This window comes from Streptomyces sp. H39-C1, assembly GCF_027158125.1.
GTDB classification, from domain to species: Bacteria; Actinomycetota; Actinomycetes; order Streptomycetales; family Streptomycetaceae; genus Actinacidiphila; species Actinacidiphila fildesensis.
Genome location: NZ_JAPVLS010000040.1, coordinates 1 through 84,200 on the forward strand (window position 1 = coordinate 1; position 84,200 = coordinate 84,200).

The 84,200-nt window shown below is 71.5% G+C and carries 76 protein-coding genes, 2 pseudogenes and 1 riboswitch; of the genes and pseudogenes, 46 read left to right on the plus strand and 32 right to left on the minus strand.

Annotated features, from left to right (window positions below; genetic code table 11):
- Both O3W51_RS25050 and O3W51_RS25055 read left to right on the plus strand, forming a co-directional pair.
- A pseudogene (locus O3W51_RS25050) lies at nucleotides 1-383 on the plus strand (M56 family metallopeptidase); the annotation flags it as partial.
- A 46-nt stretch (nucleotides 384-429) separates the two neighbouring features.
- Nucleotides 430-1,740, plus strand: coding sequence for a DUF2786 domain-containing protein (locus O3W51_RS25055; RefSeq protein WP_331284091.1), 1,311 nt, complete (start codon nucleotides 430-432; stop codon nucleotides 1,738-1,740).
- 40 nt (nucleotides 1,741-1,780) lie between these two features.
- Here O3W51_RS25055 and O3W51_RS25060 read toward each other — a convergent pair whose 3' ends face one another.
- Complete coding sequence (locus O3W51_RS25060) at nucleotides 1,781-3,496, minus strand: vWA domain-containing protein (RefSeq protein WP_269287389.1); 1,716 nt, start codon at nucleotides 3,494-3,496, stop codon at nucleotides 1,781-1,783.
- Nucleotides 3,497-3,736: 240 nt separating this feature from the next.
- Between O3W51_RS25060 and O3W51_RS25065 the strand changes: the two genes are divergently transcribed.
- The 3 genes from O3W51_RS25065 to O3W51_RS25075 are packed head-to-tail and all read left to right on the plus strand — an operon-like array spanning nucleotide 3,737 to nucleotide 6,738.
- Nucleotides 3,737-4,684 carry an alpha/beta fold hydrolase gene (locus tag O3W51_RS25065; protein ID WP_198358823.1) on the plus strand — a complete coding sequence of 316 codons (948 nt, stop codon included), beginning with the start codon at nucleotides 3,737-3,739 and terminating at the stop codon, nucleotides 4,682-4,684.
- The gene (locus O3W51_RS25070) at nucleotides 4,681-5,556 is read left to right on the plus strand and encodes a metal-dependent hydrolase (RefSeq protein WP_138355857.1); all 876 of its coding nucleotides are present in this window, start codon (nucleotides 4,681-4,683) and stop codon (nucleotides 5,554-5,556) included. The genes O3W51_RS25065 and O3W51_RS25070 overlap by 4 nt, the downstream gene beginning before the upstream one ends.
- Nucleotides 5,557-5,583: 27 nt before the next feature.
- Entirely contained in the window at nucleotides 5,584-6,738 is a 1,155-nt protein-coding gene (locus O3W51_RS25075) for a PDR/VanB family oxidoreductase (protein WP_198358825.1), read from the plus strand.
- On the opposite strand, the gene O3W51_RS25080 is transcribed toward O3W51_RS25075, so the two are convergent.
- The 3 genes from O3W51_RS25080 to O3W51_RS25090 form a co-directional block, all read right to left on the minus strand.
- Nucleotides 6,722-8,017: a sensor histidine kinase gene (locus O3W51_RS25080; RefSeq protein ID WP_138355917.1), complete on the minus strand. Its 1,296-nt coding sequence runs from the start codon at nucleotides 8,015-8,017 to the stop codon at nucleotides 6,722-6,724. The genes O3W51_RS25075 and O3W51_RS25080 overlap by 17 nt on opposite strands.
- 152 nt (nucleotides 8,018-8,169) lie before the next feature.
- Nucleotides 8,170-9,258, minus strand: coding sequence for an AI-2E family transporter (locus O3W51_RS25085; RefSeq protein WP_269287390.1), 1,089 nt, complete (start codon nucleotides 9,256-9,258; stop codon nucleotides 8,170-8,172).
- A 102-nt stretch (nucleotides 9,259-9,360) separates the two neighbouring features.
- Entirely contained in the window at nucleotides 9,361-10,437 is a 1,077-nt protein-coding gene (locus O3W51_RS25090; protein ID WP_164295748.1) for a PP2C family protein-serine/threonine phosphatase, read from the minus strand.
- A gap of 210 nt (nucleotides 10,438-10,647) precedes the next feature.
- Between O3W51_RS25090 and O3W51_RS25095 the strand changes: the two genes are divergently transcribed.
- A complete protein-coding gene (locus tag O3W51_RS25095; RefSeq protein WP_138355860.1) occupies nucleotides 10,648-10,863 on the plus strand; it encodes a dodecin in 216 nt (71 codons plus the stop codon).
- 266 nt (nucleotides 10,864-11,129) lie between these two features.
- Nucleotides 11,130-12,407, plus strand: coding sequence for a murein hydrolase activator EnvC family protein (locus O3W51_RS25100; protein WP_138355861.1), 1,278 nt, complete (start codon nucleotides 11,130-11,132; stop codon nucleotides 12,405-12,407).
- 94 nt (nucleotides 12,408-12,501) lie between these two features.
- Here O3W51_RS25100 and O3W51_RS25105 read toward each other — a convergent pair whose 3' ends face one another.
- The gene (locus tag O3W51_RS25105) at nucleotides 12,502-14,181 is read right to left on the minus strand and encodes a SpoIIE family protein phosphatase (RefSeq protein ID WP_244809234.1); all 1,680 of its coding nucleotides are present in this window, start codon (nucleotides 14,179-14,181) and stop codon (nucleotides 12,502-12,504) included.
- Nucleotides 14,182-14,419: 238 nt separating this feature from the next.
- On the opposite strand from O3W51_RS25105, the gene O3W51_RS25110 reads away from it, so the two are divergent.
- Nucleotides 14,420-14,902, plus strand: coding sequence for a DUF7144 family membrane protein (locus O3W51_RS25110; protein WP_443048333.1), 483 nt, complete (start codon nucleotides 14,420-14,422; stop codon nucleotides 14,900-14,902).
- The gene (mreB, locus tag O3W51_RS25115; RefSeq protein WP_138355863.1) at nucleotides 14,899-15,927 is read left to right on the plus strand and encodes a rod shape-determining protein MreB; all 1,029 of its coding nucleotides are present in this window, start codon (nucleotides 14,899-14,901) and stop codon (nucleotides 15,925-15,927) included. Before O3W51_RS25110 ends, mreB begins: the two co-directional genes overlap by 4 nt.
- Nucleotides 15,928-16,304: 377 nt before the next feature.
- On the opposite strand, the gene O3W51_RS25120 is transcribed toward mreB, so the two are convergent.
- The 4 genes from O3W51_RS25120 to O3W51_RS25135 form a co-directional block, all read right to left on the minus strand.
- Nucleotides 16,305-16,541 (minus strand): hypothetical protein, encoded by a 237-nt coding sequence (locus tag O3W51_RS25120; RefSeq protein ID WP_138355864.1) that lies wholly within the window; start codon nucleotides 16,539-16,541, stop codon nucleotides 16,305-16,307.
- 64 nt (nucleotides 16,542-16,605) lie between these two features.
- Complete coding sequence (locus tag O3W51_RS25125) at nucleotides 16,606-17,454, minus strand: helix-turn-helix domain-containing protein (protein WP_138355865.1); 849 nt, start codon at nucleotides 17,452-17,454, stop codon at nucleotides 16,606-16,608.
- Nucleotides 17,455-17,480: 26 nt separating this feature from the next.
- The gene (locus O3W51_RS25130) at nucleotides 17,481-17,996 is read right to left on the minus strand and encodes a DUF6879 family protein (protein ID WP_138355866.1); all 516 of its coding nucleotides are present in this window, start codon (nucleotides 17,994-17,996) and stop codon (nucleotides 17,481-17,483) included.
- Nucleotides 17,968-18,210 (minus strand): hypothetical protein, encoded by a 243-nt coding sequence (locus O3W51_RS25135; protein ID WP_138355867.1) that lies wholly within the window; start codon nucleotides 18,208-18,210, stop codon nucleotides 17,968-17,970. Before O3W51_RS25135 ends, O3W51_RS25130 begins: the two co-directional genes overlap by 29 nt.
- A gap of 188 nt (nucleotides 18,211-18,398) precedes the next feature.
- On the opposite strand from O3W51_RS25135, the gene O3W51_RS25140 reads away from it, so the two are divergent.
- Entirely contained in the window at nucleotides 18,399-18,665 is a 267-nt protein-coding gene (locus O3W51_RS25140) for a hypothetical protein (RefSeq protein WP_138355868.1), read from the plus strand.
- Between the two features lie 114 nt (nucleotides 18,666-18,779).
- On the opposite strand, the gene O3W51_RS25145 is transcribed toward O3W51_RS25140, so the two are convergent.
- Together O3W51_RS25145 and leuE are read right to left on the minus strand one after the other, a co-directional pair.
- Nucleotides 18,780-20,186: a glutamate decarboxylase gene (locus O3W51_RS25145; RefSeq protein ID WP_138355869.1), complete on the minus strand. Its 1,407-nt coding sequence runs from the start codon at nucleotides 20,184-20,186 to the stop codon at nucleotides 18,780-18,782.
- 145 nt (nucleotides 20,187-20,331) lie between these two features.
- Nucleotides 20,332-21,000 carry a leucine efflux protein LeuE gene (gene leuE / locus O3W51_RS25150; protein ID WP_138355870.1) on the minus strand — a complete coding sequence of 223 codons (669 nt, stop codon included), beginning with the start codon at nucleotides 20,998-21,000 and terminating at the stop codon, nucleotides 20,332-20,334.
- A gap of 99 nt (nucleotides 21,001-21,099) precedes the next feature.
- Here leuE and O3W51_RS25155 point away from each other — a divergent pair, with 99 nt between their 5' ends.
- Complete coding sequence (locus O3W51_RS25155; RefSeq protein WP_138355871.1) at nucleotides 21,100-21,858, plus strand: MerR family transcriptional regulator; 759 nt, start codon at nucleotides 21,100-21,102, stop codon at nucleotides 21,856-21,858.
- Between the two features lie 93 nt (nucleotides 21,859-21,951).
- Here O3W51_RS25155 and O3W51_RS25160 read toward each other — a convergent pair whose 3' ends face one another.
- Together O3W51_RS25160 and O3W51_RS25165 are read right to left on the minus strand one after the other, a co-directional pair.
- A complete protein-coding gene (locus tag O3W51_RS25160) occupies nucleotides 21,952-22,317 on the minus strand; it encodes a YbjQ family protein (RefSeq protein WP_138355872.1) in 366 nt (121 codons plus the stop codon).
- A 106-nt stretch (nucleotides 22,318-22,423) separates the two neighbouring features.
- A complete protein-coding gene (locus O3W51_RS25165) occupies nucleotides 22,424-23,782 on the minus strand; it encodes an ABC transporter ATP-binding protein (RefSeq protein WP_269287391.1) in 1,359 nt (452 codons plus the stop codon).
- A gap of 256 nt (nucleotides 23,783-24,038) precedes the next feature.
- On the opposite strand from O3W51_RS25165, the gene O3W51_RS25170 reads away from it, so the two are divergent.
- Both O3W51_RS25170 and O3W51_RS25175 read left to right on the plus strand, forming a co-directional pair.
- On the plus strand, nucleotides 24,039-24,743 hold the full coding sequence (locus O3W51_RS25170; RefSeq protein WP_138355874.1) for a DedA family protein: 705 nt from the start codon (nucleotides 24,039-24,041) through the stop codon (nucleotides 24,741-24,743).
- A gap of 98 nt (nucleotides 24,744-24,841) precedes the next feature.
- Complete coding sequence (locus O3W51_RS25175; RefSeq protein ID WP_138355875.1) at nucleotides 24,842-26,509, plus strand: threonine/serine ThrE exporter family protein; 1,668 nt, start codon at nucleotides 24,842-24,844, stop codon at nucleotides 26,507-26,509.
- Nucleotides 26,510-26,579: 70 nt separating this feature from the next.
- Here the strand turns inward: O3W51_RS25175 and O3W51_RS25180 are convergent, their stop codons facing one another.
- Nucleotides 26,580-27,083, minus strand: a complete 504-nt coding sequence (locus O3W51_RS25180) for an inorganic diphosphatase (protein ID WP_138355876.1) — start codon at nucleotides 27,081-27,083, stop codon at nucleotides 26,580-26,582.
- Nucleotides 27,084-27,170: 87 nt separating this feature from the next.
- Here O3W51_RS25180 and dacB point away from each other — a divergent pair, with 87 nt between their 5' ends.
- The 6 genes from dacB (at nucleotide 27,171) to folE (ending at nucleotide 34,624) form a co-directional block, all read left to right on the plus strand.
- Nucleotides 27,171-28,580, plus strand: coding sequence for a D-alanyl-D-alanine carboxypeptidase/D-alanyl-D-alanine endopeptidase (dacB, locus tag O3W51_RS25185; RefSeq protein WP_138355877.1), 1,410 nt, complete (start codon nucleotides 27,171-27,173; stop codon nucleotides 28,578-28,580).
- A 100-nt stretch (nucleotides 28,581-28,680) separates the two neighbouring features.
- A complete protein-coding gene (locus O3W51_RS25190; protein WP_138355878.1) occupies nucleotides 28,681-29,841 on the plus strand; it encodes a zinc-dependent metalloprotease in 1,161 nt (386 codons plus the stop codon).
- Nucleotides 29,842-29,985: 144 nt separating this feature from the next.
- Complete coding sequence (tilS, locus tag O3W51_RS25195; protein ID WP_138355879.1) at nucleotides 29,986-30,981, plus strand: tRNA lysidine(34) synthetase TilS; 996 nt, start codon at nucleotides 29,986-29,988, stop codon at nucleotides 30,979-30,981.
- Nucleotides 30,982-31,016: 35 nt separating this feature from the next.
- A complete protein-coding gene (hpt, locus tag O3W51_RS25200; protein ID WP_138355918.1) occupies nucleotides 31,017-31,556 on the plus strand; it encodes a hypoxanthine phosphoribosyltransferase in 540 nt (179 codons plus the stop codon).
- Nucleotides 31,557-31,795: 239 nt separating this feature from the next.
- Entirely contained in the window at nucleotides 31,796-33,871 is a 2,076-nt protein-coding gene (ftsH, locus tag O3W51_RS25205; protein WP_138355880.1) for an ATP-dependent zinc metalloprotease FtsH, read from the plus strand.
- Between the two features lie 147 nt (nucleotides 33,872-34,018).
- Nucleotides 34,019-34,624, plus strand: a complete 606-nt coding sequence (gene folE / locus O3W51_RS25210; RefSeq protein ID WP_138355881.1) for a GTP cyclohydrolase I FolE — start codon at nucleotides 34,019-34,021, stop codon at nucleotides 34,622-34,624.
- 93 nt (nucleotides 34,625-34,717) lie between these two features.
- On the opposite strand, the gene O3W51_RS25215 is transcribed toward folE, so the two are convergent.
- Complete coding sequence (locus O3W51_RS25215; RefSeq protein WP_138355882.1) at nucleotides 34,718-36,598, minus strand: phosphatidylglycerol lysyltransferase domain-containing protein; 1,881 nt, start codon at nucleotides 36,596-36,598, stop codon at nucleotides 34,718-34,720.
- Nucleotides 36,599-36,763: 165 nt separating this feature from the next.
- On the opposite strand from O3W51_RS25215, the gene O3W51_RS25220 reads away from it, so the two are divergent.
- From O3W51_RS25220 to O3W51_RS25255, 8 genes are all read left to right on the plus strand, one after another.
- Nucleotides 36,764-37,870 (plus strand): alpha/beta hydrolase, encoded by a 1,107-nt coding sequence (locus O3W51_RS25220; RefSeq protein ID WP_138355883.1) that lies wholly within the window; start codon nucleotides 36,764-36,766, stop codon nucleotides 37,868-37,870.
- A gap of 28 nt (nucleotides 37,871-37,898) precedes the next feature.
- Nucleotides 37,899-38,771 (plus strand): dihydropteroate synthase, encoded by an 873-nt coding sequence (folP, locus tag O3W51_RS25225; RefSeq protein ID WP_187144924.1) that lies wholly within the window; start codon nucleotides 37,899-37,901, stop codon nucleotides 38,769-38,771.
- Nucleotides 38,768-39,238: a nuclear transport factor 2 family protein gene (locus tag O3W51_RS25230; RefSeq protein WP_138355884.1), complete on the plus strand. Its 471-nt coding sequence runs from the start codon at nucleotides 38,768-38,770 to the stop codon at nucleotides 39,236-39,238. Before folP ends, O3W51_RS25230 begins: the two co-directional genes overlap by 4 nt.
- Before the next feature lie 281 nt (nucleotides 39,239-39,519).
- Complete coding sequence (gene folB, locus O3W51_RS25235) at nucleotides 39,520-39,879, plus strand: dihydroneopterin aldolase (protein WP_138355885.1); 360 nt, start codon at nucleotides 39,520-39,522, stop codon at nucleotides 39,877-39,879.
- Nucleotides 39,876-40,466, plus strand: coding sequence for a 2-amino-4-hydroxy-6-hydroxymethyldihydropteridine diphosphokinase (gene folK, locus O3W51_RS25240; protein WP_138355886.1), 591 nt, complete (start codon nucleotides 39,876-39,878; stop codon nucleotides 40,464-40,466). Before folB ends, folK begins: the two co-directional genes overlap by 4 nt.
- Before the next feature lie 115 nt (nucleotides 40,467-40,581).
- Nucleotides 40,582-41,061: a DUF3180 domain-containing protein gene (locus O3W51_RS25245; protein ID WP_138355920.1), complete on the plus strand. Its 480-nt coding sequence runs from the start codon at nucleotides 40,582-40,584 to the stop codon at nucleotides 41,059-41,061.
- A 306-nt stretch (nucleotides 41,062-41,367) separates the two neighbouring features.
- Nucleotides 41,368-41,904, plus strand: a complete 537-nt coding sequence (locus O3W51_RS25250; RefSeq protein ID WP_381585070.1) for a cysteine dioxygenase — start codon at nucleotides 41,368-41,370, stop codon at nucleotides 41,902-41,904.
- A complete protein-coding gene (locus O3W51_RS25255) occupies nucleotides 41,901-42,374 on the plus strand; it encodes a rhodanese-like domain-containing protein (RefSeq protein WP_138355887.1) in 474 nt (157 codons plus the stop codon). The genes O3W51_RS25250 and O3W51_RS25255 overlap by 4 nt, the downstream gene beginning before the upstream one ends.
- On the opposite strand, the gene O3W51_RS25260 is transcribed toward O3W51_RS25255, so the two are convergent.
- Nucleotides 42,343-43,503 (minus strand): betaine/proline/choline family ABC transporter ATP-binding protein, encoded by a 1,161-nt coding sequence (locus O3W51_RS25260; protein ID WP_269287393.1) that lies wholly within the window; start codon nucleotides 43,501-43,503, stop codon nucleotides 42,343-42,345. The genes O3W51_RS25255 and O3W51_RS25260 overlap by 32 nt on opposite strands.
- A 197-nt stretch (nucleotides 43,504-43,700) precedes the next feature.
- On the opposite strand from O3W51_RS25260, the gene O3W51_RS25265 reads away from it, so the two are divergent.
- From O3W51_RS25265 to O3W51_RS25280, 4 genes are all read left to right on the plus strand, one after another.
- The gene (locus O3W51_RS25265) at nucleotides 43,701-44,378 is read left to right on the plus strand and encodes an ABC transporter permease (protein ID WP_138355889.1); all 678 of its coding nucleotides are present in this window, start codon (nucleotides 43,701-43,703) and stop codon (nucleotides 44,376-44,378) included.
- A complete protein-coding gene (locus O3W51_RS25270; RefSeq protein WP_138355890.1) occupies nucleotides 44,378-45,100 on the plus strand; it encodes an ABC transporter permease in 723 nt (240 codons plus the stop codon). The genes O3W51_RS25265 and O3W51_RS25270 overlap by 1 nt, the downstream gene beginning before the upstream one ends.
- Before the next feature lie 61 nt (nucleotides 45,101-45,161).
- Nucleotides 45,162-46,106 carry an ABC transporter substrate-binding protein gene (locus O3W51_RS25275; RefSeq protein ID WP_138355922.1) on the plus strand — a complete coding sequence of 315 codons (945 nt, stop codon included), beginning with the start codon at nucleotides 45,162-45,164 and terminating at the stop codon, nucleotides 46,104-46,106.
- Between the two features lie 243 nt (nucleotides 46,107-46,349).
- Nucleotides 46,350-47,354 (plus strand): hypothetical protein, encoded by a 1,005-nt coding sequence (locus O3W51_RS25280; RefSeq protein WP_269287397.1) that lies wholly within the window; start codon nucleotides 46,350-46,352, stop codon nucleotides 47,352-47,354.
- Between the two features lie 42 nt (nucleotides 47,355-47,396).
- Here the strand turns inward: O3W51_RS25280 and O3W51_RS25285 are convergent, their stop codons facing one another.
- Nucleotides 47,397-48,548, minus strand: coding sequence for an NADH-quinone oxidoreductase subunit D (locus O3W51_RS25285; RefSeq protein WP_138355892.1), 1,152 nt, complete (start codon nucleotides 48,546-48,548; stop codon nucleotides 47,397-47,399).
- Between the two features lie 45 nt (nucleotides 48,549-48,593).
- The gene (locus O3W51_RS25290) at nucleotides 48,594-49,625 is read right to left on the minus strand and encodes an SAM-dependent methyltransferase (protein WP_331284092.1); all 1,032 of its coding nucleotides are present in this window, start codon (nucleotides 49,623-49,625) and stop codon (nucleotides 48,594-48,596) included.
- 240 nt (nucleotides 49,626-49,865) lie between these two features.
- Here O3W51_RS25290 and O3W51_RS25295 point away from each other — a divergent pair, with 240 nt between their 5' ends.
- Complete coding sequence (locus O3W51_RS25295) at nucleotides 49,866-50,816, plus strand: carbohydrate-binding protein (protein WP_138355894.1); 951 nt, start codon at nucleotides 49,866-49,868, stop codon at nucleotides 50,814-50,816.
- Here the strand turns inward: O3W51_RS25295 and O3W51_RS25300 are convergent.
- The 3 genes from O3W51_RS25300 to O3W51_RS25310 form a co-directional block, all read right to left on the minus strand.
- Nucleotides 50,806-51,738 carry a 1-phosphofructokinase family hexose kinase gene (locus tag O3W51_RS25300; protein WP_138355895.1) on the minus strand — a complete coding sequence of 311 codons (933 nt, stop codon included), beginning with the start codon at nucleotides 51,736-51,738 and terminating at the stop codon, nucleotides 50,806-50,808. The genes O3W51_RS25295 and O3W51_RS25300 overlap by 11 nt on opposite strands.
- A gap of 75 nt (nucleotides 51,739-51,813) precedes the next feature.
- Nucleotides 51,814-52,968: an N-acetylglucosamine-6-phosphate deacetylase gene (gene nagA / locus O3W51_RS25305; RefSeq protein ID WP_138355896.1), complete on the minus strand. Its 1,155-nt coding sequence runs from the start codon at nucleotides 52,966-52,968 to the stop codon at nucleotides 51,814-51,816.
- Nucleotides 52,968-53,900 carry an ROK family protein gene (locus tag O3W51_RS25310; RefSeq protein ID WP_138355897.1) on the minus strand — a complete coding sequence of 311 codons (933 nt, stop codon included), beginning with the start codon at nucleotides 53,898-53,900 and terminating at the stop codon, nucleotides 52,968-52,970. The genes nagA and O3W51_RS25310 overlap by 1 nt, the downstream gene beginning before the upstream one ends.
- Before the next feature lie 255 nt (nucleotides 53,901-54,155).
- Between O3W51_RS25310 and O3W51_RS25315 the strand changes: the two genes are divergently transcribed.
- The 4 genes from O3W51_RS25315 to O3W51_RS25330 all read left to right on the plus strand — a co-directional run bounded on the left by O3W51_RS25315 (nucleotide 54,156) and on the right by O3W51_RS25330 (nucleotide 59,767).
- Entirely contained in the window at nucleotides 54,156-55,436 is a 1,281-nt protein-coding gene (locus tag O3W51_RS25315; protein WP_138355898.1) for an extracellular solute-binding protein, read from the plus strand.
- 71 nt (nucleotides 55,437-55,507) lie between these two features.
- Nucleotides 55,508-55,747: a DUF3263 domain-containing protein gene (locus tag O3W51_RS25320; protein WP_244809228.1), complete on the plus strand. Its 240-nt coding sequence runs from the start codon at nucleotides 55,508-55,510 to the stop codon at nucleotides 55,745-55,747.
- Between the two features lie 108 nt (nucleotides 55,748-55,855).
- Nucleotides 55,856-56,707 carry a trehalose-phosphatase gene (gene otsB / locus O3W51_RS25325; RefSeq protein ID WP_138355899.1) on the plus strand — a complete coding sequence of 284 codons (852 nt, stop codon included), beginning with the start codon at nucleotides 55,856-55,858 and terminating at the stop codon, nucleotides 56,705-56,707.
- 216 nt (nucleotides 56,708-56,923) lie between these two features.
- Entirely contained in the window at nucleotides 56,924-59,767 is a 2,844-nt protein-coding gene (locus O3W51_RS25330) for a PKD domain-containing protein (protein WP_187144922.1), read from the plus strand.
- A gap of 86 nt (nucleotides 59,768-59,853) precedes the next feature.
- Here O3W51_RS25330 and O3W51_RS25335 read toward each other — a convergent pair whose 3' ends face one another.
- Entirely contained in the window at nucleotides 59,854-61,281 is a 1,428-nt protein-coding gene (locus O3W51_RS25335; protein WP_269287400.1) for an alpha,alpha-trehalose-phosphate synthase (UDP-forming), read from the minus strand.
- Nucleotides 61,282-61,504: 223 nt separating this feature from the next.
- Entirely contained in the window at nucleotides 61,505-62,485 is a 981-nt protein-coding gene (locus O3W51_RS25340) for a glucosyl-3-phosphoglycerate synthase (protein ID WP_269287401.1), read from the minus strand.
- 195 nt (nucleotides 62,486-62,680) lie between these two features.
- Nucleotides 62,681-62,822: riboswitch (SAM riboswitch) on the plus strand.
- A gap of 17 nt (nucleotides 62,823-62,839) precedes the next feature.
- Between O3W51_RS25340 and thrC the strand changes: the two genes are divergently transcribed.
- The 4 genes from thrC (at nucleotide 62,840) to groL (ending at nucleotide 67,012) form a co-directional block, all read left to right on the plus strand.
- A complete protein-coding gene (gene thrC / locus O3W51_RS25345; protein WP_232485322.1) occupies nucleotides 62,840-64,138 on the plus strand; it encodes a threonine synthase in 1,299 nt (432 codons plus the stop codon).
- Entirely contained in the window at nucleotides 64,135-64,410 is a 276-nt protein-coding gene (locus tag O3W51_RS25350; protein WP_138355904.1) for a ubiquitin-like small modifier protein 1, read from the plus strand. The genes thrC and O3W51_RS25350 overlap by 4 nt, the downstream gene beginning before the upstream one ends.
- Nucleotides 64,411-64,828: 418 nt before the next feature.
- Nucleotides 64,829-65,032 carry a cold-shock protein gene (locus O3W51_RS25355; RefSeq protein ID WP_009339379.1) on the plus strand — a complete coding sequence of 68 codons (204 nt, stop codon included), beginning with the start codon at nucleotides 64,829-64,831 and terminating at the stop codon, nucleotides 65,030-65,032.
- Between the two features lie 351 nt (nucleotides 65,033-65,383).
- Nucleotides 65,384-67,012, plus strand: a complete 1,629-nt coding sequence (groL, locus tag O3W51_RS25360; protein WP_138355905.1) for a chaperonin GroEL — start codon at nucleotides 65,384-65,386, stop codon at nucleotides 67,010-67,012.
- A gap of 147 nt (nucleotides 67,013-67,159) precedes the next feature.
- On the opposite strand, the gene murQ is transcribed toward groL, so the two are convergent.
- Both murQ and O3W51_RS25370 read right to left on the minus strand, forming a co-directional pair.
- On the minus strand, nucleotides 67,160-68,101 hold the full coding sequence (gene murQ, locus O3W51_RS25365) for an N-acetylmuramic acid 6-phosphate etherase (RefSeq protein ID WP_138355906.1): 942 nt from the start codon (nucleotides 68,099-68,101) through the stop codon (nucleotides 67,160-67,162).
- A gap of 127 nt (nucleotides 68,102-68,228) precedes the next feature.
- Nucleotides 68,229-69,125 carry a MurR/RpiR family transcriptional regulator gene (locus O3W51_RS25370; RefSeq protein ID WP_138355924.1) on the minus strand — a complete coding sequence of 299 codons (897 nt, stop codon included), beginning with the start codon at nucleotides 69,123-69,125 and terminating at the stop codon, nucleotides 68,229-68,231.
- 141 nt (nucleotides 69,126-69,266) lie between these two features.
- On the opposite strand from O3W51_RS25370, the gene O3W51_RS25375 reads away from it, so the two are divergent.
- Entirely contained in the window at nucleotides 69,267-69,611 is a 345-nt protein-coding gene (locus O3W51_RS25375) for a hypothetical protein (RefSeq protein WP_164295828.1), read from the plus strand.
- A gap of 67 nt (nucleotides 69,612-69,678) precedes the next feature.
- Nucleotides 69,679-69,969: a DUF4031 domain-containing protein gene (locus O3W51_RS25380; protein WP_138355908.1), complete on the plus strand. Its 291-nt coding sequence runs from the start codon at nucleotides 69,679-69,681 to the stop codon at nucleotides 69,967-69,969.
- Nucleotides 69,970-70,035: 66 nt separating this feature from the next.
- Here O3W51_RS25380 and O3W51_RS25385 read toward each other — a convergent pair whose 3' ends face one another.
- Complete coding sequence (locus O3W51_RS25385) at nucleotides 70,036-71,280, minus strand: Cmx/CmrA family chloramphenicol efflux MFS transporter (RefSeq protein WP_138355909.1); 1,245 nt, start codon at nucleotides 71,278-71,280, stop codon at nucleotides 70,036-70,038.
- A 107-nt stretch (nucleotides 71,281-71,387) separates the two neighbouring features.
- Nucleotides 71,388-72,122: an HD domain-containing protein gene (locus O3W51_RS25390; protein ID WP_138355910.1), complete on the minus strand. Its 735-nt coding sequence runs from the start codon at nucleotides 72,120-72,122 to the stop codon at nucleotides 71,388-71,390.
- Between the two features lie 60 nt (nucleotides 72,123-72,182).
- Here O3W51_RS25390 and O3W51_RS25395 point away from each other — a divergent pair, with 60 nt between their 5' ends.
- Complete coding sequence (locus O3W51_RS25395; protein WP_138355911.1) at nucleotides 72,183-72,899, plus strand: copper homeostasis protein CutC; 717 nt, start codon at nucleotides 72,183-72,185, stop codon at nucleotides 72,897-72,899.
- Between the two features lie 396 nt (nucleotides 72,900-73,295).
- On the opposite strand, the gene O3W51_RS25400 is transcribed toward O3W51_RS25395, so the two are convergent.
- The 3 genes from O3W51_RS25400 to O3W51_RS25410 all read right to left on the minus strand — a co-directional run bounded on the left by O3W51_RS25400 (nucleotide 73,296) and on the right by O3W51_RS25410 (nucleotide 78,143).
- On the minus strand, nucleotides 73,296-75,188 hold the full coding sequence (locus tag O3W51_RS25400; protein WP_164295833.1) for a sensor histidine kinase: 1,893 nt from the start codon (nucleotides 75,186-75,188) through the stop codon (nucleotides 73,296-73,298).
- Complete coding sequence (locus O3W51_RS25405) at nucleotides 75,178-75,885, minus strand: response regulator transcription factor (protein ID WP_138358902.1); 708 nt, start codon at nucleotides 75,883-75,885, stop codon at nucleotides 75,178-75,180. The genes O3W51_RS25400 and O3W51_RS25405 overlap by 11 nt, the downstream gene beginning before the upstream one ends.
- A gap of 116 nt (nucleotides 75,886-76,001) precedes the next feature.
- Nucleotides 76,002-78,143 (minus strand): HelD family protein, encoded by a 2,142-nt coding sequence (locus tag O3W51_RS25410; protein ID WP_269287402.1) that lies wholly within the window; start codon nucleotides 78,141-78,143, stop codon nucleotides 76,002-76,004.
- A gap of 287 nt (nucleotides 78,144-78,430) precedes the next feature.
- On the opposite strand from O3W51_RS25410, the gene O3W51_RS25415 reads away from it, so the two are divergent.
- Nucleotides 78,431-78,601 carry a hypothetical protein gene (locus O3W51_RS25415; RefSeq protein WP_187144921.1) on the plus strand — a complete coding sequence of 57 codons (171 nt, stop codon included), beginning with the start codon at nucleotides 78,431-78,433 and terminating at the stop codon, nucleotides 78,599-78,601.
- 49 nt (nucleotides 78,602-78,650) lie between these two features.
- Nucleotides 78,651-79,880 (plus strand): glycosyltransferase 87 family protein, encoded by a 1,230-nt coding sequence (locus O3W51_RS25420; protein WP_244809224.1) that lies wholly within the window; start codon nucleotides 78,651-78,653, stop codon nucleotides 79,878-79,880.
- A gap of 136 nt (nucleotides 79,881-80,016) precedes the next feature.
- Here O3W51_RS25420 and O3W51_RS25425 read toward each other — a convergent pair whose 3' ends face one another.
- Nucleotides 80,017-81,657, minus strand: coding sequence for a DNA repair helicase XPB (locus tag O3W51_RS25425; RefSeq protein WP_138358904.1), 1,641 nt, complete (start codon nucleotides 81,655-81,657; stop codon nucleotides 80,017-80,019).
- Nucleotides 81,658-81,788: 131 nt separating this feature from the next.
- Here O3W51_RS25425 and O3W51_RS25430 point away from each other — a divergent pair, with 131 nt between their 5' ends.
- Entirely contained in the window at nucleotides 81,789-82,535 is a 747-nt protein-coding gene (locus O3W51_RS25430; protein ID WP_187144920.1) for a VanZ family protein, read from the plus strand.
- 16 nt (nucleotides 82,536-82,551) lie between these two features.
- Here O3W51_RS25430 and O3W51_RS25435 read toward each other — a convergent pair.
- Nucleotides 82,552-84,053, minus strand: a pseudogene (locus O3W51_RS25435) (helicase-associated domain-containing protein); the annotation flags it as partial.
- Nucleotides 84,054-84,200 lie beyond the last annotated feature (147 nt).

Sequence of the window (84,200 nt, forward strand, 5' to 3'; positions counted from 1 at the left end):
CCGCGCTCGCCGCCTCCTGCCATCCGCTGCGGCGCGGGCTGCGGGCGCCGCTCTCGTACGCGCTGGAGCGCTGGGCCGACGAGTCCGCCGCGTCCGCCGTCGGCGACCGCCGGCTCGCGGCCCGCGCGGTCGGCCGCGCCGCCCTGGCGGCCCGCACGACCGGCTCGGCCCGCCCCAGCGCCGCGCTCGCCGCCACCACGGGCCCCGTCCCACGCCGCGTCGCGGCGCTCCTGCACGCCACACCGCCGGCCGGACTGCGGCAGGCCCGTGGCCGGCGCCTCGTGGCCGCCCTCCTCGCCGGCTGTCTCCTGGTGTCCGCGGCGGCGGCCGTCGAGGCCGCCACCGATCTCCACGAGAGCGTGGAGATCGCCCAGGGCGAGTAGCTCCCGGTTCTCCCGCTCCCGGCTCTCCCGCAGAATGGGAGACCGGGTGGGAGAGCTGAAGGGCGAGGCGGCGGACGTGGCGGACGTGGCGGAGAACGACGTGGCAGACGTGATCGAGCGGGCGTACCTCCGCGCGCTCAACGCGGCGGACGCCGACGCCGAGGACGCCGTCGACCTCAGCGCCTCGGCCCTGGCCGCTGCCGGCTCCGGTCCCGCCGCCTCGGGAGCCGCTTCCGCCGCGAACGACGCGCTGCTCGCGCTCACCGACCGGCTCGTACGGTCCTGCTGGACCCGCGGCTGGCAGCCCGCCGACGTGGTGCGTATCGCGCGCCGCAGGCTCACGGACGGGCACGCCCGCCTCGCCGCCGACCTGATCACCGCCGAGGCCCGCACGGCCCCCGCGGCGGCCGCGTCCAAGGACCCGCGCTGGGCCGCCCAGCTCGCCGAGCTGGCGGCGGCCGGCCCGTGGAACGGCGACGGCACGCTCCTCGCCGCCCACGGCCGCCGCGAACGGCTCGACGGCTTCTCCGCCGCCGTCTCCGTCATGGAACTGCTGCGGCTGCTCGGACGGCTGCCCCGCATCACGCCGGTGGCGGCGCCCACGGCGGCCTGCGCAGCCGCCCACCGCCACGCGGCCCCGCTGCTCGGCCGGATCCGCGCCCTGCTCGCCAAGGCCGAATCCACCGACTTCCCGGAGGAGGCCGAGGCCCTCAGCTCGAAGGCCCAGCAACTGATGGCCCGGCACAGCATCGACGAGGCCCTCATCGCCTCGGACGCGGGCGCGGGCGGCTCCGACGGTCCGGGAGCCTGCCGTATCGGCATCGACCAGCCCTACGAGGGCGCCAAGGCGCTGCTCCTCGACGCCGTGGCGGCGGCCAACCGCTGCCAGGCGGTGTGGGCGGGCGACGTCGGCTTCTCGACGGTCGTCGGTTTCGAGCCCGACCTGGAGGCCGTCGAGCTGCTCTACACCTCGCTGCTCGTCCAAGCGGACGCCGCCATGCTGCGCACCGCGAAGGGTGCGGGGAACGGCTCGGGGAACGGCTCGGGGAAGGGCCGCAACGGCAAGGCCCGGCACGGTGGTTCGCGCTCCAAGGACTTCCGGCAGTCCTTCCTCATCGCCTACGCCGGCCGTATCCGCGAACGCCTCGCCGACGCCACCGAGCAGGCCACCCACGCCCCCGACCTCCCGGCGGAACGCCTGCTGCCGGCTCTCGCCGCGCGGGATGTCGCGGTCCGCGACACCACCACCCGCATGTTCCCCACCACCACCTCGCACCGGCTCAAGGGCCGCGACCACGAAGGCTGGACGCACGGCACCGAGGCGGCCGACCGCGCCGTACTCGGCGGCCGCCAGTAGCGCTTTCCGAGCCCGTTCGGTCCGTCGGTCCGTCAGCCCGTCAGCCCGTCAGGTGCCGTGCCTGCGTCACCGCCTGGGAGAGGTCCCGGACGGCCGGGTCCTCGGTGCTGCTCGCCAGGGTGGTGGCGTGCTCGGCGAGGACCGGCAGCTCCGGGGCGCCGGGGAGGCGGTCGGCGTCGCCGCGGTTGCGCAGCCAGTCGGCGAAGTAGGCCGCCAGGGCGTCGACCTGCAGCCGCTTCGGGGCGGCGGTCCAGAGCGGGGACGTGAGCGCGGCGGCCTCGATCGTGCCGGACTGCTCGTGCGGAGCCCGGGTGGACGGGTCGAGCCACCGGACGGTGGCGGTGGCGACGTGGCCCGAGGCACCGGGCTTGAGGTGGACCGAGTACAGGGCCGTGACGGTGTGCCCGGGGCCGACCTCGCCGCCGTCCACCGCGTCGTTGCGGAAGTCCCCGTTGGCGACGGTCCGGTCGTCGAAGCCGATCAGCCGGTACTCGCTGACGGTCTGCGGGTCGAAGGCGACCTGCGCCTTGGCGTCGCGGGCCCTGAGGTCCACATTGGCGGGCAGTTGCTCGGTGAAGAGCCTGCGGGCCGCTTCGGGCTCCGAGACGTAACTCGTGTGCCCGTCGCCCTTGTCGGCGAGCTGTTCCATCAGCTTGTCGCCGTACTGGCTGCCCACGCCCACCCCGAACAGCGTGATGCCGTGGTCGTGCCGGGCCGTCCCGATCCGGTCGAGGATCGCGGCGGCGGTGGTGTCACCGGAGTTGGCGAGGCCGTCGGAGAGCAGCACGACGCGGTTGGTGACGCCGGGCCGTGCGGCCTTGACCGCCTCGTTGTAGCCCGCCTGCACGCCTGCGGCGAGGTTGGTCTCGTCGCGCGGCTCCAGGCCGTCGACGACCGAGTGGATCCGGCCGCGGCTCTCGACCCTGCCCAGCCGGGTCATCGGCAGTTCCACCCGCGCCTCGCCGCTGAAGGTGACGATGGCGAGGGAGTCCTCCGGGCGCAGCGAGTCGATGGAGCTGCCGAGCGCCTGCTTCACGAGGTCGAGCCTGCCGGGCTCGGCCATCGAGCCGGAGACGTCCACGACGAACGTCATGGCGGCGGGCGGCCGGCTCCCGCTCTGCGCGGAGCGGGTCGCCAGGCCGACGCGCAGCAGCGACCAACTGCCCTCGCTGTCGGTGCCCTTGACGTCGTTCGGGGTGTCGTTCTTGGTGTAGATGCCCTCGCCGTCCGTGCGGGCGCCGTCGGTGGTGACGGTGAATCCGTCGCCCTCGGGCTGCGGGTAGTCCTGCCGGAAGCTGTTGACGAACTCCTCCTGGCGCACGGTCTCGGGGGCCGGCAGCCGGCCGCCGGCCAGGGTGCGTCGGGCGTAGCCGTACGAGGCGGTGTCGACGTCCAGCGCGAAGGTGGACAGATAGCTGGGCACCGCCTGGCTGTGCTTCTGCGCTTCGCCGGAGCTGTCCTTGGCCGCTCCGCCCGGGGCCGCCGACGCGGCCGGTCCGCCGTTCAGGTTCGGCGGTGCGGGCGCCGGTCGTACGGGGGCTCGGTCGGCGCTGCCGTTCCGCGACGCGTCGGGGGTTCCGCTGCTGCACCCGGCGAGCAGCAGCCCGCCGGCGACCGCCGCCGCCACGGCGACCCGGCGCGCGTTCCCGGCCCGCTTCCCCGCCCGCTTGCCGTCCTGCGTTACGGAACGCGTCCCGTCCTGCGTTCCGGAGCGCGTCCCGTACCCCTTGCCGTACCGCTGCTCGTACCGCTTCATGCGATTCCCCCACGGACTCGTCGGCCTTTGCCCCTGTGACGAACGCCGGCCCGTGACGGAGGCATCGGAGGAATTGCGGAAGCGTCTCGATGGGGCAACGGCCGGTCGGTATGCCCCGGGTCGTCCGGGAGTGGGCCCGGTACTCCGCCCGCGGACCCCGTTTCCCGCCCGGCGGATCCGGCCGGACGAGTCTCCGCCCACTAGTAGACACGGCGTCAACAAGCTGCCATCGTGACCGCCATGTCGCAGCGATGGGTCACGGCCTCGGACGGCGTCCGGCTGGCCGTCTACGAACACGGCGAACCGGCCGCACCGACGGTCGTGTGCGTGCACGGCTTCCCCGACGACCACGGTGTCTGGGACGGCGTCGTGCGGCGCCTCGCGGACCGCTTCCACGTGGTGACGTACGACGTGCGCGGCTCCGGGGCCTCCGGCGTACCGCGCAGGAACCAGGACTACCGGCTCCCGCAGCTCGCCGCCGACCTCACCGCCGTCGCCGACGCCGTCAGCCCGGACGCGCCCGTGCACGTCCTGGCGCACGACTGGGGCTCCGTGCAGAGCTGGCACACGGTGACCGTGCCGGCGACCGCCCACCGCTTCGCGTCGCTGACCTCGATCTCCGGCCCGGACCTGGACCACACCGGCCGCTGGTTCCGGGCGCAGCTACGCCCGAGCCCGCGCAAGCTCTGGCACTTCACCCGGCAGTCGCTCGCCTCCGGCTACGTGGGCTTCTTCCATCTGCCCGGCATCGCGGAACTCGCCTGCCGCGCGGGACTCCTCGACGCGGTGACCAAGGCCGCGCAGCGGCTGGAGACGGGTGAGCCGCCGGCCGGCTACGGCCCGGGACTGGCCGCCCGCAACCGTGCGGGACTCAAGCTCTACCGGGCCAATGTGCTGCCCCGCACCCTCCGGCCCCGGACCCGCCACGCCGCGCTGCCCGCGCAGGTCCTCGCGCCCCGGCGGGACATGTTCGTGCTCGTGCCGTGGCAGACCGAGATCACCGACTGGGCGCCGGACACCGAGATCCACATCGTGGACGGCGGGCACTGGCTGCCCGCGTTCCGCCCCGATCTGGTCGCGGAGTTCACGGCACGGCTCATCGACCGGATCGACCGGACGCCGGGCGTGACGACGCCCGAGCGGACCGCCGCAAGGACGACCGCCGCACGGAAGGCAGGGCAGGAATGACCGCGACCGAACCGGACAACCTGGTTCTCACCCCCCGCGATGTCCAGTGGGACTGGACGGGCCTGCCGATGCACTACATCGACGGCGACCCGTTCACCACGCACTTCGCGAACGTGCTGAACATCCTGCTGCCCGAGGGCGAGGACTGGTTCATCACGGTCTTCCAGCAGGCCGTCCCGATGATCAAGGACGACCGGCTGCGCGAGGACGTCATCGGGTTCATCGGCCAGGAGGCGACGCACTCCGCCTCGCACCAGACCGTCCTCACGCACTTCAGGAAGGTCGGCTTCGACACCTCGCCCTACACCGACCAACTGCGCTGGTTCTTCAGCAAGATGCTCGGCGACCGGGAGCTGACCGGGAAGAAGGCGCAGGGCTGGATCATCGACCGGATCGCGATCATCGCGGCGATCGAGCACGTCACCGCGTACCTCGGTGACTGGATCCTCAACGCCGAAGCGATCGACCGCACCGACCACAACCCCGAGATCCTCGACCTGTACCGCTGGCACGGCGCGGAGGAGGTCGAACACCGCGCGGTCGCCTACGACCTGTTCACGCACCTCGACGGCCGCTACCGCAACCGCGTCCGCGCCCATGTCGTCGCCTTCCCCGTCCTCGTCTACTGGTGGGTCCGGGGCCTGCGCTACCTGATGGCCGCCGACCCCGAGCGCATCGCGGGCCGCGACAAGCCGCGCTTCCGCGACTGGTTCCGGGCCTCGCGCAAGGGCGTGCTGCCGAGCCCGAAGAGCCTGGTGCGGCTGTACTTCGGCTATCTGCGCCCCGGCTACCACCCCTCGCAGTACGGCTCGACGACCCAGGCCGTCGCCTACCTCGCCGCCTCGCCCGCCGCGCGCGCCGCCCACCGCTGACCTGTTCCACTCGTCGAAGGACCGAACGTGAGCACCGAGACAGAGACCGGGACAGAGACCAGGACCGGGTCACGGACCAGGACCGGAGCCGGGACCGGGGACGACCTGCGGACGCCGCCACCACGCAGCGCCACCGACCCGCGCCCGGACCCGATCCTCGCCCTGCTGGCGCGCGTCACACCCTTCCTGCTGTGGCAGAGCGCCCGCCGCAAGCGCCGCGAGCCACGCCCGGTCGACCGCTCGCTGCGGCTCGTCGTCACCGAGGTGCGGCAGGAGGCCGAGGACGTCGTCAGCCTGCGCTTCACAGCAGCTGACGGCAGCCCGCTGCCGGGCTGGCACCCGGGTTCGCATCTGGACCTCGACCTGCCGTCGGGGCGCCGCCGCCAGTACTCCCTCTGCGGCGACCCCGCCGACCGGACCACGTACCGGATCGCCGTACGGCGCCTCGCGCACGGCGACGGCGGCTCCCGCGAGATCCACGAGACGCTGACCCCCGGCACCGAACTGCGCGCCCACGGCCCGCGCAACGCCTTCGCCTACGCACCGGGCGGCGCCTGCCTGTTCATCGCGGGCGGCATCGGCATCACCCCGATCCTCCCCATGGTCCGCGCCGCCGCCGCGGCGGGCGCCGACTGGCGGCTCGTCTACACCGGCCGCAGCCGCGCGACCCTGCCGTTCCTCGACGAGATCGACGCCATCGGCGCGATGGCCGGTGCCTCCGGCCGGGTCACCGTCCGCACCGACGACACGGACGGCATCCCCACCCCCGAACAACTGCTGTCCGGAGCGGGCCGCGGCACCTCCGTCTACTTCTGCGGACCCCCGCCCCTCATCACCGCCGTGCGCGACGCGTTCCCCACGACCGGCGCCGGCGGCCTCCACTTCGAGCGCTTCGCGGCGGCCCCGGTCGTCGACGGCACCCCCTTCGAACTCCAACTCGGCCCCGACGGCCCGGTCCTCCCCGTCCCCGCCGACCGCTCCGCCCTCTCCGTCCTCGCCGAACAGCGCCCCGAAACCGGCTACTCCTGCCGCCAGGGCTTCTGCGGCACCTGCCGCCTCCCGGTCCTGGCGGGCGAAGTGGCCCACGCGGGCAGCCCGACGGCCCGCCGCACGGACACGAACATGCTGATCTGCGTCTCCAGGGCAGCGTCCGAGGGCGGCAGGATCACGCTCGACGTGTAGGCCTCGGTGCGGCCGGGGCCGGGATGCGGATGTGCAGCAAGGTGGGGCCGCCCGGTGGGCTGGTGACGTCGAGGGTGCCGGCCACGACGGAGACACGGTCGGCGAGGCCGGTGAGACCCGTGCCGCCCTGCTTCGCGGGGTCTGCCGGAGGCCCGGCCGGCCGGCCGGCGCCGCCGCGTCCGTTGTCGTGGATCCGTACGTCGAGGTGGGTGCCGTCGTGGCCGCCGGTCACGGTGGCGCGGGTGGCGCCGCTGTGTTTGGCGACGTTGGCCAGGGCCTCGCAGACCGCGAAGTAGGCGGCGGTCTCGACGGCGTCGGGCAGTCGGCCCGGGAGGTCGAAGGAGACGTCGACGGGCACCGGGGAGCGGTCCGCGGCGTCGGCGACGGCGTCGGGCAGGCCGCGGTCGGTGAGGATCTGCGGGTGGATGCCGTTGATGAGTTCGCGCAGTTCGGTGAGGACCTGGCCGGCTTCCCGGTGCGCGACCGCCAGTTGCCCGGCGAGCCGGCTGCCGGGCGGCGCGTCGAGACGGGCCAGGCCGAGCGTCATGGAGAGCGCCACGAGACGCTGCTGCGCACCGTCGTGCAGATCGCGTTCGATGCGGCGCCGTTCGGCCTCGAAGGCGTCGACGAGCCGGACCCGCGAGTCGGTGAGCTCGGTGATCCGCCGCTGTGAGCTGTCGTCGCCGGGCACCAGCAGGAAACGGGCGAGCTCGGCCCGTACCCCGGCGAACGCCGTCAGCGGATAGGAGAAGGCGACCAGCAGCACGGCCCCGAGGAGCGCGAGCGCCCAGGCGTTGCCGTACGAGTCGATGTGCAGCGTCTTGAGCACGTGCACCTCGCCCTCGGTGGCCAGTAGTGCGGGCGTGGCCATCAGCGCACCGGGAACGGCGAGGGCGAACCCGAGGACGAGCAGATCGCACCAGCACAGGACGAACGCGGTGAGCACCGTGTAGCCCAGCTCCCACCACGTGGCGCGCTCCCGGAACCGCAGCCGCGCCCAGGCCGTGAGGCCGGTGCGGTCCGGGGTCCGGTGCGGGCTGGGCGCGGGCCGGGGGTCGATCCAGCGCATCCTGCGGCGTTCCAGCGCACCGAACGGCAGGCCCGCCAGGGCGAGTGCGGCCAGCAGTGGCAGCCCGACGAGGACGAGCGCGAGCGATCCGCCGACGGCCGTGCCCAGGACCAGGACGGCACACGTGACGGCGCCCGCGAGTCCGCCGGTGAGGAGATACGCCGCGGACCGCCACGGCCGGCCGGACAGGACGAACGCGGGGTCGGCCATCGCCTGCCAGGCGCTCGGGAGCGGGCGCGGGCGCGGAAGTGGAGTTGCGTTCTGCGTGTTCAGGGGCTGCACCCGGCCACGGTAGGCGCCGGGGCGGGACGGGCGCGGTAGTGCCAGCCCTACTCCTGCCCTACTTCTGCTCTACTCCTGCTCTACTCCTCCGCGACCGCCGCCTCGGGAGGTCCCGGCGGCTCAGGTGGCTCCGCCCGCCGCTCGTCCCGCAGTTCGGACAGCACGCCGAAGGCGGCCGCCGCCACCGGTACGGCCATCAGGGTGCCGAGCAGTCCGCCCGCCGCCGCGCCCGCCGTGACGGCGAGCATCACGGCGGCCGGGTGCAGCCGGACCGTACGGCTCTGGACCACGGGTTGCAGCACCGCGCCCTCGATCGTCTGCACGGCGAGGATCACCCCGAGCGTCCACAGCGCGGTCCCCAGCCCCTGGTCGGCGAAAGCGACGAGCACCGCGACCGTTCCGGACAGGAAGGCACCCACGTAGGGCACGTACGCGCCGACGAAGACCAGCACGGCGAGCCCCGGAGCGCCGGGTACGCGCAGGGCGGCGAGCCCGATCAGGATGAACGCCGCATCGATCGCGGCGATGATCGTCGTACCCCGCATGTAGCCGGACATCGCGGCGAACGCGCGCCGCCCGACCCATAGCAGTCGTTCCGCCACAGGGCCCGGCAGCGCCGTGCGGACCGCGCCCGGCAACCGGTCGCCGTCACGCAGCAGGAAGAACAGCATCGCGAGCATCAGCACGAGCCCCATGAGGAGTTGCGCCGCCACACCCAGCCCGCTGACGAAGCCCTTGGCCACCGCACCGCCCAGCTGCGCGCCGAGGCTGTTGAGTCCCTGCGCGGCGCTGTTCATCGTGTCGCCGGCCGAGCCGAGATCGTCGGCGAGCTGCTGACCCGCCTCTTCGAGGGAGGCGGAGAGCTGGGCGGCGTTGGTCACCAGGGTGTGGACCATCACCCACCCGGCGAAGACGACGACCGCGATCAGGACCACACAGGTCAGCGCCGCCGCCGCGGCCCGGGGCAGCCCGCGCGCCACGAGCTGCCGGGCGAACGGCCCGAGCAGCGCGGCGCCCAGCAGCGCGAGGAGTACGGGGACGACGGCCGCGCGCAGTTCGACGCACACCCACAGCCCGAGCGCGACGACGGCGGCGCCCAGCAGGATCGCCGCGCACCACCGCGCCATGCGCAGGACCGGAGCCGGGAGCGCCTCGCGCTGGTCGTCCATACGGAGATCTTCACGCGATTCATCCGTACGTCGCATGTTGTGGCGCACCTGGCCCAACCGCGCCGACTCACCCCCCTGAGGACCGGCCCACCACCGGTCCGGTCAGTGGTAGCTGACGGCCAGTACGGCCATGTCGTCCGTACCGCGGCCGCCGGACCACTCCTCGACGTCGCACACCAGCGCGTCGATCACCTCCCGCGGACCTTGGAACGGCCCGCGGCCGGCCAGTCGTACGACGGGGTCGTAGAACACCCCGGCCTTGTCGCGGGCCTCCGTCACCCCGTCGGTGACCAGCAGCAGGGTGCCGCCGGGCGGCAGCGGGTGGGCGTCCGGCGCCGAGCGGGAGCCGTTGAGCCCGCCCATGCCGAGCGGCAGATCCGGCTCGGCGGCGTCCAGGGCCGACACCGTGCCGCCGACCAGCAGATACGGAGCGGGGTGGCCGCGGTTGAGCAGCCGAAGCGTGCGGCAGTCCGCGGAGAACTCGGCGAGCAGCGCCGTCGTGAAGCCCTCCGTCTGGTCCTCACCCGCCCGGCGGACCCCTTCGCGGATCAGCGAGTGCTCCAGCCGTTCCGCCAACTCCGGCAGGTCGGCCGCCCACTCGGCGGCCTCCCGGAAGGCGCCGAGCAGCACCGACACCGCCCCGACCGCGCCCAGCCCCTTGCCGCGCACATCGCCGATCAGCAGCCGGGTGCCGAACGGGGTGTCCTCGACGGCGTAGACATCGCCGCCGATCCGCGCCTCGCTCTGCGCGGCGCGGTAGCGGACCGCGATGTCCAGCGGGCCCATCCGCTCGGGCGGGGTGGGCAGGATGGCGCGCTGGGCGGCCTCCGCCACCGTCCGCACGGTGGCCAGGCTCCGGCCGTAGCGGTCGATCAGCCGGTTCACGCCGAGGCCGATGAGACCCGCGAGGAACACGTTGGCGATCTCGGCGGCGCCCAGGACGTGGCCGAAGGACCCGTGCCACACCGTCAGCCCGACCATCGCCCCGAGGGAGACGGCGGAGAGCAGCAGAGTGGAGCCGAACGAGAGCGTCGCCCCGGCCGCCACGCAGGCCACGGCGAGCAGCGGTCCGCCGTGGTAGTCGACGGGGGTGAGGAGGTCGAAGCAGACGCCGATCAGGACGACGGCCAGCGGGACGAAGCGGACGGGGACGGGCCAGCGGCCGGAAAGGCGGTCCACGCGCTTCCTCCGTCATCACTCACACGTCTTCGCTTGCACGCCGTCGCTCGCAGACCCTGGCTCCAGCGCATCCACCGGAACACGGTCGAGTACATGATCTTATGTCCGCTTTTGCGGGAATGCGGAGTGGCGGCCCTTCGGGCACCGTGGACGGAAGGACGGAACGTACACGCCGCCCCCCACCGCCCCTCACTACGCCGGGAGAACGCCATGACCGACCGTACGTACCGCGTGACCGAGATCGTGGGCACCTCGCACGAAGGCATCGACGCCGCGATCCGCAACGGGATCCACCGGGCGTCGCAGACGCTCCGCGCTCTCGACTGGTTCGAGATCACCCAGGTGCGCGGCCACATCGTGGACGGCGAGATCGAGCACTACCAGGTGGGGCTGAAGGTCGGATTCCGGCTGGAGGACTCCGAATAGCGCAAGCGGCGAGGAGACACCGAAGAGCGCCGGGCAGCAGGGAAGGGCGCGGGCGGGCGCGGGAGGACGACAGGGCCGTGACCGCCACCGGGAGACCGTCCCGGGATCCGGCGACGGCCACGGAGACAACAGTTTGTCTGCCTTGACCACGGAAAGTAACCATCCTCGGTGACGCGCCTTCGCGGTACCGGCCGAACGGCGGAGAGCGGACGGCCCGCGGCGTGTCCAGCGGGCGCGGGCGGCGGTCGTGGCGCGATGATCCTCCGATGCCAGGAACCGCGTCCGTCCGCGGGTCGGCCGTCAGGTCGCTCGCCGTCCTGCTCTGCGCCGGACTGCTGACGGCGCTGCCGGTCCTGCCGCTCCTGCCTGATCCCGCGCACGGTTCCCTCGGTGGGCGGCAGGCCCGCGCCGACGACCGGCTCGGGGACGTGTCCGCCGAGGTGGACACCATGTACCGGCAGGCCGCCGACGCCACCACCGCGTACGACAAGGCCCGGCGGGCCGCGGACAAGCAGCGGGCCACGGCCGTCCGGCTGCGGCGGTCGGTGACGCTCGGTCAGCGGAAGATGGACGGGCTGCACGAGAGCATCGGCCTGCTGGCCCGGCTGCAGTACCGCTCGGGAGGGCTGCCGGCCGTCGCCGCGCTGATGCTGTCCGATTCCCCCGAGGAGCTGCTCGACCGGATGGGGCGGCTCCGCAAGAGCGACGAGGCCGTGACGGCGCTGCTCAGCACCGTGGCGACGACGACCGCCCATCTGCGACGGGACAGGACCGCGGCCGACCGGGCGCTCGGGGAGCTGGACGAGCAGACCGCGCGCGAGGCCGGGCTCCAGAAGGAGATCACGGCCAAGCTGGCACGGGCCCGCGAACTGCTGCGGCGGCTGGAGGCCGCCAGATCCGCCCGGTTGGCCTCCCCGCAGGAGTGCGCGCACGCGATCCCCGAGGAGATGCCGTCGCCCGGCACCGCCATCCGGGTGCGCGCCCCCTGGATCGCGCCCGTCGACCACTACACCCTGTCCGCCGGCTTCGACGCGCCCGGCGACCACTGGGCGAACCGCCACACCGGCCAGGACTTCGCCGTGCCGGAGGGCACTCCGGTGCGCGCGGTGGGGGCCGGAACGGTCGTCCGGACGACGTGCGGCGACGGGTTCGGCAACCAGATCGTCCTGCGGCACGGCAACGGGTACTTCTCGCAGTACGCGCATCTGTCGCTGATGCAGGTCAAGGTCGGTGAGCGGGTGCTGACGGGCCGGCAGATCGCGCTGTCGGGCAGCACCGGCAACTCCACCGGTCCGCATCTGCACTTCGAGGTGCGGGTGACGCCCGAGCTGGGGTCAGGGGTGGATCCCGTGCCGTGGCTGCGCGAGCACGGCGTGCGCCTCCAGTCCGTGGCAGCCCCGTCCACGGCCCCCGCCGTCACCCAGCTACCCACGGCCCCGGCCATCACCCTCGCGCCGCCGGCCCCCGCCGTGACCAGCCCGTCAACGCCCCCGGTCGCCGCGGTCCCTCCGGTCTCCACAATCCCCACGACTCCAGCCCACTGAAGCGCACTGACGGGCGCGGCTACCGCAGCCACCGCCCCCGCCCACTGAAGCCGGCTGAAGCCCACTGACGGGCGCGGCTACCGCAGCCACCGCGCTACGACGTGACCACCCGGGCCACCAGCACCGCCACGTCGTCCTCCATGGCCCTGTCGACGAGCCGCTCCAGCACCTGGTCGAGGAGCTCTTCCAGGCTGCCCTCCGGGGTCAGCCGCAGTGCCGCGAGCCGGGCCAGGGAAACGTCGATGTCCTCGCCCCGGCGCTCGACGAGGCCGTCGGTGTAGAGCAGCAGGACCGAGCCGGGGCTGCAGCGGCCCCTGGCCAGCGTGTAGCCGCCGAACCCGGTGCCCAGCGGCGGGCCGGCGGGGACGCGGATCAGGTCGGCGCTGCCGTCCGGGCCGAGGACGGCGGGCGGCAGATGGCCGGCGCTGGAGTACCAGGTGAAGCCGCGCGGCGGATCCACCAGGACGAGCATGCAGGTGGCGGGGCGGCCCGACTCGGTCGAGGCGATGAGGGCGTCGAGCCGCTCCAGGATGCGGTTCGGGGGCTCGTCGTCGGCGGCGACGACCCGCAGCATCGCGCGGTAGTGGCTCATGTCGACGGCCGCCTCCACGCCGTGCCCCATGACGTCGCCCATCGCCAGCAGCGTTCTGCCGCCCGGCAGCTGGACCGCGTCGAACCAGTCGCCGCCGACCAGCGCGCTGCTGCCGGCCGGCAGATAGCGGGACGCCACCTCGAGGTTCGGGTGCGGGCTGCTGGGCTCCGCCAGCAGGGCGCTCTGCAGCCCGAGCGCGATGTCGTGCTCCCGGGTGAAGCGGCGCGCGTTGTCGAGGCTGATGGCCGCCCGGCGGGCCAGGTCCTGGGCGACGACGACGTCCTCGGCGGTGAAGCCCGGGGAGTCCCCGGCCCGCACCAGGGTCACGGTGCCGATCGGCTGGCCGCGCGCGGCGAGGGGGACGACGAGCGCGGAGTGGATGCCCGCCGCCCGGTACGCGGCGACGCGTTCGGTGTTGGGGGCCGCCCGGACGAGATCCTCGTCGGACAGCAGGTTCTGCATCAGCGGCTTGCCCGTCTCCAGGCAGCGCGGAATGGCGGAGCCGGCCTGGTAGTCCACGTACTCCCCCGGCACGCCGAACACCTGCACGCGCTCCCGCAGCCTCGGCACGGACGACAGCGCGGTCCTGCGCATCCGCAGCGACCCGGGCGCCGGGCGGCCGCTGCCTTCCCCCTGCGTGACCGGCAGCACCTCGACGGAGGCGACGTCGGCGAGCAGCGGCACCAGGAAGTCCGCGAGCTCCCCGCAGGTGGCGTCCATTTCGAGCGTCGTGCCGATGCGGGTGGCGGCGGCGTCCAGAAGGGTGAGCCGTTCGCGGGCCTGCTCCAGATCGCGCTGCTGCTGCCGCGAGGCGGTCACCTCCAGCACGATCCCGACGATGCCGATCACCACGCCCTCCGCCACCAGCCGGTGGTAGGCGCCGTGCCAGTACCGCCGCTCCAGCCCGGACGGTGCCTGGGTGTGCCCGCTGGACGTCACCTCGCGCGGCAGCCCGTCGGCGAGTACGGCGCGCAGCACGTCCTCGCGGCTGTCGATGCCGGGCAGGACCTCGGCGATGGTCCGGCCGAGGTGCGCCTCGGCGGGCACGCCGTTGATCCGGGCCAGCGCCGGGTTGACGTACACGTAGCGCATACCGGGGTCGAGGATGCCCACGCCGGCCGAGGTGCCCTCCAGGATTCCGCGCAGGATGACGTTCGAGTCCGCGTCGGCGTCAGGGTGCACGCGTCCGCCTCCCTCGCCGTCAGTCCGTCACCGCAGGCAGGACGGCCCAGCCACCATCCATCGTGGGCCGACGGGCCGGAATGCGCATCCGTTGGCGGCCCGGAGCGGGCCGCACCCCCCGGACGGCCCATCTCCGGTGGCGGGACCTTTCCGGGCAGCTGATCCTTTTGTCTTTAAGGCGGGAGTTTCATGATCAATGCTCCCGTCGCGCTCGTCGTCGCGATCTCGGGAGCCCGTTGTGAGCCAGGATTCACCCACCGCGTCCACACCGCCACCCACACCGCAGGGGGGTGCCTGGGGCGGCAGCCGCCCACCGGCCGACTCCTCCGCCAACGGGTTGGCCGCCGGGGGCACCGTCTTCGCCGGCATCATGCTGTTCGTCTCCGGTGTGCTGGCGATCCTCCAGGGCATCGTCGCCATCGCCAAGGACGACGTGTACCTCACCACCCCGGCCTACGCCTTCCGCTTCAGTCTGACGTCCTGGGGCTGGATCCACCTCATCATCGGCGTCATCGCGGTCGTCGTCGGCTACGGCGTGCTCACGGGCTCCGCGTGGGGGCGGGTCACCGGTATCGCCCTGGCCTCGCTGAGCATCTTCGCGAACTTCATGTTCCTGCCCTACCAGCCCGTCTGGGCGATCACGCTCATCGCGATCGACGTCTTCGTCATCTGGGCCCTCGCCAGCTACCGCCCCACCGACGACGCGGAGGCGCTGCTGTGAACCCGACCCTCGACCAACTCCGCCGCTGCTCGGTCGCCTTCGACATCGGGGCCGCCAGGACCCGCGTCTACCTGAGGAACACCGGTCTGGTCGTCGACGAACCCAGCGTGGTCGCCGTCGACATCAGGACCGGCGCGCTGATCGCGGTCGGCGCCCGCGCCGAGCAGATGGCCGGGCGCACCCCGGAGCACATCCGCGTCGTGCGGCCGGTGTCGAACGGCACCATCGTCGACATCGCCATGGCCCAGCGGATGCTGAAGCACCTCCTCGGCGACAAGCTGCGCAAGTCCTGGCGCCGCGCGCCGATGGTGCGCGCCGCCGTCTGCATGCCGAACGGCAGCGACCCGCTCGCGCAGCGCGCGGCGACCGAGACGCTCTTCGGGCTCGGCGCCCGCAGGGTCGAACTCGTCGACACGCTGATCTCCGCGGCGGTCGGCTGCGGGATGCCCGTCGAACACCCCGAGGCCACCATGATCGTGGTGTGCGGGGCCGGCACCACACAGATCGCGGTCCTGTCGCTCGGCTCGATCGTCGCGGCGGAGACCGTGCCGGTGGGCGGCGACGCCATCGACCACGCGGTCGTGCAGCACCTGCGCAGCCAGCACGAGCTGATGCTCCCGAGCCAGTCCGTGCGCCCGCTGCACCACGTGCTCGGCACCACCGGCCCGACCCTCGACAGCACCGAGGTCTACGGCCGCGACGTCGTCAGCGGCCTCGCCCGCACCGTCCTGGTCGAGACCGACGGCGTCCGGCACGCGATGCGCACCCCGCTCACCGCGGTCCTCGACGCCATCGGCACCGTCCTGCGCCGCTGCCCCCCCGACCTGGTCGCCGACCTCGCCGACCGCGGCATCATGCTCGCCGGCGGCAGCGCCCTGATGCCCGGCCTCGACGCCATGCTCCGCCACGCCACCGGCATCCCGGTCACCATCGCCGAACGCCCGGACGTCTGCGCGGTCCAGGGCCTCGGCGCCATGATCGAGGGCCGCGTCCGCCCGATGGCCCTGGCACCGCTGAGCGCGTGAGCGCGTAGTCGTTCGCGAGTGAGCGCCGGCCGGCTGCCTGCACCACGTCCGGGGTGGGCAGCCGGCCGACAGCCGCAGTCGGATCAGGGGACCGGAGTCTCAGCGTTCACGCGGAAGTGGAGCGGGATGCCGGCGCCCCATTTTCGGTCGCTCCCCCCACACTTGGTAGCAGCCCTGCAGATACGCGGTAGCGACCGCATCGGTCATGAACACCAGAACCCGGCACACGCCATCGGCGTCGGGCAGCGCGCAGACGTCGCGCATGACCCGGTCGGCGATCACGTATCGGTGGCGCGTGGCGGACCACATCGTGATGTAGCGATCCCTGGCCGGAGGCGGGGACAGTGCGCTAACGCCCGGCTGTGTGGCCCACATGGTCACCGGCCCCCGTTCCGCTCGGAGCCCGTCGACGTACGGTGTTCCTCCGTCGCCGTCACACGTCGCGTCTCATCATCGGTCGCCGGACGCAGACGGTTCGTGTTCACGGTTGCTTCGTAGTGCTCGAAGCGCACGCGCAGAAGTCCGCCGTCCAGATCTCTGACCACCACACCGGGTCCCAGATCCCCGGCCTCATCGGTCACGTACTCGCCCTCGCAGAAGTTCGCCGCTGCCATGGACACCACGCTAGGAACAGCGGCTCATCGCCCTCTACGTCCTTGCAGCGACTTGCATCTCAGTTCACTTGAGAGCGTCGATCGCCGCAGTGATGAGCGATCTTGCGGCAGCCCCATGCACAGCGATCGCAGCCAACTCGCTGAATCCGTCGACGTATTGGGAGACCTCTCCTGGCTCGGTGACGGTCACGGCGGCCGACAACAACTCGATGTGCACCCGCCGGTCGTCGAACACCGAGAACGTCTCCAGCGGCCAGATGTCACGCCTGGCCGTGAAGGGAATCACGCCCAGGGAGACAGCTGGCAGCGCCATCACCGCTATGAGATGACCGAGTTGACCTGCCATCACCTCCGGGTCGCCGACCCGATATCGCAGCACCGACTCTTCGACCAGAACGGCGAACCGGTGGTCGCCCTCTCGGATGACATGAGACCGTGCCATCCGCGCCGCTACGGCATCAGCCACGTCGTTCGGAGTCCCGCGAAACGCGACGATGGATGACAGCAGCGCGGTCGCGTACTCCGGAGTTTGGAACAATCCCGGCACGACGTTCGAACAGTAGACACGGAAATGCTGCGTTTCCTCGTACAGCGGGATGCTCGCCGCATGGGCCCGACTCAGTCCGGTACGTTGAACTCGCCGCCATTGCACGTACATCGAGTCGGCCGTACGATTCGCGGCAATAAGGTCGGCCGACTGATTTTCGGCGTCGCAGACCCGACACCAGGCACGAATGTCTGCATCCGATGGTGGCGTCCTGGAATTCTCAATCCGCGACGACTTCGACTCGCTCCAGCCGGCGCGTACTGCCAGTTCCCGCCCCGTGATTCCGGCATCCAGCCGGATCTCGCGCAGGCGGGCGGCGAGGGCTTCACGGGCGGCTCGGACACTGGAGGAGGGAGATGGTGACATGATCCGGTATCTGCCTGAAAATTTCTCTAGACGGCGAACTCTTCGTGCGGAACGGCCCGCTTCCAGATTTCCTCAAATGCGGATGCGTTCAGGCCCACCACGCTCACATCATCAACCAGCTCGTCTTCCACTACGGCACCATCGCCGGAGAAGTGATGAACTCGCAGGAGTTTCCCATCGAATGCCCAGAAATCGTTTCCTGGCAGAAGTAGATCCGTAGTCATCCGACGCGGAATCCAACGCACCTGTTCGCCTGCCGCAACGTTGGCAGTCGTTACGTAGTGCTCCCAGCGGATGTACTCGGAAACAGGTTCCGAAACGATCCGGGCCCGGCGGATCTCAACACCTCGCGCCACCGCATCGGAGATGGTCGCGTGGAAAGGCTGCCACCAGGATGCGCGATCCTCCCAGTTGGTCCGGTGCCCCGCCCGCCACGCCGCAAAGCGCTCATTGTCGCCGTAGGCGTCGCGCATCTCCAGATGAACGGCCGACCGCTCACAGGCGGCCAGCAGATCAGCGAAGGGCGGAACGTTCTGCGTCATCGCATGCCCTTCTCAGCAACGGCACCATGCGCGCCGGAATCCGAATCACCGCTTCGTAGTCGGGCAGCGAACCGGTCTCCTGGCACTTCGCCTCGGTCGCGTCGTCGGCCTTCCAGCCCTGCAGTACCAAGTCGCCCCCCTCCGCATCCACCCACACGGTGGGGCAGTGGTCGGTGTCGGTCTCAGGGTCCATGCCGATGAACTGAAGATCCATGTCGGACTCCCGCGCATGATGGGTTGCTTCAGGTTGCACCACCATCACCTCCAACGCTGACACTCGTCAAGGAAGCCTCGCTGCAACGCTCTTGGGACGGAGCAGCCACGCAGGAGTTCCTCGGACAGCCGATGCCGGAGCCACGGGATCCGCGTGGATAGCCGGGAGGGACTCCTATGCTCGCGGACATGAGCCAACCGAGGTCCATGCATGGATTCGTTGTCCCTGCCGAGCGCAGCGTTCACTGGGTGCTGAGCCTCGTGGATCCGCCCGTTGCCGGTGATCTCGTGACGGACTACGCGGGGACTGCACGTGACGCGCTCGACGAGGCGCTGGCGACGCACTTGGCGGGCGTCGAGGATGCCGAGGAGCGGAGGGAGCTCGTCGAACAGAGCGGACGCGCTGTCAGTGAGTGGCTGGCGCAGGCCTTCAGCACCGACAACCCGGCTTCCTAAGCCGAGTCCGGAATCACGGTAACGGTCCACTGAAGGTCCGCTGAACTCAGCGGGCGCGCCCCATCGCCGGGCAGGTTGAACCACAACCCGGCCGGCGAACGGCGCCCCCCGCCCTCAGTGGTGGAACGCCGTTGCCTCCGCTGCCGGGCGGTCCAGGGGGCCGTCCTGTTGGCGGAGTTCGGGGAGGAGGCGGGAGAGTTCCTCGACGAGGAGGTCGGCGAGGTCCTCGGAGAAGCCGTTGCGGCAGACCACGCGCAGGACGGCGAGGTCCTCGCGGTCCGCCGGGTAGGTGTAGGCGGGGACGAGCCAGCCACTTTCGCGGAGGCGGCGGGAGACGTCGAAGACGTCGTAGTTCTTGATCTCACCGGTGGTGGTGAAGGCGAAGACCGGCAGCTGGTCGCCCTTGGTGATCAGCTTGAAGTCGCCGAGCGCCTCGATGCGGGAGGCCAGGGACATCGCCACGTCGCGGCTGCTCTGCTGTACGGCGCGGTAGCCGTCGCGGCCCAGGCGCAGGAACGTGTAGTACTGCGCCACGACCTGCGCGCCCGGCCGGGAGAAGTTGAGGGCGAAGGTCGGCATGTCGCCGCCGAGGTAGTTGACGCGGAAGACCAGCTCTTCGGGGAGGGCGTCGTGGTCGCGCCAGAGCGCCCAGCCGACGCCGGGGTAGACCAGCCCGTACTTGTGGCCCGAGGTGTTGATCGAGGCGACGCGGGGGAGCCGGAAGTCCCAGATGAGGTCCTCGTCGAGGAAGGGGGCGACCATCGCGCCCGACGCGCCGTCCACGTGGACGGGTACGTCCAGGCCGGTACGTTCCTGGAGCGCGTCGAGGGCCGCGCAGATCTCCGCGACCGGTTCGTACGATCCGTCGAAGGTGGATCCGAGCACGGCGACTACGCCGATCGTGTTCTCGTCGCACAGCGCCACGGCCGACTCGGCGTCCAGGTGCAGCCGGTCGCCCTGGACGGGCACCAGGCGCGCCTCGACCTCCCAGAACGCGCAGAACTTCTCCCAGCACACCTGCACGTTGGCGCCCATGACGAGGTTTGGCCTGGCCGTCGCCGGATAGCGGTCCGCGTTGCGGTTCGCCCAGCGCCGCTTGAGGGCCATGCCGGCGAGCATGCACGCCTCGGAGGAGCCGGTCGTCGAGCAGCCGATGACCTGTTCAGGGTCCGGCGCGTTCCAGAGGTCGGCGAGCATCGCCACGCAGCGGCGCTCCAGCTCGGCGGTGCGCGGGTACTCGTCCTTGTCGATCATGTTCTTGTCGCGGCACTCGACCATCAGCACATCGGCCTGCGGCTCCATCCACGTGGTGACGAACGTCGCCAGGTTGAGCCGTGAGTTCCCGTCGAGCATCAACTCGTCATGGACCAGCTGGTACGCGGTGTGCGGCGACATCGGCCCGTCCGGCAGCCGGTGCTTGGGCGGCGCGGTGCGCATGCTGCCGACAGGGTCGGCGTCGCCGTAGAAGAACGGGTTGACCGCGAGCGGACGGGAGTCCCCGGCTCCCTTGTGCAGCGCCATCAGACGGTGGCCGGGCAGCGGACGACGGCGGCGTTCACGGGAGTGCTCATGATGGTGCCTCCTCAACGGGTTCCCATCGGGACGATACGGCGCCCGTGGCCGTCCCGCCCGTCAGGAAGAGGTCACCCACGCCCCTCCCGCGCGGTCAGACCGTGCCGGCCAGCGACAGCTTCGCCGCGAAGCCCAGGAAGAGTGCCCCCGCGCCCGCCGACAGCCCCGCCGTCAGCCGCCGGCGCCGCCGGAAGGCCGCCGCCAGGTAGGTGCCGCTGAAGATGAGCACCGTCAGATAGGTGAAGCTGAACAGCTGGGCCCAGGCGCCGAGCGCGAGGAACGACAGCGCCGGGTGCGCGTACCCCGGGTCGACGAACTGCACGAAGAACGCGACGAAGAACAGGATCGCCTTCGGGTTGAACAGACTGACCACCAGCGCCCGGCGGAACGGCCGCTCCGCCTTCTCCTGCTTCGCTGGCGCGCCGTCCCCGCCCGGGGCCGCAGCGCTCCGTTCGGTCCGCCCGCGCCACAGCGCCACGGCCCCGCGCAGCATGCCCGCCGCGAGCCAGGTCAGATAGCCCGCACCGGCGAACTTGACCACGGTGAACGCCAGCGGGCTGGCCTGCAGCAGCGACGCCACCCCGCCCGCCGACAGCGTCATCAGCACGGTGTCGCCGCACAGCACCCCGGCCGCCGCCCGGTAGCCGGTGCGCGGCCCGAGCCGGGCCGCCACCGACACCACGTACAGCGAGTTCGGCCCCGGCAGCAGGATGATCAGGGCCAGCCCCGCCAGGTACGTAGAAAGATCAGTTATCCCGAGCATGCGAACAAGTGTGCCACTTGCACCTCACGCGACGTGAGGCGTCACGGTGGACCCCGGAAGCGCGGCAGGGCAGCGGCAGAGGGAAGGAGCGGGGAAGCGATGGGCTACTCCGTGGGAGAGGTCGCGGGCTACGCCGGCATCACCGTGCGGACCCTGCACCACTACGACGAGATCGGGCTGCTCTCCCCGGGCGGCCGCAGCCACGCGGGCCACCGGCGGTACGACGACGCCGACCTCGACCGGCTGCAGCAGATTCTCTTCTACCGGGAGCTCGGCTTCCCCCTGGACGAGGTCGCCACCCTGCTGGACGACCCGGCCGCCGACCCCTCGGCGCACCTGCGCCGCCAGCACCGGCTGCTGACCGACCGGATCACCCGGCTCCGCGAGATGGCGGCCGCCGTGGAACGAGCCATGGAGGCGAAGAAGATGGGCATCAACCTCACACCCGAGGAGAAGTTCGAGGTCTTCGGGGACCACGACCCCGACCGGTACGCCGAGGAGGCCGAACGCCGCTGGGGCGGGACCGACGCGTACGCCGAGTCGCAGCGCCGGGCCGCCTCGTACACCAAGGAGGACTGGCTGCGGATCAGGAACGAGGCCGACGATCTCAACCGGCGGTTCGTCGCGCTGATGGACTCCGGCGCGGAGCCGGACTCCGTCCCGGCGATGGACCTCGCCGAGGAGCACCGCGAACAGATCCGGCGCTTCCACTACGACTGCAGCTACGAGATCCACGTCGGTCTCGCCGAGATGTACATCGCGGACCCGCGCTTCACCGCCACCTACGACGCCGTCCGCCCCGGCCTGGCCGGGTACCTCCGCGAGGCGATCCTGGCGAACGCCGTCCGCAACGTCTGACGGCAACGTCCGACGGCGTTCGGCCGTAGGAGCAGCGGCTGCACCCGCTGCCGTAAGCGCAGCGGCTACAGCCCGCTGCCGCAAGACCAGCGGCTACACCGGCACCAGCACCACCGCGGTGCCGTACGCGCACACCTCCGTGCCCACGTCGGCCGCCTCGGTCACGTCGAAGCGCATGGTGAGCACGGCGTTCGCCCCGCGGGCCTGGGCCTGCTCGACGAGCCGCTCCATCGCCTGGTTGCGGGTCTGCACCAGGGTCTTCGTCAGACCCTTCAGCTCGCCGCCGATCATCGACTTGAGCCCGGCGCCGATCTGGCTCCCGATGTGCCGGGAGCGCACGGTCAGCCCGAACACCTCGCCGATCACCTTCTCGACCCGGTAGCCGGGCGCTTCGTTCGTGGTCACCACCAGGACGTCGGAGTGCTCTGACTGGCCGCCGCCGAAATCATCGATACCCATGAGGGAACGGTCACCCCTGCGGGCGCCCGCCGCACCCCGGACTACTCCAGTCGCGACGCCGCACTGCTCCAGTCGCGACGCCGGACCACTCCGGTCGCGCCCCGCACTACTCCAGTCGCGGCTGTTCCGCGGGCGCCGGGCAGATCCGGCGGCCGGTGTTGTCGAAGACGTAGAGGTGCGCCAGGCCCACCAGCAGCGGCACCCGGTCCCCGGGCCGGACCCGGATGTCGGGTCCGGTGCGGACCACCAGGTCGCCGGTCGGCTGCTCCGCGCGGTCGGCCGGCGGCGGGTCCAGCACCTTGACCGCGCCCGCGCTGTCCGGTTCCTGGAGCAGCCCAGGGAACCGCCCGGCGGCCTTGCGCGCCAGCTTCCCCAGCCCGCCGGGGCCGGCGGCCGCCCGCCGGGCCGCGGAACGGGTGCGCTGGGCGGGCAGCCGGGGCGCCTCCAGTTCCGGCACGACTGCCGGCTTCGCGCCGGTGTTCAGATGCACCAGGCACTCGTGCCCCTGGTACTCCACGTGCTCGACGATGCCGCTGAGCACCACCTCGCCCGCGTGCGCGCTGCTCGGGGCCGCGATCCGGACCGCCTCGGAGCGCAGCCCGACGATGATGTCGCGGCCCTGCTGGATGCGGAGCATCTGGTGGTCCAGGCTCAGCGGCTCCGGCAGTCCCAGCCGCTGCCGCCCGAAGTCGATCCACATGCCGCCGCCCAGCGGCGCCAGCACCGTGGCCTGCAGCAGATTGATCCGCGGGGTCCCGATGAACGCGGCGACGAACACGTTCACGGGCAGGTGGTACGTGTCGCGCGGGCTGCCGACCTGCTGCAGCACCCCGCCGCGCATGACCGCGACGCGGTCGCCGAGCGACATGGCCTCCGCCTGATCGTGCGTCACATACACGGTGGTGACGCCCATGCCGCGGGTCAGCCGGGCGATCTCGGCGCGTAGATGCGAGCGCAGCTTGGCGTCCAGGTTCGACAGCGGCTCGTCCATCAGGAACACCGACGGATGCCGGGAGATGGCGCGGCCCATCGCGACCCGCTGCCGCTCGCCGCCGGACAGCTGCCCGGGGTAGCGGTCCAGGATCTCCTCGATGCCCAGGATCCGCGCGGTCTCCTCGACCCGCGGGTTCTGGTCCTCGCCCGGCATCTCGAAGCGCAGCGGGAACCCGATGTTCTGCCGGCTGGTCATGCTCGGGTACAGCGCGAAGTTCTGGAAGACCATCGCCATCCGGCGGTCGCCGGGCGCGAGGTTGTTGGCGTACTCGCCGTCGAGCAGCAGCTCCCCGGAGCTGATGTCCTCCAGCCCGGCGATCATGCGCAGCACGGTGGACTTGCCACAGCCGGAGGGACCGAGCAGCACCAGGAACTCGCCGGGGGGGATCTCCAGGGAGAACCGGTCGACCGCCGGGGCGGGCTGCTTGGGGTAGGTCTTCGAAAGATCGTGCAGGGAGATGGCGCGCGTCATAACAGGATCCGCCAGAAGGTTCAGATGCTGCGACAGGAGACTTGCCAGTGGTGCACGCGTGGCGTTGCGGAGAACGTAATGCACCGCCCCTGCGTTGGGGAACGTTTCGGCCAAGACGGTTGGCGCGATCTCTACGACGCCGATCTTTCACCGACCCGTCACGGAGTCCGCACGGACGGGGGCCGGCTGTCACGCACAGATGGCGCCCGGCCGTCACGCACAGGGGGCGCAACGATTCGGTTGGTACTTTTAAACGGTGACCAACATTGCCCTGGGCCCCAGCTGGATCGATCCCGACCACCTGATCAACTCGTTCGGCCTGTGGGGCGTGCTGTTGATCGTCTTCGCAGAGTCGGGCCTGCTGATCGGATTCTTCCTGCCCGGGGACTCGCTCCTCTTCACGACCGGACTCCTGGTCGCGGGCGGCACCCTCAAGACCCCGCTGTGGCTGGTGACGGTGCTGATCATCGTCGCCGCCATCGTCGGTGACCAGGTCGGCTTCCTCTTCGGCCGCAAGGTCGGACCCTCGCTCTTCCGGCGGCCGGACTCCCGGCTCTTCAAGCAGGAGAACATCGAGAAGGCGCACGCCTTCTTCGAGAAGCACGGTCCGAAGTCGATCGTGCTGGCCCGCTTCGTGCCGATCGTCCGCACGTTCACGCCGATCATCGCCGGCGTCAGCCGCATGAACTACCGGACCTTCGTCACCTACAACATCATCGGCGGAACGCTCTGGGGCGGCGGCGTCACCCTCCTCGGCTACTGGCTCGGCCAGATCGAGTTCGTCCACAAGAACATCGAGCTCATCCTGGTCGCGATCGTGCTCGTCTCGGTCGTGCCGATCGCCATCGAGTTCCTCCGGGCCCGCGCGAAGTCGAAGAAGGAGGGCCCCCGGCCCCCCGCCGACCTGCCTCCGCCGCCCGTCGGCACCGCCGGCCGGGGCGGCCGTCACCGGGCCAAGTAGCGGAGGGCCGGCGTCCGCCGCCGGTGCGGTGAGCGGGGCGGGAATCGCGGTGGGTGCCGTGCGCCCTGCACACTGATCACCGGAGGTGGTCGGTCAACGTGTCGGACGAAGAGAAGCCGGACTCGGACGAATCGCGGTCGGAGTTCACCCCGCCCGTGGGCGTACCGCTGCCGCCTGCCCCGGAATCCGACAGTTCGACGACCTCGGAGTTCGCCGCGCCGACCGGCGTGGAGCTGCCGGCCGGCCCCGAGGCGGAGGGCTCCGCCTTCACCGCGCCCGTCTCCTCAGCCGCCTACGGCGCCGGTCACGGCGGAGCCGGGAACGCGTTCACACCCCCCGACGGGATCCCCGTCATACGGCTCACCAAGGGCGTCGTCCCCTGGCAGGACCGGATGCGCGAGCTGGTCCGGATGCCCGTCACCGAGCGTCCGGTGCCGGAGCTGCCCGCGGACAAGCCGGAGTCCGGGCCGCCGGTGCCCCGTGTGCTCGACCTCACCCTGCGCATCGGCGAGCTGCTGCTCGCGGGCGGTGAGGGCGCCGAGGACGTCGAGGCGGCGATGTTCGGCGTCGCGCACGCCTACGGCCTGGCCCGCGTGGAACCCACGGTCACGTTCACGCTGCTGGGCATCTCGTACCAGCCGTCCCTCGTCGAGCCGCCGGTCAGCGCGAGCCGCACGGTGCGCCGCCGGGGCACCGACTACACGCGGCTGGCGGCCGTCTTCCAGCTCGTGGACGACATCACCGCGCACGAGGCGACGCTGGAGGACTCCTACGGCCGGCTCGCCACCATCCGCCGTAACCGGCACCCGTACAGCGGCTGGGTGCTGACCGGCGCCGCCGGGCTGCTGGCCGGCTCGGCGAGCATCCTGGTCGGCGGTGGTCCGCTGATCTTCTTCGCGGCGGCGCTCGCCGCGATGCTCGGCGACCGGCTGGCCTGGCTCTGCGCCGGACGCGGGCTGCCGGAGTTCTACCAGTTCGCCGCCGCCGCGATGCCGGCCGCCGCGATGGGCATCGTCGTCAACCTCTACGCCGACCACCTGCCGGGCGCCACCGACCTCCAGGCGTCCGCGGTGATCACCGGTGGACTGTTCACGCTGCTGCCCGGGCGGGCCCTGGTGGCCGGTGTCCAGGACGGCCTGACGGGGTTCTACATCACCGCGTCCGCACGCCTGCTGGAGGTCATGTACCTCGTCGTCGGCATCGTCTTCGGCGTGACGATCGTGCTGTACGCGGGGGTGCGGCTGGGCGCCGACCTCAACCCGGAACAGGCGCTGCGCGCCTACGACCATCCCTGGGTGCAGCTGCTGTCCGCGATGTCCCTCACCCTCGCCTTCGCGGTGCTGCTGCAGTGCGAGCGCAGTGTGCTGCTGCTCGCCATGCTCAACGGCGGGGTCGCCTGGACGGTCTACGGGGTGCTCCACCAGCAGCTCGGTGCCAACCCCGTCGTCGCCACCGCGGCCGCCGCCGGCCTGGTGGGCCTCTTCGGCCAGCTGATGGCCCGCTACCGGTACGCGTCGGTCCTGCCGTACGTCACGGCCGCGATCGGCCCGCTGCTGCCCGGCTCCGCGACGTACTTCGGGCTGCTCGCCTTCACCCAGAACCACACGTCGGAGGGGTTCGCCTCCCTGACGAAGGCCGCGGCGCTCGCCCTCGCCGTCGCCATCGGTGTGAACCTCGGCGGGGAGATCGCCCGCATGTTCCTCAAGACCCCGGGCTCGGCCGACCCGGCCCGGCGGCGCGCGGCCAAGCGCACCCGAGGCTTCTGAGCGGCGGTGGAACGCGCGAACGCCGGGCGTGCCCGTGAAGGGCCCGCCCGGCGTCCGGTCGTTCTGGGTGTCAGTGGCTGTGGAAGGTCTGACCCGAGTCCTTCAGGCGCTTGTACGACGCCTCGATCTCGGCCTCGGCCTCGATACGGCCGACCCAGTTGGCGCCCTCGACGGACTTGCCGGGCTCCAGGTCCTTGTAGACCTCGAAGAAGTGCTGGATCTCCAGGCGGTCGAACTCCGATACGTGATGGATGTCACGCAGGTGCTCCACGCGCGGGTCGGACGCCGGCACGCACAGCAGCTTGTCGTCGCCGCCCGCCTCGTCGGTCATACGGAACATACCGACGGCGCGGCACTTGATGAGGCAGCCGGGGAACGTCGGCTCATCGAGGATGACCAGCGCGTCCAGCGGGTCGCCGTCCTCGCCGAGGGTGTTCTCGACAAAGCCGTAGTCGGCCGGGTAACTGGTCGAGGTGAAGAGCCGGCGGTCCAAGCGGATACGACCGGTCTCGTGGTCCACCTCGTACTTGTTCCGGGAACCCTTCGGGATCTCGATCGTGACGTCGAACTCCAAGGCCCTACTCCTCCATGATCAGCACATACTTCTGGTGGTTAAGTGTCTCCCACGCAGGTGTGTGGTCGCGAAAGGGGCTGGTCGGGGGTGCCGGACGCCAGAACATGGCAGGTAGTGGCGGGGTCGGCCGCAGTCGGACTGACCGTTTCCTTCGCGGCGGTGGCCGTGGCCGGACCGTGGGAGTCGGGCCAGCGTACGGCGGAACGGGCGGCCGCCGCCTCCCGGGGTCACCACCCGGACAGCCGCAGCGCCCCTGGGTCGCGCCGGCGGCCGCCCGCCGAGGCCGCGGCCCCGCCCGCCGCCAAGGTGCTCACCGCGCCCGCCGCCGACCCGGGAACGCTCCCCACCCAGCAGGCGCTCGCGGCCAGGCTCGCACCGCTGCTGCGCGACCCGGCCCTCGGCACACTGCGCACCGGCGCCGTCATCGACGCGGCCACCGGCAAGCTGCTGTACGGCTCCGGCGCCGCGACCCCGTCCGTGCCGGCCTCGACGATAAAGATCGCGACGGCCGCCGCCGCGCTGTCCGTACTCGGCCCGGACCACCGGATATCCACGACCGTGCTGGCGACCGGGCCGCACAGCACCGTGCTCGTGGGCGGCGGCGACCCCACCCTCACCGCCGCCGCGCTGCGCACCCTGGCCGACGACACCGCGCGCGCCCTCACCGCGCGCGGCACCACCGCCACCTCGCTCGGCTACGACCTCTCGCTCTACTCGGGCCCCGTCCAGCATCCGATCGGCCGCAACAACGAGAACATCGCGCCGGTCACCTCGCTGATGCTCAACGAGGGGCGCCTCGACACGAGCGACCACGGCCCCGCCGACCGCTCCACCGACCCGGCCGCCGACACCGCCACCGCCTTCGCGAAGCTGCTCCGGGCGCGCGGCATCAAGGTGACGGGCACCCCCGCCAGGACGCCCGCCGCCGCGTCCGGCACACAGCTCGCCAAGGCCGCCTCCGTACCGCTGTCCTCGCTCGTCGAACGGATGCTGACCAACAGCGACAACGACATCGCGGAGGCCCTCGCCCGGCAGACCGCGATCGCCGCGCACCTGCCCGCGAGCTTCAGCGGCGCGCAGCAGGCGGTCGCCGCGGCCCTGGGGCGGCTCGGCCTGCCGCTGGCCGGGGCGAAGTTCACCGACGGCAGCGGCCTCAACCGCGCCGACGCGCTGTCCGCCGAACAGCTCGCGCGGCTCCTCGCGCTGGCCGCGTCACCCCGGCACCCCCAACTGCGGCCGATCCTCACCGGCCTGCCGGTCGCCGGCTTCTCGGGCACCCTCTCCGACCGGTTCCGCGGCGGCCCCGCCTCCGGCGCCGGCCTGATCCGCGCCAAGACCGGCACCCTCACCGGCGTCAACGCCATCACCGGCACGGTGGTCGCAGCCGACGGCCGGCTGCTCACCTTCGCGTTCCTCACCCAGGGCACCACGTCCGCGACAGCGGCCCAATCCGCCCTCGACCGGCTGGCGTCCGCCCTCGCCGCCTGCGGCTGCTGAGCCCCGCCCCAGCCCCTTCTCAGCCCCCGTCCCGGCCGCGCCCCCGGACCCCGGGCGTTATCCGACCCCCAAAGCGGGGGCGGCAACGTACCGTGAAGGCATGACGAGCATCGGTGGTGCCGAGATGGTCGACTGGAATCTCGCAGTGGCGACCGCACAGCGGTTGATGCGGCCGGGACCTGAGGTCAGCGGGGACGAGGCGCGGGCGATCGTGGCCGAGTTGCGCAAGCACGCGCGCTCCTCGGAGGAGCACGTGCGCCGGTTCACCCGCATGTACGGGGACGCCGAGGCGCAGACGAACGGCACGCCCGTGCTGATCGTGGACCGGGTCGGCTGGGTGAAGGCGAACGTCGCCGGTTTCCGGGAGATCCTCAAGCCGCTGCTGGGCAAGATGCAGGACCGCCGCCCCGGCGGCATCGGCGGGATGGCGCTGGGCACGGTCGGCGGCAAGGTCACCGGCGTCGAGGTCGGGATGCTGCTGTCGTTCCTGGCGTCCCGGGTGCTCGGCCAGTACGAGACGTTCGCCCCGGCCACCCGCGAGCTGCCGGCCGGCCCCGTCGTCCCCGGCCCGGGAGAGCCCCGCGCGGGCCGGCTGCTGCTCGTCGCTCCGAACATCGTCCACGTCGAGCGGGAACTCGACGTGGATCCGCACGACTTCCGGCTGTGGGTGTGCCTGCACGAGGAGACGCACCGCACGCAGTTCACCGCCGTGCCGTGGCTGCGCGACCACATCGAGGGCGAGATCCAGTCATTCCTCGGCGAGACCGAGATGGACGCCTCCACCGTCATCGACCGCTTCCGGGAGGCCGCCCAGTCCTTCGCCGCCGGCGGCGGCGCGAAGGAGGAGGACGAGGCCGACGAGGGCCGCAGCCTCGTCGATCTCGTCCAGACCCCCGCCCAGCGGGAGATCCTCGCGCGGCTGACCGCCGTCATGTCGCTGCTCGAGGGCCACGCGGACTACGTGATGGACGGCGTCGGCCCCGATGTCGTGGCGTCCGTCGCGGAGATCCGGGAGAAGTTCCAGCAGCGCCGCGCCAGCGGCGCGGGCCGGATGGACCAGGTGCTGCGCAAGGTGCTGGGGCTGGACGCGAAGCTGCGTCAGTACAAGGACGGCGAGCGTTTCGTGCGCGCCGTCGTGGACGAAGTGGGCATGGACGGCTTCAACCGCGTCTGGACGTCGCCGAACACGCTCCCGACGAAGTCGGAGATCGCCAAACCGGCGGAATGGGTCGCAAGGGTGCACCGCCGTAGCGATTCGTGACCACCCAACGCCTCCCGGTTCACCCGTCCGAGGGACCGTAAGCGCAGGGTAAGGCGTGCGATGCTCGGGTACTGCCCCAGCTTCTGTCACCATCTAGCTACTTTGCGTTATCACCCTCACAGCCTCCATAGGAGGGAACCGGACATGGGTCCCCACCCCACGGTCGCCGCGATACGCCTGGCGGTCCGCCGCGTACTTCACGACGTCCTCATCGCCACCCCCGCCCCCAACCCCCTCGTCCTCGCCGCCTGCAGCGGCGGCGCCGACTCCATGGCGCTCGCCGCGGCCCTCGCGTTCGAGGCCCCCAAGCTCGGCGTGCGCGCCGGGGCCGTCACCGTCGACCACGGGCTGCAGCCCGGCTCGACCGGCCGGGCCCTCGAAGTCGCCGCGCGCCTGCGCGGCCTCGGGCTCGACCCCGTGGACGCCGTCGGTGTCACCGTCGGCCGCCAGGGCGGACCCGAAGCCGCCGCCCGTGACGCCCGCTACGGCGCGCTGGACGCCACCGCCGACGCCCGCGGCGCCGCCGCCGTCCTGCTCGGCCACACCCGGGACGACCAGGCGGAAACGGTGCTGCTCGGCCTCGCCCGCGGCTCCGGCACCCGCTCGCTGTCCGGGATGGCCGCCGTATCGGGCGCCGGCGGCCGCTACCGCCGCCCGTTCCTGCTGCTCGACCGCGACACCGTCCGCAAGGGCTGCCTGGCCCAGGGCATCGACGTGTGGGAGGACCCGCACAACCACGACCCGGCGTACACCCGCTCCCGGGTCCGCCACGAGGCGCTGCCGGTGCTGGAGAAGTCCCTCGGCAAGGGCGTCATCGAGGCACTGGCCCGCACCGCCCAGCTCTCCCGTGACGACGCGGACGCCCTGGACCAGTGGGCGGCCACCGCAGAACGTGATGTTGCCGACGGCGACGGCACCCTGGACGCGGACCGGCTGTACGTCCTGCCGACCGCCGTCCGCCGCCGGATCCTGCGCCGCGCGGTCATCGCGGCCGGTTCCCCGCCCGGATTCCTGTTCGCCCGCCATATCGAGGAGGTCGACCGGCTGGTCACCGACTGGCGCGGGCAGAAAGGTCTCAACCTGCCGGGCGGCGTCGAGGCCCGTCGGCGCAATGGCAGACTGTTCTTCTCACCGTCGTAGACCTTGAGGAACCAAAACAGGTGAACGAGAACGACATGGGCACCGATCTCGAAAAGGTGCTCATCACCAAGGAAGAGATCGACGCCAAGCTGATCGAGCTTGCCGCGAAGATCGACAAGGACTACGCCGGGAAGGACCTGCTGATCGTCGGCGTGCTCAAGGGCGCGGTGATGGTCATGGCGGACCTGGCACGCGCGCTGTCCACCAACGTGACGATGGACTGGATGGCGGTGTCCTCCTACGGCGCCGGCACGAAGTCCTCGGGCGTCGTCCGCATCCTCAAGGACCTCGACACCGACATCGCCGGCCGCGACGTGCTGATCGTCGAGGACATCATCGACTCCGGTCTGACGCTGTCCTGGCTGATCAGCAACCTCGGCTCGCGCGGCCCGGCCTCCCTGGAGGTCTGCACGCTGCTGCGCAAGCCGGAGGCGGCCAAGGTCGAGATCGATGTGAAGTACACCGGCTTCGACATTCCCAATGAATTCGTCGTCGGTTACGGACTCGATTTCAACGAGAAGTACCGCAATCTCCCATTTGTCGGAACACTCGCCCCGCACGTATACGGCGGCTGACGCCCGATTCGTCCGAAGATGTCCCCGTTCGGCGCAGCCCGTGCCGACAACGGGGAACCCCGCACCGTTTCCCGCCGTTGGAGCAGGGGAAGCCGGGATTGTTAACGGTTGGCGGCCGCCTCGGTGGACAATGCTGAGGTACCGTCCGAAGGTCGGGTCATACACCGGATGTGCGCGCGGCCATCGAGCCGCGCTGCCTCACTGTGGCAGGAGGGACGGGGCGTCCGCGCCCCGCATGGATGGACGTCAAGCGCTATTTCCGTGGGCCAGTCATGTGGATCGTGCTGGCTGTCATCGCCGTGGTCGTCCTCATGCAGGTCGTCGGCTCCTCCGGCGGCTACAAGACGGTGGACACCGGCCAGGTCGTGCAAGCGATCCACAGCAAGGACAACATTCTCAAGTCGGCGGAGATCACCACCGGCGACGAGCAGATGATCAAGGTCGAGCTCGTCGACGGTGCCAAGGTCGGCGGTAAGGACCTGGGCACCAAGCTCAAGGCGAGCTACGTCAGCGCCGACCAGAGCACCGCCATCGCGGCTGATCTCCAGAAGAAGGTCGACGGCACGGCGGACGCGGGCGGCACGCTGCCCGACGGTTACACCGTCTCGCCGTCCAAGCAGAACGCGTTCGTCAGCATTCTGCTGTCACTGCTGCCGTTCGTGCTGATCGTGGTGGTCTTCCTCTTCCTGATGAACCAGATGCAGGGCGGCGGATCCCGCGTCATGCAGTTCGGGAAGTCCAAGGCCAAGCTGATCACCAAGGACACCCCCAAGACCACGTTCGCGGATGTGGCCGGGGCGGACGAGGCGGTCGAGGAACTCCACGAGATCAAGGAGTTCCTGCAGGAGCCGGCGAAGTTCCAGGCCGTCGGCGCCAAGATCCCCAAGGGCGTGCTGCTCTACGGGCCGCCCGGTACCGGTAAGACCCTGCTGGCCCGTGCTGTCGCGGGTGAGGCGGGCGTGCCGTTCTACTCGATCTCGGGCTCCGACTTCGTCGAGATGTTCGTGGGTGTCGGCGCCTCGCGTGTCCGTGACCTGTTCGAGCAGGCCAAGGCGAACGCTCCGGCGATCGTCTTCGTCGACGAGATCGACGCCGTCGGCCGGCACCGCGGTGCCGGTATGGGCGGCGGTCACGACGAGCGCGAGCAGACGCTCAACCAGCTGCTCGTCGAGATGGACGGCTTCGACGTGAAGGGCGGCGTCATCCTGATCGCCGCCACGAACCGGCCGGACATCCTGGACCCGGCGCTGCTGCGCCCGGGCCGCTTCGACCGGCAGATCGCCGTGGACCGCCCCGACCTCATGGGCCGGCTGGAGATCCTCAACGTCCACGCCAAGGGCAAGCCGGTCGCTCCGAACGTCGACCTCCGGGCCGTCGCTCGCCGCACCCCCGGTTTCACCGGCGCGGACCTGGCGAACGTGCTCAACGAGGCCGCGCTCCTGACGGCCCGCGGGGATCGCAAGCTGCTCGACAACGAGACCCTCGACGAGGCGATCGACCGGGTCGTGGCCGGACCGCAGAAGCGGACCCGGATCATGTCCGAGAAGGAGAAGAAGATCACCGCGTACCACGAGGGCGGACACGCCCTGGTCGCGGCGGCTTCTCCGAACAGCGACCCGGTGCACAAGATCACGATCCTCTCCCGCGGCCGGGCCCTCGGTTACACGATGGTCCTGCCGGACGAGGACAAGTACTCGACGACGCGCAACGAGATGCTCGACCAGCTCGCCTACATGATGGGCGGCCGGGCGGCGGAGGAACTGGTCTTCCACGACCCGACCACCGGCGCCTCGAACGACATCGAGAAGGCGACCGCGACGGCGCGCGCGATGGTCACCCAGTACGGGATGACCGAGCGGCTCGGCGCGATCAAGTTCGGCTCGGACAACGCGGAGCCGTTCCTGGGCCGTGACATGGGTCACCAGCGCGACTACTCGGAAGAGGTCGCCGGGCTGGTCGACGAAGAGGTCAAGAAGCTCATCGAGACCGCGCACAACGAGGCGTGGGAGATCCTGGTCGAGAACCGCGACGTTCTCGACAACCTCGTTCTGGCGCTCCTGGAGAGGGAGACGCTGAACAAGGAGGAGATCGCCGAGATCTTCAAGGCCATCGTCAGGCGCCCGCCGCGTCCGGCGTGGACCGGGTCCTCGCGGCGTACGCCGTCGACCCGCCCGCCGGTGCTCTCGCCGAAGGAGCTGGCGCTCACCAACGGCAGCCAGTCCGCCAACGGCAGCAGCACCGCCACCCCGGCCATCGAGAAGGCCACCGAGACGGTGGAGCTTCCCGAGGACTCGGGCAGCGGTACCGACAGCTGACCACCGGAAACCGGTCGGCGTCAGCCGGCCGGCGAAGGTGATCCCGGAATGCAGGCCGCGTCCCCAAGGTTTTAGCCTTGGGGGCGCGGCCTTCCGCTTTTGCCCGCACATCAGGTTCTGCAGGTCCGCACGAGGAACGAGGCACAGATGACCGACCCGGTGACGCTGGATGGCGAGGGGGCCATCGGTGAGTTCGACGAGAAGCGCGCCGAGGCCGCTGTGCGCGAGCTCCTCATCGCGGTCGGCGAGGACCCGGACCGGGAGGGCCTGCGGGAGACACCGAGCCGGGTGGCCCGCGCCTACAAGGAGATATTCGCCGGCCTCTGGCAGGAGCCGGAGGACGTCCTGACCACGACGTTCGACCTCGGGCACGACGAGATGGTGCTGGTGAAGGACATCGAGGTGATGTCCAGCTGCGAGCACCACCTGGTGCCGTTCGTCGGGGTCGCGCACGTCGGCTACATCCCGGCCGCCAGCGGGAAGATCACCGGGCTGTCGAAGCTCGCCCGGCTGGTCGATGTGTTCGCCCGCCGCCCGCAGGTCCAGGAGCGGCTCACCACCCAGATCGCCGACTCGCTGATGCGCATCCTGGAGCCGCGCGGCGTGATCGTCGTCATCGAGTGCGAGCACATGTGCATGACGATGCGCGGGGTGCGCAAGCAGGGTGCGAAGACCATCACCTCGGCGGTGCGCGGCCAGCTGCGGGACTCGGCGACCCGCTCCGAGGCGATGAGCCTGATCATCGGCCGCTGAGACCGGCTGCCGCGCTGGGCACGACGAAACCGGCCGGCCCCCTGATGACAGGGGGCCGGCCGGTTTCCGTGGTGACCAGTGGTCACGGAGCGATCAGGCGACGATCTTGACCACCCGCTCCGGCTCCGAGCTGTTGGCATAGCCGGGCGCGCTGTGCGCGGCCCGCTTGGCCCGACCCGGCAGGAACCGCTGGAGCGCGTCCGGCAGCGGCAGCGACAGAGTGACGAAGCCCTCCGCCTGCATGGCGGCGAAGCCGATCCGGGGGAGGTCCCGGGAGTTGCGGAACACCAGGAACCGCGGCACCCACTCCGGCTGGAACTTCGCGTTGAACTTGTACAGCGACTCGATCTGGAACCAGCGTGACAGGAAGACCAGCAGTCCCCGCCAGCCGCGCAGCACCGGACCCGCCCCGATCCGCTCACCGCGGGCGAGCGCCGAGCGGAACATCGCGAAGTTGAGCGAGACGTTCTCGACGCCCAGCTCCGGTGCGTGCTGCAGCGCCTCGACGATCAGCAGCTCGTTGAGCCCCGGGTCGGCGCTGCGGTCGCGCCGCATGAGCTCCAGCGACATGCCGTCCTTGCCCCAGGGGACGAAGTGCAGCACGGCCCGCAGGTCGCCCAGCGGCGACTCCACGCCGTCCTCCCGCTCCTTGTGGGCGGTGACGACCACGCAGTCGCCGTCCTCGACATCGCCGAACCGGCCGAGCGCCATGGAGAAGCCGCGCTCGGTGTCCGTGCCGCGCCAGGCGTCGGCGGCCAGCCGGACCTGCTCGCGCTCGGCGTCCGACAGCTCGCGGACCCGGCGCACCTTGCAGACGTAGCCGGATCGTTCGATGCGCTTCACCATCTGCCGGACGTTGCGCATCGCGCGGCCCTGCATGGTGAAGGCGCTGGTGCGCACGATCGCCTCGTCGCCCAGCTCCAGCGCGTCCAGGCCCGTCTCGCGGGTCCAGACCTCGCCGCCGGTCTCGCTGCAGCCCATGACCGCCGGGATCCAGGCGTGCGCCCGGGCCAGTTCCATGAAGCGCTCGATGGCGCCCGGCCAGGCCTCGACGTCCCCGATGGGGTCGCCGCTGGCGAGCATCACCCCGGACACCACCCGGTAGCAGACGGCGGCCTTGCCGCTCGGTGAGAACACCACGCTCTTGTCGCGGCGCAGTGCGAAGTGGCCGAGGGAGTCGCGGGCGCCGTGCTTGGCCAGCAGCTCGCGCAGCTGGTCCTCGTCGGCACCGCTGAGCTCGGCGACCGGCCGTGCCGGACGCAGGATCAGATACGCGGTGGTGCCGGCGATCAGGAAGCCGAGCCCGCCGAGCGAGTAGGCCACGACGTCCGAGGCCCGGTCACTCGTATAGCTCACCGGGCCCTCGAAACCGAAAAGCCCGTACAGCACGTGCTGCAGTCGCTCGATCAGGCTGGGATCGCCCATCTCGACGCGGGGGTGGGCGCTGACGATCAGCAGCCCCAGCGCGAGCGCGACGACGCTGAGCAGCACGAAGTTGGCCGCGGCCCGCCAGCGGGTGCGCGGGTCCGACAGCGCGTTGAACTGCGCCCGGTGGACGATCAGGAGCGCGAGCAGTCCCAGCGAGACGATCGCGCCGACGCCCGAGTGCCGGTACACCAACTGGGTCGCGGCACCGGTCGGCAGCAGCAGCACCGCTGCCCACCAGGCGCGCACCTTCCCGCGTTTGAGGCCATGAGCCAGCATCAGCAGCAGGATGCCGGTGACGACCGACCCGGCCGCCGCGAGCGAACTCATGGTGCCGGGGAAGACCATCGCCATGTGGTGCATCCGGCCGTTGCGGAAACCGGGGAACACGCCGGAGACGACGTCGAGCAGCCCCACTACGGCCCCGGCGGTACCGACGACCGAGGGGACGGAGGAGGAGCGGAGGAACCGCGGACGCCGCGTGCCGGCGTTTGCGCGATCAGTAGACACGGGCACCTGCCCAGGGAACCCGGAAGCCGAGTTCTCCATCTACCTGTACAGACATGGGTCACCAAGCCCCAACATTGCGGGATATGTTCCGCAAACAGCTCTCGTAATGAACAATTTGCGCCCTCTAGGACGCGAAGGAAGGCCCTTAGGTTCCGTCAGAAGGAGCCGGAACCGGGCCGCAGACAGGAAAGTACGTCACTCGACATGGGTCTCACCAGTAAGAAGGTTCTACTGCTGGCGGTCATAGCCGCGGTAGTGCTGTTCGTGGCCACCGTATGGCTCTGGCCGCGGCTGTCCAAGCGGAGTCTCCCGGTGGTGCTGGGGCGGGTCGGGATGATGCTCTTCACCCAGTTGTCGATGATCGCGGCGCTCGGGCTGGCCGCCAACTACTCGTTCGGCTTCTACGCCTCCTGGGCCGACCTGTTCGGACAGGAGTCCGAGCCGGGCGTCGTCGTCAACCACTCGGGAGCCGCGAACCAACTGCAGGTGGTCGGCCACAAGTACGTCAACGTGCCCGGGGGTTCGGTGCCGAAGGTCGGCGGCCAGATCCAGAAGGTGGTGTTCCAGGGCGGGGCGTCCGACATCACCACCCCGGCGTATGTCTATCTGCCCCCCGAGTACTTCCAGGACGCCAAGCGCAGGTTCCCGGCGTCCGTGATCCTCACCGGCTACCCGGGCACCGCCGAGGCGCTCTTCAAGAAGATGAAGTACCCGTCGATCGCCCACCAGCAGGTGCTGGACGGCAAGGCCAAGCCGACCATACTGATCATGATGCGGCCGACGGTGGCCCCGCCGCGGGACACCGAGTGCATGGACATCCCCGGCGGCCCCCAGACGGAGACCTTCTTCACCAAGGACCTGCGCGCCGCCGTGTCCGGTCACTTCCGGGTCGGCACCAACGCCCGGAACTGGGGAATCATGGGCGACTCCACCGGCGGCTACTGCGCCCTGAAGCTCACGATGCGGCACCCCGAGGCGTACTCGACCGCGGTCGGCCTGTCCGCCGACTACAAGGCGCCGCGCGACCGCACGACCGGCGACCTGTTCGGCGGCGACAGGAAGCTCGAACTCCAGAACAACCTGGCGTGGCGGCTGAAGAACCTGCCGCACCCGCCGGTGAACCTCCTGGTGACCAGCAGCAAGAAGGGCGAGCCGAACTACAAGGAGACGCTGAAGCTGATCGGCGCCGCGAAGGCGCCGACGCACATGTCGTCGATCATCCTGGAGAGCGGCGGCCACAACTTCAACACCTGGGGCCGGGAGATCCCGCCCGCCCTGGAGTGGTTGAGCGGCCGGCTCAGCGACCAGTAGTCGACCGGCCAGCGCCTACGCTTGGCGTATGAATACGCTGCGGGGCTTCGTGGACGGCCTTCCTGAGTGGGACCGCTGCGCGGTCATGGGCGTGGTGAACGTCACGCCGGACTCCTTCTCCGACGGCGGCCAGTGGTTCGACCCGGAGCTGGCCGTCAAGCACGGCATGGACCTCGTGGCGTCCGGCGCGGACATCGTGGACGTCGGCGGGGAGTCCACCCGGCCCGGAGCGGCGCGGGTCTCGGAGGCCGAGGAGCTGCGCCGGGTGATCCCGGTGGTGCGGGAGCTGGCCGCCGCCGGAGTGCTGGTCAGCGTGGACACGATGCGGGCGGCCGTCGCCGGGCAGGCGGTCGCGGCCGGTGCGCGGCTGGTCAACGACGTGAGCGGCGGCGGCGCCGACCCCGCGATGATCCCGGTGGTCGCCGACGCGGGGGTGCCGTTCGTCGTCATGCACTGGCGCGGGCAGAGCATCGACATGAACAACCGGGCGGTCTACGGCGACGTGGTCGACGAGGTCGTCGCCGAGCTGCGCGAGGGCTGCGAGCGGGCGGTCGCCGGCGGTATCGACCCGGGCCGGATCATCCTCGACCCGGGCCTGGGCTTCGCGAAGAACGCCGAGCACGACCTGGCGCTGATGGCGCACCTCGGCAAGCTGCGTGAACTGGGCCGCCCGCTGCTGGTGGCCGCGTCCCGTAAGCGGTTCCTGGGGCGGGTGCTGGCCGGATCGGCCGGGGATCCGCCGCCGGCCAGGGAACGCGACGCGGCGACCGCCGCGGTCTCGGCGATCGCCGCCCGCGAGGGCGCCTGGGCGGTGCGGGTGCACGAGGTGCACGCGAGCGCGGACGCGGTCCGGGTGTCGCGGGCCATCGAAGGCGCGGCCGGCACGGCGGGTGCCGCGTGACGCCTCGTACGGCGGAGGCCGCGAAGGTCGAGGAGGCGAACCAGGCGTTCTACGACGCGGTCGAGACCTCGGACCTGGACGCGCTGGAGGAGATCGTGCTGACCGGGCCGCTGGCCGAGACGGTCTCCGTGGTGCACCCGGGATGGCCGGTGCTGCGCGGGCGCGGCGAGGTGATGCGCTCCTACGCGCTGATCATGGCGAGCACCGAGTACATCCAGTTCTTCCTGACCGATGTCGAGGTCGCGGTCGACGGCGACACGGCCCTGGTCACCTGTACCGAGAACATCCTGACCGGGGGACCGGCCGAGGAGGACGGCTCGGCGGGCACTCTGGTCGGCGCCCTCGTGGTCGCCACCAATGTGTTCCGGCGCACACCGGAGGGCTGGCGGCTGTGGGTGCACCACGGGTCCCCGGTGCTCGCCGACGGTGACGACGACGATGAGGACACCGCCGGCCCCGGCGCCTGAACCTCACCGTCCGACCACCCCGCGTTCACCCACCCGGCCCGGGATCCGGCCGTGTTGGCGACCTTGTCACCCGTTCGCGCCAAGAATCCGCCGGCGGACGGGTAGCCGACCGGCTGGTGGGTAAAGGGCTGGAGTCCGCCCGCTCTGACCTGCGCCGGACCGGCCCCGGACAACCCGTCGGCACGTGCTGTCGGTAGTCGCGGGTAGATTCGATTCCGGGCGGGCCCGTACACATGGCGGGACCCTGTCCGTCCGTCCGAACCATCAGCAGGAGTGATCTCGTGGATCGTGTCACGCTGCGCGGCCTCAAGGCCCGCGGTAACCACGGCGTGTTTCCCAGGGAGCGCGAGGAGGGCCAGACCTTCGTCGTGGACCTGGTGCTCGGCCTGGACACGGCTCCTGCCGCGGCCGGGGACGACCTGACCAAGACCGTCCACTACGGCGTGGTGGCCGAAGAGGTCGTGGATGTCGTCAAGGGCGAGCCGGTCGACCTGATCGAGACCCTCGCCCAGCGCATCGCCGACCAGTGCCTCAAGCACGAGGCGGTCCAGGAGGTCGAGGTCACCGTGCACAAGCCGGACGCCCCGATCACCGTTCCGTTCGACGACGTGACCATCACCATCACCCGGAGGCGCCCGTGAGTTCCGACCCCACCGTGCAGCCTGTCCACCCGTCCGTGGTGGCGCAGGTCGACGCCGCCGACACGACGCTGCACAACCCCCAGCGGGCCGTGATCGCGCTGGGCAGCAACCTGGGCAACCGGCTGGAGACCCTGCAGGGCGCCATCGACGCCCTGGAGGACACCCCGGGTGTGCGCGTCAAGGCGATCTCGCCGGTCTACGAGACCGAGCCGTGGGGCGTCGAGCCCGGCAGCCAGGCCAACTACTTCAACGCGGTGGTGCTGGTGAAGACCACCCTGCCGCCGTCCTCCCTGCTGGAACGCGGCCAGGCGATCGAGGAGGCGTTCCTGCGGGTGCGCAGCGAGCGCTGGGGCCCGCGCACCATCGACGTCGACATCGTTGCCTATCAGGGCATCGTCTCGGAGGATCCCGACCTGACGCTGCCGCACCCGCGAGCGCACCAGCGGGCCTTCGTTCTCGCGCCCTGGCACGATGTGGACCCGTCGGCGGAGCTCCCCGGCCACGGCGAGGTGGCAGAGTTGCTCGCAGCGGTCGGCAACGCAGGCGTGGAGGCCCGCGGTGACGTGGAACTCAGGCTGCCCGAATAAGCGTTAAGCGGTCGGGCACGGCGGGTGCCACCGGCACCGACCGCACCACCAGCAGGACCAGCAGGACCAGCAGGACCACAACCAGCAGATGAACCATGTGAGGGGCGAACACTCGGTGAAGGCGCTGCGCATCAGAACGCTGCTGGGGCTGTTCGCGGTGGCGGGGGTGCTGTCCTGGGCCGGCGCCAAGCTGTGGGACTCGCTCGGCACCCTGCCGAGCGTCCCGCTGGCCGCGCCCATCGTGCTCGCGCTGATCGCGGTGGTGCTCACCGCGACCGCCCTGTCGCTGCGGACCCGGCTGCGCGCCCAGCGCGACCGCGTCCCCGGCGCCAAGGGCGTCGACCCGCTGCTGGCGGCGCGCGCGGTGGTCTTCGGCCAGGCGAGTGCGCTGGTCGCCTCGCTGGTCGCCGGGATGTACGGCGGCGCCGGCGCCTTCCTGCTGATGTACCAGTTCGACGTCCCGCCGCGCCGGGACCAGGCGGTCTACGCGGGCTTCGCGGTGCTGGCGGGCCTCGCGGTGGTCGCCGCCGCGATCTTCCTGGAGCGGGTCTGCAAGCTCCCCGAGGACCCCGAGGACACCGTGCCCGGCATCTGAGACGCGAGCTCAAATGTTGACCGTCTTGAGGATGGCGTGATTCAGTCTTCGATGTGAGTGGTATCGGACGGCGACTTCACCGGCGAGTGCACCTGGACCTCGTCCGGTACGCGGGCTGCGTGTGTCCGGGTTCACGCTGAACCCCGCCTCCCCGCTCACCTCCGCGTCGTAGCCTGCCGCCGCCGTCCGTTCCCCGGTCGGTGCGGCGCCGTGCCGGCGCCTCCCTCCAGGGTGGTCCCGTTGTCCGCACCAGCGTTTGTTTCCGCATCCCCTTCCGCGGCCGTCGTCGCGTCTCCCGTCACGGCCGTGCTGACCGAACCGGCCTCCGCTCCCGCTGCCGCGCGGCCCGCCGCCGCGCCGACCGCGGCCGAGCTGCTCGACTTCGTCCGCTCCATCGCCTCCGACCCGGAGAAGGTCGCCCAGCTCGCGCTGGACCCGCTGGACCGCACCTGGATCCGGCTGGAGGGGCCCGGCGGCGCCGAAGCGTGGCTGCTGGGCTGGCCGCCCGGCACCGAGACCGGCTGGCACGACCACGGTGGCTCGTACGGCGCCTTCGTGACCGCGGGCGGCGAGCTGACCGAGGAGTCGCTGGCGGTGCCGCTGCCGTCCGAGGGCTGGCGCTCGCTCGAACTGGCGGAGGGCCTGGACCGGACCCGCGCCCTGCCGGCCGGCACGGGCCGCGCCTTCGGCCGCAACCATGTGCACCAGGTCGTCAACCGCTCCGCCGAGCGGCACGCCATCTCGGTGCACGCCTACTACCCGCCCCTGCCGCTGATCCGCCGCTACCTCCGCGACGACCGCACCCTGCGGCTCGACGTCGTGGAACACCCGGAGACCTGGTGACCGAGCCCGCTGCCCGTACCGCCCGCAGCATCGACGACCATCTGGAGCGCGTCAGGACCCGGCTGGAGCGCCTCGACGCACCGGCCGCCGCCGAGGCCGCCGCGAACGGCGCGGTCCTCGTCGACATCCGCTACGCGGCGCTGCGCGACCGGGACGGGCTCATCCCCGGCGCGCTCGTCGTGGAGCGCAACGAACTGGAATGGCGGCTCGACCCGCTCGGTGACCACAAGCTGCCGGAAGCGACCGGGCACGATCTGACGGTCGTGGTGATCTGCAACGAGGGCTACGCCTCCAGCCTCGCCGCGGCCTCGCTGCAGGACCTCGGTCTGCACCGGGCCACCGACCTGGACGGCGGATTCCAGGCATGGCGCGCGGCCGGACTGCCGGTGATCCCGCCGGAAGGGTCCTGGAGCCCGTCCGGCGGGACCATGAACGCTTCTAGCCGGCCCGCTCGATCGACTCGATCGTGACGTCGGCGCGGTCCGCGCCGTTCGCGTCCGCGTCGATCGAGCGGCGCAGCGCCTCGTGCAGCCGTGCCGGGGTCAGTACGCCGAGGAAGTGATCGCCGTCGACGACGGCGATCCACCCGGCGTCGTACTGCAGCATGGCGCTGAACGCCTGCTTGAGCGTCGCGCCGATCGGCACCCACGCCTCCATGCGGCGGGCGTGGTCACGGACCGTGGAGCCCTTGCCGAGCAGCGACTCGACGGTGATCCAGCCGTGCAGCGCGCCGCCCTCGCCCAGGACGACCGCCCAGCGGGAGCCCTCCTTGCGCATCCGCGCGGCGGCCGTCTCCACCGGGTCGTCGAGCCGTACGGTCGGCGGCTGCTCCAGGTCGGCGGGCTGGATCTCCGTCACCGACAGCCGCTTGAGCCCCCGGTCGGCGCCGACGATGTCGGCGACGTACGGGGTGGCGGGCGCGCCCAGCACGGTGGCGGGCGTGTCGTACTGCTCGATACGGCCCTCGCCGTAGACCGCGATGCGGTCGCCGAGCCGGACCGCCTCCTCGATGTCGTGCGTCACGAAGAGCACGGTCTTGCGGACGGTGGCCTGCAGTTTCAGGAACTCCGACTGGAGCCGCTCGCGCACCACGGGGTCGACGGCGCCGAACGGCTCGTCCATCAGCAGCACCGGCGGGTCGGCGGCCAGTGCGCGCGCCACCCCGACGCGCTGCCGCTGACCGCCGGAGAGCTGGTCGGGGTAGCGGTCGCCGTAGACGGACGGGTCCAGACCGACGAGGTCGAGGAGTTCGGCGGCGCGGTCCCTGGCCCGGCCGCGCTTCCAGCCGAGCAGCGCGGGCACGGTCGCGGTGTTCTCCAGCACGCTCTTGTGCGGGAACAGGCCGACCTGCTGGATGACGTAGCCGATCCGGCGGCGCAGCTTCACGGGGTCGATGGAGGCTATGTCCTCGCCGTCCACCAGGATCCGGCCCGAGGTCGGTTCGATGAGCCGGTTGACCATCTTCATGGTCGTCGTCTTGCCGCAGCCGGACGGCCCCACCAGCGTGACCAGTTCCCCTTCCGCGACCTCGAACGACAGGTCGTCGACGGCGGTCGTGCCGTCCGGGTACCGCTTGGTGACGTTCTCGAATCGGATCATCGGTGCCTGGAATCCTCACTGCCGGGTTCTCACGACCGTACTCTTCCCGAGTTCCGGCCCGGAATTGTGGCGGGAGTATTGCAGCTGCATGGCGGGCCGGCCTGATTGTCGTACCTGCCGGATAGGGTCGGGCCACGTGACGACCGCAGTGCTGATGTCGGACGAATGTACGGCCCGGAGCGGGGGAGGTGAGGGGCATGGCGAAGCGGAACTGTCTGGTATCCAACGACTGGATCTGCGGTGAATACCTGCGTACGCGCAGTCATGAGCTGACCGATGCCACCGTCCAGCACCTGTGGATCACCGCGGTGTCGGTGGCCATCGGGCTGCTCATCGCGTTCCCGGTGGCCTTGGTCGCGCGGCGCTGGCGGCCCCTCGCGGGCCCCGTGCTCGGGCTGGCCACCGTTCTGTACACCGTGCCCTCGCTGGCCATGTTCTCGCTGCTGCTGCCGGTCTTCGGGATCTCCCCGGCGGTCGTCATCACCGGCCTGGTGCTCTACTCCCTGACGATTCTGGTGCGCAACATCATGGCCGGCCTGGAATCCGTTCCGGAGGACGTCAGAGAGGCCGCCCGCGGGATGGGGTACGGGCCGCTGCGGCTGCTGTTCGCCGTGGAACTGCCGCTGTCGCTGCCCGCGCTGATGGCCGGCCTGCGGATCGCCACGGTCTCGACGGTGGCGCTGACCACGGTCGGCGCGATCATCAACTACGGCGGCCTCGGCAACCTCATCTACACCGGGATCGACACCATCTTCAAGGCGCAGGTGCTCACCGCCTCGGTGATCTGCGTGGCCATCGCCATCGCGGCCGACGTCCTGCTGCTGGGTGTGCAGTGGCTGCTCACCCCGTGGGCGCGGAGCAGGAAGGCGGCCTGATGAACGCGGTATCCGGCGCGTGGGACTGGCTGAACGACAGCGCCAACTGGAACGGTACGGACGGTGTGTGGCACCGGCTGGGCGAGCATGTCTACTTCACCGTCGTCTGCCTGGCGCTGGCCTGTCTGATCGCCCTGCCGATCGCCATCGTCCTCGGCCACCTCGGCAAGGGCGGGGCGCTCGCGGTGAACATCTCCAACGTGGGCCGCGCGGTGCCCACGTTCGCGATCCTCGTCCTGCTGATGTTCGCGATGGGCTCGGGCACCGACTGGCCGACCATCATCGCGCTGGTGCTGTTCGCCGTGCCGCCGCTGATGACCAACGCCTACGTCGGTATGCGCGAGGCTGACCGCGATGTCGTCGAGGCCGCCCGCGGCATGGGGATGACGGGCAGTCAGCTGATGTTCCGCATCGAGCTGCCGCTGGCCTTTCCGCTGATCTGGACGGGTGTGCGGTCCGCCGCCGTCCAGGTGGTGGCCACCGCGACCATCGCCGCCATGGCGGGCGGCGGCGGCCTCGGCCGGATCATCACGGCCGGCTTCAACCGGCAGATCACCGCGCAGGTGGTGGCGGGAGCGGTCCTGGTGGCAGGACTGGCCCTGCTGATCGAGGGAATCTTCATGGCGCTGCAGTGGTTGCTCGACCCGATGCGGCGCCGTCGCCGCCCCCGGTCCGGCAGCGCCGTCCCCGCCTCGAGCCCCGCGACCCCCGCGACACCCTGACCGTCATGCCTTTCCTTGCACTGTGGATGGAGAACCGATGAACCCGACGCTGCGCGTCACGATGGTGGCCGCTGCCGCCGCACTGCTCCTCACCGGCGTCACCGGCTGCGGCGGCGACAGCCTGGAGAAGTCCGGCTCCGACGCCGCCTCCCCGTCGTCCGGGGAGAAGAAGGGCGCGCTGGTGATCGGCTCCGCCGGATTCACCGAGAGCACGGTGCTCGCCGAGCTCTACGCGCAGGTCCTCAAGAACGCCGGTTACCCGACCTCGGTACAGACGCTGAAGAACCGCGAGCTTTATGAACCGGCCCTGGAAAAGGGGCAGATCGACATCGTTCCCGAGTACGCGGCGACACTCGCCGAATACTTCAACACCAAGGCGAACGGCCCCAAGGCCGCCCCGGTGGCCTCCGCCGATGTGGTGGCCACGGTGAAGGCGCTCACCACCTTCGCCGAGCCCAAGGGCCTGAAGGTCCTCGACGCCGGTCCCGCCATCGACCAGAACGCCTTCGCCGTCAACAAGGACTTCGCCGCCGAGCACAAGCTGAAGACCCTCAGCGACCTCGGTGCCGCCAAGGTCCCGGTCAAGCTGGCCGCCGGCGACGAATGCCCGGACCGGCCCTTCTGCTCGCCGGGCCTGAAGAGCAAGTACGGCATCAACATCACCGGTATCGACCCCAAGGGCGTCGGCACCGTGCAGTCCAAGCAGGCCGTCAAGGACGGCACCGACCAGCTGGTGCTGACCACGACCACGGACGCCACGCTCGACCAGTTCAACCTGGTGCTCCTGGAGGACGACAAGAAGCTGCAGAACGCGGACAACCTGCTTCCCGTGGTGAATGCCAAGGACGCCGGCTCCGCCGATATCGCTACCGTCCTCGGAAAGCTCACCAAGGCACTCACCACCGCCGATCTCACCGACCTCAACCAGAAGGTCGACGCGGAGCGCCAGAAGCCGGCTGATGTCGCGGCCGCGTATCTGAAGTCGAAGGGTCTGGTCACCGGCTGACGCCTCCGGCCAAAGGGCTGACGGCTCCTGCCGAAGGCCCGGCGCCGCCGGCCGGCCCGGTGTCGGCCGGCCCGCGGCGCCAAGATCCATAACCGGGTTCTGGCGGGGTACGGAGGGCATTGCGGAAACACATGGTGTCTATCCGGATGCCCTCCGTATTCATCGCGCCATCCATTGCCGGGGAGACGGCGATAAATCGGACCCCAGGCCCCACGCGTCCCCGTCGCACGCTAGTTTCGAGCCATGCCACGAGGACGCCACCGCCATTCACCCCCGCTGCACCGGCTGCTGCCCCCGCTGACGCTGGCCGGGTCCGCGGTGGCCTGCGTCGCCGCCGCCTGGATCAGTTCCGATCCGATGGTGCTGCGCGCGGTCGTCGCGGCAGCCGCGGCTGCCGCCTGCGGCGGTGCGGTCATGGCACGCACGTGGGACCGGGCCGCCGGCCGCCGGGTCGCCGACCTCACCACCGCCCGCGCCCGTGACGAATGGCACGCCGACGAGCGGATAGCCGAGCTCGAAACGGACCTCGACGAGTCCCGCGAGCTGCGCGTGCGCCTCGACACCAAGCTCAGCGCCAAGCGCGCCGAGCTGGGCCGGCTGCGCACCGAACACGCCGATCTGCTCCGCCGCTACGCCACCGCCGAGAGCGAGCGGGCCCGCGCCCTCGAAGGCCGCCGCCAGCTCGCGCTGGAAGCCGCCAAGGCGCCGCTGGCCATCGCCTCCTCGCCCGTCGGCCCGGCCGCGTTCAAGAAGGCGGACGAGGCACTCCTCAACCTCGGCCGCAACGCCGCCCGCCAGCAGGCGCTGCGCACCGTGGAGGAGGCCAGGCGCCGTGACGCCGCGGCCGCCGAAAGCGCCGGCAACGGTGACGACGAACCCCAGGGACGGCACGCGGCGGCCGAGGCCGCCGAGCCGGCCGCGACGCACACCCGCCCGGAGTCCAAGGGCCCCAGGACCGCGGCCAGCCTGCCGATCCGCGAGCACCGCCTCGTACCGGCCGTGGCCGCCGCCGTACTGCCCTACGCGCAGCCGCACCGCGCCGGCGGGTCCGCCAGCCGGGCGCTCGGCGGCTTCGACTTCTTCGGCACGCCGAAGCCCGGCGCCGCGCAGGAGGACCTCGCGGACGTCGTCGGCGAGGAGGCGTACGCGGAGCACGAGGCGCAGCTCGCGGCCGAGGTCATCGATCTCACCGAGCACGACGAGACCGAGCAGATCGACGTCAGCGGCCTGCGCGCGCACTCGTCCTGACGGCCGGTCCTGTCGCCGGCCCCGCGCCGGCCACGTGCCGACCTACTTGTCGACGTCCCCGACGACGAAGAACATCGAGCCCAGGATCGCCACCATGTCCGCGATCAGGGTGCCGGGCAGCAGCACCGTCAGCGCCTGGATGTTGTTGTACGACGCCGAGCGCAGCTTGAGCCGGTACGGGGTCTTCTCGCCCTTGGAGACCAGGTAGTAGCCGTTCAGCCCCAGCGGGTTCTCGGTCCACGCGTATGTGTGGCCCTCCGGCGCCTTCAGCACCTTCGGCAGCCGCTGGTTGATGGGGCCCTGCGGCAGTTCGCCGAGCCGGTCCAGGCAGGCGTCCGCCAGGTCCAGCGCGTTGTGGGTCTGCGCGAGCAGCACCTCGAAGCGGGCCAGGCAGTCGCCCTCGGTGCGGGTGACGACCTTCAGGGTGTCCTGCAGCTCCGCGTACGCCAGGTACGGCTCGTCGCGGCGCAGGTCGAAGTCCACGCCCGACGCCCGGGCGATCGGCCCGCTGACGCCGAAGCCGTGCACCGCCTCGGCGGACAGCGTGCCCACACCGCGGGTACGGCCGCGGAAGATCTCGTTGCCGAGCACCAGGTCGTCGAAGCGGCCCATCCGGGACCTGACCTGCGCGACGGCGTGCCGGGCGCGGCCGAGCCAGCCGTTCGGCAGGTCCTCCTTGAGGCCGCCGACCCGGTTGAACATGTAGTGCATGCGGCCGCCGGAGATCTCCTCCATGACGTTCTGCAGTTCCTCGCGTTCCCGGAACGCGTAGAACACCGCGGTGATGCCGCCCAGTTCCAGGGGGTACGAGCCGAGGAACATCAGGTGGTTGAGCACCCGGTTCAGCTCGGCGAGGAGGGTACGGGTCCACACCGCGCGCTCCGGGACCTCCATGCCCAGCATCCGCTCGACGGCCATGACGACGCCCAGTTCGTTGGAGAACGCCGACAGCCAGTCGTGACGGTTGGCCAGCATGATGATCTGGCGGTAGTCCCGGGCCTCGAACAGCTTCTCCGCGCCGCGGTGCATGTACCCGACGACGGGTTCCGCTGTGATGATCCGCTCGCCGTCCAGCACGATCCGCAACCGCAGCACTCCGTGCGTGGAGGGGTGCTGCGGGCCGATGTTCAGCACCATGTCGGTGCCCTCGGCCTGGCCGCCGATGCCGATCGTGGTCTCCGTCATGGACGGCATTCTGTCAGCCCGCCCTCCAACCCCGCTTGCGGGCGGCCGGTTGCGTCAGTCCCCGGCCGGCCCCGTCGCCGGCCCGGTCTCCGGTCCCGTCGGCAGCAGGCCGTGGCAGGCGTCGCCGACGGGGGTGGCGAGCCAGCGGAAGGCGCCGAGGCCGCCGGGGTCGATGAGTTCGGCGGCCTCGCCCGCGGCGGCGAGGCCGCGCAGATAGCCGCGGGGGTCCGTGGTGGCCAGGGCGAGCGGCGGACGGGCCCCGGAGACGCCGAGGGCCCGCAGGGCGGCGCGCTGTGTGACGAGGGGCACCCCGCCGCCGACGGCGTCCAGCGCGACGTGCGAGGTGAGGTCGCAGGAGCCGTCCGGCACCGGCGGCACCTCGCGGCCGTCGCGGAAGCCGGTGAGGGTGCCGTACGGGGGCCGCGCGGCCCGTTCGTGGGCGTAGTCGACGGCGACGGCGAGCCCGGCGTCCAGCGAACCGGCGGCCGCCGCCCAGGCGGCGTCGCGGGGCAGCCCGATCTCGGCGCGGGCGCCGGGCGTCCCGGCGATCGGCCACCAGCGGCGCAGCCACTCCGCGTCCTGGGCGCTCAGCGGCCCGCCGGGGTGCTCCCTGCCGTCGGCGGGGCGGACCAGGACGTAGCGGGGCTCGCCCGCCTCGTCGGTCTCGGCGATGTCGACGGGAATGTTGTCGAGCCATTCGTTGGCGAACAGCAGCCCCCGCACACCCCGCGGCGGGGCGGCGGTCCAGCCGATGCGGCCGTCGAGCCCGGCGGGGGGCGCGGACCGCTCGACGGCGTACGGGGCGACCCGGGCCGCCACCTCGGCCGGCAGGGCGGCCAGGACCCCGGTCAGCAGCTCGGCGGACCCGGCGCCGACGTCGACGAGCGCCAGCCCGTCCGGCCGGCCCAGCGCCTCGTCCACCTGCAGCAGCAGTGCGGCGACGGCCCGTGCGAAGAGCGGGGAGGCGTGTACGGAGGTGCGGAAGTGCGCGGCGGGCCGTTCCCGCACGAAGAAGCCCCCGGGCCCGTACAGGGCGCGTTCTGTGGCGTTCCGCCAGCCGGGCCATGCGGAGCCGTCCTCGTCGATCACGGGACCACCGTAGGACGTGCGTCCCGTCACAGGGGAACCGGAAGTACCAGGTGGTGCGTCGAAGGCCAGAGCGGGCAGTCGTCCGACCCGGGTAGGGTTCCGTGGGTCAAACATGTCCGCCCGCGACGCCGCGGAGGCGAGAGCGCAGGCCTTGTGACCGCGCCGCGGACTAATCGATCATGAGCCATGGGTGCACCGCGCTGCGATGGGCATGTGCCATTAGGGAGTGAACAGCGGATGACGGCCGGCAACAACGGCGCCTCTGAGAACGACGACCCGTTCGCGTACCTCTACCGCTCCGAAGGCGGCGAGGGCGAGAGTTCCGGGGCGGCCCCAGAGGGCGCGACGGTGGCACAGCCGGGCGTGCCACGCACGTCGTACAACCAGGTCCAGCGGGTCGGCGAGCGCCGCCCGCCGCAGCAGGGCGGTTACGGCTACCCGCCGCAGCAGCCCCAGCCGCAGCCGGGCCACGACCAGGGCTACGCGCCGCAGCAGCCCCAGCAGGCACAGCCGCCCCAGTACACCCAGCAGCAGACGCAGTACGCCCCGCACGGCGGCGGCAGCGGCGGCGGGTCGCAGGGACCGAACCGCAAGGGGCTGCTCATCGGCGCCATCGCGGTGGTCGTGGCGGTCGCCATCGGCATCGGCTTCGCGATGACGCAGGGCGGCGGCAAGAAGGACAACGCGGAGGACAAGCCGTCCACCCCGCCGTCCTCCAGCGCCCCCGTCACGCCGAGCCAGTCCGCCAGTGCCCCCGAGAAGTTCTCGTCCAAGGTCGTGGACGCCGCCACGCTGGTCCTGTCCGGCGGCGCCGCGCGGACCAACGCGATGCCGGGCGCCAAGGCCGCGGGCGGTACGTCCGTGGGCGGTCTGAACGCCGTCGGCGCGAGTGCCGCGTACACCTTCGACGTGCCGAAGGACGGTACGTACACGCTGTTCATCAGCTTCGGCAACGTCGGTGAGGACGCCGGTCTCACGCTCAATGAGAACGGCAAGCTCCGCACCAACCCGGTGAACATGCACAACTACATGAAGACCGCCGACTGGACGAAGGCGTGGGCCACCACCTACGTGTGGGTGGATCTGAAGAAGGGTTCCAACACCCTTGCCCTCACCTGCGCGCCGGGCAACAAGTGCGGCGTCAACCTCGACCAGGTGTGGATGAAGGAAGGCCAGGTCAAGAAGTAGCGCGCGGAACGGCCGTCACTTCGACGCGCCCGAGCAGCTCTTCGTAGACCGTCCGGTCGAACTCGCCCGCCGCGGGCGCCAGTACGGTCGCGGCGGACAGGGCGATGGCGCGGGCCAGCCGGCCCGGCCAGTCCAGTCCCTCGACGAGGCCGGAGAGCAGTCCCGCGACGGCCGAGTCGCCGGCGCCCGTCGGGTTGCCCGACAGCCGGTCCGGCGGCACCGCCCGCCACGTGGCGTCCTCCGTCACCGCCAGGATGCCCTCGGCGCCCAGTGAGGCCGCCACGGCCCGCGCACCGCGCCTGCGGGCCTCCTCCGCGGCGTGGGCGGGCTCCGTGGAGCCGGTGAGCCGGGTCAGCTCGTCGAGGTTGGGCTTGATGAGGTCCGGGCGCGCGGCGAGGCCGCGGCGCAGCGGCTCGCCGCTGGTGTCCAGCAGGACGGGGACGCCCGCGGTGCGGGCCTCGCGGATCAGCTCCGCGTACGAGCCCACCGGCAGGCCGGGCGGCAGGCTGCCGCACAGGGCGACGGCGGAGGCCCCGGCCAGCAGCTCCCGGTAGCCGGTGAGGAGCGCGGCCCACTCGGCCGCGCTGACGGTGGGACCGGCCTCGTTGAACATCGTGGTGTCGCCGGTCGCGTCGTCGACCACGCCGATGGTGCGGCGGGTGGTGCCCTTGATCGGCACGAGCGCGTCCCGCACGGTGCCGAGCCCGGCCAGCCGCTCGCGCAGCACCTCCCCGGTCGGCCCGCCCGCGAAGCCCGTCACGACGGCCTCGTGGCCGAGCGCGGCGAGCACCCGGGCCACGTTGAGACCCTTGCCGCCGGGCCGTTCAACGGGCTCGGAGACCCGGTGGGTGGTGTGCGGGAGCAGACGCGGAACGCGGTACGTGATGTCCAGTGCGGCGTTCGGCGTGACGGTGATGATCACGCGTCGATGATGGCAAAGGAACGGCGGCCCGCCCAGGGGGTGGCGAACCGCCGTCACGAAGGGGTCCCGGCGGCCTCAGGAGGGCCGCACGATCCATTCGCCCTTGCGCATCACGCCGACCAGGTCGTACGAGGCGTCGAGCACCACCAGGTCCGCGTCCTTGCCGGCCTCCAGCGAGCCGATCCGGTCGTACTGGCCCAACAGCCGCGCCGGGTTGGCCGAGATCGCCCGCACGGTGTCGGCCAGCGACAGCCGGTCGACGGTGACGGCGCGCTTGAACGCGGTGTCCAGGGTGAGGGTCGAGCCGGCGATGGAGCCGTTCTCGACGAGCCGGGCCACCCCGTCCTTGACCTCGACGGCCATCGGGCCGAGGTCGTAGTGCCCGTCCCCGAACCCGGCCGCGTCCATCGCGTCGGTGATGAACGCGACCCGGTCCGCGCCCGCGCTGCCGAAGGCGAGCTCCAGCACGGCGGGGTGCAGATGCGTGCCGTCGTTGATCAGCTCGACGGTGACCCGCTCGTCCTCCAGCAGCGCCGCGATCGGGCCGGGGGCACGGTGGTTGAGCGTGGGCATGGCGTTGAACAGGTGCGTGGCGACGGTCGCGCCCGCCTCGATGGCCTCGATCGTCTGCTCGTACGTCGCGTCGGTGTGGCCGATGGCGGCGATCACGCCGTGCTCGACGAGCAGCCGCACCGAGTCCAGGCCACCGGGCAGTTCGGTGGCGAGGGTGACCATCTTGGCGGTGCCGCGGGCGGCGTCGATGAGCTTGCGGACCTCGGCCGGATCGGGGTCGCGCAGCAGCGACTCCATGTGCGCGCCCTTGCGGCACGGCGAGATGAACGGGCCCTCGAAGTGGATGCCGGCCAGATCGCCCTGCTCGACGAGCTCGGACAGCAGCGCCGCGCGCTGCGCCAGGACGTCCATCTCGCCGGTGACGGTCGACGCGACGACGGTGGTCGTGCCGTGCTCGCGGTGGGTGCGGACGCCGGTGAGGATCTCCTCCGGAGTCCCCGAGGTGAAGGACGCCCCGCCGCCGCCGTGGTTGTGGATGTCGACGAAACCGGGAACGACCGTGCAGCCGCTGAGGTCGACCGTACCGGCCTCGGCGGACTCGTCGGCCACGATCCGGCCGCCGTCGACGGTCACCCGGCCGTTCTCCACCACGCCGGACGGCAGCACCACACGGGCACCGGTCAGTACCGTGCGCTGCGTTGTCGTTACGGGGGCCATCAGGCGGTTACCTCCACGGAGAGAAGATCCCAGGCGAGCAGACCCGCGCCCAGGCATCCGGCGGTGTCCCCGAGGGCGGCGGGGACGATGAGCGGGAGCTTCTGGAACGTGATGCGCTCCTCGACCGCCGCGCGCAGCGGGCCGAAGAGTGTGTCCCCAGCTTCGGCCAGACCGCCGCCGATGATGAGGACCCGGGGGTCCAGAAGAGTGAGGCCGGTGACCAGGCCGTCGGCGAGCGCGTCGATCGCCTCGCGCCAGACGGCCAGCGCGCGCGGGTCGCCGGATTCGACCGCCTTGGCGCAGTCGGCGGCGTCGGCGTCCGGGTCGTCGCTGGCCGCCGCCCAGGCGCGGGAGACGGCGGAGGCGGAGGCCAGCGTCTCCAGGCAGCCGCGCTGCCCGCAGCCGCACAGGGGTCCGCCGGGCCGGACGACGATGTGACCGATCTCGCCCGCGTAGCCGTGCGCGCCCGCCTCGATGCGGCCGTCGATGCCGATGGCGCCCGCGATGCCGGTGCCCAGCGGGAGGAAGAAGAACCGGTCGGCGCCGTTGCCCGCCCCGATGCGGCCCTCGGCGAGACCGCCGGTGCGCACATCGTGCCCGAGGGCGACGGGGATGCCGCCGAGCCGTTCGGAGACCAGCGCGCGCAGCGGTACGTCGCGCCAGCCGAGGTTGGCGGCGTAGACGGCGATGCCGGCCGTGTCGTCCACGATCCCGGGCACGGCGACGCCGGCCGCGGCGGCGGGTTCGCCGTACTCGCGGATGCCGTGGTCCCGCAGGTCGGCGGCGAAGCCGAGGATGGTGGCGACCACGGCCTCGGGGCCGCGGTCCCGTCCGGTCGGACGGCGCGCCTCATGCAGAAGCGTGCCGTCCTCCCCGACCAGGGCGGCCTTCATTCCGGTACCGCCCACATCGAGCGCGATGACGTGTCTCACGCAGGACAGTGTCCCCTCTCCTCAGGGAAAGGTCTAGTCCACTTACGCCATGAAGATCACCCTTCGGGCGCAGGCGAATCGCCTGGTCTGCGGGCTTCCATCCCTTCTGTCCCCGCTGTTGGGCAAGGGTGTTGCCGAAGCGAGACAGCCGTGGTGTAGACCTTGGGTGGGCAGCGCGGGCAGACTCGGGCACTTGACGCCCCCGGAAACGCGCGGGGGCGGGCGCATGAAGCGGATGAAGGCGGTAGGACAACGGTGCACCGGCGACGACTCCTGGGCACGGCGGCAGCGGGTATCGCAGCGGCGCTGGCTCTGACGACACTCAGTGGATGCGGTGGCAGCAGCGCACTCGGCGGTGATGTCACCCTGCACATGGTCGCGGCCGACTACGGCACCGACGCGGCCACCAGCTCCAAGAAGTACTGGGACGAGCTCGGCCGCGCCTTCGAGGCCAAGAACCCCGGCATCAAGGTGGACATCCAGGTCATCGACTGGGACCACGTCGACACCAAGGTCGCCGAGATGGTCAAGGCCGGCAAGGCGCCGGACATAGCCCAGATCGGCTCCTACGCCGCCTACGCGTCCAAGAGCCAGCTGTACAGCGCCGACGAGCTGTTCCCGATCAGCACCCAGGCCGACTTCATCCCCTCCCTCGCCGCGGCGGGCGAGCAGAACCGCACCCAGTACGGCATCCCCTTCGTCTCCAGCTCCCGGATGTTCTTCTACAACCAGACGCTGTTCGACGACGCGGGCATCAAGAGCGCCCCCAAGACCTGGGCCGACATCGAGGCCGACGCGAAGAAGCTCAAGGAGCACGGCGTCAAGATGCCGTACGGGCTGCCGCTCGGCCCCGAGGAGGCGCAGGCCGAATCGCTGATCTGGATGCTCGGCAAGCAGGGCTCGTACACCGACACCGTCGGCAGCTACACCCTCGACTCGCAGCCGAACGTCGAAGCGATGGAGTGGCTCAAGGAGAAGCTCGTCCAGCCCGGCCTGACCGGCAGCAGCGACCCGGCCAAGACCAACCGCCGCACCGTCTTCGACGCCTTCCTGGCAGGCAAGGCCGGCATGGTCAACGGCCACCCGACGCTGCTCAAGCAGGCCCTCGCCAAGGGCATCAAGGTAAAGGCCGTGCAGATCCCCGGCGAGGGCGGCCAGATGGCGGAGACCCTCGGCGTCGCCGACTGGATGATGGCCTTCAAGCAGAACGGCCACCGCGGCGAGATCGGCAAGTTCCTGCAGTTCTCCTACAGCCCCGAGAACTCGATCAAGTTCCTCGACGAGTACGGGCTGCTGCCGGTGACCAACTCGGCGATGCAGGCGATGCGCAAGGACCCGAAGGACAAGGACCTCATCGAGTTCATCGACCTGCTGCCGTCCGCCCAGTTCTACCCGGTCGACAAGACCTCGTGGGGACCGGTCAGCGACCAGATGAAGAAGGTCCTCGGCAGCGCCGTGCACGCCGACCCCAAGACGGTTCTGAGCGACCTGCAGCGGTTCGCCGAGAACCAGGACGCCGCGGAGAAGGTCAAATAGTCACGGGTCGGGTGGCCACGGGTCACGTTGTGGCCGGACAAGTGGCCGCCGGTCATGTGGAGGAGACGCGGGTGGAGAGCGAGAGCGAGAGCCTGACCGGCCAGGACCGGGCCGTCCTCGACCTCGCCGCCCGCACCTGGGCGGGGCCCGGGGCGAAGGAACGCGCCATCAGGGAGCAGCTGGGCATGTCGGCCACCCGCTACTACCAGCTCCTCAACGCCCTCCTCGACGATCCCCGGGCACTCGCCCACGACCCGGTGACCGTCAACCGGCTGCGCCGCGCCCGGGACACCCGCCGCGATTCGCGCTGAACGCGCGCATGCTCCCGTGTGCCCGCCCGGCGCCCGCCACCACCCTTCCAACGAAGTGCTTCGCACGCCCCCTCCTCTGCCCCTCCTCCCCTCGGTAGGGTCGGGGTCATGAGCAGTCACCTGCTGACCTCGTCCACGTCCGACGGCAAGGAAGGGCTCGCGGCGTTCCTCGCGAACCCCGAACGTGCCGTGGTCGCCCTCGATTTCGACGGCACCCTGGCGCCGATCGTGCCCGACCCCGAGAGCGCCCGCGCCCACCCGGGCGCGGTGCCCGCACTCGCCCGGCTCGCCCCCCACCTCGGGGCGGTCGCGGTGATCACCGGCCGCCCGGCGGGCGTCGCGGTCCGGTACGGCGGCTTCGCCGGCGTCCCGGGACTGGAGCGGCTCGTCGTCCTCGGGCACTACGGCGCGGAGCGCTGGGACGCGGTCAGCGGCGAGGTGAAGTCCGCGGGCGACCACTCCGGCGTCGACGCGGTACGGGCCGAGCTGCCCGGCTTCCTCGACCGGATCGGCGCCTGGCGCGGCACCTGGATAGAGGACAAGGGACGCGCGGTCGCCGTCCACACCCGCCGCACCGAGAACCCGGAAGCCGCGTTCGAAGCCCTCCGCGACCCCCTCGGCGAACTCGCCGCCCGCCACGGCCTCATCGTCGAGCCCGGCCGCCTCGTCCTGGAACTGCGGCCCCCCGGCATGGACAAGGGCGTCGCCCTCGCCTCCTACCTCCGCGAGGCCGACGCCGGCTCGGTGCTCTACGCCGGCGACGACCTCGGCGACCTCGCCGCCTTCGGCGCCGTCGAACGCCTCCGCGGCGAAGGCCTCCCCGGCGTCCTCGTCTGCAGCGGCACCGCCTCCGGCGAGGTCCCCCCAGAACTCGTGGCCCGCTCCGACCTCGTCGTGGACGGCCCGAAGGGCGTGGTGGATCTCCTCAACGCCCTGGCGGACGCGCTCGAAGCACACTGACCGCCTCCGGCGGGGGCGCGGGCGGTGCCGAGGGTTTCTGCGGCGCGCCCGCATCGCTCCCCGCACGGGAGGCCGGGGTCGGTCGCGTGACGTTCCGGGGCTGTGCCGGCGGCGCCTGATCTGCGAAGATCTGTCAGCTGCACGATGCCGCAGCCGCCGGGGGGCGGCCCATGCGCCGTGGGAGCGTCCATCGCGACTTTTCTGGGGGTCAATGCCGTGCGCAAAGCACGCATAACGGGGCTTGCTGTATCGGCCCTGCTCATCGGTACCGGCCTGCCGGCACTCGGCGTCATGGCGCAGGCCGCGCAGGCCGACGCGGGCAATCTGTACGTCGACAACGGCTCCGCCACCTGCTCGGACGCCAGTGCCGACGCGGGGAGCCAGGCCGTACCGTTCTGCACCATCTCGGCGGCGGCGAAGATCGTCGAGCCGGGTCAGACGGTGCGGATCGCCAAGGGCAACTACCGGGAGTCGGTGGAAGTCACCCGGTCCGGTACACCCGAGGCGCCGATCACCTTCACCGGGCCGGGGTACGAGAAGACCGTCGTGCCCGGCGCCGTGGTGATCGGCATCCAGCAGGACCTGCTGCATGCCGTCAGCTTCAAGGGCGTCCATGACGTCACGTTCGAGCACTTCACGCCCAAGAGCGGGCATGAGGCCGTGCTCGTCACGGATTCCGGCCGGATCACGGTGAACGACGCGTGGATCCAGAGCTCGGGCTGGAAGAGCGTGACCGGCGGAGTCACCTATCCCGCTGTCCGGGTGACCGGGCAGAGCAGCGATGTGACGGTGAGCCGGAGCCGGGTCACTATGACGCCGGGCGACGCCATCAGCGTCGATCCGGGAGTGGTGCGCGCTGTCGTTTCGACCAACCAGATGGTCACCAACATCGGTCGCGCGGTGGCCGTGACCGATGCGCCGGGCACGGTGGTCACCAGCAACACGATCGGCGCGAACTGCGGTGCCGGCGTGGAGCTGGCAGGAAATTCTTCCGGGGCGACGGTCGAGAACAATGTTCTCCTGAAGCTCTCGGGCCGCTCCCCGCAGGGATGTTCCTCCAGCCAGTATCTGACCCTTGCGGTGTCGGCCGCTTCAACCAGTGGTACGACAGCGGACTACAACGTCGTGACGAGCGACGCGCCGAACGCGTACCGCTGGGCGGACCAGACGTATGGCGGTATTCCCGCATTCCAGCAGGCTTCCGGACAAGGGGCGCACGACGTTGCTGTTCCCCGCGCGTTCATGACGCCCCAAGAGGGTTCGCCCATGATCGACTCAGCCGACGCGAACGCGCCGGGCCAGCTGGACACCGACCTGCACGGCTCTCCCCGTGTCGACGACCCGCTCGTCGCCGACACCGGGACCGGCGCGGGTCACCACGACCGGGGCGCGTTCGAGTTCCAGGACCCGATGGCGCTGACCTACAACGTCACACCGAAGGCGGGCCAGGCTCCGCTGGATGTGACCGTGACCGGCGCGGCGACCGCGACCTGGGTGCCCATCACGCAGTACTCCGTGGACTTCGGCGACGGCAGCGCCCAGGTGACCTCGGCGACGCTTCCCGTCGGCCACACCTACCCGGCGCCCGGCACCTACAAGGTCGCTGTGACCGCGACCAACGCTCTCGGCCACACCGCGACGGTGCTCCAGAGCCACGTCGTCGCGCCGCCCGCACCGGTCGCCGCCCACCTGGCCGTCCGTAGCGGCACCGACGGCATGCCGCTGCGCGTCACCGCCGATCCGTCCGCGACCGTCAGCCCCTGGCCGGTCGCGAGTTACCGCTACGACTTCGGCGACGGCACCCCGGTCACCGACGACCCCGTCCACACCTACGCGGCGGTCGGCACCTACGTCGTCACGCTGACGGTGAAGGACGACCACGACCGGACGGCCGCCTCTCTTCAGCAGGTCACGGCGGGCAGTGCGTTCGTGCCCGTGCCGTCCGCGCGGCTGCTGGACACCCGGAGCGGGAACGGTGCTCCGGCCGGCAGCGTCGGTCCTCGCGGTGTGGTGCAGGTGCCGGTGACCGGGCGGGCGGGTGTGCCCGCGAACGGGCATGTGACGGCGGTGCTGCTGAACATCACCGCCACCGAGCCGACCACCGGCGGTTTCGTTACCGCCTACTCAGGTGGCACCTCCCGGCCCACGGCGTCGAGCCTGAACTTCACCGCCGGACAGACGGTGGCGAACGCCGTGCTCGTCCCGGTCGGCCCCGACGGCAAGGTCGCGCTCTACAACGGAGCGGGCGGCCGGGTCCAGTTGCTGGCGGACGTCGTGGGGTATTACGCCGACGTGGTCGGGAACCCCGCCTCAGGGGGCTTCCACAGCCTTCCGTCCGCCGGTCCGGTCCGGCTGCTGGACACCCGGAACGGAACCGGCGCGCCCAAGGGCAAGCTCGGCCCGGGCGGCACCGTTCGGCTCAAGGTCAGGGGCGCCGCAGGCGTACCGGCCGGGGCGAACGCGGTCACCCTCAACCTGACCGCGACCGAGTCCGTGGGCGGCGGCTTCGTGAGCGCGGCGCCCACCAGCATCCCGCCAACCACTTCCAGCCTCAACTTCTCCACGGGCCAGATCGTGTCCAACCAGGTCACGGTGCCGATCGCGGCGGACGGCACCGTGCTGCTGTACAACCAGAGCGGCGGCGTGCACCTCATCGCCGACCTGCAGGGTGCTTTCGTCGATCCCGCGCAGGGCGGTGACCCGTTCATGCCGACGACCCCCAGCCGGCTCGTCGACACCCGTGACGGGACCGGCGGGTACAAGGGCAATCTGGGCGCGGGCAGCACGATGCGGATCAGAGTGCCCGGTGCGGGCGGGAGCGCCGGTACGGGACACGCGGTTCTGGTGAACGTCACGGCGGCCAACACGCTGGCCGGTGGCTTCCTCACCGCCTACGCGGACGGCGCTTCGCAACCGGGAACGTCGATCCTGAACTTCCCGGCGGGCAGCACTGTTCCCGGCCTGGCTCTCGTACCGCTGTCCCCCGAGGGGTACTTCGACATCTCCATCCCGGTGGGATTCGCCGACATCGTCGTCGACCTGCAGGGCTACGTGGCCTGATCACCACCTGATCACCTGAACCGGCAAGCCGAGGGCCCGGTGCCCGCATCCTCCTGGATGCGGGCACCGGGCCCTCGTTCGATACGTCAGGCCAGCGCGTTCAGCTGGGCCAGGAACCAGGCGGCCGGGGGGAGGGCCGTGGCCGCTGCTGCCAGGCGCTTGGTGCGTTCGGTGCGTTCGTCCTTGTCGAGGGTCAGGGCCTCGTGCAGGGCACGGGCCGTGGAGCGCAGGTCGTACGGGTTCACGACCAGGGAGTCGTCGCCGAGTTCCTCGTAGGCGCCGGCCTCGCGGGACAGGACGAGGACCACCCCGTCGTCCGAGACGACCGGGATCTCCTTCGCCACGAGGTTCATTCCGTCGCGGATCGGGTTGACCAGGGCCACGTCGGCGAGACGGTACGCGGCCAGCGACCGCGCGAAGTCGTCCTTGACGTGGAGGAGCAGCGGCTGCCAGTCGGCGGTGCCGAAGTCCGCGTTGATCTCGTCGGCCACCCGCTGCACTTCGGCGGTGTACTCGCGGTAGACCGCGAGATCGTGGCGTGACGGGTACGCGAAGGCGATGTGCACGACGCGCTCGTGCCACTCCGGGTGCTCGGTGAGCAGCTGCCGGTACGCGAGGAAGCCGCGCACGATGTTCTTGGAGAGCTCGGTGCGGTCGACGCGGACGATCGTGCGGCGGCCGGGGCCGATCTCGGAGCGGAGTGCGGCCAGCCGTTCCTCGACGTCGTCCTGGTGCGAGCGCTCCCGCAGGAAGTCGGCGTCGGCGCCGAGGCCGTGCACGCCGATCCGTGTGGTGCGGCCCTCGTGGGTGACGGTCAGCTCCCCGGCGGCGTCGTGGCCGACGTCCGCGCCGAGCACGTCCGCGCAGCACGCGGCGAAGGCCTCGGCCCACCGCCGGGTGAGGAACGCGGCGCGGTCGGCGCCGAGGATCCCGGTGAGGAGCTGGGCGCCGATGTCGTCGGGCAGCAGGCGGTAGTAGTCCGGCGGCGCCCACGGGGTGTGCGAGAAGTGCCCGATGCGCAGGTCGGGCCGGCGCTCGCGCAGCATCGCGGGGGCCAGTGACAGGTGGTAGTCCTGCACGAGGACGGTGGCGCCTTCCGCGGCCTCCTCGGCGAGCGCGTCCGCGAAGGCGGCGTTGTACGTCTCGTAGGAGGCCCAGTCCTGCCGGAAGTCCTCGTCGAAGAGGGGTTCCAGGTGGGTCTGGAAGAGCAGGTGGTGGACGAACCACAGCACGGAGTTGGCGATGGAGTTGTAGGCGGCGGCGAAGATGTCCGGCTCGATGCCGAGCATGCGCGTCTGCGCGTCGCCCTCGCCGCGGCGGACCGCTTCGCGGTCGCCCTCGCTCATGGCGGCGCACACCCAGACGGCGCCGGCGTCGGGGCCGATGGCGCTGAGGCCGGACACCAGTCCGCCGCCGCCGCGCTGGGCGGTCAGCGTGCCGTTCTCTCCGAGGGTGTAGGAGACGGGCCCGCGGTTGGAGGCGACGAGGATCGGGGCTGCGCGGTGAGCGACCATGCCGCCAGCCTAGCCAGGTGTCCTGCGACGCAAACGTGGTGGCGGCTTCGCCGCGGGGGTGGTTGCGGGGGCCGGGTCCTCCGGGGTGGGGCTTCGAAATCGACTATTTACGAGCCTGGCGGCTCACAAATAGCTCGGCAGCATTTCGAAACCCCACCCCTCCGGCCCCGTCCCCCTCACGTCCCCGGGCTCCGTGAGGGGGTGGTGGAGGGGGCTTGGGTTGTCAGCCCGTGCGGCGTGCCCCGCGGAGGGCTGTGTATTCGGGGATGGTGATCATCGGGGGGCGTTCCTCGGCTGCGACCTGGTGGGTGCGGGGGGCGAAGCCGCCGTTCGGGGCCCGGTCGAACTGGGTGAGGACGGGGCGGACGAGCTGGCCGCGGGCGAGGCGGACCTGGGCGGTGCGGTAGATCGTGGCGGCCATGCGGCCGAGGGCCTGGCCGTCCTGGTGGCGGTGGTGGCGGACGCCGACGTCCACCTGGGCCAGCGCGTCGAGGCCGACGGTGTTCAGGGCGTCGATGAGCATGCCGAGCTCGACGCCGTAGCCGACCGGGAAGGGCAGCCGCTCCAGGAGGGAGCGGCGGGCCGCGTACTCGCCGCCGAGGGGCTGGACGAAGCCCGCGAGGAGGGGCCAGTGGAGGTTGAGCAGGGGGCGGGCGACGAGTTCGGTGACGCGGCCGCCGCCGGCCGGCACGATCGTGTCGCCGGTCTCCAGTGGGCGGTCGTACATGGCCTTGACCAGCTGGACGCCGGGCTCGGTCAGCAGGGGGCCGATGATGCCGGAGACGAAGCCGGCGTCGAAGTCGCGCAGGTCGGCGTCGATGAAGCAGACGATCTCGCCGCTCGTCACCAGCAGCGAACGCCACAGCACCTCGCCCTTGCCGGGCACCGCGGGCAGGTCGGGGAGTATCTCGTCGCGGTGCACGACCCGGGCTCCGGCGCGCGCCGAGACCTCCGCCGTACGGTCCGTGGAGCCTGAATCGATCACGATCAGCTCGTCCACCAGGGGCACGGGACCGCTCATGAGCTCGTCGTGGATGGTGCGGACGATCGCACCGACCGTGGCCTCCTCGTCGAGGGCGGGCAGCACCACGCTCACCGTGCCCCGGTCGCCCGCGGAACGCTTGGCCGCGAGCAGCCGCTCGAGGGGCCGGTCGGCGGCGGACCAGGACCGTCGATCGAGCCAGCGCTCCACCTCTTGCAGCACGTGCTTGACTCCCTGATGTGACGGTTGGGCATGGAATCCACCCCGTGACGGGACCCTGTGTGGCCCGTCTCGCGGTTCGGACGACTATCTCAAGTGTCCGGCTCGTCGGTTACAGTCTTGAACAACGCGAGTGACCGCCGCATGCCGGGGGTCACCACGGAAAACAAATGCCCGGGTGAGAGCCCGGTGCCACAGCGCTCATCCAGAGGGACTGAGGGAACGGCCCGCAGAAGTCCCGGCAACCCTCCCGCCACATCTCGTCGTCGACGACGCGAGGCCAGGTGGGGAAGGTGCCAATTCCGTCTCGTGGCGATCGTCGCCGCGGGGAAGATGAGGAGAAAGGGCCTCGCCGTCATGGCTGTGCAGACCATCGACAACACCACTGAAGCCACCCCGGACACCGGACCCGCGTTCGGACCCGCCGTCGCGCTCTCCTGCCGCGAGTGCGGAGAACGCGTTCCGCTCGGACCGGTCTTCGCGTGCCAGGAGTGTTTCGGGCCGCTCGAAGTGGCCTACGACCTCCCCACCGGTGACCCGGAAGCCCTGCGCAAGCAGATCGAGTCCGGCCCGGCGAACATCTGGCGCTACGCGCCGCTGCTGCCCGTTCCGGCGGACGTGGTCGACAAGCCCAATCTGAACCCGGGCTGGACCAAGCTCGTCAAGGCCGACAACCTGGCCCGTGAGCTGGGTGTCACCGGCGGCCTGTACGTCAAGGACGACTCCGGCAACCCGACGCACTCCTTCAAGGACCGCGTCGTCGCCATCGCCCTGGAGGCCGCCCGCACCTTCGGCCTCAAGACGCTCTCCTGCTCCTCCACGGGCAACCTGGCGGGCGCCGTCGGCGCCGCCGCCGCCCGCGCCGGGTTCCGCTCCTGTGTGTTCATCCCGCACGACCTGGAGGCCGGCAAGGTCGTCATGGCCGCGGTGTACGGCGGCGAGCTGGTCGGCATCGAAGGCAACTACGACGATGTGAACCGGTTCTGCTCCGAACTGATCGGCGACCCGATCGGCGAGGACTGGGGCTTCGTCAACGTCAACCTGCGTCCGTACTACGGCGAGGGCTCCAAGACCCTGGCGTACGAGATCTGCGAGCAGCTCGGCTGGCGGCTGCCGGACCAGATCGTCATCCCGATCGCGTCCGGATCGCAGCTCACGAAGATCGACAAGGGGCTGCAGGAGCTGATCAAGCTCGGGCTGGTCGAGGAGAAGCCCTACAAGATCTACGGTGCGCAGGCCGAGGGCTGCTCCCCGGTCTCCGCGGCCTTCAAGGCCGGCCACGACGTGGTGCGCCCGGTGAAGCCGGACACCATCGCCAAGTCGCTGGCGATCGGCAACCCGGCCGACGGCCCGTACGTGCTCGACATCGCCCGCCGCACCGGCGGAGCGGTCGAGGACGTCACCGACGAGCAGTGTGTGGCCGCGATCAAGCTGCTGGCCCGGACCGAGGGGATCTTCGCCGAGACCGCGGGCGGGGTGACGGTCGGTGTGCTGAAGAAGCTCATCGAGACCGGTCAGCTCGACCCGGCCCTGGAGACCGTCGTCCTCAACACCGGTGACGGACTGAAGACCCTCGACGCGGTCGCTCCGACCACCGGCCCGACCGCCGTCATCCGCCCGACCCTTGCCGCGTTCCGAGAGGCTGGCCTCGCATGAGTGCTTCTGTTCGTATTCCGACCATTCTCCGCACCTATACCGGCGGCCAGTCGGAAGTCCCGGCCGAGGGTTCGACGCTCTCCGAGATCCTTGAGTCGCTGGAGAAGAACCACACGGGTATTTCGGCGCGCGTTCTCGACGACACGGGCAAGCTGCGGCGCTTTGTGAACGTCTATGTGAATGACGACGACGTGCGCTTTTCCGAAGGTCTGCAGACCTCGGTTCCGGACGGCGCGAATGTCTCGATCATTCCGGCGGTAGCCGGAGGCTGACCTCCGTCCATACCCAGTCCCGCGTGAACTCATGCCCGCCTCATGCCCCGTCCGCCCTGTGGTGGGCGGGGCATCTGGGTGTGGGGCGGTAGTTGAATCGAGGTACAGTTGCGGTGGACTCCCGCCCGGCCCCGCACGCGGTTCGACGATTTATCGCCAAATTCGCGAGATGATTGTCGTGTAGGCGAAGTATGTCCGGTCCGAGTTGCCCCGGATCCTTATTGTTCCTCCCCGTATTTCCGATCAGTCGTGCCTGGAATTCTCGTCGGATTGACCTGTTGCAGAGGGCATCCGTACGGATACATTCGGCCGCGGTCGACGCGTTCCGGCGCACGCCCCCGACCTTGGCGGGGGTGAGGTCTGACCCGGGTCCGCGAAGTGCGGATTCGCGATAGGGCCAGCAATAGGGGAGTTAGGGATGGCTCAGGGCACCGTCAAGTGGTTCAACGCGGAGAAGGGCTACGGCTTCATCGCGGTCGACGGTGGTGCGGATGTTTTCGTCCACTACAGCGCGATCCAGATGGACGGCTACCGCACCCTCGAGGAAGGCCAGCGGGTCGAGTTCGAGATCTCGCAAGGTCAGAAGGGGCCGCAGGCGGACATGGTCCGCCTGGCCGGCTGAAGCTCCGGAGCGTCGCCGACGGCGCTACGCACTCACGCCGAAGGGTCCGTGTCCCGACAGGGGCGCGGGCCCTTCGTGCGTCCCGGTCCCGGCGGTCGTGGAGGCACCCCTGGCCGAAGCTCGGGGAGCCGCGCGGCGCCCCTCCGGGACCCCGAGTTATCCACAGTCGCTTGCACTCGACTAGGGCGAGTGCTAATCATTGGCGTTAGCACTCTGACAGTGAGAGTGACAGAAGGACCGGGTCGGCGAGGCCCGATCGAGCGCCGGGAAGAGCCCGGTGATCGGCAGGCCGTCCGTCGCGGGCGCCACGCGGTCCACTGAAATCCACCCCTGTCCGGGAGGACCACTTCTATGGCCAAGATCATCGCGTTCAACGAGGAAGCTCGGCGCGGCCTCGAGCGCGGGATGAACCAGCTCGCCGACGCCGTCAAGGTCACCCTCGGCCCGAAGGGCCGCAACGTCGTCCTCGAGAAGAAGTGGGGCGCCCCCACGATCACCAACGATGGTGTTTCCATCGCCAAGGAGATCGAGCTCGAGGACCCGTACGAGAAGATCGGCGCCGAGCTGGTCAAGGAAGTCGCGAAGAAGACCGACGACGTCGCCGGTGACGGCACGACGACCGCGACCGTTCTCGCCCAGGCCCTCGTCAAGGAAGGCCTCCGCAACGTAGCCGCGGGCGCCAACCCGATGGCCCTCAAGCGCGGCATCGAGAAGGCCGTCGAGGCCGTCTCCGCCCAGCTGCTCGAGCAGGCCAAGGACGTGGAGACCAAGGAGCAGATCGCTTCTACGGCCTCCATCTCCGCCGCCGACACCCAGATCGGCGAGCTCATCGCCGAGGCGATGGACAAGGTCGGCAAGGAAGGCGTCATCACTGTCGAGGAGTCGCAGACCTTCGGGCTCGAGCTTGAGCTCACCGAGGGCATGCGCTTCGACAAGGGCTTCATCTCCGCCTACTTCGCGACCGATCTGGAGCGTATGGAGTCGTCCCTCGACGACCCGTACATCCTGATCGTCAACTCGAAGATCGGGTCCGTGAAGGACCTGCTCCCGCTCCTCGAGAAGGTCATGCAGTCCGGCAAGCCGCTGCTGATCATCGCCGAGGACGTCGAGGGCGAGGCGCTCTCCACCCTCGTCGTCAACAAGATCCGTGGCACCTTCAAGTCCGTCGCCGTCAAGGCTCCGGGCTTCGGTGACCGCCGCAAGGCCATGCTCGGCGACATCGCCATCCTCACCGGTGGCACCGTCATCTCCGAGGAGGTCGGCCTCAAGCTGGAGAACGCCGGTCTCGACCTGCTCGGCCGTGCCCGCAAGGTCGTCATCACCAAGGACGAGACCACGATCGTGGACGGATCCGGCGAGGCCGACCAGGTTGCCGGTCGCGTCAACCAGATCCGTGCCGAGATCGAGAACTCGGACTCGGACTACGACCGTGAGAAGCTCCAGGAGCGCCTGGCGAAGCTCGCGGGCGGCGTGGCCGTCATCAAGGCCGGCGCCGCGACGGAGGTTGAGCTCAAGGAGCGCAAGCACCGTATCGAGGACGCCGTTCGCAACGCGAAGGCCGCCGTCGAAGAGGGCATCGTCGCCGGTGGTGGCGTCGCTCTCATCCAGGCCGCCGTCGCGTTCGAGAAGCTCGAGCTCGAAGGTGACGAGGCGACCGGCGCCGCGATCGTGAAGCTGGCCCTCGAGGCCCCGCTGAAGCAGATCGCCGTCAACGGTGGCCTCGAAGGTGGCGTCGTTGTGGAGAAGGTCCGCAACCTGCCCATCGGTCACGGCCTGAACGCCGCGACCGGCGAGTACGTCGACATGATCGCCGAAGGCATCATCGACCCCGCCAAGGTCACGCGCTCCGCGCTGCAGAACGCGGCCTCCATCGCCGCGCTCTTCCTCACCACGGAAGCCGTCATCGCCGACAAGCCCGAGAAGGCCGGAGCCGGCGCCGGCGCCGGTGGCGGCATGCCCGGTGGCGACATGGACTTCTGACCTTCTGGTCAGAACTCCGGTCAGCGGTACCCGTAGTAAGACCGAGGGCGGCATCCCCAGCTGGGGATGCCGCCCTCGGGCGTTGTGTGCCCGGACAGGCCCTACACGTCGGATCCGGTGGGCGTCAGGCGCCGGAACCAGTCGGTGTCAGGCGCCGGCCGACTCCAGGGCGGCGCGCAGATGGCCGTTGCTCTTCGCCAGCAGCCGGGCCGCCGTGGCCGCGTCCACATCGGCCAGGATCGCCAGGATGGCGTGCTTGACCTCGCCGTCCGCCGCGGCCAGCGCCGCCTCGATCGCGGCGTCCGGTGCCCCCGTCGCCAGGGCGACGATCCGGCGCGACCGCGCCCGCAGCTTCTCGTTCGACGCCCGGACGTCGACCATCAGGTTCCCGTACGTCTTGCCGAGCCGGATCATCGTGATCGTCGAGAGCATGTTCAGCACGAGCTTCTGCGCCGTGCCGGACTTCAGCCGGGTCGAGCCGGTGAGCAGCTCGGGGCCGACCACGACCTCGATACCGTGCTCGGCGGCCGCCGCGAGCGCCGAGTGCGCGTTGCAGGACAGCCCGACGGTGAGCGCCCCCAGCGAGCGGGCGTGCTCGACGGCGCCGATCGCGTACGGGGTGCGGCCGGACGCCGAGACGCCCACGACGGTGTCGTCCGGGCCCAGCGCCAGCGCGTCCAGATCGGCGGCGGCCAGCGCCCTGCTGTCCTCGGCGCCCTCCACCGCGGTGACCATCGCGGCCGGTCCGCCCGCGATCAGGCCGACGACCTGCCCCGGCTCGGTGTTGAACGTCGGCGGGCACTCGCTCGCGTCGAGCACCCCGAGCCGGCCGGCGGTGCCCGCCCCGGCGTAGAGCAGCCGCCCGCCGCGCGCCATCCGCTCGGCGATGTCGTCGATGGCCGCGGCGATGGCCGGCAGTTGTGCGGCGACCGCGGCCGGGACGGTGGCGTCCTCGGCGTTCATCGTCCGGGCGATCTCCAGGGTGGAGAGCCGGTCGATCTCGGAGAGCTCGGGCCGGAACGCCTCGGTGGTGAGGGTCTCCAGCTCCCGGCGCAGCTCGGTGTAGTCGGAGTCGGTGGAGGGGGACATGCGGCTCGTACGTCCTTACGTGAAGCGGTGAGCCATGGCGCCACGTCATCGCGCCACAGCATGATGCTGCGTCCTGTGTGCGGATAGCGGTCGGGGGATCGGGGGCTGGTGCTGGACGGGGCTCCGGTCAGGAGCGGGAGGCGCGCGGACTGTGCCGGTGGGCCAGCGCCTCGTACGAGGCGGACAGTGCGGGTGCGGCGGTCTCGTAGGTGCGTTGCATGACGCCTATGAACAGGAAGTCCACCACGAGGAGCTGACTGGTCCTGCTCGACATCGCGGCCGGCCGCAGCTCGCTCTCCCGCGAGGTGGACGTGGTCAGCACATGATCGGCGTACTGGGTGACCGCGCCGTCCGGGCGGCCGGTGATCGCCACCGTCGTCGCACCCCGGTCGAAGGCCACCCGCAGCGGCTCGATGACGTCATGGGTGTTGCCCGAGTGCGTGATCGCGATCGCCACATCGCCCTGCCGCAGCTGGACCGCGTTGGTGATGGCCAGGTGCGTGTCACCGTGCGCGTGCGCGATCAGCCCGATCCGCAGCAGCTTCTGGACCAGGTCCTGGCCCACCAGGCTGGACGCGCCGATGCCGAACACCTCGATACGGCGCGCCGCGGCGAGGGCCCCGACGGCCGCCTCCAGCTGCGCCACGTCGAGCTGAGCGGCGGTGTCGGCGAGCGTCTGCTGCTCCTCGCGCGCCAGCTTCGCCACCACCTCGGTCAGCGGATCGTCCACGGCGATGTCCGCGGTCACGGCGGGCGGTACGCCCGCCGCCTGCTGCGCGGCGAGCGCGGCCAGCGCCAGCCGCAGATCCCGGTAGCCGGGATAGCCGAGCAGCCGCGCGGTGCGGACGACGGTGGCCTCGCTGGTGCCGGTGCGCTGCGCGAGCGCGGTCACGGTGAGGTGCGCGCAGCCGGCGGGGTCGTTGGCCACGGCCTCGGCGACCCGCTGCATCGAGCGGGTCATCGACGGCCCGACCGTACGGACCGTGGCCGCCAGCGTCCCGGGGTCGGGGCTCCTGTCGGGCACTCTGGACGTGGCGGGGGCGGCGGACGCGTCACGCGACGGCCGTGCGCGCTGGGGGAAAGTTTCCTTCACGCTGTACGTCACATCTTGAAAGATATTTTCAGGCGGTGGGGGCGTCAAGGGGACAGGAGGCAGAATGGACGGATGGATCGTGATCTGGAAGAGGCCCTGCACGGCGCGCGGGCGCTCATCCTCGCCGACCTCGCCGCCCGGGACGTAGCCGGACCGGACGTCGTCTCCCTGGTCGAGAACGCCGTCGCGCAGCGCCGCTGGTGGGTCGAGCAGTGGCCCGAGGGCATCGAGTTCGTCGCCGGGCTGGTCGCCCAGGACGTCCAGGACGCGCTGCTGGCGCGCTTCGGACGCTGGCCGCTGTGCCCGCTGTGCGAGGAGCCGCACGGGCTCGCCGTCGAACCGGAGCTCGGGCCCGACCCGCACTGGGTCTGCGAGACCGCCGGGGCGGTCGTCGCCCCGGTCGGCGGGCTGAGCTGACGATGACACCCTCCCGAACCGGGGCCCGGTCCCGGACGTGGACTCTGCCCCAGGGGACGGCGGTTTCATGACGCTCTACATCGACCCGCCGACCTGGCCGGGGCACGGCCGCATGTGGTCGCACCTGGTCAGCGACGTCTCCTACGAGGAGCTGCACGCGTTCGCCGCGCGGCTCGGCTGCCCGCCGAAGGCGTTCGAACGGGACCACTACGACGTTCCGGCCGCTCGCTACGCCTCGGCCGTCGAGCTGGGCGCGGTGGAGGTCGGCAGCAAGGAGATCGTGCGGCGGCTCATCGGCGCGGGGCTGCGCCGCCGCAAGGCCCCGCCGGCGGGTGACGCGTCGGCCGCGTCGGCCTGATGAGTGCGTCGAGGTCAGCCTGAGTGGGTCGAGGACGGCCTGAGTGGGTTCCTGAGTGGGTTGCGGTCAGCCTGAGTGCGTCGAGCCGGTGACGTCGGCGGGCGTCGAGCCGGTGACCTCGGCGGGCGCCGGGACCGCGGGCACCGGGTGGCTCGCGATGACGCGGCTCGCGCCGTGCCGGCGCAGCGAGACGAGTACGAGGCCGATGGCGACCGCGGCCATGGCGGCGCCCGCCCAGGCGGTGGCCGCGAAGCCGAAGCCGCCGCTGATGACGAGGCCGCCGAGCCAGGGCCCACCGGTGTTGCCCAGGTTGAAGGCGGACGTGGTGGTGGCGCCGGCGAGGGTGGGGGCGGCGCCCGCCACGTTGAAGATGCGGGCGTTGAGCGCGGGCGCGGTGAAGAACGCCGAGAGGCCCAGCAGGAACGACAGCACGATCACGGCGATCTGGTTCTGCGCGGTGAGCGCCATCGCGCCCAGGAAGACCGTGGACGCGGAGATGCCGCCGATCATCACACCGAACAGGTGGGCGTCCGCGAAACGGCCGCCGATCGCGGTGCCGATCAGCGCGCCGACCCCGAAGAGGCCCAGGATCGCGGGCACCGAGCCCTCGGGCAGCCCGGCGACGTCCGTGAGCAGCGGTGCGAGATAGCTGAAGGCGCAGAACACACCGCCCGCGGAGAGCGCCGTGATGGCGACGGCCAGCCAGACGTTGCCGTCGCGGTAGATGCGCAGCTCCTCGCGGAGCCGGGGGCGGACGTCCGGGATCGGTATGCGGGGGATCAGCGCGATCACGCCGACGAGCGCCACCGCCGACATCAGGGCCACCGCCCAGAACGCGGAACGCCAGCCGAACTGGTCGCCGAGGAAGGCACCGGCGGGGACGCCCAGCACGTTCGCGATGCTCAGTCCGCCGATCATCACGGCCATCGCCCGGGCCCGCGCGTTCATCGGGACCATGGAGATCGCGACGGCCGCGCCGACCGCCCAGAAGCCCGCGCAGGCGAGCGCGCTGATCACCCGGGAGGCGAACAGCAGCGCGTAGTTCGGCGCCACGGCGCCCGCGACCTGCCCCAGGCCGAAGAGCGTGATCAGCGCGATCAGGGTGGTGCGGCGCGGCAGCCGCAGCGTGGCCACGGCGAGCAGCGGAGCCCCGACGACCATGCCGATCGCGAACGCCGAGATCAGCAGTCCGGCCTGCGGGATGCTGACGCCGAGATCGTCGGCGATCGGCGGCAGCAGGCCGGAGAGCATGAATTCCGAGGTGCCGAGCGCGAAGACACTGAGCCCGAGGACGTAGACGGCTACGGGCATGCGGGAGCGGCTGGCGTCGGCGGAGGGCATAACAGTTACCAGCGCCTCGGGTGACCTGCGTATTCCCGCGTATTCCCGGACAGGCTCGGCCCGGTCAGGTGGCCCGGTCAGGTGGCAGGGTCGGTCGCGGGACCGGTTGCGAGGAGCAGTTCCAGCTCGGTGCCGAGGTTGCGGCGGGCGATGTGCTCCCAGCGCTCGTGGCCGACCGGGGTGCGGAAGAGCCGGGGCAGATCCAGCAGTTGGCGCAGGACGGCGGCGCGGCCGGACCGGAAGGCGTCGTCGGGCACGAAGCCGTACTCCTGGCGGACGGCGGCGGCGTAGGCGGCGTACGCGGCAGGCTCACCGGCCAGGACCGCGAGATCCGCGTCACACAGGACCTCGCCGTTCCGGTCGTCGGGTGCCGGGTCGTGGCTGGTCGTGAGCAGCACCAGCCGGACCACCTCGGCGATGCGCGCGGCGTCGACCCCGGCCTCGGCCAGCGCCCGCTCGGCCAGCCGGGCGCTGCGCTCCTCGTTCTCGGAGCGGTCCGGGCGGTACACGGCGTCGTGGAACCAGGCCGCGAGCAGTACGGCGTCCGGGTCGTCGGCGTAAGCGGCCAGCTCGGCGATGTGGTCGAGTACGGCGACCAGGTGATCCGTGGTGTGATACCACCGCTGCTCCTCGCTCCACCGGCCGAGCAGGTCCTCGCCGTAGGCGGCATCGGGTGCGGGGGTGGGGGCAGCGGTGGGGGCGGAGCCGGGAGTGTCCGAAATCGGGGCGACCCGGGTGCGGCGCAGCAGGTCACACCATTGGGTGAGCAATGCGGCATGCTGCGGGTGCTTCGTCGCGGGGGTGACAGCCATGGTGGCTATTGTGCGCCTGAGGGCTCGCGCGGGGGTGACGATTGTGGCACTCTTGGTCATATGTCTAGACCAATTTTCGAGGTGATCGCCCTCGGCGTCGATGACGCCGTAGCGGCCCAGACCGGCGGCGCCGACCGCCTCGAGCTGGTCACCGACATGGCCGCGGACGGCCTCACCCCGTCCCGCGAGACCTTCGCCGCCATCCGTGCCGCCGTGCACATCCCGCTGCGCGTCATGCTGCGGCTCTCCGACGGCTTCGGCGCCGGCGACATCGACGCGCTCTGCGCGGCGGCCGAGGGGCTGCGCCGCGAGGGTGCGGACGAGTTCGTCCTCGGCTTCCTCGACGGGCGCGGCGGGGCCGACCTCGAGGCGGTCTACGCGATCGCCGACGTCATCGACGGGTGCCGGTGGACGTTCCACCGCGCCATCGACCGCGCGGCGGACCGCGACGCGGTGCGATTGCAGCTGGCGGGGCTGCCGGGGCTGGACACGTATCTGACGGCCGGGTCACCCAAGGGCGTCGACGACGGCCTCGCGGTGCTGGTCGCCGAGGCGGCCCGGACGGCGGCGGAGCCGGAGCCGGAGCCGGGGTACGAGCCGCGGATTCTGGTGGGGGGCGGGTTGAACCGGGAGCATCTGCCGGCGTTGCGGGCGGCGGGGATCGACGCGTTCCACGTCGGCGGGGCGGTTCGCCCTGCGGGCTGGGCTTCCCCTGTGGACGTGGGTGCGATGAGGGAGTGGCGGGCGTTGCTGGATGCGCCGGTGCCGGTGGGTTAGGCGGGGTTGGTTTTTTGGTTCCGGTGCCCGGGTCCTGCGGGGCGGCGGTTCGAAATCGACTATTTAGGGCCTGGCGGCCCACAAATAGCCCGGCAGCATTTCGAACCCCCACCCCTCCGGCCCCGGGCACCTCGCGTTCCAGCCCGAGCCCCCGCTCGACCCTGTGCCACCCGCTCAGGTAGGGATGCCCCGGCTGCAGGCGCAACGGTCCGCGGGTAGCCGCGTGTCGGTGACGTGCATTTGTGACGGCAGTGGGGGGCACCCCCGGCCGAAGGTTGGGGGAGGGCGGGGACAGCTCGCCGCAGGCGGAACGGTGCGGTGGGGGCGATGTAACCGCACCCGCGCCGGAGGCGGCGCGGCTCGCCGCAGGCGCAACGGTGCGGTGGGGGCCGGGCTTCAGGCCCCGCCGCCCAGCCGGAGGCTGAACGTTGAGCCGTGGCCTCGGCCGGCGGAGGCGACTGTCGCGGTGCCGCCGTGGGATTCGGCCAGTTGGCGGACGATGGCCAGGCCCAGGCCGCTGCCTCCCGTTTGGCGGTTGCGGGATTTCTCGGCGCGCCAGAAGCGGTCGAAGACGTGGGGGAGGTCGTCGGGGGCGATGCCGGTGCCGGTGTCGGTGATGTCGATCACGATGCGGTCGTCGTCGGTGTAGCCCCGCAGGGAGACGCTGCCGCCCGGCGGGGTGTGGCGGATGGCGTTCGAGACGAGGTTGCCGACCGCCTGGCGGAGGCGTACCGGGTCGGCCTGGAGGCCGAGGTCGCCGGGGGTGACGGTGAGGGCGACGCCGGCCGAGGCGGCGCGGGCGCGGTGGGCCGCGGCGACCTGTTCCAGGATGTCGCCGAGGCGCACCGCTTCGGGGTGGACGCGGAGCGTCCCGGCGTCGGCGGCGGCCAGGTCCTGGAGGTCGTCGATGATGTGCTGGAGCTGGAGCGCCTCTTCGAGGAGCGAGGAGTTGAGGGCGTCGTCGGGTTCCGCGATGCCGTCCTCCACCGCTTCGAGCCAGCCGCGGATGTTGCTGACCGGGGTGCGCAGTTCATGGGCGACGTCGCTGACCATGGCCTTGCGCTGTTCGGCGAGGCGCTGGCGTTCCTGGGACATGTCGTTGAAGGCGGCGGAGAGCCGGCCGATCTCGTCGCCGGTGGCGACGGTGACGCGCGCCGAGTCGTCGCCGTCCCGCATGCGCTGGGCGGCGTCGGTGAGGGCGCGCAGCGGGCGGATGAGGCGGGCGGCGAGCAGGAGGGTGACGGCGGCGGCGAGGGCGAGGACGAGGGCCGCGACGCCGGCGACGCGCAGGGTGTTGGAGCGGGAGAGGGCGAAGCCGGGGGTGGTGGCGCCGCTCGGGTCCGTGACGAAGAGGTACGCGGCGGGGGCGACGAATTCGCGGAGCTGGTCGCGGCGCGCGGTGTCGACGCAGTCGGCGGTCTTGCGTTCGGTGATGCCGCCGCCCTTGGGGTCGCGGACGGCGGGGGCCGGAACGGCCCGGGGCGTCCGGACGGCGCTGGGCGTCGGGACGGGGGTGGGCCCCTGGGCAGCTGCGGCGCCCGTCCGGCCCCAGGTGAGGTCGGGGTTGAGTTCGAGGAGTGGCAGGTTCTCGGTGGTGAGGCACTTCTTGAGACGGGAGTTGAGGTCGGCGAGGGCGGAGCTCTCGGTGGCGGTGGGGGCGGCGAGCCTGCTGCCGTTGCAGGACTCGTCCAGCACGTCGGAGGGGTCGCCGCCGACGACCTTGATGTGCGGGCGGCCGCTGGGGCCGTCGGCGATCTCGCCGGCGATCATGTAGTCGGCGAGGCAGGAGACGCTGCGCCGGGCGAGGTCGTGCAGCTGCTTGCGTTCCGCGGGGAGCAGCCGGAACGGGCCGACGGCGCGCGGGTCGATGTCGCCCGCGGTGGCGCCGGGGACCATGGTGGCGTCGACGTGCAGCGGGTCGAGGGCCGCCGACTGGGTCTGCGGGAGCGGGGAGCCGGCCGGTGCGGAGTCGGCGACCGGCCGCCGGTCCTGGGTGGTGACGGCGATACGGCGCTGGGTGGTGGCGGCCAGCTGGCGGACGGTGGGCGCGATGCCGTCCCAGTTGGCGTGGGTGGCCGCGTACTCGGCGAGCTTGCCGTAGATCAGGGCGTCGTTGGCCAGATAGCGGCTCTGCTCCTGCTGGATGGAACCGGAGGTCGTCTGGACGGCCAGCCAGGTGGTGGCGGCGACCGAACAGGTCGCGACCAGGACGAAGGAGAACAGCAGCCGGCCGAGCAGGCTCCTGCGGAACGGGACCTTGCCGCGGGCCGGCCGGGGTTCACGGGCCATCGTGCCCGCCGTCCGTCAGCTTGTAGCCGACGCCGAAGACCGTCACCAGATAGCGCGGCCGGCGGGGGTCCGGTTCTATCTTCTTGCGGAGGTTCATGACGTGCACGTCCACCGTCCTGGTGGTGATGTACCGGTCGAACCCGTGGACGTGGTCCAGGAGTTGGGCCCGGCTGAAGACCCGGCCCGGCAGCGCGGCCAGGGCCGCGAGGATGTGGAACTCGCCGGGGGTGCAGTCGGCGGGTCTGCCGTCGACGGTCACCTCGTGCCGCGCCGGGTCCACGGTGAGCCCGCCGACGCGCAGTACGGCGTCGGAGGTGGCATCCGGCTTGCGGGCGCCGCTGCGCCGCAGCAGGGTGCGGATCCGGGCCATCAGCTCGCGGGGGCTGTACGGCTTGGTCATGTAGTCGTCGGCGCCCAGGTCGAGGCCGAGCAGCAGATCGTCCTCGGTGGAGCGGGCGGTGAGCATCAGGATCGGCAGGTCGGACTCGGCCCGCAGGACGCGGGCCACGTCCAGCCCGTCGACCCTCGGCATCTGGATGTCGAGCACGAGCAGGTCCGGCTCCCGGCGGCGCGCCTCCTCGATGGCGGCGCGCCCGTCGTGGACGACGGTGACCGTGTGGCCCTCCCGCAGCAGATAGCGGCGGACCAGCTCGGCCTGTTTCTCGTCGTCCTCGGCCACCAGCACGTGTGCGCACATGAGGGCGAGCGTAAGCGCATCGAGCGGCCCGAACACGATCGCGACCGCGACCTGACAACTTCTTCATATCTGCTGGTCAGGGTGGAGGCCGGCCGGATGCCTAGTTCGTCCCCCAGCTACCGCTGGGAGGTGCCCCCAGCGGCCAGCTCCTCCGGCAGCGGCTTCGCGTGGAGCACCGCGAGGCCGGAGACGGCCCGGGTGAGGGCGACGTAGAGGCGGCGCAGCCCGGTGCGCTCGTCCGGCTCGCCCGAGACGATGGCGGCGGGCTCGTCGAGCACCACGTAGTCGTACTCCAGGCCCTTCGCGAGCGTCGCCGGGACCAGGGTGAGCCGGGCCTGCGCCGAGGTCTCCTCGCCGGGGGCGAGGTACGGCAGGCCGGCCGACTCCAGGGCGGCGGCGAGCGCCGCGATGCGCTCGTCGGCGGCGATGAGGCCGATGGAGCCCTCGTACGCGAGGGCGTCGTGGCAGGCCGCGAGAACGGCCGCGTCCAGCTCCTCCGCGCCCGTCCGGCGGATCACGAGGTCGCCGGGCGACTCACGGACCGAGGTGGCCGGGGCCAGCCCGGGGGCGATCGTGGGCAGCAGCAGGGACGCGTAGGCGATCACGCCGCGCGGCACACGGAAGCCGCGGGTCAGCTCCTCGACCGGGGCGCCCGGCTTGCCCAGGTGCGTGAGGGCTTCCTCCCAGCTGGCGGTCGCCCACGGCGTGGTGCCCTGCGCGATGTCGCCGAGCACCGTCGCGGAACCGGTGGAGCAGCGCCGTCCGACCGCCCGGTACTGCATGGGGGACAGGTCCTGGGCTTCATCGAGCACCACGTGGCCGAGCGAGTGGGTGCGCTGTACGAGGTCGAGCGTCTCGTCGATCAGCACCGTGTCGGCCGGGGACCACTTCGCCGAGGCGAGGCTGCGGGGCGGCTTCTCCCACAGCAGCGTCGCCTGCTCCTCCGGCGTCAGGATCCCGTCGGCGCACTCCGCGAGGAACGCGGCGTCGGACAGCAGCCGCAGCACCGTCTTCGCCGGGTCGGCCTTCGGCCAGACCTCCTTCACCGCGGCCTTGACGGCAGGATTGCGGGCCACCGCGTCCTGGACGCGGTCGTCCGGCGCCTCCCCGGACTCCTCCATGCGGACGAGGATGTTGTGCGCGATCCGCTGCGGCAGTGCCTCGTGGGCGGCGCCGTACCGGATGTCACGCTCCATCAGCTCCCGCACCAGCTCTTCGAGTTCGTACGCGGGGACCCGCCAGCGCCGCGAACCGCGCACCACGACGATCGGCTCCTTCGGCATCCGGATGCCGCTGCGCACCGCGCGCCGCAGCACCTCCGCCATCCGGGCGTCGCCCTTGATCCGGGCGCGCTCCGCCGGGTCCGTGCCGCGCACCGTGACGTGCGCGACCAGGTCGTCGACCGTCGCCTGCTTGACCTGCAGCTCGCCCAGGGCCGGCAGCACCTGCTCGATGTACTGCAGGAAGGACTTGTTGGGCCCGATGACGAGGGTGCCGGTGCGGGCGAGCCGCTCGCGGTGCGCGTACAGCAGGTACGCGACACGGTGCAGGCCCACGGCGGTCTTCCCGGTGCCGGGGGCGCCCTGCACACAGACGGTGCCGCCGATGCCGGCGCGGACGATCTCGTCCTGCTCCGGCTGGATGGTGGCGACGATGTCCCGCATCGGGCCGACGCGCGGCCGTTCGATCTCGGTCTGCAGCAGCTTGCTGGAGGTGCTGGCCTCGGCGGGGTCGGTGAGGTGCTCGTCCTCGTACGCGGTCAGTTCGCCGCCGGTGTAGCCGAACCGCCGGCGCAGCCGGACGTCCATCGGCTCGACGCGCGAGGCCCGGTAGAAGGGCTGCGAGACCGGCGCCCGCCAGTCGATGACCATCGGGTCGCCGTGGGCGTCGTGCACATGGCGGCGGCCGATGTAGAACTGCTCGCCCTCGGCGCCCTCGGCCCGCCCGTCTCCCGCCACCACCCTTCCATCGGAGCGCTTCGCGCTGCCCCTCCCCATTTCGACGCCGGGGGCGTGCAGGTAGTCCAGCCGGCCGAAGAACAGCGGGGTGTGCGAGAGGTCGGCGAGGGCCTTGATCCGGTTGTCGATCTCGGCGGCGAGGATCTTGGCGTTGACCCAGTTGCCGGTGACATCGGAGATGTCCAGCGCTTCCACGTCGGCGCGCATCGCGGTCAGCGCGGAACGGGATTCGGCGAGGTGGGTCTGTTCGGCCCGGAGCGGGTTCGCGTCCTGGGCGTGGTCGGGGTCGTGCAGGGGCACGGCATTGCCTCCGGCTTGTGCGTACGCAGGGAAGAAGAGAGAAGCCGACCGGTTTCCGTCCGGCCGGCGGCGCTCCCATCGGGAGGCGGCAAGACGGTGGATCTTACGCTCCCGCCCGCCGCACCGCGAATGCTTTTCCCGCAACCGGAGCGGCACCCCGGGGGCCCTCAGGGTTCACCCCGGGGGCGCCCTAGGGGACGGACGTCAACCCAGAGGCGTACGTGACACGGGAGACTTCAGACTTCCGCCCGATGTACTGCAAACGGCGGATTTCCTACCGTAGGGACATGACCACAGAAACCTTCACCCCAGGCCCCTCCGCCGCCGGCAGCACCGCCCTCGGCACCCACCACGAGCACCCCCGCCACCTGCTGGGAAGCACCCTGCGAGCCGTCCGCGTCTTCGCGCAGACCGCCGTCGAGGTCGTCCTCCTGGGCAGCGAGGGCAAGCACCGCTGACCCAGGACGGAGCACGGCCCCCACCCGGCGGTCCACTAACGTCGCGGCGGTGACCGCTCTCAGCGAGGTGCACCCGGCGCCACCCTCCGTACGCGCCCTGTCCCGCCGCCTGCTGCTCGTCCTGGCAGCCCTGCTGGCCCTCGCGCTGGCCCTCGCCGGATACGCGCTCTTCTTCTCGACGTATCCGGTCCCGATGGCGGACATGCTCGTCTACCGCGCCGAAGGCGCCGCCGTCGCCTCCGGCCAGGACCTCTACGGCTTCCGCGTCACCCGGTGGAACCTCCCGGCCACCTACCCGCCCTTCGCGGCGCTGCTCTTCGTGCCCACCACCTGGCTGCCACTCGGCGCTCTGCGCGGCGGCTTCGTCCTCGGCAACCTCGGGCTGCTCGCCGCCCTGACCCACCTCTCGCTGCGCTGCACGAGCCGCCCCGGCGGCGCCCGCCACCCGGCCGCGCTGATCGCGCTGCCCGCCGGCGCCCTGTGCCTGGAACCCGTCTTCCAGACGTTCGTCTACGGCCAGATCAATCTGGCGCTCGCCGTCCTCGTCCTGTGGGACCTGTCCCGGCCCGACGGCGCCCGCGGCAAGGGCTTCGCGGTCGGGATCGCCGCAGGCATCAAGCTCACCCCCGCGATCTTCGCCGTCTACCTCGCCCTGACCGGGCGCACCCGCGAGGCCACCACCGCGGCCTGCGCCTTCGCCGGCACCGTCCTGCTCGGCATCGCCGTGCTGCCCGGCGCCTCCGTCGACTTCTGGACCACGCGCCTCTACGAGACCGACCGCGTCGGCAAGGCCTGGATCATCGACAACCAGTCCCTCCAGGGCCTGCTCGCCCGGCTCCTGCACACCGAGCACCCCGGCCTCGTCTGGGTGGCCGCCGCCGCGCTCACCGCCGCCGCGGGCCTCGCCGTCGCCACGTGCGCCGCCCGCCGCGGCCTCGAAGCGTGGGGCGTGCTCTGCGCGGCCGTCACCGCGCTCCTGGTCTCCCCGATCAGCTGGTCGCACCACTGGGTCTGGTGCGTCCCGCTCCTCGCCCTGCTGGCAGCCCACACCCGCGGCCTCCCCTGGCGCCGCGCCGCGGTCCTCGCGACCGCCGCCGCCTTCGCCTGCCGCAGCATGTGGCTCACTCCCCACCAAGGCGACCTCGACCTCCACCTCCCCTGGTGGCAACAACCCCTGGCATCCCCGTACCCGCTCCTGGGCCTGGCCTTCCTGGCCGGCACGGCGTTATGCCTGCGGCGGGCCAATGGGCGACCCAGCGCGGCCACCCCCGGGCTGTGACGTGAGGGGGCCGGGGCCGCAGGGGTGGTGGTTCGAAATGCTGCCGAGCTATTGGTGGGCCGCCAGGCCCTGAACAGTCGATTTCGAACCGCCGCCCCGGAGGACCCGGCCCCCGGAACCGCGAACCGGCGGCCCGCTACGTCAGCAGCTCGTCCGCGTCCATGATCCGGTAGGCATATCCCTGCTCCGCCAGGAACCGCTGCCGGTGTGCCGCGAAGTCCTGGTCGATCGTGTCCCGCGCCACCACCGAGTAGAAGCGCGCCTCGTGCCCGTCCGCCTTCGGCCGCAGCACGCGGCCGAGCCGCTGTGCCTCCTCCTGGCGGGAGCCGAACGTGCCGGAGACCTGGATCGCGACCGTCGCCTCCGGCAGGTCGATCGAGAAGTTCGCGACCTTGGAGACCACGAGCACACTGATCTCCCCCTGCCGAAAGGCCTCGAAAAGCTTCTCGCGCTGGGCGTTCGACGTCTCGCCCTTGATCACCGGAGCGTCCAGGTGCTCCCCCAGCTCGTCCAGCTGGTCGATGTACTGCCCGATCACCAGCGTCTGCTCGCCCGCGTGCTTCGCGACCAGCGCCTCCGTGACCCGCCGCTTCGACGCGGTCGTCGCGCAGTAGCGGTACTTCTCCTCCGGCTCGGCCGTCGCGTAGGCGAGCCGCTCCGTGTCGGTCAGGTTGACGCGGACCTCCACGCAGTCGGCCGGCGCGATGTAGCCCTGCGCCTCGATCTCCTTCCAGGGCGCGTCGAAGCGCTTCGGGCCGATGAGGGAGAAGACGTCGGACTCGCGGCCGTCCTCGCGGACGAGGGTGGCCGTCAGGCCCAGCCGGCGCCGCGCCTGCAGGTCGGCGGTGAACTTGAAGACGGGCGCGGGCAGCAGGTGCACCTCGTCGTAGACGATCAGGCCCCAGTCGCGCGAGTCGAAGAGCTCCAGGTGCGCGTAGACGCCCTTCCGTTTGGTCGTCAGCACCTGGTACGTGGCGATGGTGACCGGGCGGATCTCCTTGCGGGTGCCGCTGTACTCGCCGATCTCCTCCTCGGTGAGCGAGGTCCGCTTGATCAGCTCGTGCTTCCACTGCCTCGCTGAGACGGTGTTGGTGACGAGGATCAACGTCGTCGCCTTGGCCGTCGCCATGGCACCGGCTCCGACCAGCGTCTTGCCCGCCCCACAGGGCAGCACCACGACACCGGAGCCGCCGTGCCAGAAGCCCTCGACGGCCTGCTGCTGGTACGGGCGCAGCGCCCAGCCGTCCTCCTTGAGCTCGATCGGGTGCGCCTCGCCGTCGACGTAGCCCGCGAGGTCCTCGGCGGGCCAGCCCAGCTTCAGCAGCGTCTGCTTGATCTGGCCGCGCTCCGACGGGTGCACGACGACGGTGTCCGGGTCGAGCCGGGCGCCGACCAGCGGCTGGACCTTCTTCGAGCGGAGGATCTCCTCCAGCACCGGCCGGTCGGTGCTGGTCAGGACCAGCCCGTGGACGGGGTGCTTGCTGAGGGTGAGGCGGCCGTAACGGTCCATCGTCTCGGCGACGTCGACGAGCAGCGCGTGCGGGACGGGGTAACGGGAGAACGCGACGAGCGCGTCCACGACCTGCTCCGCGTCGTGCCCGGCGGCGCGCGCGTTCCACAGGCCGAGCGGGGTCAGCCGGTAGGTGTGGATGTGCTCGGGGGCACGCTCCAGCTCCGCGAACGGGGCGATGGCGCGACGGCACGCGTCCGCGCGCTCGTGGTCGACCTCGAGGAGCAGCGTCTTGTCGCTCTGGACGATGAGAGGCCCGTTGTTCAAGTGCCACACCCTTCGGTTCGTGATGGAGGCAAGCCTCCAGTGTCGCGCATCCCGGTCATCGGCAGTGGCGCCCGCTGCGTACGACGGCGGGCAGGGGGTAGACGCCCCCTCGACCTGAATGGGGGGAACGCATGACCCGCACGGATCTGTTCCAGCCGGCCCGCGATCGTCTGAAGGCGAAACGCACGTCCAAGCCGCGGTCGAAGGCGGCGGGGGCCCGGTGGAAGCCCACGTCGTGGAAGCCCGTGGGGAAGAACACACGGAAGCCGGCCGCGAAGCGGGTGCCGAAGCCGCGGACGAAGCCGGTGTCCCGGCCCGCCCGCGACCCCCGCGACCACCCGGGCGAGCCCCGGTCGTTCGCCGCCGGGCTGACGCGCGCGCTGGTGATGGTGCTGGCCTTCGTCTTCATGGTCGGTTTCGCCGTGGTGCTGGCGAAGCTGACGCTGCAGCCGTCGCCGGCGTCGGTCAAGCTCATCCACACGAATCTGCGGCCGGGCGACTCCATCCGCCAGTACATCGACCAGCCGGCGTTCCGCGACACGGTGAAGCAGATCGGCGGCAACCTGGTACTCGGCGTGCCGTTCGGGATCCTGCTGCCGGTGCTGTTCCCGAAGACCCGGGGTCTGCTGCGGGTGGTGCTGGTGACCGCGCTGGTGATGGTGCTGGTCGAGGCCGCGCAGGGCGCGATCGTCGAGGGCCGGGCCTTCGACGTCGACGACGTCATCCTCAACACCACGGGTGCGCTGGTCGGTTATCTGCTGCTCGGCCGGCGGCTGGGCCGGGCCCTGCATCCGCGACGCCACCACTGGTGGCAGCGGCGGGACCCGTCCGACGGCGAGGGTCGTGCCCGCCGCCCGCGCAAGCGCGAGGCCGCCTGACGCGGCATTTTCGGTGTCAGGCCGGGTCGTCGGCCAGTTCCGATACGCCGGTGATGCGGTGCAGGGCGAACGTGCGGACCTCGTCGGCGGTGTGGTCGTAGGCGGTGACGAAGCCGCCCTCGACACGCACCGGGCCGATGACGCGCTGGCTGGCGGCGCCGTCCGCGTTCACGTAACCGATCCAGAGCGAGTCGCCGGTCAGTACGGCGGCCTGCATCGTGGCGAGGGTCTCCGCCGCGGCGGTACGGGGCAGCCCGCCGCGGGCCGCGGGCGCGGGGACGCTCTCGCGGTGCACGGCCGTGGAGGCCCGGTCGCCGGCCCTGATCGCCTTCACCGCGGCGCCGAGCAGTGTGCCGTCCGGGACCGGCGGTCCGTCGGTGACGGGGGTGGGCGCGGCCCGCCGCGGGGTGCGGACGGCGTCGGCGCGGGTGATGACGACATCGCCGTCGGCGGATTCCGCGGCCGGCGCGAAGCCCATCGCGCGCAGCCGCTCCAGCAGCGTCTCCGGCGCGCTCTGGGCGGCGAGCACGGTCGGCGCGAGGCGGCGCAGGCCGAGGCCGGAGGCCCTGCGGTCCGCGAGCAGCTCGCTGAGCAGCGCGTCGTCGTCGCACCGCAGGTACGCGGAGGCCGCGCCGACACGCAGTCGGCCGTGCCGGCGGGCCACGTCGTCGATCAGATAGCTGAGCGGCTGCGGTACGGACGTCCGTGAGTGCTCGGCGAGGAACGCGTGCAGGTCGGCGGCCGTACGCCCCGCGTCGAGCGCCCGGCGCACGGACTCCGGCGTGAACCGGTACACCGTCGCCCCGCCCTTGGACTCGATGTCGGCCAGCACGCCGATCATCTCCGCGAGCGGTGCCTCCAGCGGGCCGGGCGCCACCGCGGTGAGGTCCGCCTGCAGCAGCACGTGGTTGAGGGGCTCGGGGAGGAGCGGCGCGAGGCGGCTCGCGGCGGCAGCGGCCGCCGCCGCGGCTTCGGCGGGGGTGATGGCCGCGTTCGTGGCCGCGTTCACGTCCACGTTGACGTTCGTGTTCGCGTTCGCGGAGGTGCCGCGCCGCCGCGCAGCGGCCGGTCCCAGCGCAGCCGGTCGAGCAGTTCCGCCGGGGCGGCGGAGGCTCCCTCGGGGAGCGCGGCGAGCAGTTCCAGAACGCGCCGCCGGACCTCCGGCGCGAGGGAGCGGTCCAGCTCGGGGCCGAGCGCGGACAGCGCGCGGCCCTTGGAGTCCCGGCTGCCGACCAGGCCCGCGACGCGGGTGGCGGACAGCCAGGCCGCGGCGAGCACCGTCCAGCGGTCCTGCGCGGGCAGCCGGAGCCAGTCGTCCGACGCGGGCGTCGGCGCGTACGCCTCGTCCAGCTCGCCGTCCGAGGCCAGCAGGCCCGCCGCGTAGGCCAGTTCCAGCCAGAACGCGGCCATCGTCTCGGACACGTCCAGCGTCGTCGCCACCCGCTTCAGGTCGCGGACGCTGACACCGCCGGCCCGCATCACGGGCGGGCCGCCGGTCTCCCACGCCTTGAGCAGTTCCGCGCGGAGCGCGTCCGTCCCCGCGCCGCCGCGCAGCGGCCGGTCCCAGCGCAGCCGGTCGAGCAGTTCCGCCGGGGCGGCGGAGGCTCCCTCGGGGAGCGCGGCGAGCAGTTCCAGAACGCGCCGCCGGACCTCCGGCGCGAGGGA

What these genes read in the sequence shown, in the direction of transcription:
- O3W51_RS25060 (WP_269287389.1), bottom strand. Translation starts at nt 3,496, where the DNA reads ATGAAGCGGTACGAGCAGCGGTACGGCAAGGGGTACGGGACGCGCTCC.
- O3W51_RS25065 (WP_198358823.1), top strand. Translation starts at nt 3,737, where the DNA reads ATGTCGCAGCGATGGGTCACGGCCTCGGACGGCGTCCGGCTGGCCGTC.
- O3W51_RS25070 (WP_138355857.1), top strand. Translation starts at nt 4,681, where the DNA reads ATGACCGCGACCGAACCGGACAACCTGGTTCTCACCCCCCGCGATGTC.
- O3W51_RS25080 (WP_138355917.1), bottom strand. Translation starts at nt 8,017, where the DNA reads ATGGCCGACCCCGCGTTCGTCCTGTCCGGCCGGCCGTGGCGGTCCGCG.
- O3W51_RS25085 (WP_269287390.1), bottom strand. Translation starts at nt 9,258, where the DNA reads ATGGACGACCAGCGCGAGGCGCTCCCGGCTCCGGTCCTGCGCATGGCG.
- O3W51_RS25095 (WP_138355860.1), top strand. Translation starts at nt 10,648, where the DNA reads ATGACCGACCGTACGTACCGCGTGACCGAGATCGTGGGCACCTCGCAC.
- O3W51_RS25100 (WP_138355861.1), top strand. Translation starts at nt 11,130, where the DNA reads ATGCCAGGAACCGCGTCCGTCCGCGGGTCGGCCGTCAGGTCGCTCGCC.
- O3W51_RS25120 (WP_138355864.1), bottom strand. Translation starts at nt 16,541, where the DNA reads ATGGCAGCGGCGAACTTCTGCGAGGGCGAGTACGTGACCGATGAGGCC.
- O3W51_RS25125 (WP_138355865.1), bottom strand. Translation starts at nt 17,454, where the DNA reads ATGTCACCATCTCCCTCCTCCAGTGTCCGAGCCGCCCGTGAAGCCCTC.
- O3W51_RS25130 (WP_138355866.1), bottom strand. Translation starts at nt 17,996, where the DNA reads ATGACGCAGAACGTTCCGCCCTTCGCTGATCTGCTGGCCGCCTGTGAG.
- O3W51_RS25135 (WP_138355867.1), bottom strand. Translation starts at nt 18,210, where the DNA reads ATGGATCTTCAGTTCATCGGCATGGACCCTGAGACCGACACCGACCAC.
- O3W51_RS25140 (WP_138355868.1), top strand. Translation starts at nt 18,399, where the DNA reads ATGAGCCAACCGAGGTCCATGCATGGATTCGTTGTCCCTGCCGAGCGC.
- O3W51_RS25145 (WP_138355869.1), bottom strand. Translation starts at nt 20,186, where the DNA reads ATGGCGCTGCACAAGGGAGCCGGGGACTCCCGTCCGCTCGCGGTCAAC.
- leuE (WP_138355870.1), bottom strand. Translation starts at nt 21,000, where the DNA reads ATGCTCGGGATAACTGATCTTTCTACGTACCTGGCGGGGCTGGCCCTG.
- O3W51_RS25155 (WP_138355871.1), top strand. Translation starts at nt 21,100, where the DNA reads ATGGGCTACTCCGTGGGAGAGGTCGCGGGCTACGCCGGCATCACCGTG.
- O3W51_RS25160 (WP_138355872.1), bottom strand. Translation starts at nt 22,317, where the DNA reads ATGGGTATCGATGATTTCGGCGGCGGCCAGTCAGAGCACTCCGACGTC.
- O3W51_RS25165 (WP_269287391.1), bottom strand. Translation starts at nt 23,782, where the DNA reads ATGACGCGCGCCATCTCCCTGCACGATCTTTCGAAGACCTACCCCAAG.
- O3W51_RS25190 (WP_138355878.1), top strand. Translation starts at nt 28,681, where the DNA reads ATGACGAGCATCGGTGGTGCCGAGATGGTCGACTGGAATCTCGCAGTG.
- tilS (WP_138355879.1), top strand. Translation starts at nt 29,986, where the DNA reads ATGGGTCCCCACCCCACGGTCGCCGCGATACGCCTGGCGGTCCGCCGC.
- hpt (WP_138355918.1), top strand. Translation starts at nt 31,017, where the DNA reads ATGGGCACCGATCTCGAAAAGGTGCTCATCACCAAGGAAGAGATCGAC.
- ftsH (WP_138355880.1), top strand. Translation starts at nt 31,796, where the DNA reads ATGGACGTCAAGCGCTATTTCCGTGGGCCAGTCATGTGGATCGTGCTG.
- folE (WP_138355881.1), top strand. Translation starts at nt 34,019, where the DNA reads ATGACCGACCCGGTGACGCTGGATGGCGAGGGGGCCATCGGTGAGTTC.
- O3W51_RS25215 (WP_138355882.1), bottom strand. Translation starts at nt 36,598, where the DNA reads ATGGAGAACTCGGCTTCCGGGTTCCCTGGGCAGGTGCCCGTGTCTACT.
- O3W51_RS25220 (WP_138355883.1), top strand. Translation starts at nt 36,764, where the DNA reads ATGGGTCTCACCAGTAAGAAGGTTCTACTGCTGGCGGTCATAGCCGCG.
- folP (WP_187144924.1), top strand. Translation starts at nt 37,899, where the DNA reads ATGAATACGCTGCGGGGCTTCGTGGACGGCCTTCCTGAGTGGGACCGC.
- O3W51_RS25260 (WP_269287393.1), bottom strand. Translation starts at nt 43,503, where the DNA reads ATGATCCGATTCGAGAACGTCACCAAGCGGTACCCGGACGGCACGACC.
- O3W51_RS25265 (WP_138355889.1), top strand. Translation starts at nt 43,701, where the DNA reads ATGGCGAAGCGGAACTGTCTGGTATCCAACGACTGGATCTGCGGTGAA.
- O3W51_RS25270 (WP_138355890.1), top strand. Translation starts at nt 44,378, where the DNA reads ATGAACGCGGTATCCGGCGCGTGGGACTGGCTGAACGACAGCGCCAAC.
- O3W51_RS25275 (WP_138355922.1), top strand. Translation starts at nt 45,162, where the DNA reads ATGGTGGCCGCTGCCGCCGCACTGCTCCTCACCGGCGTCACCGGCTGC.
- O3W51_RS25280 (WP_269287397.1), top strand. Translation starts at nt 46,350, where the DNA reads ATGCCACGAGGACGCCACCGCCATTCACCCCCGCTGCACCGGCTGCTG.
- O3W51_RS25285 (WP_138355892.1), bottom strand. Translation starts at nt 48,548, where the DNA reads ATGCCGTCCATGACGGAGACCACGATCGGCATCGGCGGCCAGGCCGAG.
- O3W51_RS25295 (WP_138355894.1), top strand. Translation starts at nt 49,866, where the DNA reads ATGACGGCCGGCAACAACGGCGCCTCTGAGAACGACGACCCGTTCGCG.
- nagA (WP_138355896.1), bottom strand. Translation starts at nt 52,968, where the DNA reads ATGGCCCCCGTAACGACAACGCAGCGCACGGTACTGACCGGTGCCCGT.
- otsB (WP_138355899.1), top strand. Translation starts at nt 55,856, where the DNA reads ATGAGCAGTCACCTGCTGACCTCGTCCACGTCCGACGGCAAGGAAGGG.
- O3W51_RS25335 (WP_269287400.1), bottom strand. Translation starts at nt 61,281, where the DNA reads ATGGTCGCTCACCGCGCAGCCCCGATCCTCGTCGCCTCCAACCGCGGG.
- thrC (WP_232485322.1), top strand. Translation starts at nt 62,840, where the DNA reads ATGGCTGTGCAGACCATCGACAACACCACTGAAGCCACCCCGGACACC.
- O3W51_RS25350 (WP_138355904.1), top strand. Translation starts at nt 64,135, where the DNA reads ATGAGTGCTTCTGTTCGTATTCCGACCATTCTCCGCACCTATACCGGC.
- O3W51_RS25355 (WP_009339379.1), top strand. Translation starts at nt 64,829, where the DNA reads ATGGCTCAGGGCACCGTCAAGTGGTTCAACGCGGAGAAGGGCTACGGC.
- groL (WP_138355905.1), top strand. Translation starts at nt 65,384, where the DNA reads ATGGCCAAGATCATCGCGTTCAACGAGGAAGCTCGGCGCGGCCTCGAG.
- murQ (WP_138355906.1), bottom strand. Translation starts at nt 68,101, where the DNA reads ATGTCCCCCTCCACCGACTCCGACTACACCGAGCTGCGCCGGGAGCTG.
- O3W51_RS25375 (WP_164295828.1), top strand. Translation starts at nt 69,267, where the DNA reads ATGGATCGTGATCTGGAAGAGGCCCTGCACGGCGCGCGGGCGCTCATC.
- O3W51_RS25380 (WP_138355908.1), top strand. Translation starts at nt 69,679, where the DNA reads ATGACGCTCTACATCGACCCGCCGACCTGGCCGGGGCACGGCCGCATG.
- O3W51_RS25385 (WP_138355909.1), bottom strand. Translation starts at nt 71,280, where the DNA reads ATGCCCGTAGCCGTCTACGTCCTCGGGCTCAGTGTCTTCGCGCTCGGC.
- O3W51_RS25390 (WP_138355910.1), bottom strand. Translation starts at nt 72,122, where the DNA reads ATGGCTGTCACCCCCGCGACGAAGCACCCGCAGCATGCCGCATTGCTC.
- O3W51_RS25395 (WP_138355911.1), top strand. Translation starts at nt 72,183, where the DNA reads ATGTCTAGACCAATTTTCGAGGTGATCGCCCTCGGCGTCGATGACGCC.
- O3W51_RS25400 (WP_164295833.1), bottom strand. Translation starts at nt 75,188, where the DNA reads ATGGCCCGTGAACCCCGGCCGGCCCGCGGCAAGGTCCCGTTCCGCAGG.
- O3W51_RS25405 (WP_138358902.1), bottom strand. Translation starts at nt 75,885, where the DNA reads ATGTGCGCACACGTGCTGGTGGCCGAGGACGACGAGAAACAGGCCGAG.
- O3W51_RS25415 (WP_187144921.1), top strand. Translation starts at nt 78,431, where the DNA reads ATGACCACAGAAACCTTCACCCCAGGCCCCTCCGCCGCCGGCAGCACC.
- O3W51_RS25430 (WP_187144920.1), top strand. Translation starts at nt 81,789, where the DNA reads ATGACCCGCACGGATCTGTTCCAGCCGGCCCGCGATCGTCTGAAGGCG.